This window comes from Actinomadura rugatobispora, from assembly GCF_042656285.1.
Classification (GTDB): domain Bacteria; phylum Actinomycetota; class Actinomycetes; order Streptosporangiales; family Streptosporangiaceae; genus Spirillospora; species Spirillospora rugatobispora.
In genome coordinates this window covers 1-115,343 of the sequence record NZ_JBHSON010000003.1, presented here as the reverse complement: position 1 = coordinate 115,343, position 115,343 = coordinate 1, and the positions used below count along the sequence as shown (strand labels likewise).

Below are 115,343 nucleotides of genomic sequence, written 5' to 3'. Positions count from 1 at the left end.
CCGGCGCCGTCGTCGTCGATCCGCAGGTGCAGCCGGTGGTCGTGCTGCCGGACGGTCACGGCGGCGTGCCGGGCGCGGCTGTGCTTGGCGATGTTGGTGAGCGCCTCGGCGACCACGAAGTAGGCGGTGGCCTCGACGGACGCGGCGCACCGGCCGGGCATGTCGACGTCGACGCGGCAGGGCACGGCGCAGTCGGCGGCGAGTCCGGCGAGGGCGCCGGTGAGGCCGCGGTCGTCCAGGACGGGCGGCAGGATGCCGCGCACGACCGTGCGGAGTTCGGCGAGCGCCTGCTCGGCGGCGGCCTGGGCGCGTTCGAGCATGGCGTCGGCGGTGGCGGGGTCGCGGGCGAGGGCGCGGCGGGTCGCGCCCAGCATGACGGTGACGGCGACGAGCCGGTTCTGGGTGCCGTCGTGCAGGGAGCGTTCGATGCGCCGCAGTTCGGTGGCGTGGGCGTCGAGCGCGGCGGCGCGGGTGGCCGACAGCTGCGCGATCCGGAGGGAGAGGTCGGTGTCGGAGGCGGAGGCCAGGAGCCGCCGTCCGGGCCAGGCCTGGAGGCGGGCCAGGACCGGGCTCAGGGCGACGAGCGCGGCCGCCCAGACCAGCCCCATCGGCACCACCAGCAGGGCGCCGGTGAAGTCGTGCACCAGCCACCATTCGGGTGACCGCTCCACGGGGCCGCCCGGGATCAGCCACCAGTACAGGGGGAAGGCGAGGTCGCGCATGACCCACAGCGGGAGGGACGCGCCGAAGACGCCGAGGAGCAGCCCGCAGGTGCCGTGGGCGGCGACCCAGCCCAGCTCGCGCCGGACGGCGGGGTCGGCGAGGGCGTCGCGCGCCCGGGGCGGCATCGGCGCGGGGCCGATGATCTCCGGGCCCCACCGCGACAGCCGGGCGCGTTCGCGTTCGGCGACGAGGCGCACCCCGCGCAGCGTGACGGGGAGCAGCAGGCGGCCCACGCCGATCAGGCAGGTCAGCGCGACCACGATCGCCCAGACCAGCGCGATCAGCGCCAGGACGGCGGTGCCGAGCCCGCCGACGATGTGCTCCAGCGCGTCCAGGGTGATCCGGGCGCGGGCCCGCACCCGCCGGCCGGTGTGGGTCGACATCCGCACCTCCTCGGCCAGGACGATAGGGCGCCGCGATGATCAGTGTCAGGCCGTCGCCGGAGGAGTACAGCCTGCTGTACCACGGGCGGAGGCCCGGACGGGCTCCGGGCCTCCGCCGCCGTGTCACCGGCTGGTGGGCTGGACGTTCCAGGAGTTGTCGCCCTGCAGCGTGGCGGTCACGTCGTAGACGTTGTTCGCGTAGTCCACCTCGGCGACGTTGGTGATGGTCTCGAGGTCCAGGATCTGGCCCTCGGTGAAGGTGCCGGCGGCCACCCAGTAGTTCGGGTGGGGCTGGAAGACCAGCTCCAGGTTGGGCTGCGCCTGCACCAGGTAGGTGCCGTTGCCGGACATTCCGATGCCGACGCCGGCGGTGTTCGCGGGCACCTCGGGCCCCTGCTTGATGTAAAGGCCGTTGCTGCTCGCGCCGGCCTTCCGCTCGAAGGTGAACGCCCCCTCGGTGTAGTCGAGGCCCACCGTGTTCAGCGCCGGGTCGGCCGGGTCGGCGTCCCAGGTCTGGGAGTCGTCGAAGATGACCCCCGGCACCAGCGTCCCGGGCTCGTTCCAGACGAACGAGTAGTCGATCGTCCAGCGGAAGGTGAGCTGGGTGGTCGGGTGCGCCGACTGGGCGAACCAGGCCAGCGAGAAGACGTCGCGCACGGTCGTGTCCGGCATCCGCTGGAACACGCAGAAGTCGAAGAAATTGGCCGACTGGTTGTCGACGCGCAGCACGTACTCGGTCATGGGATTCCTTCCAGATGATGAGGCCGGTCGTTCCGGCCGGGCGCCCGAATTCCTTTGCGGCGCCCTCTGCCGGACACTTCACCAAGGCCGTGTCACCGGTGCGTCACCGAATCGGTCCGCTCGGTGGTGATTCGTGATGGCGGCGGTAAAGGCGGCGGAAAAGCCGGCGTCCTAACGGCGGCGCTCCCCGTGCAGGATCTCCATGAGGGACAGCGGCGGGGTGACCCCGAGTTCGGTCTCCAGGAGATGCGCGTAGTGCCGGTAGCGTTCGACGGCCTGACTGTGGTTCCCCTCCGCCATGAGGGCCCGGATGAGGAGCCAGTGGGCGCTGTCGCGGAGATATTCGGCCTTGATCGCCCGTGCCGCGAGCGCGACCGCGTCGCCGGGGCGTCCGTCGGCCAGCAGCCTGTGCCCGGCCTCCTCCAGCGCCCGCACGCGCAGCCGGCGGTACGACTCCCGGTAGGGATCGACCCATTCCTCGAACCAGTACGGAAGCACGTCCCGGTCCAGGAGCCGCATTTCCTGCGCCCTTTCCGGCATGAGCCGTTCCTGGCCCGCCAGCACCCGGCGGGCCAGGTGCGCGCCCTGGCGCTGGTCCACCGAGACGGCGGGATCGATGCACATGCCGTTCCCGGCGGAACCGATCAGCACCGGGCCGATGCGCCTGATGCGCCAAAGACTGGTCCGCAGGTTGCCCCGCGCCCGCACCGGATCGCTGTCGGGCCACAGCGCGCTCACGACCGCATTCCGCGAGACGGGGGCGTCGGCGCACGCCACATAGGCCAGCAGCCGCTGCTCGGCCGGCGGGATGTTCACCGGACGTCCGTCCATTAAAAGGGCGAAGTCGCCCAGCAGTTCGAGACGGGCGGGAGCCGGCCCAGCGGCGGGTCCGGACGCCATTGCGAGGTGAATGGCCATGATGCTCCTCCTGTTCGGTTCCACGGCGCGGCGAAGCGGCGGAGCACAAAGTCATGCCGCCGGCTCCGAATAATGGCATTCGTCATCATCCGGGCTCGCCGAACGCTCCGGCCGGGTCATTCGAGCGTTCGGCAGGAACGTCCCAGCAGCATCCGGATAGGGCGTCACCGCCGCGTCACCGCGCGGTTCATTTGACGAACAAGCGAGCAATGATCTTGCAGTTATGGCTTTGCCGAATTAGCTGGACATGAAGTGATTTCACGGCGGCGGGCACGGCCATTCCGTGCCGTCCGGAGCGGTGACGGTCCGGTGACGGCCCGTTGCTGCGATGGCCGGGCGAGAAATTCTCCACGGCCGGACCGCCGAAAAGCCGCCGATCGCGCAGGGCGCACGGCGGCGAATCGAAAGGGCCGGCCGGACACAGAAGACGGAGACGAACACCCATGGCATCGAAAGCCCAGCTGCGGGCGGCGCACCACCAGATCAGCCGGCACATGGCCGGATCCGGCGCCGCCGACCTGCCGGTCCACACCTGTTACGTCGACGCGACCGCGCACACGGTCGTCGTGGGAATGCCGCATTCGGCGCTGCCGTCCGCGCCGGACCTGCGCGACACCCTGGACATCGACCCGGACGTGCCGCTGACGTTCGTCGCGGCCGAGCCCGCCGTGCGGCACGCCGGCAAGAGGCAGCCCAACTCGCCTCTGGTCGGCGGCCTGCTCATCTCGACCGACGGCGAGGGGACGCTCACCGTCGTGGGGAACATGAACGGCAGCAAGGGCTTCCTCACCGCCGGCCACGTGGTCGGGAAGACCGGGGTCCCGGTCTTCCAGCCCTACGAGAGCAACGACTACAACTACTTCGCGGGTACCGCGAGCAAGGTGAGCGACGTGGACGGGGGGACGACCGACTGCGCGTTCGTCGAGAGCCCGTCGGACCTCGGCGTGCGGCAGATCTGGAAGGCGGCGGACGCCTACTACCAGATCACCGACACCGGCGATCCCGCGGTGGGCGCGAAGGTCTACATGCAGGGCTCCCAGAAGCCCGACGAGCAGTCCGGCGTCGTGGCGCAGACCGGGGTCACCGTCACCTTCGACGACGGCACCACGAAGGTGAACCAGTGCTTCGGGACCTACACCGGCATCCCCGGCGACAGCGGTGCCCCGGTCTACGCCAAGACCGGCGGCGGCGACCAGGACGTCACGCTGCTGGGCATGCACATCGGCGGCCAGTCGGTCGACCTGCGCGGCATCCTGGACGACGTGAGCCCGCCGACCGGTCAGGGGGGTGACTACTCGATCTTCACCCCGTGGAACAGCATCGCCAATGACCTGCAGGTGATCCTGGACATCTGACCGCCGGCGGACGTCCGGTGAGGGGGACGTCCAGCGCGGGGGAGGCCCGAGGCCCCGGGCCTTCCCCGCGCCCTCATGCGGTCGGGGGGTCCCCGGCCAGGTCGGCGGGCTCCTCGTCGAACCAGCAGAACACCGGCGGGCCGGGGTACGGCATCAGCAGCCCGTACTCCCCGGCCTCCTCCGGTTCCGGCGTCTCGAACGCCGCCGGGTCGGGGAGCCGGCGGAAGTCGACGTCCATGGCACGTCCAGGCCCGGCCTCAGACCGTGCTCGGGACGTCGAGCCAGGTGATGAGCGACCGGCGGGCGTCCAGCAGCCGCATCTTGAGGGCGGTCGGCACGATCGGCCCGCCCGGCAGGTCGAGGGGCAGGTCGAGGGCGGTCCCGCCGGCGTGCCCGGTGGACAGCGGCCACCGGTAGACGTTGCGGGGCCAGTCGCACAGCTGGTCCACCGTCCAGGAGAACCAGGTGTCGAACGCCGTCCGGTCGGCGCGGGGGTCGAGGGCGCCCAGGTCGGCGATCCCCAGGCCGCGCATCCGCGCCCGCAGCCAGTCGACGGTGTCGGCGCCGGTCATGTCCGTCGTGGTCACCGTCTCCGCGATCCGCCGCACCATCCAGCTCCAGGGCACGAAGTGCCGGTACTCGCCCGTGGCCGCGCCGTCCCCGAAGCAGTCGACCGCGGTCCTCGACAGCTCGCTGAGGCGGGTCCGCCGGTAGTCGACGAGCATGATCGTCTCCTCCAGCCAGTTCCGGGAGGCCCGCGCGTCACCGGGATCCTCCCAGTCCGCCAGATCCAGGTACGTGTACGGACGTGCCGCCATCCTCGCCCCGCTTTCCTCCCCGTCCGGGCAGGCGGACGGGGAGCCGAACAGACACCGTCATGGTCGAGAGCCGCCGCGGACGGCCTTGACCACGCCCGCGACGGCTTCACCGCCCACCCCACCGGTTCGCCGTCACCATCCCGTCACCGCGAGCACGGCCAGAGGGCGGCCGGAGCGCGGCAGTACAGCCTGCTGTACCGAGGGTGACGCGATGGCTGGATCGTCCGTGCGGGGCCGCGCTCCTAGCGTTGTGGCACATCAACGGCAGTCCGACGAAGCAGGAGCGTCCCGTGGCGGATCCCTATCGAATCTCCGATGCGAGCGAGAAGCCCGAAGCGGCCGGCGGTGGTGGCGGGGTGCTGCGGCCGGTGCTGTGGCTGGTGCTGGCGATCAGCCTGGCCGCCAACGTGCTGACCTCGTCGATCGGCGAGAACGTGCTGATCGGGAGCGTGTTCGGGGCGTGCGCCCTGGCCTCCGGCATCACGCTGATCGTCCACCACTACAAGCACCGCCGCCGGTGAGCAGGACCGCCGCCGAGCAGGCGCACCCGCAGGCGTCCCAGGGGACGCCCGCCGTCGCGCTGGAACAGGTCTCCAAGGTCTACCCGGGCGGAGTGCGGGCGCTCCACGAGGTGTCCCTCACCGTCGAGCGAGGCACGTTCCTCGCCGTGATGGGGCCGTCCGGGTCGGGCAAGAGCACGCTGATGCACTGCGCCGCGGGCCTGGACGCGCCCACAGGCGGGAGCGTCTTCATCGACGGCACCGCGATCGGCGGGCTGAACGAGACCCGCCGCACCGAGCTGCGCCGCGAACGCGTCGGGTTCGTGTTCCAGTCCTACAACCTGGTGCCCTCGCTCAGCATCGCCGACAACATCACGCTGCCGCTGCGGCTGGCGGGCAGGGCGCCGGACCGGGACTGGGTCCGGACGCTGGTCGAACGGGTCGGGCTGGCCGGACGCCTCGACCACCGTCCCGCCGAGCTGTCCGGCGGCCAGCAGCAGCGGGCCGCGATCGCGCGGGCGCTGGTCACCAGGCCCGCGGTCGTGTTCGCCGACGAGCCGACCGGCGCGCTCGACCTGCGCACCGCCCGCGAGGTGCTCGCCCTGCTGCGCGACCTGGTCGGCGGCCTCGGCCAGACGGTGGTGATGGTCACCCACGACCCGGCCGCCGCCGCGCGCGCCGACCGGGCGCTGGTCATGGCCGACGGGCGCGTCGTCGACACCCTCGAATCCCCCACCGCGGCCGGCCTGGCCCACCGCATCACGACACTGGAACTGGAGTAGGCGATGCTGCACCTGGCGCTGCGCATGGCCCGCCACAGGATCGCCGCGCTGCTGGCCATCGCGTGCGCCACCCTGGGCGGCGGCGCGTTCGTCACCGGCATCGGAGTGCTGGCCGAGTCGGGGCTGCGCTCGCACGCCCCGGCCGACCGGCTCGCCCGCGCCGACGTGGTGGTCTCGGCCCCGCAGACCTACAAGCCGGAGGGCGACCTCCCGATCGCGCTGCCCGAGCGGGCGCGGGTTCCGGGCGCCCTGGCCGGACGGCTCGCCGCACTGCCCGGCGTGACCGCGGCGGTCGGCGACATCGGCTTCCCCGCCGCCGTCGTCGACGGGCGCGGCGGGCTCGTACCGGCCGGGGACCCGCGCACCGCGGGCCACGGCTGGTCCTCGACCGCGCTGCTGGACGGCCCGCGCGTCACCGGCACGGCCCCCGCCGGACCGGACGAGGTCGCCGTGGACGCCCGCACCGCCGCCGCTGCGGGCGTGGCCCCGGGCGGACGACTGCACGTGGTCGCGGCCGGGCGCCGCGCCGCGTACCGCGTCTCCGCGGTCGTCGCGACCTCCGGGAACGGAGGCGGGGACGCGAGCGGAATCTACTTCGCCGACTCCACCGCGCAGCGGCTCGCCGGACGCGACCGCGGCGCGCCTCCCGCGCAGGCCGGCGCCGTCGACCTGATCGCGCTGCGCACCGCCCCGGGCGCCCGCGCGCGGGTCGAGACGGCGGTCCGCGGCATCGCGCGGCAGCACGGGCTCACCGTGTCCACCGGGGCGGCCCGCGGCGACGCCGAGACCCCCGAGGCGATGGCCGCCCGCAACGTCCTGCCGGTGCTGGCGGGCTCCCTCGGCGGGGTCACCCTGCTGATCGTCGGGTTCATCGTCGGCGGCGCGCTGGCGGTGTCGATCGGGGCGCAGCGCCGCGACCTCGCCCTGCTGCGCGCCGTCGGCGCGACCCCCAAGCAGGTCCGGAGGCTGGCCGCGGCCCAGGCGCTGATCGTCACGGCGGTCACGCTGGTCCCCGGCATCCCCCTCGGCTACCTGCTGGCCGAACGGCTCCGGCGGCTGCTGGCGTCGTCCGGGATGCTCGCCCCGGAACTGCCGCTGACCCTCAGCCCCCTTCCGGCGGTGGCGGCCGCGCTGCTGATGCTCGCCGTCGTCCAGGTGGCCGCCTGGAGTTCGGCGCTGCGGGCGTCCCGGATGCCCGCCACCGAAGCCGTCGCCGAGTCGCGCAGCGAACCCCGCACCCCGTCCGCGCGCCGCGGCTTCTTCGGGCTCCTGCTGCTCGCCGCCGCCAACGTCGTCGCGGTCGCGCCCCTGCTGGCACGGTCGCAGGCCGGGGCGGCGGTGACCGCCCTCGCCGGCATCCTCGCCGCGATCGGGCTCGGCCTGGCCGGGCCCGTGCTCGTCCGCCGGCTCGGCGACGCGCTCGCGCGCAGGCTGCCGCCGCGCGCCGCCGCGCCGACCTGGCTGGCCGTGGCCAACAGCCGCGGGTACGCGCTGCGCGTCGCCGGAGCCGTCACCACCCTCGCCATGGCCGTGGTCTTCACCCTCACCTACGCCCTCACCCAGACCACCGTGCTGTCGGCCACGAACGAGGACGTCCGGGCAGGCACCCGGGCGCAGCTCAGCCTGAGCGCGCCCGGACTCGGGGGCCTGCCCGCAGACCTGCCCGCCGCCGTCGCCGCCACCCCCGGCGTGCGGGCCGCGGCCCCGGTCACCACCACCACGGTCCTGTGGTCGTACCGGATGCTGGGCGACGAGGTCGTCGACAGCCGCTCCGCGCTCGTGCTGACCCCGGCCGCGCCCTCCGTGCTCGACCTGGACGTGCGCGAAGGCGACCTGGCCGACCTCACCGGCGCCACCGTCGCGGTCGACTCCGACGCCGCAAAGTCGCGCGGCGCGCGGGTGGGGAGCACGGTCAGCCTCGTCCTCGGCGACGGCGCCCGCGTCAACGCCCGGGTCGTCGCCGTCTACGGCCGCGGACTCGGCTTCGGCCCCGTCGCGGTCTCCCGCGACCTCGCCGCCGGGCACACCACCACGGGACTCGACCAGACCCTCATGGTCCGCACCGACGGGACGGCGGCGGCGCAGCGCGGCCTGGCCGCGCTCGCCGCGACCCGTCCCGGCCTGGCGATCGACGACAACGGCCGGGGCGGGGCGAACGACCTCGACACGATCCCGCCCGAGCTGTGGATCAACGTCGCCGTGCTCGCGGTGCTCCTCGGCTACCTGCTCCTCGGCATCGCCAACAAGCTCATCGCCACCACCGTCCAGCGTCGCCACGAGATCGCCGCGCTCCAGCTGATCGGCGCGACCCCGGGCCAGATACGCTCGATGATGCGCCGGGAGGCCGCGCTCATCTGCGGCGTGGCCCTGGGCGCGGGCGTCCTGCTGTCGGCCGTCCCGCTCGCGCTCCTGTCGGCCGGATTCCTGCACCGCCCGTGGCCGGCCGGGCCGCCCTGGCTGCTCCCGGCCGTCGCGGCGGTGGTCGCCGCGATCGCCTTCGCGACCATGGAGATCCCGACCCGCCGGGCGCTGCGCGTCCCGCCCGCGCAGGCCCTCACCCGCGGCTGACCGGCGGTTCCTGGTGCCTTCCGGAATTCCTGGAAGGCACCAGGAATGCGTGGAAGGCACCAGGACGTGCGGTGATCGGGTCCATGGTCGCGTGTTCGGCCACGCTGGAGTTCATGAGCCGAGGACGCAGCCACCAGTCCGTCTCGTACGCCGAGCTCGCGATCGACCGCTTCCGGAACTGGCCGCTGAAGGCATGCCGCTCCGACTGCCCGCCCGGCCGCGCCCTGGCCCTGCCGGGACTGCAGATCGTCCACTTCCACCAGGGGGACCTGGCCGAGGTCTTCCTCACCAAGCAGCTCATCTGCCGCCTCACCGCCACCCTGACCGGCTCCGGCCGCGTCGACATCGCCCAGGACAGCGACTGGATCCAGGTGCATCTGGACACCGAGGGCGACCTGTTCCTCCTGGAGTCGCTGGTCAGCCTCGCCATCCAGGCCAGCGACCCGGCCCGCCGGCAGCTCCGCTCGGCCCACGCGGACTGCCCCCACGCCAAACCCGTCAGGACGGCCGGCGCCCGGCTGCGCTCGATGCGGTGCTCGCCCAGAACGAGCGCCACCTCGTCCTGACCTGCGATCCCAGGACTCCCGCGCGTTGCCATGCTCCCCATAGGTGACGTTGCGTCTACCTCGTAGCGAGAGAACCGCGTCGCGCCCGCCTGTTGCCGACGATCACGCCTTCCCAGCAAGCTCTTAGTGGCAAATCGGCTACTAAGCGTGACTTTCTCGGGGTCGCGTGGGAAGCGGGTGGGCATGGGCGAAAGCCCGGACGGGTTCGGTGACGGGGGAGGGGCCGGCCGCGGGGGCGGGGCCGGCGGCGGGAACGGGTTCGGCGGCCGGAACGGATCCGGCGGCGGGGCGGTCGCGATCGTCGGGGTGGGCTGCCGCCTGCCCGGGGGCATCGCCGACCTGGACGGGCTGTGGACGGCGCTGGAGCGGGGCGACGACCTGGTCGGCCGGGTGCCGCCGGACCGGTTCGACGCCGACCTGTTCGTCGACGAGCGCGTCCCGCGGGTGAGCAGGAGCTACACCCGGGCGGGCGGATTCCTGGACCTCGACCTCGCCGCCTTCGACGCCGCCTACTTCGGGATCTCGCCGAAGGAGGCCGCGGCGATGGACCCGCAGCAGCGGCTCCTGCTGGAGATGGCGGTCGAGGCGCTGGACGACGCGGGCATCGACCCGGCCGCCCTGGCCGGCTCCGACACCGGCGTGTTCGTGGGCATCTCCGATCCCGCCTACGGCACGCTGCAACTGCTGGAGCCGGGCGGCGCCAACCCGTACACGATGTCGGGCGGGACGCTGTCGATCGCGTCCAACCGGCTCTCGCACGTCTTCGACCTGCGCGGCCCGAGCATGAGCATCGACACCGCGTGCTCGTCGTCGCTGCTGGCGGTGGAGCGCGGCTGGCGGACGCTCGTCGAGGGCCGCAGCCGGGTGGTGCTGGCCGGCGGCGTGAACGTGCTGCTCAGCCCCGGCCCGTACATCGGGTTCAGCCAGGCGTCGATGCTGTCGCCGACCGGCCGGTGCCGGGCGTTCTCGGCCGAGGCGGACGGGTTCGTCCGGGCCGAGGGCGGTGGCGTGGTGGTGCTCAAGCGGCTCGGGGACGCGGTCGCCGACGGCGACCGGATCCACGCGGTGATCGTGGGGGCCGGCACCAACAACGACGGCCGCACCATCGGCCTGTCGCTGCCCAACCCCGAGGCCCAGGAAGACCTGCTGCGGCAGGTCTACGCCCAGGCCGGGGTGGCCCCCGACGACGTCGTGTACGTCGAGGCGCACGGCACCGGGACCCTGGTGGGCGACCCGGCCGAGTGCCGGTCGCTGGGCCGGGCCCTGGGGCAGGGGCGCACGCGCGGGCCGCTCCCGATCGGGTCGGTGAAGAGCAACCTCGGGCATCTGGAACCGGCGTCGGGCATGCCGGGCCTGTTCAAGGCCCTGCTGGTGCTCAGGCACAAGACGGTTCCGGCGTCGTTGCACGCGGACACGCTCAACCCCGACATCGACTTCGAGGGGCTGGGCCTGTGCGTGGCCACGCGCCCGGTGCCGCTCCAGGAGACCGGCGGACGCTCCGTGGTCGGCGTCAACTCGTTCGGATTCGGGGGCGCGAACGTCCACCTCGCCCTGGCCGCACCACCGCCCTCGGCGGGCGGCGCGGCCGAGTCGGGGGAAACGGCGGCGGGGTTGCCGGTGGTGGTGTCGGCCCGCACCCGTCCCGCGCTGCAGGAAGCCATGGCGGCGGCAGCCGGGGCGCTGGCGTCCACCGACGAGCGGGACTTCTACGACGTCGCGTACACCGCCTCGCGGCGGCGCGGCACGCACGCCCACCGCGCCGTGGTCGTGGCCGATACGCCCGCCGCCGCGGCCCGGGCCCTGACCGGCACCGGATCGGTCGCGGTGGGGGAGGCGGTCGAGCACGGCCGGGTCGCGCTGGTCTTCTCCGGCAACGGTTCGCAGTGGGCGGGGATGGGCGCCGACCTGCTGGAGGACGAGACGTTCCGCGCGGCGGTCGCGGCGGTGGACGCCGAACTGGCGCCGCTGCTGGGCTGGTCGGTGCGGGAGGAGCTGGAGGCGCCCGCCGAGCGGTGGCGGCTGGCGGAGACGGAGGTCGCCCAGCCGCTGCTGTTCGCCGTGCAGGTGGGCGTGGCCGCGATGCTCAGGGCGTCCGGCGTGCGCCCCGCCGCCGTGCTGGGCCACAGCGTGGGCGAGGTCGCCGCCGCGTACACCGCCGGGGCGCTGTCGGCGGCGCAGGCGGCCAGGGTGATCGCCGAGCGCGGCAACGCTCAGGCGCTCACGCGGGGGCATGGGCGGATGGCCGCGGTCAGGCTCCCCGAGTCCGCCGCCCGGCAGCTGCTGCGCGCCTACCCGGGGGTGGAGATCTCCGCGGTCAACAGCGACCGCGACATCACCGTGGCCGGTCCCGCGGACTCGTTGAAGCGGCTCGGCGAGGACATGGCCGCACGCGAGGTCTTCTTCCGCGAGCTCGACCTGGACTACGCCTTCCACAGCGCGGCCATGGATCCGGTCCGCGAGGGCCTGGCGGCGGGGCTGGCCGGGCTGGAACCGGAGCCGGGCAGGATCCCGCTGGTGTCGACGGTGACCGGAGCGGTGGTGCAGGGGACGGAGCTGGACGCGGCGTACTGGTGGCGGAACGTGCGCCGGCCCGTGCGGTTCGCGGCCGCCGTCGAGCACGTCATCGACGCGGGCTGCGATGTGCTGCTGGAAGTCGGCCCGCATCCGGTCCTGCGCTCCTACCTGCGCCGCATCAGCGGCAACGCCCGCACGCGCGGCGCCGTGGGAGCGACGCTGCGGCGCGGCGAGCCCGGCCGCGCGTGCATGCGCGACGCGGTCGCGCACCTCATCGCGGTCGACGCCCGCATCGACTGGGACGACCACTTCCCCCGGCCGGGCGCGGTGCGGCCGCTGCCCGCCTATCCCTGGCAGCGGGAGCGGCACTGGATCGGGCAGCCCAGCGCCTGGGTGCCCAGGATGGGGGTCGCGGCCCTCCAGCATCCGCTGCTGGGCGAGCGGATGCCGTCGCCGCGGCCGATGTGGGGCGGCGAGCTCGACCCGGGCCGGGTGCCCTGGCTGAACGACCACCGCGCCGGCGGCGTCCCCGTCATGCCCGCCACCGGCTACCTGGAGATGATGATCGCGGCCGGACGGCTGGCGCTGCCCGAGGCGGCCGAGGCGGTGGAGGTCGACCGGGTCGACATCTCCCGGGCGCTGGTGCTGACCCCGGCGACCGAGAACGAGCCGGTGTGCTCCGGCCTCGGCCTTGACCCCGAGACCGGTCTGGTCACGGTGGCGAGCGCCGAGGACAGGACCAAGCAGCCCCGCGAGAACTGCCGGGGCCGGGTGCGGGCCCTGCTGCGCCCCGCCCCGCCGCCGGTGGACGTGGCCGGGCTGCGCGCCCGCGTCGCCGCCCCCGTCGACGTCGCCGACTACTACGCCCGCGCCGCCGAGGGGAACATGGCGTGGGGGCCGCACTTCCAGGTCCTGACCGGCCTGTGGCAGGGGAACGGGGAGGTCCTGGGCGAGTACTCCTGCCCGGCCCAGGAGGACGACCGCTACCAGGCGCATCCGGTGGTGCTGGACAGCGCGCTGCAGGCCGGGGTGCTGTGGCTGGTGGAGGAACTGCGCTCGGGCACCGGGTACATGCCCGCGTCCATCGGCTCGGTCCGGTTGTGGGGACGGCCCGCGGCCGAAGGGCTGCTGCACGTCCGGGAACGTTCGCGCACCGCGGAGGAGGTCTGCTGGGACATCACCATCACCGACCTCCAGGGCCGCGTCTCCGTGGAGATGCGCGAATGCCGGCTGCGCCGCCTCCGCGGCTCGCTCAGCGCACCGCTGGCCCGCTACGAGACGGTGCTGCGCGCCGCGCCGCGAGGCGGCCAGGTCGCGGGTGGACGGCGCGCGGCCGACCCCGTCGAACCCGCTGAGATCCTGGCCGGAGCCGCCGGGCCGATCGACCGGCTGCGATCGGCGTGGCACGAGCTGGACTACGGGCGGTTCGCGACACTGGCCGAGAAGACCTTCGCCCACGCGCTCGCCCACGCCCTGGCCCGCGCGCTCGGCGCGCTCGACACGGCCGAGACCTTCACCCCGGAGCAACTGGCGGAGATCTGCCACGAGCCCCACCACCGGCTGATGCTGCACCAGGCGCTCCCGCTGCTGGAACGGCACGGACTTCTGGAACGGGCGAGCGGCACGCACCTGCGCTGGGCGACGCCGCCGGAGGACGCGGACGAACTGCACCGGGATCTGGTCTGGCAGGGCACCGGCTTCGCCGCCCACGGCACGCTGGCGGTACGGGTCGGCAGGCATCTGCCCGACCTGCTGAGCGGGCGGCGCACGGCGGCCGACCTGCTGTCCGGCGGCGGAGGGGCCGACCTGCTGGAGCAGTTCCACGAGATCGGGCCCGTGTCGCTGTTCGTCAACAGGATCGTGCGGGCGCTGGTGGAGGAGATCGTCCGGGAGTGGCCCGCGGACCGTCCGCTGCGCGTCCTGGAGGTGGGCGCCGGAAGCGGGGGGACGACCGCCGCGGTGCTGCCGGTCCTGCCCGCCGACCGGGTCCGCTACACCGTCACCGACGCTGCCGAGACGGCCCTGGCCAAGCTCCGGCAGCGGTTCTCCGACAGCGATGTCGTCGACCACGTCCGGCTGGACCTCGACCGCGACCCCGGCGGGCAGGGCCTGCCCCTGGGCTGCTTCGACCTCGTGATCGCGGTCGACGCCCTGCATCTGGCCGAGGACGTCACCGCCTCGCTGCGGCACCTGTCGGCGCTCCTGGCCCCGGGCGGCCGGCTGCTGGCCGCCGAGCCGCACCGGGCCGGGCCGCTGCTGCCCATCCTGGGGATGCTGGAGGAGTTCTGGCGGTTCCGCGACCGCGACCTGCGCCCGCGTTCGCCGCTGCTGTCCCGCGACCAGTGGCCGGCGGTGCTGGCGGAGGCGGGGTTCACCGGCGTCGTCCAGACCGGTGACGATCGCGAGCCCGGTCGCGACGACTTCTCGGTCATGCTCGCCTCCGCGTCCGCCACGCCGGTGCCGGACGAACCGCGCCTTGAGGAAACGGGTATCGACGCGCCGGAGCCGGACGGCCGCGACGCCTGGATCATCGCCGCCGAGGACGACGACGGCCTGGCCGCCAGGCTCGAAGCGGTGCTGAGCGAGCGCGGCGCGCACGCCGGCCGGTCGCCCCTCGGTGCCGATCCCGATCACTGGGTGTCCCGCGTGCCGTCGGACGTCCGCACCGTCACCTTCGCCGTCCTCCTGGGCGGGGAAGATCCCGGCGGTCCGGAGGCGGTCGTCGAGCAGATCACCCGGCGGGCCGCCGCGCTGCGCGGCATCGTGCTCGCGTGCGAGCAGCTGCCGCAGGATCTGCCGGTCTCGCTGTGGCTGGTCGCGCGCCCGTGCGGCGCCCTGCCCGAACCCGACCTGCCCGATGTGGAGACGTACCCGCAGGACGCGGCCACCTGGGGTTCCGTGCGATCGCTGGGCAACGAGCACCCGCGGCTGGCGGTACGGCGCGTGTGCCTGCATCCCACCGGTGACGCGGCCCTCGACGCCGATCGCCTGGCGGCGGAGCTCCTGGAGCCGGACGAGGAGGACGAGATCCTCCTCACCGGCCGGGGCCGCTTCGTCCCGCGCCTGCGGGAGGCGCCGCCCGCGACCGTCACCATGTCCGGAGCCTCCCCGGACGCCTCCTCGGACGTCTCGCCGGACGCGCCGTCCGGCGGCGACCTCTGCTACCGGCTCGCGGTGCACGATCCCGGACTGTCGTACGGCCTGGCCTGGCACCAGACCCGCAGGCCGGTGCCGGAGCCCGGCCAGGTGGCGATCGAGGTGCGGGCGGCCGGGGTCAACTTCCGCGACGTGATGCGCGCGGTGAACATGCTGCCCACCGAGGCGATCGAGGCGGTCTTCGGGTGGCACGAGCTCGGCCTGGAATGCGCCGGGATCGTCACCGCCGTCGGCCCCGGCGTCACCGGCCTCCAGCCGGGCGACCGCGTCGTCACGGCCGGGCCGGTCGGGTTCGGCGACCACACCGTCGCCGACGCCTGGGCGGCCGGGCGGATCCCCGACGGCCACACCTTCGCCCAGGCCGCGACGCTGCCCATGGGGCTGGCCACCGCGTTCCACTCGCTCGTCCACTGCGCGCGGGTGAGGGCCGGGGAGATCGTCCTGGTGCACGGCGGCGCGGGCAGCGTCGGGCTGGCCGTGCTGCACATCGCCCGGCGCCTCGGCGTGCGGGTGATCGCCACGGCCGGCACGCCCGCCAAGCGGGACCTGCTGCGCGCCCTGGGCGCCGAGCACGTGCTGGACTCGCGCAGCCTGGAGTTCGCCGAGCGGGTGCGGGACCTGACCGCGGGCCGCGGCGTGGACGTCGTGATCAACTCGCTGGCGGGCGAGGCCGTCAGCCGGGGCTTGGAGACGCTGCGGCACGGGGGCCGGTTCATCGAGCTGGGCAAGCGCGACATTTACGAGAACCAGCCCCTGCTGCTGCGGCCGTTCGGCGACAACCTCTCCTACTTCGGCGTGGACGTGGGCACCCTGATGTGGAAGGACCCCGAGCGGGCCGCCGAGGACATGGGCGTATGGCTCGACCTCTACCGCTCCGGGGAGATGGCCGCGCTGCCCCACACCGTCTACCCGGCGGCGCGCGTGGACGAGGCGTTCGCGCTGATGCGCCACTCGCGGCACATCGGCAAGGTCGTCGTCTCCTTCGACCCGCGCGACGAACCGGTCGCCGTCCGGCCGGAACGCACCGCCCCGACGCTCGACCCCGACGGCACCTACCTGGTCACCGGAGGGCTGAGCGGGTTCGGCGCGGTGACGGCCCGCCGGCTGGCCGGTCTCGGAGCGCGCCATCTGGCCCTGGTCGGCCGCCGGGGCGCGGACACGCCCGAGGCGTCCGGCCTGCTGGCGGACCTGCGCGGCGAGGGCGTCTCGGTGAGCGTCCACGCCGCCGACGCCGCCGACCGCGCCGCCATGGGCCGGATCCTCGACGACCTCGACGCCGGAGGCCACCCGGTGCGCGGGATCGTCCACGCGGCGATGCACCTGGACGACGCCCCGCTCACCGAACTGCCCGACGAGCGGATCCGCGCCGTCCTGCACCCCAAGGTCGCCGGCGCGATGGTGCTGGACGACCTCACCCGCGACCGCCCGCTGGACCTGTTCGTCATGTACTCGTCCATCGCCGCGCTCGGCAACATCGGCCAGTCGTCCTACGCCGCCGCCAACCTGTACCTGGAGGCGCTGGCACGCCACCGCCGCCGCCATGGCCGCCCGGCGCTCACGATCGCCCTGGGCCCGCTGGCGGAGACCGGCGTCCTGGCGCGCGGCGGCGAGGGGCAGGCGCAGGCGCGGGCGCTGGCGGTGTTCGGCGGCGAGACGATGCGTCCCGCGCAGGCCCTCGCCGCCGTCGAGGACATGGTGACCGAGGGGGCCGGGGCGGCGCTGGTGGGCCGCTTCGACTGGGCCCGCCTCAGCCGTGCCCTGCCCGCCCTGCGGCGGCCGATGACGGCGGCGCTGCTGCCCGCCGGTCTGGAGGAGCAGGAGGCCGGGCAGGCGCAGCTGCTGGAGATGCTCGCCCGGATGGACGGCGAGGGGGTGCGGGCCTTCCTCGTCGAGCAGATCACCCAGGGGCTGTCGGAGGTCCTGCTCGTGCCCGCCGACCAGATCGCCCCCGACCGCCGGTTGGACGAGTACGGGATGGACTCCCTCATGGCCGCCGAGCTGCTGGCCTCGGTGCGGGCGCGGTACGGCATCGACATCCCGCCCATGGAGCTGCTGCGCAGCGGCGGGACCGTCGCCGACATCGCCCAGGTCGTCCTGCTGCGCCTCGGCCTCTCGACGGGCGACACCGCGCCGCGCGTCCCCGCGCCCCGCGCTTCCGCGCCCCAGGCGCCCGAGTCACCGGGCGGCCCCGCCTCCCAGGGAGCCGCGTTCGGCGAAGGCGGGGCGGAGAGCCCGTCGGCCGACGCCGATTCCTTCGCAGGTCAGGCCGGGTGACCCGGTCTGCGAAGAGCCGTGACCTCATCCCCCGCCATCCCCGTCACACCCCTCCCCCCGCACCGCATCTGGAGTTCGACGTGAGCACGACCTACACCCGGCTGGCCGCCGTCGCCGCCCATCTGCCGGAGACCACGCTGACGACCGCCGAGCTGGAGGAGCGGCTGGCCGAGCGCAACCCCGGGCTGGACCTGCCGCGCGGCCTGATCCTCGACGGCAGCGGGGTGCGGCGGCGGCATGTCGCCGACCCGTCCGACCGGCCGTCCGACCTGGCCGCCGCCGCGGGCCGCAAGCTCCTGGACGAGCACGGCGTCCACCCCGGCGACCTGGACCTGATCATCTACGCGGGGGTGTCCTCCGACCTCGTGGAGCCCGCCACGGGACACGTGGTCGCGGCCAAGCTGGGCGCCGACTGCCCGGTCTTCGACGTGCGCAACGCCTGCAACAGCGTGCTGAACGCGATCGAGGTGGCCGACACGCTGATCGGCGGCGGCCGGTACCGGCGGGTGCTGATCTGCTGCGGCGAGCTGCCGAGCGCCATCACCCCGTGGACCGTCGGCGGCACCGAGGAGTTCTTCACCGTCGCGGCCAGCTACACCGTCTCCGACGCCGGCGCCGCGCTGCTGCTGGAGGCCGGCGGCTCCCCGGGCGTGCTCGCCCACGCCTTCACCGCCTACTCGGCGGCGTGGGAGGCCGCGGTGGTCCCGGTCCTGGACTTCAACAGCGATCCGCTGGCCGGTCCGCCGCGGCTCGGCCCCCTCGTCGTCAGCGGCGTCAAGCTGCTGGGGGGCTTCGAGAAGATCGACTCCACGGTCTTCCACAAGCCCCTCGCGGACCTGGGGCTGACCTGGGACGACATGGCGGCGATCTGCGTCCACCAGGCCTCGCTGCCGATGCTGTGGAAGTTCTGCGACCACGTGGGGATCCCGCCGGGCAAGGTCGTCGTCACCATCGCCCAGCACGGCAACATGGTCGCCGCCACCCTGCCCGTGCAGCTGGCGATGGCGGTGGAGTCGGGCCGGGTCCGGCGCGGCGACCTGGTCGCCATGATCGGGCTGGCCAGCGGGGTCAGCGCCGGCATCGCCGTGGTCCGGTGGTGAGCCGATGACCTCCCTCACCCCGTCCGGGGGCCTGGGCCGGAGCCGGGACGTCCCGGTGAGCCCGCTCGCGCTCCGCGCCGTCCAGTGGGTCCGTGACCAGCCCGAAGAGGTCCTGTGCCGGCTCGCCGGGCGCGCGCCGCGGGAGACGACGTTCGCCGAGATGGCGGTGCTGGCCGACCGGACCGCGGCGGCGCTGGCGCGGGCGGGCGTGCGCGCGGGGACGCGCACGGCGGTGATGGTGCCGCCCGGCCCGGAGCTGTGGGCGGCGCTCCTGGCTTTGGCGCGGCTGCGCGCCGTGCCGGTGCTGGTGGATCCGGGCTTGCCGTTCGCCGCGGTGCGCCGCTGCCTGGACCGGGCCCGGCCCGAGGCGTTCATCGGGATTCCGCTGGCGCAGGCGGCGCGGCTGGCGCTCGGCTGGGGGCGGAGCAGCGCCCGCATCGTGGTGACCGTCGGCCCCGGGCGGCTGTGGTGGGGGCGCACCATCGACGGGCTGCGCGCCGCCGCGGCCGATGACGCCTGCTCGTGGCCGGTGCCCGTCCTGGACGATCTGGCGCTGATCGGCTTCACGTCCGGTTCGACCGGGCCGCCCAAGGGGGTGCCGCTGCGGCACCGGCACCTGGTCGCGCAGCTCGAAGGGCTGGACACGCTGGGCGCGCTCGGGCCGGGGGTGGTGATGCTGTCGCCGTTCGTGCCCTTCGCGCTCGGGGCGACGGCGTTCGGCGCGACCGCGCTCATTCCCGACATCGATCCGCGGCGTCCGGGCCGCGCGAAGCCTGCCGTGCTGGCCGCCGACATCCGGCGGCACCGGGTGACGGCGATGTTCGCGCCGCCCGCGCTGTTGGACCGGCTGGCTCGGCACTGCTCGGCGCGCGGCATCGTCCTGGACTCCCTCCGGCACGTGCTGGTCGCCGGTGCGCCGCTGCCGATCGGCACGCGCGAGCGGATGCGCGCGGCGCTGGACGACGGGGCGCGGCTGGTGTCGGTCTACGGGGCGACCGAATGCCTGCCGGTGGCCGCGATCGAGAGCCGTGACCTGGCCCGCACCGCCGAGGCCACGGCCGCCGGGGAGGGGACGTGCCTGGGTGTCCCGCTGCCCGGCGCCGAGGTCCGCGTCATCGGGGTCACCGACGAGCCGATCGCGCGCTGGAGTCCGGATCTGGAGGTGCCGCCCGGCACCGTCGGCGAGATCACCGTGGCCGGGCCCGCCGTCGGAGACCCCTACCTGGACGACCCCGGCGCGACCGCGCTCGCCCGTATCGCCGACGGCGACCGGGTCTGGCACCGCATGGGCGACCTGGGCCGCGTGGACGGCGAGGGCCGGCTGTGGTTCGCCGGGCGCAAGTCCGAACGCGTCCGTACCGGCGGCGGCGACCTCTACACCGACCAGGTCGAGCCGATCTTCGACGCCCTCCCCGGCATCGCCCGCACCGCCCTGGTCGGCGTCGGCGCGGCGTCGGCGCAGCGCCCGGTGCTGGTCGTGCAGCCCGAGCCGGGGGCCACCCGCGCCCAGCGCATCCGCCTCGCGATCAGGATCCGGGCCGCGGCCGCCCGGTACCCGCACACCGCCGGCATCCGCGACGTGCTGTTCCGCCGCCGCCTCCCGGTCGACGCCCGGCACGAGAGCAAGATCCGCCGGGGCGAGCTGGCCGGCTGGGCCGCCCGCCGCCTGGGCACGGGCCGGCTGATCGGGGGAGGGCGATGAAGGTCCTGGTGACGGGCGGCAGCGGGTTCCTCGGCAAGGCGATCTGCCGGAGGCTGGCCGCCCGCGGCGACACCGTCCACTCCCTGCACCGCCACCACAGCCCCGCGCTGGACGCCCTGGGCGTCACCCAGCACCTGGGCGACATCCGCGACCGCGCCGCCGTGCACGCCGCGGTCGACTGGTGCGACGCGGTCGTGCACTGCGCGGCCAAGGCCGACATGGCGGGACGGCCCCGCGACTTCGAGCAGGTCAACGTGGACGGCACCCGGCACGTGCTGAGCGCGTGCGCCCGCGTCGGGGCCCGCCTGGTCCACACGTCCTCGCCCAGCGTCGTGCACGATGGCCGCGACCTGGAGGGCGTGGACGAGTCGGCGCCCTACGCCCGCCGGTTCCTGGCGGCCTATCCGCGTACCAAGGCCGTCGCCGAAGGGCTGGTGCTGGGGGCCGCGGGCCACCTGATCCCCGCCGTGGCGCTGCGCCCGCACCTGATCTGGGGTCCGGGCGACCCGCACTTCCTGCCCCGGTTCGCGGCCCGGCGCCGCAGGCTGTGGATGCTGGGCCGCACCGACAAGCTCATCGACACCACCTACATCGACAACGCCGCCGACGCGCACCTGCTCGCCCTGGACCGGCTGGAACCGGGGTCGCCCCTGACCGGGCGGGCCTACTTCATCTCCCAGGGGCGGCCGTGCACGACCGCCCACTGGACCAACGCCCTCCTGGGCGCGGCCGGGCTGCCCCCGGTGCGGCGGCGCATGCCGGTCCGCGCCGCCTGGGCGGCCGCGGCGCTGCTGGAGCTGGCGTGCCGCGCGCCGGGCGTGCCGGTGGAGCCGCCGCTGACCCGGTTCCTGGTCGGCCAGGCCAGCACCGCGCACTGGTTCGACATCTCCGCCGCCCGCCGCGACCTGGGCTACCGGCCACGCGTGAGCATGGACGAGGGCCTGGCGCGGCTCACCGACCACCTCGCCCGGCAACCGGATCGGACCGCCCTGTGACCCGCACCCGTTTCCCCGGCTACCCCTTCACCTCCCGCTGGTACGAGCACCCGGCGCCGCGGGGGCAGCGGCAGCACTACCTCGACGAGGGCGTCGGCCCGCCCGTGCTGTTCTTGCACGGCAACCCCTCGTGGAGTTACATGTGGCGGCGTCCCGTGCTGGCCCTGCGCGACCGGTTCCGCTGCGTCGCCCCCGACCATCTCGGCATGGGGCTGTCCGATGCCCCCGCCGACGACCGGCACCCCTTCACCCTGTCCGCGCGCATCGACGACCTGGACGCCCTCGTCGGGCACCTCATCGCCGACCGCGGCGCCCCCGGCCGGGGCTGGACGCTGGTGATGCACGACTGGGGCGGGCCGATCGGCATGGGCTGGGCGGCCCGCCACCCCGAGCGGGTCTCGCGGCTGGTCGTGCTCAACACCGCCGCCTTCCCCAACCCGCACGGTGCCCGGGTCCGTCCGGTGCTGCGGTTCCCGTTCTGGCTGCTGCGCGACACCCGCGCGGGGCGGCGCCTGTTCCTGCGGCACAACGCGTTCGCCCGGCTGGCCACGCTCCCGCCGTACGGGGTCCGCCGCCCGATGCCGCGGGCCGTCCGTGCCTCGTTCCTGGCCCCGACCGCGCGGCCTCAGACGCGCCGCTCCATCCAGCGGTTCGTGCAGGACATCCCGCTGCGTCCCGGGGACGTGTCCTGGCCGACCTTGTACCGCATCGGCCAGAAGCTGGACGGCTTCTCCCACCTGCCCACTCTGATCGCGTGGGGGTTGCGCGATCCGGTTCTGGATCCCGCGATGCTGGAGGAGTGGCGCCGTCGCTTTCCCGCCGCCCGGACGCACATCTACCGCGACGCGGGCCACTACCTCCTGGAGGACACCGACGATCGGTTCCTGGTCGCGTTGCGCGCGTTCCTGCTGGACTACGGCGCCTGACCGGACTGGCGGGCTTGACCGGACTGGCGGGCCTGGCGGGCCTGGCGGGCGCCGGGAGGGCGCCAGGCGAATCCGAGCGACGCCCCGACGATCGCCAGCAGCGACCCGAGGAGCAGGCCGCCGAGGTTGGCCAGGACGAACGCCGTCAGCGCCGCCATGGCCGCCAGCACGGCGATCATCGTCCGCTGCCCGGCCGCCAGCCACAGGCCCGGCCCCATCGCCATGATGAAGCAGCCGATCAGGAAGCTGGAGTAGCCGCCGGGCCCGGACTGCACGAGCACGCCGACCGGCGCCACCGGCACCAGCATGATCTCCGCGCCCGCGGTCAGCAGCAGGCACCCGGCCGCGAACGGCCGCCCGCGCGTCCAGCCCCGCAGCCCTGCCAGCGGCGCCCGGCGCCGGCTAGAAGCACTCATCGACATCGCGTCCCAGCGCCGCCCGCAGCCCGCTCACCTGGAAGGAGCCGCCGGTCGTCATCCATGTGCCGGCCTTGACGTCGCGGACCGTGAAGCCGAGCGACTGCAGGCCGTAGGCGCCGGGCGCACCCGCGTGGCCGGGCACCGCGTCCAACGAACCGGCGTCCCGGTTGAGCTGGAGCGACCCGAAGTCAACGTCGGCGTCGATGGTCGTCGCGGAGATCACCAGACGGTCCACCTGGGAGGCCGGTTCGCCGGGCCGCGCGTGCAGGCGCAGCACGTAGCGGCCCAGCGGGGTCCGCACCACCGTCGAATGGCACAGCCCCTCCACCCGCGCGGTGCGCATCGCCAGCACCATCACCGGATGCCTGCGCCCGTCCACCGACGTCACCACGGCCGGGTAGAGCGCGAAGCCGTTGCCGGAGATCTCGTCGGCCGCGACCTTCGCCTGGCGTCCCGACACCGCGAACGACGCCGGCAGCGCCCCCTGCGCCATGCCCACCGCGAGGACGGTCAGCGCGCCCAGCGACGGGACGAACAGCAGGGCGAAGCGGCGCCACCGGATCCGCCCGCACAACGCCTCGCGCCACCGGCCGGCCATCGCCCGCATAACACCCGCCTCACCCGTCAGGCCCCGCACCGCAGTGCCACACAGGGTAATCAGTCTGTCACGCTTTCGTCGAGTCGTGTGGTTCGGTCGCGGAGATACCGGCCTGGGGGAGATGGGAGGCCCGCGCCTTCAGCAGGTGGACGAGGTGCCGGACGTGCGCGGTCAGGTGGCGGGTGCGGGCGTGCTGGGCGACCAGCAGGACGTCCGGGCTCTCGATGTCCAGCGGGCGGCGGGTGATGATGCCGCTGCGTTCGAGCGGGTCGTCGGCGATGCTGTAGTCGGGCAGCAGCGTGACGCCCAGCCCTTCGGCGACCATCACCTTGCCCATCTCGGCGCCGTCCACGGAGTAGGCGAAGGCGGGCTCGCGGCCGTTCAGCAGGCGGTGCACGTAGCGGTGCATGAGGTAGCCCGCGCGCATCGCGACGAACGGCTCGGCGAGCATCCGCTCCAGCGGGACGGCGTCCAGCCGGGCGAGGGGGCCGTCGGCGCGGCAGCAGACCACGGCCCGGCCGCGCAGCAGCTCGACCGTCGCCAGGTCGGGCGGGGCGTCGTCGCCGTCGATGAGGTTGACCAGGCCGAGGTCGAGGCCGCCGCCGCGCAGCGCGTCGTGGATGTCGGGCTGCTGGGCGGTGACCAGCTCGACCTGCGTCTCGGGGTGCGCGGCGCGGAACGCGCTCATCGCGGGCGTGACCAGTGGGACGGTGGCGGCGTTCACGGTGCCGACGCGGATCATCCGCCGGGTCCTGACCTGGTCGCCGGCCGCCGCGCGCAGCCGGTGCACCGCGTCCAGCACCTCGGTGATCCGGGGCAGCAGCTCGCGCCCGCCGGCGCTGATCCGGGCGCCCGCCCGGTGCCGTTCGAGGAGCGTGACGCCGAGCTCGCGCTCCAGGTTGCCGATGGTCTGGCTGAGCGCCGGCTGCGACATGTGCAGCGCCTCGCTGGCGCGGCGCATCGAGCCCAGCCGGGTGACGGCCGCGACGCATTCCAGCTGTTCGATCCGCATCGGGTCCTCCGCGAAGCGTGCGTGCAAGGTTCGCCCTATCACCCCGTCGGCAACGCCACATTGACCTGGGGCGGGACGGCACGCAGAATCCTAACTATATTTGTAGGAAATATCGATAAGTCGACGAGGATAAGGACGTCCCTGCCGTGTCGCTCACGTTCCACTGGTTCCTGCCCACCTACGGCGATTCCCGCTTCATCGTCGGCGGCGGCCACGGCGGGCCCGCCGGCGCCGCGTCCGGCGACCGGCGCGCCTCGATCGGCTACCTGTCCTCGATCGTGCGCGCCGCCGAGGAGCTCGGCTTCACCGGCGCGCTCACCCCGGCCGGGGCCTGGTGCGAGGACGCCTGGCTGACCACCGCGATGCTGGCGCGCGAGTCCGAGCGGCTGGCGTTCCTGGTCGCGTTCCGCCCCGGGCTGATCAGCCCGACGCTCGCCGCCCAGATGGCCGCCACGTTCTCCCTGCACGCGCCGGGACGGCTGCTGCTCAACGTCGTCACCGGGGGCGAGGCCCACGAGCAGCGCGCCTACGGCGACCACCTGTCCAAGGAGGAGCGGTACGCCCGCTGCGCGGAGTTCCTGTCGGTCGTGCGGCGGCTGTGGGACGGCGAGACCGTCACCCACCGCGGCACGCACCTCGACATCGACGCCGCGCGCCTGCCGACCCTGCCCGACCCCGTCCCGCCGCTGTACTTCGGCGGCTCGTCCGCCGCGGCCGGGCGGGTCGCCGCCGAGTACACCGACGTGTACCTGACCTGGGGCGAGCCGCCGGACGCGGTGGCGCGCAAGATCGAGTGGATCCGCGGGCTGGCGGCGGCGCACGGCCGCAAGCCGCGCTTCGGGATCCGGCTGCACGTCATCACCCGCGACACCGCCGAGGAGGCGTGGGGGCAGGCGGGCCGGCTCGTCGAGGCGCTCGGCGAGGACACCGTCGCCGCCGCCCAGGCGTCCCTGGCCCGCAGCGAGTCCACCGGCCAGGCGCGCATGCGCGAGCTGCACGAGCGGGGCCGCGCCGACGGCTCCTGGCGCGACCCGCACTCCCTTGAGGTGGCGCCGAACCTGTGGGCCGGCGTCGGCCTGGTCCGCGGCGGCGCGGGCACCGCCCTGGTCGGGAGCCACGCCGAGGTGGCCGAGCGGATCGCCGAGTACGCCGCGCTCGGCATCGACGAGTTCGTCCTGTCCGGTTACCCGCACCTTGAGGAGCTGTACTGGTTCGGCGAGGGCGTGCTGCCGCACCTCGCCCGGCGCGGCCTGTTCCACGAGGTCGCGGGGGCGGGCGCCGGCCACACCGCCTTCCTGCCGAAGGAGACCGAGCGCCGCTGACCGCTCACCCGACCCGATGTCCGGGCCCCGCCGCCGGCTCCGCACCCGGGTCCGCTCCCGGGGCCGCGCCCAGGTCGCGGGCCCAGCGGAGCAGCTCGGCGCGCACCGGGACCTGGACGTCGGTGATCGTGACGAGGGTGGCGGTGGCGCCCCACGGCTCGATCGCCGCGTTGAGGCGCTCCAGCAGCTCGGGATCGCCGTCGCTGATCATCCGCGGCAGCGCCTCCAGATCCCGGGCCGCGATCACCGACCGCAGCGCGATCTCGGCGACCGCGCGGTCGGCCGCGGACGGCGTCCGGGCGGCCAGCGCGTACCGGACGGGGTCCGCGGCGCCCACCATCGCCAGCGCCTTGACCTGGACCGGGACGCCGTCCCGGGTGGTGCCCCGGAACCACACGTCCAGCGGCGCCGCGCGCATCGAGACGCGCACGCCCCGGTCGGCGATCGGCGCCAGGTAGCGCAGGCCGGGGCCGTGCGCGCCGCGCACCTTCCCGAAGCGCAGCACCACCAGCCGCTCGCCCTCGGCGACCCGGCGGATCCCCGCCGCCGCGGCGACGACCACCAGGAGCCCGGCCAGGAGGAGCAGCATTCCGGCGCGGGCTCCCAGGGAGTTCTGCACGTCCATCGGCCGACCTCCGTTCCGTCCGTCGCCTTCCAGCCTGCCCGGTGGAACGTCCCCCGGAAATGGGGCGCAGTGCCCATCCCCGCGGGGGGTCACTATGCAGGGAACCGTCCATGACCTGGGCCTTTCCGCCCGGATCGGCGGGGCGCCGATGGACAAACCCGGGTCCGATGCGGTGACGTGGAGCCATGAGCACAGCGAAGACCGAGCGAGACGGCGGGCACGGCGGACCGTCCAGGGCCTGGTGGCCGGGCGGCGGGCGCGGCACCCCGGCCTCCGCGCTGTACTGGCGCATCCTGGGCATGAACGGGCTGATCTTCGCCGTCGGCACCACCGTGCTCGCGCTGTCGCCCGCCACGGTGTCCTCGCCCGTGCTGCTGGGCGAGCTGCCCGTCCTGACGGTCGGCCTGGCGCTGATGGTGCTGGTGAACGCCTTCCTGCTGCGGGCCAGCCTGACGCCCCTGGACGGCCTCACCACGCTGATGACGCGGGTCGACTCGCTCAGCTCCGGCGACCGGCTGGCGCCCAGCGGCAACGGCGACCTGTCCCACCTGATCGGCACGTTCAACGCGATGCTCGACCGGCTGGAGGCCGACCGCAGCTCCAGCGCCGCCCTCGTGCTCGGGGCGCAGGAGTCCGAACGGCGCCGCATCGCCCAGGAGCTCCACGACGAGATCGGGCAGAGCCTGACCGTGGTGCTGCTGGAGCTGAAGTCGGTCATGGACCGCGCGCCCGGCGACCTGTCGCGGGAACTGCGGGGCGTCCAGGAGGTGGTGCGGTCGAGCCTGGACGAGGTGCGGCAGGTGGCCCGGCGGCTGCGGCCCGGGGTGCTGGAGGACCTCGGGCTGACCAGCGCCCTGGCCGCCCTGGCCGGCGACTTCTCCGGCACCGGCGGGCTGCGCGTGACCCGCTGCCTGCGGGCCGGGCTGCCCGAGCTGGACCCCGACGCCGAACTCGTGATCTACCGCGTCGCGCAGGAGAGCCTCACCAACGTCGTCCGGCACGCCCGGGCCGGGCACGCCGAGGTCTCGCTGACCGGCGGCGGCGACGGCTCGGTGGTGCTGCGGGTGGTGGACGACGGCTGCGGCCCGCCCGAGGGCGCGGGCGCGGGCATCCACGGCATGCGCGAGCGCGCGATGCTCATCGGGGCGCGGCTGACGATCGGCGCGGCGGAGGGCGGCGGCACGGAGGTCCGCCTGGTCGTCCCGCCCGCCGCGCGGCCCGGCGGACCGCCCCGCCGGCACGCCGCCGCGGACCTCCCCTGACGCGGGCCGGCGCCGGCTGATCAGGGCTCGACGAGCCCGACGCGGATGGCGTACTTGGTCAGCTCCAGCCGGTCGCGCATGCCGAGCTTGCCCAGGATGTTGGCGCGGTGCCGGTCGACGGTCTTGACGCTGATGGTGAGCGTCTCGGCGATCTGCTTGGACGAGTAGCCCTCGGCGACCAGCTTGATGATCTCCTCCTCGCGCGGGGTGAGGATGCTGTCGGGCAGGTTCTCGAAGTCGCGCCCGAGGTACTCGCGGATCAGGGCGGTGACGGCGCCGGGGTACAGGTACGGCTCGCCGCGCATGGCGCCCCGGCACGCGTCCAGCAGGTCGCGGTCGGCGACCGACTTGAGGACGTAGCCGCACGCCCCCGCCTTCAGGGACTCGAAGAAGTACTGCTCGTTGTCGTACATCGACAGGATCAGGATGCGCACCGAGGGGGTGCGCCTGCTGATCTCCCGGGCCGCCTGGATGCCGGTCATCCGCGGCATCGCGATGTCCAGCACGGCCAGGTCGATGTCCGTGGTGGCGCACTCCCGCACGGCCTCGGCCCCGTCGGCGGCCTCGGCCACCACGGTGAGATCGGGTTCGGCGTCCAGGATCAGGCGCAGCCCCCGCCGCACCAGGGCGTGGTCGTCGGCCAGCAGGATCCGGGTGGGGCCGCGGTCGCCTGTCTGCACAGATCCACCTCCGCTCGATGCCGTCATCCTATGCGCCGCCCGCCGCTCCGGACCCCCGCGGCAAGCCTCTGAACTGCGGCTACATAGTGCCTCCCGGTGAATATGGGTGCCGGACCCGATAGTGGCGGCCCTCGCCGCGCCGAAGACTGGACGGAGATCACGATGTGGAGGGAGACGTCATGGCGCACGCGAGAAGAAGCTCGCCCTGGAGTGCTGCGCACGCCTCCGAACGAGGGCTCGGACGACGGCCCGACCGCTTCCGGGTCGCCGCCGGCCGCCACGGGGCGTGATGAGGCTTTTCCAGTGCGGAACGGGGTTCCCGCGCGTCGCCGCGGAAGGGGATCCCGAAGGGGCCGGCCGGAACGGACGGAGAGGACATGTCGCCTCAGAAGGTGATATCGGAGAGGGTCCGCAAGGACATGCAAGCTCGCGACATCGCGGTACAGGTTCCCACCGTGACCATGGACGACCCGGTCACCCAGGCGGTCCGGGTGATGGCGCTCGGCCGCCTGCCGGGGCTGATCGTGGTCGACGCGCGGCGGCGCCCGCGCGTCGTCCTGCCGGGCACCCAGGTGCTGAGGCTCACGGTGCCGCGCGCCTACCAGGAGGATCCGGCGCTGACCCGGATCGTGGACGAGGCGCACGCCGACATCTTCTGGCACGAGCTGGGCGACCTGACCGTGGGGGACTGCCTGCCCACGCCGGTCGCCCGCCCGGTGACCGTCCCCGCCACCGCGACGCTGCTGCAGGTGGCGGCGCTCATGGCGCGCCAGCGCAGCCCGCTGGTGGCGGTGGTGGACGAGGCCGGGATCCTGACCGGAGCGATCACGCTGGACCGGTTGCTGGCCAGCCTGACGCTCGCCGGACCGGGCGCCTAGCGGGGCGTTCCGGCCCGCCGGTGTGCCGGGTGGGGGATCCGGCGCGCCGTTACGGGCGGCCCGCGGGGGGCCGCCCCGGGCGGGCCCTGCCGTCGGGACGGCGGCGATGAGCGCGGTGGCCGCACTGGCCGTCTTCGTGGTGGCGTTCTTCTTCATCGCCACGGAGAAGGCGAACAAGGTCAAGGTCGTGCTCATCGCCGCCGGGGCGATGACGGTGCTCGGGTTCACCCCCGGCGCCGAGGTGTTCTTCTCCGAGCACGAGGGCATCGACTGGAACGTCATCTTCCTGCTGCTCGGGATGATGATCATCGTCGGGATCATCAAGCAGACCGGGCTCTTCGACTTCCTGGCGATCTGGGCGGCCAAGCGCTCCCGCGGGCGGCCGTACCGGCTGATGGTGATGCTGATGATCATCACCGCGGTGGCGTCGCCGTTCCTGGACAACGTCACCACGATCATGCTGGTGGCCCCGGTGACCGTGGTGGTCTGCGACCGGCTGCGGATCGCGGCCCAGCCCTACCTGATCGCCGAGGTGCTGGCGTCCAACATCGGCGGGGCGGCGACCCTCATCGGGGACCCGCCCAACATCATCATCGGGAGCCGGGCGGGGCTGTCGTTCAACGACTTCCTCGTCCACATGGCGCCGATCGTGGTCGTCACGTTCATCGTCTTCGTCCTGCTGACCCGGGTGCTGTTCCGCAAGGCGCTGCGCCACGCCCCCGAGCACATGGACGAGGTGATGGCGCTCCAGGAGCGCCGCGCGATCACCGACCCGCGGCTGCTCGCGCGCTGCCTGGCGGTGCTCGCCCTGGTGGTGGCGGGTTTCGCGCTGCACTCGGTGATCCACGTGGAGCCCTCGATCGTGGCGCTGGTCGGCGCCGGCGTGATGATCCTGGTCACCCGCACCGAGGTCTCCGACGTCCTGCACGAGGTGGAGTGGCCGACGCTGGTCTTCTTCGTGGGCCTGTTCGTCATGGTGTCGGGGCTGGTCCACACGGGCGTCATCGAGAACATCGGCGAGTGGGCCGTGGACACGGTCGGCGACGACTACTTCATGGCGGCGACCGGGCTGCTGTTCGGATCGGCGGTGCTGGGCGCGTTCTTCGACAACATCCCCTACGTGGCGACCATGGCGCCGATCGTCGAGGGGGTCGTGGCGCAGGCGCCCGACCCGGCCACCGGGGAGGCGCTGTGGTGGGCGTTCGCGCTGGGCGCCGACTTCGGCGGGAACGGCACGGCCGTGGCCGCCAGCGCCAACGTGGTGGCGATCGGCATCGCGGCCAGGACGGGGCACCCGATCTCGTTCTGGCAGTTCACCCGCTACGGCATCGTCATCACGGCCCTGACCACGGTGATGGCCTGGGTCTACGTGGCGCTGCGGTACTTCATGTGAGGACGGGCCGGCGTCACGGGTGGTCCAGCCAGCGGCGCCGGCCGGTCACGGCGGTCAGGGTGAGCGGGATCGCTGCCAGGGAGGCGATCCCGAACAGCAGCGTGTACCGCTCGTGCTCGGCGAGCGGTCCCGCCACCGCCGAGGCGGCCGAGCTGCCGACGAACAGCGCGGCGGCGAAGAACGCGACCGCCGTGCCGCGCGCCCGCGGCACCACGGAGGTGGCCCACGTCTGGAGGGAGGAGTGCATGAACGACCAGCCGCCGCCCAGCAGCAGCGCGGTGACGACGACGGTGACGATCTCGACCCGGCCGGCGACGACGCCGTACCCGACGCAGATCTGCGCGCCGCCCACGGCGATCAGCGCCCACCCCGGGACCCGGCTGGTCAATGCCTTCACCAGCCGGGTGAACGCGACCACGCCCAGCCCGTAGGCGGCGGTGGCCAGCCCGGCGACGGCGCTGTCGACGCCCCGCGACTGCAGCGCCGCGGCCAGCAGCGTCATCGTCCCGAGCAGCACGGCGCCCTCCACGAACGCAAGCCCGAACACCAGGAGGGCCCAGCGGTTGCGCAGCACCGCGCGCAGGTGCTCGCCCATCCCGGCGGCGGCATGGCGCGGCGGCTCCGGCAGCGAGCGCAGCCCGAACGAGCACACCGCCGCGCACACCGCGGGCATCGCGAACACCATGCGCCAGTCCAGCACGTGGGCCAGCACGCCGCCGACGGCCGTGGCCAGCGCCGTCCCGAGCGCCGAGACGGCCATCAGGTCCGACAGCGCCCGCTGGCGCTGCCCGCCGGGCACGGTGTCGCCGACGTAGGTCAGCGAGGTCGGGATCACGGCGCCGAAGCAGGCCCCGGCGACGACCCGGGCCGCGATCAGCACCGTCATGGTGGGCGCGATCGTGGACAGCGCCCCGGCCACGGCGGCGGCGAGCAGCGTCACGCGCATGAGGCGGACGCGGCCGAACCGGTCCGACAGCAGTCCCCACAGCGGCTGGGACAGCCCGTAGGCCAGGAAGTAGCCGCTCGCGGCCGCGACGGCGGTGCCGAGCGGCACCCCCATCCCGGACGCGATGAGCACCAGCATGGGCGTGATCGCGAACCGGTCGAAGGTGCTGACGAACGCCGCCGCCGACAACGCGAGCGGCGGGCGGGACAGAGACGGGGGCGGGGGCGGCGGGGGGTCCTGGTGGGGCATCGGCATTCCTCGTCGGGGGCGACCCTCCATGGTCCCGCGTCCCGCCGACCGGCGGTCGGGCAGGTCCCCGGTACCGCCCCAGCCGGTCCCGCCCCGGGCGCGCACTACTAAGGATCTTCGTAAGCGATCGCCGACCATGGAAGGGATGGGTGTGGTGCGCCGCTCCCTCGGTCCAGAACGTCCCCTGTGTCGAAGATCAACGCGGGGGCGGCGTTCTTTCCGGGACGACCGATTAAGTACTAGGTCATGTAGTAGTTTGTCGTCGGTCAAGGCCCGGGAAGCCCGAGGAGGACGCTGTGCATCGGAAGCCGGTACGCGCCGCGGCGGCGGCGGCCGTCGTCGTCGCGGGACTGCTGACGGCCGCCGGTCCGGTCCGGGCGGCGCCCGCGCCGGACCCGGAGAAGCTGGGACGCCAGGCCGAGATCCTCACCGAGCAGTACAACGGCAAGCGCCTGGCGCTGAAGAAGGCCCGCCTGGCCCAGCGGGCCGCGGAACGGCAGGCGCGGCAGGCCGGCGCCGACTACGAGACCGTGCGCCGCAAGGCCGGGGTGCTGGCCGCCTCGCAGTACATGACCCCGGGCGCGGAGTCGGAGGTCTCCCTGTTCATCGGGGACGAGCCCCAGGTGGCCTTGGACCGGTCGGCGGCTTCCAGCTACCTGGCCGCGCAGCAGGTCCAGCAGCTGCGCGAGCTCGCGCTCACCCGGATGCGCTACGAGCGCAGCGCCGGAGCCGCCCGCGAGCGCACCGCCGAGATCCAGAAGCTCACCAAGGACCTGGCCGGGAAGAAGGCCAGGATCGAGAAGCTGATCAGCAAGATCCCCGCCTCGCGCGCGCGGACGGGAGGGGCGCCGCCCCGGTCGTCGTCGGCCTCGGGCAGGGCCGGGACCGTGGTGAACGCCGCACTGTCGCGCGTGGGCACCCCCTACGTGTACGGGGCCGCAGGGCCGAACTCCTTCGACTGCTCGGGCCTGATGCTGTGGTCCTACGCCAAGGTCGGCATGAACCTTCCGCACTACACCGGCGCGCAGTACAACATGGGCACGCGCGTCTCCCGCGGCCAGGTGCGTCCCGGCGACATCCTCTTCTTCTACCCGGACCTGGGCCACAACGGCATGTACATCGGCGGGAACAAGATGGTGCACGCCCCCCGCTCGGGCAAGAACGTCGAGGTCGTGGATCTCGCCGCGTACTGGTGGGGACAGTTCACCGGCGCCACCCGCCTGCTCTGACTCAGGCGGGGTCGCGGGGCGGGACGACCTTGAGGGCCGTGTGGAGCGCCTCGGACTCCTCGGCGGAGAGGTCGGAGAGGAAGTGCACCAGCGCCGCGGCCTGGTTGTCGCTGGTGGCGAGCGCCTCCCGCATGAGCTTGGCGGTGTAGCCCTCGCGCGAGGAGACCGGCTCGTAGAGGTAGGCGCGGCCCTGCCGCTTCCGCCGCAGCCAGCCCTTCGTGTGCAGGTTGTCCATCACGGTCATGACCGTGGTGTAGGCGATGCTCCGGGTCTGCTGGAGGTCTTCGAGAACCTGCCGGACGTTGGCGGGATGGCCGTAGGACCACATCCGGTCCATCACCACGGCCTCGAGCTCGCCGAAACGCTGTCCGGCCATCCGCCACCGCCCCTCCGGCATCGCCGCGTCCCGCCGTCCCGCCACCCCGCGGTAACCAGTACTACTACCGATAGTAGCAGCGGGGGCCGTTGCCCCTTCGGGTCCGCGCGCCGGGCAGAATGTGGGGGCGAAGTGGGGTGATCACGTGGTCGGACTGGCGGGTTCGCTGGAGCGCGCCGTGATGGAGGCGCTGTGGGCGGCGCCCCGGCCGCTGCGCGTCCGCGAGCTGCTGGAACGGCTGAACGAGGGAGCGGCGAAGCCGCTGGCCTACAACACCGTGCAGACCGTGGCGGAGCGGCTCTCCCGCAAGGGCATGCTGGCGAAGATCCCCGACGGCCAGGCCTTCCGCTACGGCCCGACGCGCGACCGGGAGGCGTACGTGGCCGACCTCATGCTGGACGCCCTGACCGGCACCACCGATCACGGCGCGGTCCTGGCCCGCTTCGCCGAAGGCGTCGCCGACGAGGACGCCCGGCGGCTGCTGGAAGCGCTGCGCCACCGGGGCGCCGACGAGCCGGGGCCCTGAGCCGTGCTCGCGCTTCTGGCCGTCCTGGGCGCGGTCGCGGTGCTCCTGGGGTGCGGCGCCGGCGTCGTGCTGGACCGGCTCTGGGCGTCCGGGGTCCATCCCGGGACCGCCGCGGCCTGCTGGTTCGCGGCGCTGGCGGGCACCGTCGCGGCCGTCGCCGGGATGATCGCGGTCGGGCTGCTCTGGCCGCCCACGCCCGGCCACGGGATCGTCGAGTGGCTGCACGGCTGCCTGCCCCACCATCCGGTCGCGGCCCTCGTGCTGGGCGGGCTGGCGAGCGTGCCCGTGGTCTGGCTGTGCTGCGCCAGGGTGGCGGGCGGCGTGCCGCGGCTGCGCCGCGCGCTGCGGCAGCGCCGCGACCACCGCGAGGTCCTGCACATGGTGGCGCGCGAGGACGCCGACCATCCCGACGTCCTGCTGCTCGACCACCCCATCCCGGTCGCCTACTGCCTGCCCTCGCGGTGGCGGCCGATCGTCGTGAGCACCGGCGCCCGCAGGAGGCTGTCGCCCGCGCAGCTGGAGGCCGTCCTCGAACACGAGCGGGCGCACCTGCGCCAGCGTCACCACGCCCTGCTGCTCCTGCTCGACGCGGTGCACGCCCTCCTGCCGTGGCCGCCGACCGTCCGGCGGGCCAGGGCCCGGATCCCCGTCCTGCTGGAGATGGCGGCCGACGACGCGGCGGCCCGTGCCGGCGGGAGCCGGCCGCTGGCCGAGGCCCTGCGGCAGATCGCCACCGCGCCGGAGTTCGCCGGCGCGCTTGCGGCCTCCGGGCAGGGGCCCGGCGCGCTGTCGCGGCGGCTGGCCCGGCTGGAGGGGGCGGCGGGACGGCAGGCGACGGGACGGCCGGGCCGGGCGGTGCGCCCGGTCGCGTGGACGCTGTCCGCCTGCGCGGCGGCGGTGCCGTTCGCCGCGGCGGTGGCCGCCCTCGCGAGGCTGGTCCCGCCCTGCTGAGCGGCCGCCGTCACGGCTGTGACGCAATGTGAGAGTCGTGCACTCAAGTGGCATTTGGGGCCGGAACCTCCTACCCTCCGTAGGAGCCAGTCCCGGGTCTCCTACCGGGCGCCTGCCGGTCGGGGCGGGCGAAACCTGAAAGGACCGTGCATGCTGCCAGGCGCCGACGGCGTGAACTCCCGGCTCCCGCGCCTGTTCAGGGCGGCGGCGACAGGGGCGGCGGTGGCGGCGGCGGTGTTCCTGGCGCCGGCCGCGGCGTCGGCCGCGCCGGAGCCCTCGCGCCGCGAACTGACCGAGCAGCAGCGGCGGCTCACCGACGACGCCGAGCGGATCACCGAGCAGTACAACGGGCTGCGGGTCCGCCTCCAGCAGTCCCAGCGGGCGGCCAGGGCCGCCGCGCAGAACGCCGGCCGCCAGCAGAAGGCGCTGGAGGAACTGCGCGGCCAGGTCGCGACCATGGCCGCCGAGACCTACAAGAACGGCAGCACCGACCCCTCGGCCGCGTTCGCCTCGGCCTCCGACCCGCAGGCGGTGCTCGACCGCTCCGCGACGCTGGACTACTTCGCGCGCCAGAACGGCACCCGCGTCGCCCTCCTCCTCCAGAGCATCCAGGCGGCCCAGCGCGCCCAGAAGTCGGCCACCGACCGCGAGCGGCAGGTACGGCGGCTGGCCGCCGACTCCCAGCGCAAGAAGCAGGAGCTGCAGGACAAGCTGGCCAAGGTCGAGCGGAAGCTGAACATCGGCGCGCCGCTCCCCAAGGCCGGGGCGGCCCCCGCCGTCGCCCCCGACGGCGCGTCGGCCAAGGCCATGGGCGCCGTCAAGGCCGCGCTCAGCCAGCTGGGCGTCCCCTACTCCTGGGGTGGGGGCAGTCCGTCGGGTCCCAGCTACGGCATCGCCCAGGGGGCGAACATCAAGGGCTTCGACTGCTCCGGGCTCACCCTGTACGCCTACGCCCAGGTGGGCATCGGCCTGCCGCACTACACCGGAAGCCAGTTCAACGCGGGCACGCGGGTGTCGCGCGCCGCCCTCAGGCCCGGCGACCTGGTGTTCTTCCACGCCGACCTGCACCACATGGGCATGTACATCGGCAACGGCAAGATGGTCCACGCCCCCCAGACCGGCGACGTCATCAAGGTCAGCCCGATCTCCGGGCGGCCCTTCGCCGGTGGTGTCCGCATCGCCTGACGGCCGCCATGAGAGAGTGGTGACGATGTTGGAGCGCTTCCCCCGTCGCCTCGTCGTCCCCTCGGCCATCGCCCTCGTCGTGGTGCTGCTGCTGGGGCTCGTCGCCGTGCGGGCCCTGATGGTCGCCGGGAAGGTTCCGGGAGGCACCAGGGTCGCGGGCATCGACATCGGCGGGCTCGCGCCGCGGGCGGCGGAGGCGAGGCTGGCCCGGGAACTGGCCGACGACGCCGAACGGCCCATCGCGGTGACGGCCGCGGGCCACCGCTTCACGATCTCGCCGGCGGAGGCCGGCCTGGCGCTGGACGCCCCTGCCACGGTCGCCGCGGCGGGCGGCGGCGCCCCCTCTCCGGCCGACCTTCTGCGGCCGTGGATCGGCGCGCGCACCGTCGAGCCCCGCGTCAAGGCCGACGCGGCCAAGCTGAGCGCCGCGGTCGAGGGCATCGCCAAGGAGGTCGACCGGCCGTTGCGTGAGGGCGGCATCCGGTACGCGGGCCTGCGTCCGGTGGCGGTGGCGCCCCGTCCGGGGAACGAGATCGACCGCGCCGCCGCCCAGCGCGCGATCAAGGAGGCGTTCCTCGACCCCCGCCCGCAGGTCACGGTTTCGCCCCGGCCCACCGCGCCCACGGTGTCCGCGGAACGGGTCCGGCAGATCGCGCAGACCACGGCCAAGGCGGCGGTCGCACGGCCGTTCCTGCTGACCGGCCCGGGCGGGCGCAAGGCGACGGTGCCCCCGGCGGACATCGCGCGCGGGCTCCGCTTCGTCGCCGACGGCCGCGGTTCGCTGCGTCCTCAATTCGACGCGACCGCCGTCGCCAGGGCGGCGGACAAACGCTTCGTCCCGGCCGCCCAGGCGCCCCGCGACGCGACCTACACGGTGAAGAAGGGACGGCTGCAGCTCGTTTCCGCCCGCACCGGCCAGGGCGTGGACGCCGCCGCGCTCGGCCAGGCGATCACCGGCGCGCTCGCCTCCGGCGGGAGCCGCACCGTGCCCGTGCGGGTGGTCACCACCCCGCCGCGGATCACCGACGCGCAGGTCCGCGCGCTGGGGATCAAGGAGAAGATCAGCACGTACACCACGCAGCATCCCTGCTGCGCGCCGCGGGTGACCAACATCCAGACCATCGCCCGCATCGTCGACGGCCACATCGTCCGGCCCGGCGAGATCTTCTCCCTCAACGGCCTGGTCGGCAGGCGCGACCGGGCGCGCGGCTTCGTGCCCGCCCCGATGATCCTCAACGGCCGGTACGTCAACGACGTGGGCGGCGGCGTGTCGCAGTTCGCCACCACCATGTTCAACGCCGTGTTCTTCGGCGGGCTGCAGGACGTGCAGCACACCCCGCACTCGTTCTACATCTCCCGGTATCCGGCGGGGCGGGAGTCGACGGTGTCCTACCCGCAGCCCGACTTCCGGTGGCGCAACGACTCCCCGCACGGCGTGCTGATCAAGACCGCGTACACGAGCACCTCGATCAGCGTCACGTTCTGGAGCACCAAGCGGTACGACATCGAGTCCCAGTCCTCCGGCCGGTACGCCGTGCGCGGTTTCGAGACGACCACCGACTCCGGGCCCAAGTGCATCCCGATGCCCGGCGCCGAGGGCTTCAAGATCGACGTCTGGCGGATCTTCAAGAAGGACGGCCGGGTCGTGCGGCGGCAGAAGTTCCACACCGTCTACCTGCCGGAACCCAAGCTGACCTGCGAGGAGACCCCGGGCCGGTGACCCGGCCGGTGGCCCCGCCGGTGGCCCTGGCACGGGCTCGGATATCGTGATCCGATATCGGTGCGCGTAAGCACGCCAGGTCGTTCCGCTCCGATCCACCAGGGGGCCGCCATGGGACGCTCGCCCGCCGCCACCGGGGGTGCCCCGCCGGAGTTGCGCCGCCGGCTGGGGGTGCCCGACGCGGTCGTCATCGGCCTGGGGGCGATGATCGGCGCGGGCGTCTTCGCCGCACCGGCCCCGGCGGCACGGGCGGCCGGCGCGGGACTGCTGCTCGGCCTGGCGCTGGCCGCGGTGGTCGCGTACTGCAACGCGACGTCCTCGGCGCGGCTGGCCGCCCGCTACCCGGCCTCGGGCGGCACCTACGTCTACGGCCGCGAGCGGCTCGGGGAGTTCTGGGGGTACCTCGCCGGGTGGGCGTTCATCGTCGGCAAGACCGCCTCGTGCGCGGCGATGGCGCTGACCGCCGGCCTCTACCTGTGGCCGGGGCACGCGCACGCGGTGGCGGTCGCCGCCGTGGTGGCGCTGACCGCGGTCGACTACAGGGGCGTGCAGAAGTCGGCCTGGGTCACCCGCGTGATCGTCGCGCTGGTCCTGGCGGTGCTGGCCGCCGTGGTGGTGACCGTGCTCGCGTCCGGTGAGGCGGAGGCGGCCCGGCTGGACCCGTTCGCGGACGCCTCGTTCGGCGGCGTGCTCCAGGCCGCGGGCCTGCTGTTCTTCGCGTTCGCCGGGTACGCGCGCATCGCCACCCTCGGTGAGGAGGTCCGCGATCCCGCGCGCACCATCCCGCGCGCCATCCCGCTGGCGCTGGGCGTGACCCTGGTCGTGTACGCGGCGGTGCTGGTCGCGGTGCTGGCCGTCCTGGGCGCGGACGGTCTGGGACGGGCGACCGCGCCGCTGGCCGAGGCCGTGCGCGCCGCCGGGGTGCCTGAGCTCGCGCCGGTCGTGCGCGCGGGCGCCGTGGCGGCCGCGCTCGGCTCCCTGCTGGCGCTGATCCTCGGAGTGTCCCGCACCACCCTGGCCATGGCCCGCGACCGGCATCTCCCGCACGCGCTGGCCGCCGTCCACCCCCGGTTCGGCGTGCCGCACCGCGCCGAGCCGGCCGTCGGGGCCGTCGTGGCGGTGCTGGCGGCGGTCGCGGACCTCCGGGGCGCGATCGGCTTCTCCTCCTTCGGCGTCCTGGTCTACTACGCCATCGCCAACGCCTCGGCCTGGACCCTCACCCGGGCCGAGGGCCGTCCGGCGCGCGTCATCCCGATCGTGGGGTTGGCCGGGTGCCTGACGCTGGCGTTCGCCCTGCCGGCGTCGTCGGTGCTGACCGGCTCCGCGGTGCTGGGCCTCGGCGCGCTCCTGTACGGCGCTCGCTACCGGCGTTCGCGTCCGGCGCCGGAGGAGGGCGACGGCCGCGGCGGCCGGTGACCTCGATCAGCGGCGGTGGTCGTCGCCGAGCACCTCGCGGGCCAGTTCGGCGAGCGCGGCCCGGTCCTCGGCGAGCGCGGCCCGGCCCGCGTCGGTCGCGCTGTAGACGCGCCGCACCCGGCCCTCGACCACCTGCTGGCCGGAGGTCAGCAGCCCGTCGGCCTCCAGGCGGTGCAGCGTCGGGTAGAGCGTGCCGGGGCTGATCTGGTAGCCGTGCGTGGCCAGCTCGCGGGTCATCCACGCGCCGTGGATCTCGCCCTCGGCCGCGTGGTGCAGGATGTGCAGCCGCACCGCGGCCCGCTGGAACTCCCGCATGCCCGCTCCGTACTCCTCCGGCGCGCGTCGATGACGAACCCGATATCGGGTGTCGATGTTACCCCGCAGCGGCAACGGTGTTTCGGTCGGGAACTAATCCCTAGTAATCCTATCGGGTTTATGCTAATTTCTCCCTTATGTCCCAGGCAGCTGACTTCTTCGGTCGGCGGTATCTCGATCTGTGCCGCCTGTTCGGCGCGCGCTGTCGCTGAACGCTCCTGACAACCGGTCCTCCGGAGCCGCCCAGGCCGTGCGCGTGCACGGCCGGTGATCCGCGCCCGCCGGGGTACACCCCCCGGCGGCGGACCGACTGCCACCGGCGCCCAACGAGAAGGAGATCCATGCCTTTCCGCGACAGCACGGACGTCCCCGCCCGCGACACGGCGGCGGGCGCCTGAGCCGATGCCGATCCATCTGCACTGGTACCTGCCCACCAACGGCGACAACCGCGACATCGTCGGCTCCGGCGACGGCTCGCAGAAGACACTGGCCGCCGTGCGGTCGGGCTTCCGTCCCCCGACCGTCGAGTACCTCGGCGGCATCGCCCGCGCGGCCGAGCAGCTCGGCTTCGAGGCCGTGCTCACCCCGACCGGGACCTGGTGCGAGGACGCCTGGATCACGACCGCCGCGCTGTCGGCCGTCACGACCCGGCTGAAGTTCCTGGTCGCGTTCCGTCCCGGGCTGGTCTCGCCGACCCTGGCCGCCCACCAGGCCGCGACGTTCCAGCGAGTGTCGGGCGGGCGGCTGCTGCTCAACATCGTCACGGGCGGCGACGCGGCCGAGCAGCGCCGCTTCGGCGACCACCTCGACCACGACCGCCGCTACGCGCGGACCGAGGAGTTCCTGACCGTGCTCCGCGGGGTCGGTGGTGCCGCCGAGCCGTTCGACTTCCACGGCGAGTACTACGACATCGAGGGGGCCGCGATCCCGTTCGCGCCCTACGAGCCGCCGGCGATCTTCTTCGGCGGAGCCAGCCCGGCGGCGGAGCGGGTGGCGGCGCGGACGGTCGACACCTACCTCGCCTGGGGGGAGACGCCCGCCCAGATCTCCGAGCGCCTCGACCGGGTGCGCGGCCTGGCCGAGGAGGCGGGGCGCTCGGTGTCCTTCGGGATCCGCTTCCACGTGCTCGGCCGGGACACCGCGGCCGAGGCGTGGGCGGAGGCGGACCGGCTGCTCGACCGGATCGACGAGTCCCGGATCCGGGAGACCCAGCGGACGCTCGCGGCCAGCGAGTCGGTGGGGCAGCGGCGGATGGCCGCGCTGCACGGCGGCGACCGCCGCAACCTGGAGGTCTACCCGAACGTGTGGGCGGGGTACGGCCTGGTCCGCGGGGGCGCCGGCACGGCGATCGTGGGCAGCCACGAGGAGGTCGCGGAACGCATCGAGGAGTACCACGCCCTCGGCATCGACCACTTCATCCTCTCCGGGCAGCCGCATCTGGAGGAGGCGTACCATTTCGCCGAGGGCGCCGCCGCCGAGCTGCGGAGCCGCGGGCTCGTCGCTCCCGCCGGCGCGGGGCCGGGCGCGGCGGAGGGCGGGCGCGGATGAGCGTCGAGATCATGGTGCTGACCACGTCCGACGAGGTCAACGCCGGGCTCCGGGTCTTCCTGCGGGCCATGATCCACCTGCCGTTCCACGCCATCGACGCGACCGAGATCACCGAGCCCGGCCGCTTCCTGGGCGCGCTCGACGGCGGCGAGGTCGTCGGCGGCGCGGACTCCTACACCAGCCGGCTGGTCGTCCCCGGCGGCGCCCGGGTGCCGCACGCGGCCGTCACCCACGTGGGCGTCCTGCCGACGCACCGGCGCCGCGGCATCGTGAGCGCGCTCATGGCGCGGCAGTTGCGGGACGCCGCCGCGCGCGGCGAGGTCGTGGCCTCGCTGCGGGCGACCGAGGCGGTCATCTACGAGCGGTTCGGGTACGGCGTCGCCAGCTCGGCGCGGTCCGCGCGGGTGGCGGTGGCGCGGGCGCGGCTGCGGCCGGAGGTCCCGGCGGGCGGCACGGTCAGGCTGGTCGACCGGGAGGTCACCACCGAGCTGCTGGACGGCGTCCACGCGCGGGCCGGGTGGACCGGCGCGATCGACCGGCCCGCCGGCTGGTGGGAGCTGCGGCGGCGGCTCCGCGAGGCCGACCAGGTGCCGCACTACGCGGTCGTCCACGGCACCGGCGGCGTGGACGACGGGTACGCGCTCTACCAGCCCCGCGACATTGCTGGCCGGCCCGGCGGCTCCGAGCGGACGGTGGGCGTGACCGACTTCGTCGCGCTCGACGACGGCGCCCGCGCGGGCCTGTGGCGCCACCTGCTGTCCCTGGACATGGTCGACACCGTCGAGTTCGACGCGCTGGCCCTGGACGATCCGCTGCCGCTGGCGGTCGTCGACCGGCGCGCCGTCGAGCTGGGGCCGGCCCGCGACGAGACGTGGCTGCGCCTGGTCGACGTCGAGGCGGCGCTGCGGGCGCGCGCGTTCGGCGAGGGCGAGCCGGTGGTGGTCCAGGTGAGCGACCCGCTGCTGCCCGAGAACGACGGCGCCTACGAGATCGGCCCCAAGGGGGTCGCGCGCACGGTCGCGCCCCCGGACCTCGGCGTCGACGTCGCCACGCTGGCGGCCGCGTACCTGGGCGGGACGCGGTGGCGGCAGCTGGCGGCGGCGGGCCGGGTCGACGTCCACGACCCGGGGGCGGTGCGGCGGCTCGACGTGCTGTTCGCGGTCGACGCGCTGCCGTTCTCGGGCACCTTCTTCTGACCCGCCGCCACCGTGGCGAGCGCCGCCGATGACGGCGGTCGCTCCCGTTCCCCCTGCCCTCTTCCATGGAAAGTAGAGATCCGCTGTGACGCAGCCCGACCCGTTGATCCTCTCGGCCTTCACCATGTCGACCGTCTCGCACGGCAACGCCGGCCTGTGGCGGCATCCGGACGACCGGACCGCCGGCTACACGGAGCTGGCCTACTGGCAGGACCTCGCGCGGCGCCTGGACGCGGGCGGGTTCGACCTGCTGTTCATCGCCGACGCCGTGGGCCAGCTCGACGTGTACGGCGGCAGCGCGCGCGAGGCGCTGGCCCGCGCCGTCCAGACGCCGGTGACCGACCCGCTGCTCGCCGTCTCGGCCATGGCGGCCGTGACCGAGCACCTGGGCTTCGGCGTGACGGTGTCGACGACCTACGAGTACCCGTACCTGCTCGCCCGGAAGCTCAGCACGCTCGACCACCTGACCGGGGGCCGGATCGGCTGGAACATCGTCACTTCCCTGCTCGACAGCGCCGCGCGCAACATCCTCGCCCGCGACCGGCAGATCGCGCACGACGAGCGCTATGCGATCGCCCAGGAGTTCCTGGAGGTCGCCTACAAGCTGTGGGAGGGGTCCTGGGAGGACGGCGCGGTGCTCCGCGACCGGGAGGGCGGGATCTTCACCGACCCCGACAAGGTCCACGCCATCGGGCACTCGGGACGGTACTTCTCGGTGCCCGGGGCGCATCTCGTCGAGCCGTCGCCGCAGCGCACGCCGCTGCTGCTGCAGGCCGGGACCTCGCCCGCGGGCCGCGAGTTCGCCGCCCGCAACGCCGAGCTGGTCTTCGTCGCCGATCCCCGGCCCGAGGTGCTGCGCCGCAACGTCGACGACATCCGGAGCCGGGCGGCCGGCCACGGGCGCAGGCCCGAGCACGTCAAGTTCATCACCTCGGTGACCGTGGTCGTGGACGACACCGACCGGGCCGCCGAGGCCAAGGCCCGCGACCTGCGCCGGTTCCGCGACACCCGCGGCGGGCTGGTGCTGCTGTCGGCGCTCAGCGGCGTCGACTGGTCCGAGCACGACCTCGACCGGCCGATCGAGGAGTTTCGACACCGACGCCAGCCGCTCGGTGCTGGCCTCCGTCGCCGACCCGGTCGCCCGGAAGCGGCTCACGCTGCGCGACTACGTGGACGGGCTCAGCGGGTTCGGCGGCGAGGCGCTCGTCGGCGGCGCGGCCACGGTCGCGGACGCGCTGGAGGCGTACGCGGACAAGACCGGTGTCGACGGCTTCAACTTCGTCTACCTGGTGACGCCGGGCAGCTTCGACGACCTGGCCGAGCATCTGATCCCCGAGCTGGTGAAGCGGGGCCGGGCGCGCGAGCGGGGCGGCGCGGCGCCGCGCACCGTCCGCGACGCGCTGTTCGGCACGGGCCCCGGCCTGCCCGGCGACCATCCGGCCACCGCCTTCCGCCGTCGTGCGCAGCTCCAGCACCAGGACCCCGATCAAACGCGCCGCGCTCGCGTGGACCGCCGCGACCGCCGGCACGCCGTTCGACGCCGAGGCCGTGCGGTTCAACGTGCGCCGCTGCACCGACCCGGCCTTCGAGTATTACGACAAGGTCAGCGCGGCCACGATGTCGCGGGTCTACCAGGACCTCAACTCGTTCAAGGTCATCGATGGCCGGGACGGTGCAGCACACCTTCAAGCACCGTTCCTAAGGGCTGTGCCTAAGTTGCTCAGCCGCGCGCCCCGAACGGTCTTGGACGCACTGGTCCCCGGCGTACTCGGGCTCCGGGGCGGCGACACGCATCCTGTGCGTGGTCCGTTCCCGGGAGGCCGGTTCCCTGCGCGACCTGGCCAAGTGGGTCCGACCAGAGGCGACGGGGAGGCCCCAGACCATCACTCCGGTGGAAAGGGGGCCCCGCACGCTGACATCGAACCCGGCGTCCCAGATCGCGCTACTGAAAGTACAGGGGCCAACACAAACCGTCAAGCCGGATCGCTTGATCACCCGCACATTCACGCAACCCACCTCACCGGCGAACAGTTCGCACCCCTTCGTCGACTACCTCCGCCAGATCCCCAACAGCGGCAACGCGGCGTCCGGCTTCTTCAGCCCGGCCGCGCTGAAGAAGCACGGGCAGGACGGGCTCGCCGACCACCCGGTGGGGACCGGCCCGTTCAAATTCCAGGAGCGGGTGCGCGGCGACCACACCACGCTCGTGCGCAACCCGGACTACTGGGGTCCCCGCCCCCGCCTGGACAAGGTGATCTTCAAGCCGATCGGCGACGACCAGAGCCGCGTGTCCGCGCTGCGCAGCGGATCGGTCGACCTCATCAGCCGCGTCCCCCCGGACTCGGTGGCGACGCTGGAGAAGGCCGGCTTCGCGGTCCCGGAGAACAGGAACGTTCCACACGCCATCTACTACCAGTACAACTTCAAGAACCGGTTCCTCCAGGACAAGCGCGTGCGGCAGGCGATCATCCACGCCATCGACCGCAGGCAGCTGGCCGCGAAGATCTACAAGAACCACGCCCAGGCGTCGACCTCGGTCCTCAACCAGGGCAACGAGGCCCACGACCCGTCCGCCGTCGACTACCGGTTCGACCCCGCGGCGGCCAGGAAGCTCATCGCCGACGCCGGCTACCGGCCCGGCCAGATCACGTTCACCATCCTGAGCGACACCACCGGCCAGCCCACGGCCGAGTACATCCAGCAGGGCCTCAAGGCCGTCGGCATCGAGGCCAAGGTCGAGTCCTTCGAGTGGATCACCTACGGGACGCGCACCGCCAACCTCACCCCGGACGACGGCCTCTACCTGGGCGAGTGGGGCTACCTCGCGCCCAACTGGGTCCAGATCGCCTACAACCACAGCGTCGCCGACAAGGGCGGGGACAAGTACTCCGACACCAGCGCGGCCACGAGGAAGGCCATCGAAACGGCCGCGCACAACCCCGACCCGGCCAAGGCGAAGGAACTGTGGCAGGCGGCGGCGCAGACCTGGGCGAAGGACGCCACGTCCTTCCCGCTGCTGTCGTTCAACCGCTACTACGGCATCGCGCCGCGCGTCGGCGGGTTCGTCTGGCCGCGGCAGAACCACTACGACCTCACCAAGGTCTGGGTGGCGGACTGACGATGGCGCGGCACATCCTGTGGCGGCTGGTGAACGTCGTCCCGCTGCTCTTCGTGATCAGCCTGCTGGTGTTCTTCATCGCGCAGGCCGGCCCGGCCGACCCCATCAAGGGCGCGCTCAGCCAGAAGATGTCCCCGGCGCAGATCGAGGAGATCCGGAGCGCCTACGGGCTGGACCGGCCCGCCTGGGCGCAGTACCTCAGCTGGCTCCAGGACATGGTCACCAACGGCGGCGGCCTCTCGCTCAGCGTGCGCAGCCCCGTCTCGGAGATCGTGTTCCCGGCCTTCAAGAACACCCTCATCCTGGGGGCCGCCTCGACGCTGCTGTCGGTGCTCCTCGGCGTGCTGATCGGCTTCGCCTCCGGCATCCGGCACGGCCGGCTCACCGACCGGGCGGCGATGCTTTTCGTCCAGATCGGGAGCAACCTGCCGATCTACTGGTTCGGCCTGATCATCATCTGGATCACCGCCGTCCAGTGGAACCTGCTGCCCGCCGGAGGCATGCACGACCTGCGCGGCGACGGCGGCCCCGGCGACCTGCTGCTGCACCTGGTCGCCCCCGCGTTCGCGGCGTCGCTGGTGTCGATGCTCATCATCGCGCGGTTCGTCCGGGCGGCGGTCATCGAGAGCGAGCAGTCGGACTACATCCGCACCTACCGGTCCCAGGGGTTCGGCCGCGCCGCCATCCTCGGCAAGCACATCGGCCGCAACATCCTGCCGCCCATCGTCAACACCACCGGGCTCACGGTCGGCTCGGTGATCACCGGGGTGGTCTTCGTCGAGACGATCTTCTCCTGGCCCGGCATCGGCGGCGTCCTGCTCAACGCGATCGCCGGCTCGGACTACCCGGTGATCCAGTCCGGCATCCTGCTGGTCGCCGTGACGTTCGTGGTCGTCAACCTGGTCACCGACGTCCTGCTCGACCTGCTGAACCCGCGACTCCGGCACGGTGGCCCATGAGCACCTCCACCCCCGCCGCCGTGATCGCCGACGTCATCGGGCCGACCCCGCCGCGGCTGCGGCGGTCCGCGCTCGCGCGGCTCGTGCGCAACCGGGAGGCGGTGCTCGGGCTCACTGTCCTCGCCGTCGTCGTCGCCGTCTCGGTGCTGGCCCCCTGGCTGGCGCCGCACGACCCGAACGCCGGCGACGCGGGGAACGTCCTGGCGCCGACCGGATCGCCCGGCCACCCGCTCGGGACCGACGAGCAGGGCCGGGACGTGCTGAGCCGCGTCCTGCACGGCGGCCGCGGCGCGCTGGTCGTGGCCGTCGGGTCGGTGGCCGTCGCCCTGGTCGCCGGCACCGCGATCGGGCTCTTCGCCGCGTTCGCGGGACGGCGCACCTCCGGCCTGCTGATGCGGGCCGTCGACCTGATGTTCGCGTTCCCGGTGATCCTGGTGGCGCTCTCGCTCGCCGCGATCATCCGGCCGGGACCGTGGGTGCTGGTCGGCACCGTGATCTTCGCCGCGGTGCCGTACATCACCCGCATCGTGTTCGCCGAGGCCAAGGTCGAGCGCGAGAAGGACTACGTGGAGGCCGCCCGCTCCCTGGGCGCGTCGGAGGCGTCCATCCTGTGGACCGAGGTGCTGCCCAACCTGGTCTCCTCCGTCGTGATCTACGGGACGAGCCTGGTCGGCGTCAACATCGTCTTCACCGCCAGCCTGAGCGCGCTCGGGCTGGGCGTCCAGCCGCCCGACCCGGACTGGGGCCGCATGATCTCCGAGGGCGCCAAGGTCCTCGTGAACGGCAGCCCCGGCGTCGCCACCTTCCCCGCCGTCGCCATCCTGCTGGTCTCGCTGGCCTTCAACTGGCTCGGCGACGGGCTGCGCGACGTCCTCGACCCGTGACGATCCCCGAAGGCCATCAGCTATGAAACCCGTACTCACCGTGCAGGGCCTCGGCGTCGACTTCGCGCTGCCGGGCGCCGTGGTCAACGCGGTCCGCGGCGTCGACCTGGAGATCCGGCCCGGCGAGGTGCTCGCCCTCGTCGGCGAGTCCGGGTCGGGGAAGAGCGTCACGGCCGCCGCCGTCCTCGGCCTGCTGCCGCGCACCGCGCGCGTCACGTCCGGGAGCATCCGGTTCCACGGCACCGAACTGGTCGGCCTCCCCGAGCGGCGGCTCAACCTCCACCGCGGCTCCGGCATCGGAATGATCTTCCAGAACCCGGTGACCTCGCTCGACCCGTCGTTCACCATCGGCACCCAGCTCGGCGACACGGCCCGCCTCCATCTCGACCTCTCGCGGAGCGCGGCGGCCGGCGTCGCGCGGACGTGGCTGGAGCGCGTCGGGATCCACGATCCGGACCGCGTGCTGCGCTCGTACCCGCACGAGCTGAGCGGCGGCATGCGGCAGCGCGTCATGATCGCGCTCGCCGCGCTGTCGGGCCCCGACCTGCTCATCGCCGACGAGCCGACGACCGCGCTCGACGCCACCGTCCAGAAGCAGATCCTGGACCTGCTGCTCGGCCTGTCCGCCGAGACCCGGACGGCGGTCCTGCTGATCACCCACGACTTCGGCGTGGTCGCGCACACCAGCACGCGGGTCGCGGTGATGCGCGAGGGCGCGGTCGTCGAGACGGGGGAGACCGGGCAGGTGCTGAGCGCGCCGTCGCACCCGTACACGCGCACGCTGATCGACTCGGTCCCCGAGATCGGACGGCGCCGCGCCGAGGGGGAGCGGCGGCTGCTGGGCGGCGCGGCCTCCGTGCCGCGCGTCCACGCGACACCGCGCCCGGACGGGCCGAAGACGGCGAAGGGGGAGCCGATCCTCGAACTCCGGGACGTGTCCAAGGAGTTCGTGATCGGCGGCCTCGGCACTGGGCGCCACAAGGCCACGGTCCGCGCCGTCGGCGGGGTGTCCCTGAGCGTCCGGCGGGGCGAGACGTTCGGCCTCATCGGCGAGTCCGGCTCGGGCAAGTCCACTCTCGCCCGGCTCGCCGGGGCCCTGCTGCCGCTGACCGGCGGGTCGGTCTCCTTCGACGGCGCCGACGTCGCCGCCGCCGACGCCGGGGGCCGCCGCGACCTGCGGCGCCGCTTCCAGTACGTGTTCCAGGACGCGGCCACCGCGCTCAACCCGCGCGTCAAGGTGGGCGACCAGATCGCCCGGCCGCTGGTGCGGCTGGGCAAGGCCGCGAACCGGAAGGAGGCCGCCGCGCTGACGGGCCGGGCGTTGGAACTGGTCGGTCTCGACCCGTCCCACGCCGACCGCTACCCCCGCGAGTTCTCCGGCGGGCAGCGCCAGCGCGTGAGCATCGCGCGGGCCGTCGCCCTCGAACCGGACCTGCTGATCCTGGACGAGCCCACCTCCGCCCTCGACGTGTCCACCCAGGCGACCATCCTCAACCTGCTCCTCGACCTGAAGGACGAGCTCGACCTCACCTACCTGTTCATCGGCCACAACCTGGCGGTGATCGAGTTCGTCTGCGACCGGATCGGGGTCATGCGGCAGGGATCGCTGGTCGAGACGTTCCCGGCCGGCGAGCTGTTCGCTCCGGAACGGGACCCGGCCACCCGCGCCCTCCTCGACTCCGTCCTCCCGATCGGCGCCGCCGCCACCAGCACGAAAGGTTCACCATGACGACCACGGACACGACCGCCGCAGTCCCGGCGGCGCGGGCCTACCTGCGGCCGGCCACGGCCACCGACGCCGAGCTCACCGACCGGTTCCAGCCGGTGTTCGACCGGATCGCCGAGGGGAACGTGGCGCGGGAGCGGGACCGGATCCTTCCGCACGAGCAGGTCGGGTGGCTCAAGGAGGCGGGCCTGGGCGCCGTCCGGATCCCGGTCGAGTTCGGCGGGTCCGGCGCGTCGCTGGAGCAGACGTTCGCGCTGCTGGCCTCCCTCGCCGAGGCGGACGCCAACGTCGCCCACATCTGGCGGAACCACCTCGCCTTCGTCGAGGACCGGCTCAACGCCGCGCCGTCGGAGTCCAACGACAGGTGGCTGCGCCGCTTCCTGGACGGCGAGTTCGTCGGCGGCGGCTGGACGGAGGCCAATAACGGGACCTTCGCCGACCTCAAGACCACCGTCCGCGAGGACGGCGACCGGTGGCTGGTCTCCGGCGCCAAGTTCTACGCCACGGGCAGCCTGTACGCCGACTGGCTGGACGTCCTCGGGAAGGGCGACGGGGACGCGGTGCTGACCGCGCTCGTCCGCCGCGACGACCCCGGCGTGGAACTCGTCGACGACTGGAAGGGGTTCGGCCAGCGCACCACGGCGAGCGGCAGCGCCAACTACACCGACGTGCCCGCGGTGGCCGGCGACGTCTTCCCGGCCGGGGAGCGGTTCGTCTACCAGGGGCACTTCTACCAGACCGCGATGCTGTCGGTGCTGGCGGGCATCACGCGCGCCGTCCTGCGCGACGGGACGAGCGCGCTGCGGGCGCGCGGCCGCAACTACCCGCAGGCGCTGGACCCGGTGCCGTCCTCCGACGCCCAGTTGCTCCAGGTCATCGGCCAGGTGTCGGTGGACGCCTTCGCCGCCGGCGCCGCGCTGGCCCGGTCGTCGCGCACCCTCGACCTGGTCGCCGAGGCGCTCGGCACCGGCGACAAGGAGGCCCGGGAGCGCCGCGTCCTGGAGGCCGAGGTCGCCACCGCCCAGGCCCAGCTCGCGATCATCGACGCGGCGCTGCGGGCGACGACGACGGTCTTCGACGCGCTCGGCGCCTCCGGCGTCTCCGAGACCCTGCTGCTCGACCGGCACTGGCGCAACGCCCGGACCCTGGCCTCGCACAACCCGCGGGTCTACAAGGCGCGCATCCTGGGCGACTGGCTGGTCAACGGCACCGACCCGGTCCCGAACCTGGCGGCCGTCGGCCGCGGCGGCCAGGGCGACTGACCCGCGATGCGCGGGCACCCGCCCCGGCCCCGGTGTCCGGCGGACCGCGTCAGGCGGGCCGCGCGACCGCCGGCCCGGCCTCGCCGGGCGTCGGCGCCGCGGCCCTGAAGTGCTCGCGCAGCGTCCCGGTCTCGTACTCGTGACGGAACAGCCCCTTCGCCCGCAGCAGCGGCACGACCTCGTCGACGATCACCTCCAGGCCGTCGACGAGGCGGTCGGGCTGGAGGTTGAAGCCGTCGATCGCACCGGACCGGAACCAGTCCTCGATGTGGTCGGCCAGCTGCTCGGGCGTCCCGACGAACCCCGCGTGCCCGGACCCGGTGTAGCGGGTCTGCCGCAGGTACTCGCGGACGGTCGGCTTGGTGCGGCGGATCTGCTTGATGATCGACTCCCGGAACCCGATGCTCCCGGTGAAGGTCTGCCGGTCGATGGGGCCGGAGAGGACCTCCTCGGGGAAGGGCTCGTCCAGCGGCAGCGTCGAGGCGTCGAAGCCGATCGCCTGGGACAGCCACTGCGTGGAGTAGGCGGCCGGGCCGAGGTCGTGCAGTTCGTCGCTGCGGCGCCGGGCCTCCTCCTCGGTGCTGCCGAGGCTGAGCAGCAGGCCCGGCAGGATCCGGACGTCGTCGGGACTCCGGCCGGACTCCACCGCGTACCCCTTGACCTGCCGGTAGTGCTCGATCGCGCCCTCCTTGGTCAGCTCGGCGGCGAAGACGCCCTCGGCGAACCGCCCGGCGAGCCGCCGTCCCTTCGGGGAGCCGCCCGCCTGCAGCAGGACGGGCCGTCCCTGCGGCGACGGCGGCACCCGCAGCCGGCCGACCAGGTCGAAGAAGTCGCCGTGGTGGGCGACCGTCCGCCCGGTGCGAGCGGACTCCCACAGGGCGAGCACGAGCTCGACGAACTCCTCGGCGCGGTCGTAGCGGTCGTCGCGCGCGGGCACGTCCGGCAGCCCGAAGTTGGCGGCGGACGCCGCGCCCCGGGTGGTGACGATGTTCCAGCCGGCCCGGCCGCGGGAGAGCACGTCCAGGGACAGCAGCCGCTCGGCCAGCTCGAACGGGTCGTTGAACGTGGTGGACGCGGTGACGACCAGGCCGACGTGCTCGGTCGCGGTCGCGACGTGGGCCCAGTTGACCGTGGGCTCCAGCCGGCCGGCGTTGGCGTCGTGGGACGGGTCGCCCAGCGCGGGCCCGTCGGCGAGGAAGATCGCGTCGAGCGTGCCGCGTTCGGCGAGGCGCCCGATGGTGCTCCAGTACCCGGGGTCGACGAACGCGTCGTCCGGCAGCCGCGGCGACTGCCACGCTGCGGGCAGGTAGCCGAGGACCAGGACGTTGACGCCGAGCAGGACATGGCCGGTTCGCGGTGGGGACACGGGCTTCCCTTTCCCTCATAAACTCCACTAAGTCTATCGATAATATCGAGAATTGGAGAGATCCCATGTCAGAGGACTTCGGCGCGCGGATCCACCTCGCCCTGGCGCTGTCCGGCGACCAGGCGCTGACCGTGCTCGCGGACGACGCCCTCCTCGCGCGGCTCGACCGGGCGCCCCTGGCGTTCACCGTCGTCGGCGCCGACCGCCTCGCCGCCCGGGAGGCGGACGGGGAGGCGGACGGCGCGCGCACGATCGACCCGAGCACGGCGACGGCGGTGCTGGCGGGCCGGACGGTCGGCGCGGCCTTTCTCGCCGCCGCGTCGCCGGCGCGCGACCACCCGTACAACCTCGCGCGCCGGATCGCGTCCGCCGGGCACCTCTCGCGCGGGCGCACCGGGCTGGCGGCCGGTTCCGCCGACCCGTTCGTCGCCGACGGCGCCGGCCGGTCGCACGGCGGCGGCCCCGTGCTCACCGCGCGGCCGGGGGCCGCGGCGACGCGGGACCTGGTGCTCGCCGTGCAGAAGCTCGAACAGACCTGGCCGTACGACGCGATCGTCGCCGACCGGGAGCGGCGGATCTTCGCGCGCGGGGACCGCATCCGCCGCGCCGGCCACGACGGCGTCTTCCCGACCGCGGGCCCGCTCACGCTGCCGTCGACGCCCGAGGGCTCGTCCCCGGTCGCGTGGTGGGCGAGCGCCCCGGACGAGCTGGAGGCCGCCGCCGAGGTGGCCGACGTCGTGATCGTCCCGGAGGGGGACGACTGGGCGGCGGGCGCGCGGGCGGCGCTCGACGCGGCCCCGCGCCGCCACTTCACCGACCCGGCGCAGCGCCCGCTGCTGTTCACGGTGATCGACGTCGCGCCCGGCACGGCGGCCGGCGAGCTCCGCACCCGGATCGACGCGGCGGGCGCGGCCGACGGCATCGTGCTGCGCCCGGCGGGCGCGGACCCGGGCGAGGCCATCGGCCTGGCCACCGACCTGGGCGGCGGCGACCGTCCCGACGTCCTGTCACTGCGGGCGCGGCTGGGGCTGCCCCGGACGGCCGACCTCCTGCCGGAGGGCCCCGGAGTGTTCCCCGAACCCGCCCCCCAGACCTGACGCCGCGCCGGGCGGGTCAGCCGGTCCCGGCCAGCGCCGCGAGGCGGCGGGCGAGCAGGGCGGCGGTCTCCCGCAGTTCCGGAGGCTCCAGCACCTCCGCCTCGAAGCCCAGCCGGGTCACGTGCACCGCGAGCCAGTCCAGGTCGAAGCCGCCGAGGACGAGCACGCACCAGCCGTCGCGATCGTCCTCGACCCGCCCCACCTGGGGCGGGACCAGCTCCCGCACCCGGTCGGCCGGGGCGCGCAGCCGCACGCGGGCCAGATGCCGGTACGGCGCCTCGGCCACGGACCGCTGCACGTAGGCGACCGGGTCGGGGTGCTCCCTGGGCCGGAAGCGCCAGGTCGTCGCCGCCGCCTCGCGCATCCGGTCCAGCCGGAAGGTGCGCCAGCCGTCGCGGTCGACGTCCCAGGCCATCAGGTACCAGCGGCGGCCGGTGGCGACCATCCGCACCGGCTCCACCGCGCGCTCGCGCTCCGCGCCGTCGCGGCCCGCGTACCGGAACCGCACCCGCACCGCGTCGCGGCAGGCCCGCGCCAGCGTCACCAGCAGTTCCGGGTCGATCTCCACCCCCGGGCCGACCAGGGTGTCGGTGGCGCCGTGCACCGCCCGCACCTCGGCGCGCAGCCGGGGCGGCATCACCTGGTCGAGCTTGGCGAGCGCCCGCAGCGCCGCCTCGCCCGCCCCCGCGACCGTGCCGCCCGACGCCATCCGCAGCGACACCGCGGTCGCGGTCGCCTCCTCGTCGTCCAGGAGCAGCGGCGGCAGCCGGGTGCCCGCGCCGAGCCGGTAGCCGCCGCCGACGCCCGCCGTCGCGTGCACGGGGTAGCCGAGGGCGCGCAGCCGCTCCACGTCGCGGCGCACCGAGCGGTCGGTGACGCCCAGCTCGGCGGCCAGCTCGGCGGCGGTCCAGGACGGCCGGCGCTGCAGCAGCGCCAGCAGCCGCAGCACCCGCTCGGTGGTCGCCTCGACGGTCACGGGCCCATCGTTCCACAGGTCAACGGAACATCGCGGAACGATCCTGTCCGCTATTGGCGGCAGGCTGGGCCCATGCCCGACCAGGTGCTTCACATCGACCGCGAGCTGATCCACCATGTGGCCGGGGTCCGCCTGCTCCGGGACCTCCACCCGCACACCCACCGACCCGACCGCCGGGAGGCGAGCTGACATGGCCCGCGACGTCCAGATCACCTTCGACTGCGCCGACCCCGCCGGGCTGGCCGCGTTCTGGGCCGAGGCCCTCGGCTACCGGGTGCAGGACCCGCCCCGGGGCTTCGAGTCGTGGGAGCAGGCCCTGGAGGCGATGGGGGTGCCGCCCGAGAACCGCAACGACGCCTCGGCGGTGGTCGACCCTGAGGGCACCGGGCCGCGGCTGTTCTTCCAGAAGGTGCCCGAGGGCAAGCAGGCCAAGAACCGCGTCCACCTCGACGTGCGGGCCGCCCCCGGGCTGGAGGGCGACACGCGGATGGCGGCCCTGGAGACGGAGGCCGAGCGGCTCGCGACGCACGGCGCCGTCCGGATCCGGCGCCACGAGCCCGCGCCCCCGCTCGGCGCCGGCCACATCGTGATGACCGACCCCGAGGGCAACGAGTTCTGCCTCGACTGACCGGCCGGCCGGCGGGCGCGGGTCTCAGACCCAGATGGCGCAGGGCAGGCCGTCGGAGAACACCTCGGGCGGATCGGGCATGCACTCGGCGTCGCCGCGCGCGATGCGGCGGGCGGTCCACGCGGCGGCCGCGGCGTCCAGCACGTCGTCCACCCCGGCGGCGGCCCCGGGCCCGCCGAGGTCGGCGGGTAGCGTGATGCCGTGCGCGGCGAGCAGCGCCATCCGCTGGTGCGCGCCCGCCCATGACTTCTTGCCGGCGACGGGAGGGCGGCCGGAGAGCTCGGCCATCCTGGCGAAGCTCACTTCCGGATGCGCCTCGGCCACGCGGAGCCGGGTCTCGCGGACCCACGCGTCGACCTGCAGGATGCCGGTCCTGAGCGCGTAGGCCTGGGCGGAGATGCCGGTGCCGTTGATCTCGCGGCTCCTGGCGTTCGCGGACGCGAGGTCGGGGGCCGCGAGGGCCTGCCTGACCGGGGTCATGAAGACCGACTGCCACCGGGGCCGGGCCGCTTCGCGGGCGCGCAGGTCGGCCTGCCGCCGGCCGGTGTCGGGCAGGCCGATCGGGATGTCGATCGCGACCACGTCGAGCGGCGCGCGCCCGGCGGCCGCGGCGACCAGGTCACCGATCGCACGGGCGTGATGGGCGGCCGGCGCGCCCCCGCCGAGCACGATGCCGAGCCAGCCGTTCCTGCACGCGTCCACGCCCAGCACGCGAACGTCGTCCATTCCCCCATCGTGTCAAGGAAAGGGCGCGACCGGTCCCGGCCGATCTTGGCAGGATGGTCCGGGGCGAACGACGACCGACCGGGGGAAGAGGCACGATGACGGCGACCGTCACGCTGGTCGTGGTGTCCGGCGCGCTGCGCGGGGAGGAGTTCGCGTTCGGCGAGCGGGACACGTGCGTCATGGGGCGCGCGGCGGACTGCTCGCCGCGGCTGCCCAACGACCGGGAGCACCGCACGATCTCCCGGCACCACTGCCTGCTCGACATCAACCCGCCGGACGTCCGCGTCCGCGACTTCGGCAGCCGCAACGGCACCTTCGTCAACGGCGTCAAGATCGGGCAGCGGGCGGAGGGGCTGACTCCCGAGGAAGGCGCCGGCGGCCACTACCCCGAGCACGACCTGCGCGACGGCGACGAGATCGAGCTCGGCGACACCGTCATGCGCGTCCGGATCGACGTCCCCGAGCCCGCGCCGGGCGAACCGCCCCGGAGGCGCGAGACGCTCGAACTGGACGAGCCGCGCGGGGCGCGCGGCGCGGGATGCGCCGTGTGCGGGCGTTCCACCGCGGAGCGCCTGTGCGGAGCCTGCCGGGACGATCCCGGCATCGTCGTCCGCCACCTGCTGGACGAGGCCGGCGACGACCCCGAGCTCGCCGCGCTCGACGGCTGCACCCTGGTCGGCGAACTGGGCCGGGGCGGCATGGGCGCCGTCTTCCGCGCCCGCGACCCGCAGGGCGCCGACCTGGCCCTCAAGGTGATGCTGCCCCGGGTCGCCGCCAGTGCCGCCGCGCGCCGGCGGTTCCTCCGCGAGGTCGAGCTGACCGGGAGCCTGCGCCACCCCAACATCGCCCGCCTGCACGCCTACGGCAGCGCGGACGACATCTTCTTCTTCACCATGGAGTACTGCGCGGACGGCAGCATCGACCGGTTCGGGGCGGGGGCCCTTCCCTTGGACGACGCGGTCGGCCACATCCTGCAGGCGCTGGACGGCCTCGACCACGCGCACCGGCAGGGCGTCGTCCACCGCGACCTCAGCCCGCAGAACATCCTGCTGCACGGCGGGGTCGCCAAGCTGTGCGACTTCGGCCTGGCCAAGGCGTTCGACCAGGCCGGTCTGAGCGGCCTCACCCGGACGGGCAGCGCGGCGGGCAAGCCGCGGTTCATGCCGCGCCAGCAGGTCGTCAACTTCAAGAACGCGGGGCCCGATGTCGACGTGTGGTCGATGGCCGCCAGCCTCTACTGGCTGCTCACGGGCTACACCCCGCGCGACTTCTCGGTCCTGAAGGACCCGTGGCAGATCGTCCTGCAGGACCCGGCGGTGCCCGTCCGCGACCGGGCGCCCGGCGTCCCGAAGGCCCTCGCCGAGGTGGTCGACCACGCCCTTCGGGAACGCCCCGCCATCGGCTTCTCCACCGCCGCCGACTTCCGCGAGGCTCTCGGCAAGGCCCTCTGACCCGCGACGGTCGTCAGTCGTGGCCGCCCTCCTGGACGGGCCGGCACGGGATCACGGCCCGGACGCTGAATCCGCCGCCGGGCAGGGCGCCGGCCACGAGATCGCCATCGAGCATCCGCATCCGTTCGCGCAGGCCGTTCAACCCTCGTCCCCCCGCCGGGAGCGGTTTCCGCGGCTTCGGCGCGGTGCCGGAAGGGCCTTCGGTGGTCACCTCGATCTCGATGTGCTCGTCGCCGTGCCGGAGTTCCACCGCGGTCGGCCGCCCGGTCGCGTGCTTGATCGCGTTGGTGAGCGCCTCCTGAACCACCCGGTAGGCGGCCAGTTCCACGTCCACGGCCCGCGGCCGGGGTTCGCCATGCTCGGTCCACGCGACGGGCTGGCCGGACAGCCGGGCCTGTTCGACGAGGTCTCCCACCTTGCCCAGGGCGGGCGCCCGCCCGCCGCCCGCCGCCGACACGCTGGTCGCCTCCAGCACCCCGAGCAGCGAGCGCAGCTCCGCCAGCGCCCGCCGCCCGGTGCCGCTGATGGCCGCGAGCCCCTCGGCGGCGCGGTCGGGCGCGGTGCGGACGAGGAACTGCGCCGCGTCCGCCTGGACGACCATGGCGGTGACGCGGTGGATCACGACATCGTGCAGCTCGCGGGCGATGCGGGCCCGCTCGGCGTTCGTGGCCACCTCCGTGGGCGTCGTGCTCATGGGGGACCTCCGTCGCTACGGCCGCGGCCGTTCGGCGGCCACACGCAAGGTTAGGAAGACGGGCTCGTCCGCGGGTCACCCGCTGATGGACGGTTTTCTTAGCTCTCGCGGGGGATGCGCGGCCGGGGAGCAGGAGATCAGCAGGCGGGGGCCGGGACGGTGCCGCGCGAGGTCGTCGGGAGGAACTCCAGCCGGAACGAGGAGGCGCGCGGCAGCAGGATGGCCGTCCCGTTGCGCCGCGTCCAGGCCCGGGACAGGAAGACGTACTGGTCCCCGGACCGGATCACCAGCTTCAGCCCGTCGTACCGGAACCGGTAGGCCGACGCGGGCTCCGCGCAGCGGACCTCCCGGACGCCCGGCGCGGTGATCCGCAGGCTCTTCTCGCTGTAGATCACCACGTCCGGGTAGTCGGCCAGGTTCGCCACGTACCGGCGGGCCCGGCCCTCGCCGACGGCGGACGAGTAGAGCTGCGCCGCCCAGAACAGGCTCAGCGAGACCAGCGTGAACACCACGATCCACTCGACGACCGCGGCCGGGCCCTCCGGGCGGCGGTGCAGGTGGTTGGCGTACGCCAGGAGCAGCACCCCGCCCCCCAATGCCAGCGGCGGCACGACCAGGAAGCGGGTCAGCGGCGTCGTGGTGAAGGCGCTCACCAGGCCGGCCGAGGCGAGCACCAGCCCGGCGGCCGCCATGCAGACGCGCAGCACGCGCATCAGCCGGGGCCGCGGCCCCGCCGTCAGCCGGGCGCGGAGCTCGGTGTGCGCCCAGAAGACGACGAGCGCGCCGCAGGCCGTCACCGTCAGCGGCGCGAACAGCGCGTCCAGGCTGCGGAGCAGGTAGTCGGTCGTGGTCAGCCCGAGGGCGGTCGAGTGCACGCCGAAGTAGTTGAAGAACCAGTAGGCGTGCGACCACCCGAAGTAGTAGAGCAGCGCGGTGAGCAGGGTGGTCGGCCCGACGACGGCCCCCAGCGAGGTGCCGAACCGCCGCAGCCCGGACGCCTGGGGCGTCTCCGGCGGAGGGGCGCCCGTCGCCGTCACGAACTCGGCTCGCCGCTGGGCGCGACCGGGGGATCGGTGGGGGGATCGGTGTCGGTGACCGGCGGCGACCCGTCCGGTGACGGCCCCTCGCTGCACAGCTCGTCGCCTTCTCCGGGCCGCCCGCCGGTGATCAGGGTCACGGTCTCTCCCGGCTGGACCGTCTCTCCCTCGGGCGGGTCGGTCTCCAGGTAGATGCAGTCGGGGTACTGCTGGTTGGGGCCAGGCCGGGCCACCACGGTGACGCAGGTGTCCGATCGTCCGGCGGCACGGCACTTGTCCCGGAAATAGGCCCTTGCGAACGCCAGGACTTGCTCGATCGGTTTCCCGTTGAGGTTGATGTCCGGCATCTTGAAGGGCGCGCCGGGCGCGTTGCCGCCGCCTCCCGACCCGCCGCCGCCCCCGCCTCCGGCGCCGCCGGCCTCACCGCCGGGCGCGCCCGGGGCCTGCCCGCCGCCCCTTCCGCCCGGTTCGGTCGACAGCGCACCGCCACCGTCACCGCAGGCGGACGCGGTGAACGAGAGCGTGAGCACAAGAATGAGAATCGGTGGCAGCGCTCGCACGGTCGCCATGCCGGCCTCCCCGTTCGCCCGCGGATCGGGCCCCCGTAGGGATAATCCGCTCGGCGAACCGCGCTGACCAGACGCGGATGTGATCGAGGGGTGACCGTTAGTGGTCACCCCTCGCGCGGGGCGGGGGTCAGGCGACCGAGCCGGCGGTGATGAGGGGCAGCTCGTCCACCGTGACCAGTCCCGGCGCGGCGGCGACGACCGCGGGGATCGCGTTGACGGCGGGGTTGGCGGTGTGGGCGTTGCGGTCGACGGCGTCGTCGGGGTCGAGGTACTCCACCCGCATCCGGACGCCGGGCACGCCCACGATCTCCACGCGGTGCCCCTCCTCGATGGGCCAGTTCGGCTCCATGGCGTCGCCGAGCCGCCACAGCAGGCCGATCTCGATGAGCGTCCGGCCGCCGACGATGCCCTTCCAGATTCCGTTGATCCCGCACACCGTGCCCTGGGGGAGCCGCATCCAGCCCAGGTCGATGTCCTCGGCGGCGACGCCGAACTGCGGGTCGTAGCGCACCTCGTCCAGTTCCACGCCGAGGGCCTTGGCGACGACCTCGACGGCGTCCATGAACACCAGCTGGCGCTCGCGGGCCAGGTCGCCGATGCCGGGGGTGTCGGGGGCCTTCCCGAAACCGAGCGCCGACCAGGTCTCCTCCGAGGCGTAGTGGGAGCAGTCCGAGGCCTCGAAGATGGAGATCCGCTCCACCTCCCGGCAGGCGGAGGCGGCGGTGAGCGCGATCGCGCCGATCAGCCCCGGGCTGATGCCCGTGCCGTAGAGCGAGGCGCCGCCGCGCCGGGCGGCGGAGTGCAGCCGCTCCATCTCCGCGTCGCCGTAGGAGTGGCCGGTGATGAAGTTCGCCGTGGAGATGACGTTGATGCCCGCTTCCAGCAGGCGCACCATCGCGTCGATGTCCCAGAGCAGGGGCATGTACAGGACCACGTCGGGCTTGAGGGCGACGATGTCGTCGATCTCCGCGGTCGCGGTGATGCCGAGCGGGCCGGTGCCGAGCAGCTCGCCGACGTCCTTGCCCGCCTTCTCGGGGCTCCACGCGAAGCAGCCGGCCAGCTCCAGCTCGGGGTGCTTGAGCACGGCCCGCACCGCGGCCTTGGCCACGCCGCCCGTCGTCCACTGAACCACACGGATCGCCATGCCGATTCTCCTTCGCCTCGCGCCCGCCGGAGCCGCCGGCATCCGGCCTCCGGGCGAGCGTAAGCCGAAAATCTGACCTCGGTCAACATTTTGTGGCCCGGTGACATGGGTATTCTGTGGGCTGTGGAGAGCGATACGCCGACGGCTCGTCCTGGGGGCCGTGCTGACCACGGTCAGCGCCGTGCCAACCTGACCCAGTCCCGGTCCCGCGAGACGAAGCGCTCGCTGGCGCAGGCGGCGATCGCGCTGTGGCGGACCAAGGGCTTCGCCGACACCACCGTCGCCGACATCTGCCAGGCCGCCGGGGTCTCCAAGGCGCTGTTCTACTTCTACTTCCCGCGCAAGGAGGACGCCCTGCTGGAGGCCGGGGTGGTCTCCACGCGGGAGGCGCGCACGACGATGCGGGAGCTGCTCGGCGGGCCCTACGACCTGGCGGAGGTGATCGTCGAGATCCTGGCCGCGCTGGAGCGGAGGATGAGCCGCAGCCCCCGGGACCTCATCATCGAGACCATCCTGGAGGGCCACCGGGCGGAGCACCGGGCCCTGGCCGAGGGCCGCTCGGACGAGCACCACGCGACCAGGTTCATGTTCCTGGAACTCCTGGAGCGCGCCGCCGCGGACGGCAGGCTGCCGCCCGGCCTGGACGTCCTGCACGTGGCGCGGGTCGCCCAGTCGCTCATGGAGACCGGTGCCCGGCACTGGGCGGTCGGCGAGTACGGCGACCGCGGCTTCGCCGAGGTGGTGAGCCGCGACATCCTGGCGTACCTGGCCGGCTGCGGCGTCGCGCTGGAGACGCCGCGATCTTGACCGGGCGCCCGCCCCGGTGCTAGGCAGATGCCCAGCAGAGATCGACAGGGAGGCTGTGCCATGGACGACCTCGAAGCGATCAAGCAGTTGAAGGCGCGCTACTTCCGGACGATGGACACCAAGGACTGGGCCGGGATGCGGCAGGTCTTCACCGACGACGTGACCATCGACACGACCGATTCGGGCGGCGGCGTCATCACGGGGGCCGACGCGTTCATCGCCTTCCTCCAGGAGGTGCTGGGCGACCGGCCCACGGTGCACGCCGGCCACATGCCGGAGATCGAGCTGACCTCGCCGACCACGGCGACGGGCATCTGGGCGATGAAGGACATGCTCCGCTGGCCGGACGGCAGCGAGATGCACGGCTACGGCCACTACCACGAGACCTACGTCAAGGCCGGCGGCGTCTGGCGCATCTCCTCCTCCAAGGTCACCCGCCTGCGGGTGGACGACGTCCCGGCCCCCGCTAGCCGGTGAGGCCGAAACCGGCGCTGGTCAGGAGCGGGGCGAGGGTGTCGATCGTGATCGCGAAGGACGCTCGCTCGGAGCGGGCCGGGGCGGACAGGACGCCGATCACCTCGCCGACCTCGTTGAGCAGCGGGCCGCCGGCGCTTCCGGGCGGCACGCGCAGTCCCACGCGGTAGAGGTTCAGGTCCTGCTCCGGGAACGACTCGAAGGCGTCGACGACCCCGGAGACGAGAGACCCGCCGGAGACGATGTGGACCGGGTCGCCGATGCGGACGAGCTTGGCGTGGCCGAGCCGGAGCGGCGGCGACGGCACGGGCTCGGCCAGCTGGAGCAGGGCCGCGTTCAGGTGGGGGGAGTCGGGCGTGAACACGTGCCCGACCTGGAGCGGGACGCCGGTGCCCGTCTCGACGGCCTGTCCGTCCTGGGCAGGGCGGCCGGTGAGCACGAGGCGGTCGGAGATCAGGAAACCGCCGCCGCCTGAGGGCACCCGCAGGAGCGCGGGCCCGATCCGCCGCAGGAACTCCTCCGGCCGGGCCGGGTCGAGGACGGCGGTCCCCAGCCGTTCCGCGTTGGCGGCGAGCGTGCGGCGGTACTCGGCGGCGGCGCCGGTCTCGGCCAGGCAGTGCAGGTGGCGGCGCACGTCGTCGGGCCCGGCCGGCGGCTCGTCCAGCTCGGCCAGGGCTTCGAGGGCGCGGACGTGGTCGCCGGCGGCGTGGTGCCCGCGGAACCGCAGGAGCGGGTCGGCCTCCAGGGCGGCGACCCTGGCCAGGACGCTGTTCCACAGCGTGACCTTCGCCAGCCCGGGGCGTACGCGTTCGAGGTGGTCGGCCAGGCGGGTCCGCAGGTGCTCCCCTTCGGCGGGGTCGGCCGGTTCTGCCCGCTCGTCCTGACCGGCCTGGCCGGCCAGGTACTCCTCCGCCTTGGCGGCGAGGTCGAGCAGCGGCGCCCGCGCCGACAGCAGCTCGGTCTCCAGCTCCGTGGCGGCCGGGCTGTAGATCTCGGCGAGCACCCGCTCGGTGCCGGGATCCAGGCGGGCCCGGGACGTGCGGTGGCCCTCCAGCCGCCCGCGGAACTCCCTGAACAGCGGCTCGGCGTCGCCGCGGCGGGCCTCCCCGACCAGTGCGGTCAGCTCCTCACGCAGCTCCGCCAGCCGGCGGCGCCGGGCCTCCCGTTCGACCTGCCGCCGGTGCCGCTCGGTCATCCGCGCGATCTCGCCGGGGGAGAGCAGGGTCGTGTCGGCCACCTTGATGGAGTTGCGGTTGCCGGTCAGCCGGTCCCTGGCCGTGACCTCCAGGACGCAGCTGCTGTCGATGGCGAAGGTCACCTCGATCTCCGGCTCGCCCTTGGGGGCGGGCGCGATGTCGCCCAGCTGGAACTCCCCGATCTTCGACGCGGGGCGCAGGTCCCCGTTGTAGATCTGGATGAGCACCACGTCCTGGTCGTCCCGGGTGGTGGTGTAGGTGCCCTGCCGCTGGGTCGGGATGGAGGTGTTGGCCTCGATGAGCGAGGAGAACTCCTCTTCGCCCGGCGACGGCGCGACGAGCAGGCCGAGCGCCAGCGGCGTCACGTCGATGAGCACCTGTCTGCCGTGGACGCCGCTGAGCACGGCGGCCTGGAAGGCGGCGCCGACGGCCACCGCGGTCCGCGGATCGGCCAGCACCTTCCGGCGCAGCCCGAAGACGTCCTCGACCACCCCCGCGACCTGCGGTGCGAGCATCGGCCCGCCGACCAGCACCAGATGCTCGGGACGGTCCAGGAGGGACTTCTTGAGCCGCTCGCAGGTCTCGCGGAGGGTCCGCAGGGGGCCGGCGAGGATCTCGGCCAGCTCGTCCCGGCCCAGTTCCAGGCGGAAGCCGGGGTCGCCGTTGAAACCCGGCAGCGGGTAGGCGGCGTACGGCTGGTCCGAGAGGCTGATCTTCAGGTACTCGACCGCGATCTCGAACCGCAGCCGCTCCTTGCCCTTCTCCGGCACCCGGACGCCGTCGCGCGCGAGCCGCCGCTCCACGGCCTCGGCGATGACGGCGTCGAAGTCCTTGCCCCCGAACCCGTTGTCGCCGGTCACCTGGTGGACCTCGTAGACGTCGTCCTCGACCGACAGCGCGCTGAGGTCGAGCGTCCCGGCGCCGAGGTCGACCACCACGACCTCGCCGGTCAGCCGCCGCTGGCGGGCCGCGGCGATGCAGGCGGCGGTCGGCTCGTGGATGAGCCGTTCCAGCTCCACCCCGGCGATCCGGCAGGCGTTGCGGGTGGCCTGCTTCTGGTTGTTGCGGAAGAAGGCGGGGATGGTCAGGATCGCCCGGGGGCGCGTCAGCCGCGGGTCGTGCTCGTCGGCCAGCCAGTCCAGCCACTCGCTCCGGACCTCGCCGAGCTCGGCGCGGGCCAGCTCGCCCGCCCGTTCCAGGACGCGCTCGGCCAGGAAGTCCTCCACCATGCGCCGGGCATGGGCGATCAGGCGGGCCGCCACCTCCTCGGTCCGGTAGACGCGGTCGCGCATCCGGTACTTGGTGGCCCCGCCGATGCGCCGCTTGGCGGCGCCGATGAAGCCCTTCACCCAGCCCGCGAGGACCTCCTCCCCGGACACGCCGACCCGCTCGTTGCCGTCCTCGTCGACGGTGAGGGTCGAGGCGAAGAACGGGCGGCCCTTCCAGCGGCAGAGCACCGGCTCCCCGGTCTCGCCGTCGTAGATCGCGACGGCGCAGGTCGTGGTGCCCAGGTCCAGCGCCCAGATGCGGGCGTAGCGGGCGTCGACCTCCTCGCGCGCCCGGGCCAGCCAGGCCGCGGCGCCGTCCTCGAACGGCCCGCGGCCCTGGGCGCCGAGCGTCTCCAGGGCCCGCCGGACCTCGGCCTCCAGGTGCGGGGGCAGCAGGGAGCCGTCACTCAGCCGCCGGAGCTCCTCGAAGCCCGCGGTGGCCCGCCCCTTGCGCTCGACCGCGCGCAGGCACAGCTCGGCCAGCCGTTCGGTGGCGCCCGAACGGCGCAGCGCCTCGATGAGCCGGTCGTCCTCGACCGCGTCGTCCCCGAGGCTCGCGATCAGGCAGCGGGCCGCCTCGGCGGGCCGGCCGGCGCGCAGGTAGAGGTCGGCCGCCGCCTCCAGCGCGCCCGCCTCCGCGTGCAGTTCGGCCGCTCCCACGACGTCCCCGCCCGCCTCGCGCGCGTCGGCGCGGGCCCGCCAGCCGCCGGGGTCGTCCCGGAGGACGCGCTCGGCGTCGCCGGGCCGCCCGGCCTTGAGGTAGAGGCCGTGCGCCCGGTAGAGATCGGCGGCCCGCTCGGCCTGCTCGGCGGCGGCGAACAGCTCGCCCGCGCTCTCCTCGAAGCGGCTCCACTCCTGGTGGACCGCCTCCGTGGCCTCTTCGGACGCGGCCCGCTCGGCTTGTCCGGCGAAGTGCCGGCGGCCGGTCATGACGACGGCCTCGCGCCGGGCGGAGGAGTCCCGGAGCCGCCCGGCGATCTCCTCGGCGGGCTCGGTCACCTCCTCCAGGCGGGCGACCACGGCCCGCGCGCGCCGGGCCGCCTCGGTGTACTCCGCCCGTCCGACCAGCGCGTCGATCTCGGGCCAGGACGCCGCGGCGAGCCGTCCGAGCCGGTCGGGCCGATCAAGGGGGCAGGTGGCCAGGGCCTCGTGGAGACGCCCCAGCCGCTCGTGGCATTCGCTCTCCCGGTCCCGCAGCCCGGCGGCCCGGAAGTGCGGCAGCGCCTCCTCGTGCTCGCCGCGGTCGAACAGCAGCTCGCCCGCGCGTCCCTCCAGGGCGGGCAGGGCCTCGTCGCCCTCGCGGCGGGCCAGCGCGATCCCGGCCCGGACATCGTCGACGCGCGGCGACCGCAGGCAACCGTCCAGCGCCTGGCGGCGCCGCGCGGCCGTGTCCGCGAGGTGGACGGCCCGCTCGCCGTGGCCGAGAAAGGCGTGCACCTCGAACAGATCGGGCAGCGAGGACTCGGGCAGTCCGGCGAAGAACGCCGTCCACAGCTGCTCGTCCCGGCCGAGGGGCGCGCTCTTCAGATGGGCGCGCAGCGCGGCGGCGAGGGTCTCCCGGTCGAGGACGTCCAGTTCCCGCCAGCGGTCGAGCCGGGTCACCAGCCGGTCGGCGTCGCCCTGCGCGCCCAGCAGCGAGGCCGTCCCGTCGCGGGCCTGCCGCGCCGTGTCCGCCAGGCCGAGCCGGGTCGCCAGCTCGAACGTCACGGTCAGGACGTCGAGATCGCGGCCGGACGCGAACCCCGCCAGCAGATCCCGCTGCTCTTGGGGGAAGGCCGGAGCGTGGACCTCGCCGGGGAAGCGGGCGTCGTAGTCGCTGAACAGGCGGCGCGCCAGCGACGGCTGCTCGCGCAGCGCCTCGATCAGGAGGCGGCCGTAGTCGCGGGCCGCCTTCTCCAGCCGCTTGCCGGTCGGTGCCGCGCCCGCGAACGCCGCCTCCAGCCGGCGGAGACGCCGCTCCCCACCCCAGTCGAGCAACGGCATCGCTCTGCCTCCCAGGCACCCCGACAGACCGGTCGCCAACATGCTAGAGAGACCTGCCGGTCAAACCTAAGTATTTGCGTACAGATCGACATCCCGGATGATCGAGCGCGGCCGGGGCGGAGCGCGGTGGCCGCCCGGTTTAGTGCGGGCGGGGGTGCGGTATCCCGCAATTAGGGGCGGACTTTCGCATGCGCGCGGGTCTGTCCGAAAAGGCGCCCGCTCAGGGCGTGAACCGCGGCCGCCGCGCGGCGGACCGCAGAAGGCTTGGGGCAGCACGCCCCGGGGAGCGCCGCCGAACTCAATCCGGAAACGGGGGATCACTGATGGCGGACACGAACCGAGGCGTGGTCTACGAGGGGCCGGGCAGGGTCGAGGTCGAGGACCTGGAGTTCCCGAAGCTGGAACTGGACGAGCAGAACCACCGCAAGCTCGAGCACGGCGCGATCCTCAAGACCATCGCCACCAACATCTGCGGATCCGACCAGCACATGGTGCGCGGCCGGACCACCGCGCCCGCCGGCCTCTCGCTCGGCCACGAGATCACCGGCGAGGTCGTCGAGACGGGACGGGACGTCGAGTTCATCAAGAAGGGCGATCTCGTCAGCGTCCCGTTCAACATCGCCTGCGGCCGCTGCCGCAACTGCAAGGAGCGCAACACCGGGGTCTGCGAGAACGTCAACCCCGCCCGGGCCGGCGCCGCCTACGGCTACGTCGACATGGGCGGCTGGCACGGCGGCCAGGCGCAGTACGTGACCGTCCCCTACGCCGACTGGAACCTCCTGAAGCTCCCGGGCGACCGGGACCGGACCATGGCGAAGATCAAGGATCTCGCCATGCTGTCGGACATCTTCCCCACCGGCTACCACGGCGCGTACACGGCCGGGGTGACCACCGGGTCGACGGTGTACGTGGCGGGCGCCGGGCCGGTCGGGCTGGCCTGCGCCACCGCCTGCTTCCTGCTCGGCGCGGCGGTGGTGATCGTGGGCGACATGAACGCCGAGCGGCTCGCGCAGGCCCGCAGCTTCGGGTGCGAGACGGTCGACCTGTCCCAGCACGACGACCTCGGCGAGCAGATCGCGCAGATCCTCGGCACCCCCGAGGTGGACGCCGCCGTCGACTGCGTCGGCTTCGAGGCCCGCGGCCACGGCCGGGAGGCCGGCGGAGAGCGGCCGGCCACCGTCCTGAACTCGCTGATGGACGTCACGCGGGCGGCGGGCGGCCTGGGCATCCCGGGCCTGTACGTCACGGGCGACCCCGGCGGCGTGGACGAGAACGCCAAGATCGGGCAGCTGGGCATCCGGTTCGGCCTGGGCTGGGCGAAGTCGCTCACCTTCGCCACCGGCCAGTGCCCGGTCATGCGGTACAACCGGCAGCTGATGATGGCGATCCTGAACGACCGGGTGGAGATCGCCAAGAACGTCAACGCCACCGTCATACCGCTGGAGGAGGCCCCGGCGGGCTACCAGGAGTTCGACAAGGGGGCGGCGCGCAAGTACGTGATCGACCCGAACAACCTGGTGGGCGCCGGAGTCTGAGGACCACTCCGCCCGGCCCCGTCCCGCCCCGGCGGGCCGGGGCCGCGGCGTACCGGGCGCGGGCGACCCCTCAGGAGAGGGCGGCGAGCTTGCGCTCCAGGACCGCGCGCTCGCGCTCGTTGCCGCACAGCCGCACGGCCCGCTCCAGCTCGGCGCGGGCCTCGCCGGTACGACCCAGGCGGGTGAGCAGCTCCCCGCGGACGCTCGGCAGCAGGTGCGAGTCCGGCAGCGTCCCGGCGTCCGCCAGCCCGTCCACGATCGGCAGCGCCGCCGCCGGGCCCTGGGCCATGGACACCGCCACCGCCCGGTTCAGGTCGACCACCGGGGACGGCGCGAGCCGGCCGAGCGCCTCGTAGATGAGCACGACGCGCTCCCAGTTCGTCTCCTCGACGGACGGGGCGACGGCATGGCATTCGGCGATCGCCGCCTGCAGGCCGTAGGCGCCCAGGCCCCGGCCGGCCTTCTCCGCGCGGGTCAGCGCGGCCCGTCCCCGGCCGATCGCGGAGCGGTCCCAGCGGCCGCGGTCCTGGTGCTCCAGCAGGACGGGCTCGCCGTCCGGCCCGGTGCGGGCGGGGAACCGCGCCGCGGTCAGCTCCAGCAGCGCCAGCAGGCCGTGGACCTCCGGCTCGTCCGGCATCAGCCGGGCCAGCACCCGGGCCAGGCGCTGCGCCTCGCCCGCGAGGTCGAACCTGATCAGATCGCCCCCGGAGCTGGCCGTGGACCCCTCGGTGAAGATCACGTAGATCACGTTGAGCACCGAGCCGAGCCGCGCGGCCCGCTCCCGCGCCGGCGGCACCCCGAACGGCACCCGGGCCGCCCCGAGCGTCTTCTTCGCCCGGGTGATCCGGGCCTGCACGGTGGCGGTCGGGACCAGGCACGCCCTGGCGATCTCGTCACTGGTCAGACCGCCGACCACGCGCAGCGTCAGCGCCACCCGCGCCTCCCGCGACAGCACGGGATGGCAGGAGACGAACATGAGCGCGAGCATGTCGTCGTCGATCTGGTCCGGATCCCACAGCACGTCCTCGTCCTCCCGGGCCGGGTCGGGCGGGCTCCCCGAGACGGCGCCCCCCTCACCCAGGTTCTGGGCGAGGGCGGCGTACCTGTCGTCGCGGGCGGAGCGCCGCCGGAACGCGTCGATCGCGCGCCGCCGGCCCACGGTGAGCAGCCACCCCGCCGGGTGGCGGGGGACGCCGTCGCGCGGCCAGTTCACGAGCGCCTCGGCCAGCGCCTCCTGGGCGAGGTCCTCGGCGAGCGCGAAGTCGCCGGTGTAGCGCGCGAGCGCGCCGACGATCCGCGCGGACTCGATCCGCCAGACCGCGGCGACGGCCTCACGGCCGGTGGGGTCGGCCATCTCCGGGCGCCCCGCTCAGAGCTGCCCGGTGGACTCGCGCCACGCGCGCTCCTTCTTGATCCACTCGTTGTCCTGCGGGAACTCGTCGATCGTGGTGACGCGGCGGATCTCGGTCTTGAAGCCCGGACCGGTGATCGGCTGCCGCTTGGCCCACTCGACGGCCTCCTCCTTGGACGCCACGTTGAGGAGGTAGAACCCGCCGAACAGCTCCTTGGTCTCGCCGTACGGGCCGTCGGTGACCACGGGCGGCTCGGCGGAGTAGTCGACGACCACGCCCTCCTCGGCGTCGTCGAGCCCCTCGGCGGCCAGCAGCACGCCGGCCCGGATCAGCTCCTCGTTGAACCTGCCCATGGTCTCGATCATCTCGTTGAAGTCGACGTCCCCCATGCCCTGGTAGGCCTCGTCGGTGGCGCGCATGATCAGCATGTACTTCATCGTTCGATCTCCTGGCTCGTCCGGGCCCCGCTCCGGGAACCCTCTCACCCCAAGGTCGAACGGGAGGTTCACGGGATCGACACGGCCGCGGATCTTTTTCCGAGAACTTTCAGCGAGCGGCCGCCCCCTCCTCGTCCTCCTTCCCGGACTCGGGCAAGGCCGGACTGTCTCCCTTGGTGAGGACGTTCCTCACTACGGCCGGGCGAGCACGGGAGCGCGATGATGACGGGTGTGGCGTCGGAGCGGGCGGACTTCGGCCGGCTGGCCGACCGGTTCCGGCCGGATCTCGTCCAGGAGACCTATCTGCGGGCTTGGCGGTCCCTTGACGAGTTCGAGGGGCGGGCCTCGCTGCGCAACTGGCTGTACCGGATCGCCACCAACGCGTGCCTCAACGCGATCGAGTCGCGCGGCCGGCGGCCCCCGCCGACCGGGCTGGGCGGCCCGCGCCGTCCTGCTGCTGTGCGAGGTCCTCGGCTGGCGCGCCGCGGAGGCCGCCGAGCTGCTCGGCAGCAGCGACGCCGCCGTCCACAGCATGCTGCAGCGGGCCCGCGCCCGGCTGGCCAAGGCCGCCGGATCCGCCGAGGAGGTCGGCGAACCCGACGATCCGCACGAGCGCGACCTGCTCGACCGCTACGTCGCCGCGTTCGAGAACGCGGACCTGCCCGCGCTGCTGGGCCTGCTCACCGGCGACGCCGTCCGCGAGGTGGCGCCCGAGCCCGTGGAGCTGGCCGGACGCGAGGCGATCGGCCGCTTCCTGGCCACCGAGTGCCCCGCCTTCGGCACCTGCCGGATGGTCCGCACCGCCTACCAGGGCCGCCCGGCGTTCGCCACCTACCTGCGGGAGGAGGACGGCACCCACCGCGCCTACTCCGTCGAGGTCCTGACGATCACCCCGGACGGCATCGCCCGGATCGTGACCCACCAGCGCCCGGACCTGTTCCCGACGCCGGGCCTGCCGCTCTCCCGAGGCGGAAGTTCGATCAGAACCTAGCCGGGAGCCCTCCCGTCCAAGTCATGGGATGGTCTGTCACGCCCGGCCGACCGGCGCGAGCGGACCCGGGACGCGAGGAGCCCTCCGATGGCCAAGCCGAGATCGCGAATCGTCATGACCGTGGCGTGGTGGGCCTGGATGCCCCTCGCCGCCTGGCTCTTCTGGGCGCTCCTCCACACCGTGTTCGGGGGCGTGGGGACGTGGGAGCAGTGGTGGCGCCTCACCGTCGTCCGCTCCTGGTGGCTGCCGGGCGGCGACCTCGGGCACCCCACGTTCCTGTTCTGGCTGTGGGTGGCGATCGGCCTCATCGGCACCGCCGTCATCATGGGCGGCGGCCTGGAGGACCTCTACGTCGACACGGTGCCGGGCGGCGTCCCCGCCGCGGTCGCCGCCGGGGTCGCCGCCGCGGTCGTCCTCGCCTACCCGCTGCCGGTGGCGCTGTGGGACAACGACAAGGACGCCGGCCGGCACTACGGCACCGGGACGGTGTTCCACGACACCAAGGGCACCGCGCCGCCGTCGTCGCTCGGCTACCTGCTGGACGGCGCCCGCCCCGCCACCGCGGACTGCGACGCCCGCGGCCTCCACGACGTCCCCTCCTGCGTCAAGCACGACCAGCTGGAGGGGATCCGCTCCTTCGAGGGCCGCACGTCCAGCTTCGCGTCCGCGGACGCGATGATGGAGCACGCCGCGTCCCCGGCCCCCAAGGTCGACGCCTGGGAGCCGTCCATCACCTACTTCTACGGCTCCGCCCCCGGCCAGATGGGGGTCTGGAGCGCGATCCTGGACGGCTCGGGCAAGGCGACCCCCGCCTACGGCATCGCCACCTGGGACGGCAAGACCAACAACGTGCAGGTCGGCTGCCGCTTCAACGTCGGGCCGGACAACCGGTTCGACCGCGCCTTCGCCGGGCAGCGCGGCAACAGCCTGCGCAACCTGCTGGCCGAGAAGTACCCCGACTACCGCTACGACGACTCCGACGTCTGGGGCTACTGCAAGGGCAGCCGCCCCGTCATCGTGGTGGCCGTCAGCAGGCAGAAGGCGATCGGGCACCGCACGGTCGACACCGCCGCCGGCGTCCTGATCCTGGAGGGCGGGCCCAAGGGCGTCGCCCACCGGCACCAGGCCGACGTGAAGGCCGGGGAACTGCCCGGCCCCGTCTACCCCGACAGCCTGGTCGAGCGGCAGACGGACGCGACCGCCTGGGCGGCCGGCCGCAAGTGGAAGCAGCGCGCCTCGTTCGGGTTCAAGCCCACCAGCGACGACGTCCAGGCGGGCAACACCTCCGAGTACCTGCTGCGCGGCCCGGACCGGCGCCTGTACTTCGTGACGCCGCTGTCCCCGAACGCCTCCAAGTCGCAGGCGTTCATCGCCTACGCCGTCACGCCGGCGGACGTGGTCTCCTCCGGCCGCCTCAACCGCATGGACGTGTACGTGCTGCCCGACGGCGACCGCCGCGTCGCCAACCTCAACACCCTGGTCGGCCAGGCGACCAACGCCGTCCGCTCCACCGACCCCACCTTCCTGAACACCAAGGGGGAGCTGGAGGAGTTCACGCCGCTCGGGGGCGACATGTGGCGCGTGTTCGGCGTCCGCCGCGGCATCACCGAGTTCTACGTCGACCTGTCGGCCACGGGCCGTACCGCGCCCAAGACGGTGGCGGTCGCGGGAACCCCGCCCGCCGGACGGGCACCGGCCCCCGCCTCCGGCGCGTCGCCGTGCGCCAAGCAGCCGCGGCAGATGAACGAGCGGGAGATCGCCGACTGCATGACGGCCCTCGCCGAAGAACTGCGCGACAGGGACAGGCCCTAGCCCTGGCGGGGACATGCCGCACGACGGCGCGGACTGACCAGTGCATTCACGGCATTCATCCGCGGCGCACACATAAAATCTTTTGCTCGGCTAAAGGATGCGCTAGAGTGGCCACTGGTGTGCCGGGAAGTCTGGTCGGCGATACAGGAGAAGTGTCGCCAACTGGAGGTCGGATGACTGCCCGGAACCAATTCCTCGCGGCGCGTCATCCGGCGCCCCTGGCCGGTACGGCCGCGAACCCCTTCGGTCTTCGTGTCGCCGCGCTCAGCGCGGCCTTCCCGGATAGCGGCACCGCCCCGGGCGGCCGCGTGCGCCCCTCCGTTCGCTGAGGCGCGCTTCTTCCTTCCTTTCACGGCGTGATCCCCGCCCGCCGGACAGTGCTCCTTTCCGCATGGCCTCGACACGAAGGCGCTATTCGCATGGGCGATTTCCTTGCTGTCGCATTCGGTTATCCGACCGCGTTTCTCACTTTCTCGCTGGTGGTCGTCGCCGGTTACTGGGTGCTCGTCCTGACCGGGGGGCTGGGGCTCGACGCCCTCGACGCCGACGCCGATACAGGGGCCGGCGCCGACGTCGGGGGCGGCGGTCCCGGGGGTCTTCTCGCGGCGGGCGGGCTCGGCGGGGTGCCGGTCTCGGTCGCCCTGTCGCTGCTGCTGGCCATCGCGTGGTTCGGCAGCCTCGTGGGCTCGGTGCTGGTCGGCGGCGTCGGCGGAGGAGTGGTCCGGGCCGTCCTCGGAGGGGCGGTCCTCCTCGGCGCCCTGGCCTTCGCCTGGCTGTGCACCAGGCTGCTCGTCCTGCCGCTGCGGCGTGTCTTCCGTACTCAGGCGCCGCCGTCACTGCGCGACTTCGTGGGCCGGGCCTGCGTCATCCGCACCGGGCGGGTCGGGACCGGATTCGGCCAGGCGGAGGTCACGGCCGAGGACGGCTCGACGGCGCTGGTGCAGGTCCGGGTGCCCAGCTCCGACCTGCCCGTGGCGGGCGCGGCGGGCAGCGCCCGGCTGGGCCGCGGCAGCACCGCACTGATCTTCGACTACGACGCGGCGGAGGGGGTCTTCCTGGTGATGCCGTACGAGCAGTACGGGCTCCCGGGCGATCCGGCCCCCTGAACCGCCGACCCGAACCCCGCGTTGTTCCCCATCCCCCCTAGTAGACAGGGACTCCAGATGGACGCCATCACCATCGGGGCCGGCGTGATCTTCGCGCTGGTCCTGCTCGTCGCCCTCGGCCTGCTGCTGATGGTCACCCGCCTGTTCCGCAAGGTCGAGCAGGGCCGGGCGCTGATCATCTCCAAGCTCCGGAAGGTCGACGTCACCTTCACCGGCGCGATCGTGCTGCCGGTGCTGCACAAGGCCGAGATCATGGACATCTCGGTGAAGACGATCGAGATCGAGCGGACCGGCCGGGACGGGCTGATCTGCCGCGACAACATCCGCGCCGACATCCGCATCACCTTCTTCGTCCGGGTCAACAAGACCGCCGAGGACGTCAAGAAGGTCGCCGGCGCGATCGGGACGGCCCGCGCCAGCAGCCAGGAGACGCTGCAGGAGCTGTTCGCGGCCAAGTTCTCCGAGGCGCTCAAGACGGTCGGCAAGCACCTGGACTTCGAGGACCTCTACACGCGGCGCGACGAGTTCCGCGACCACATCATCCAGGTGATCGGGACGGACCTGAACGGCTACAGCCTGGAGGACGCGGCGATCGACCACCTGGAGCAGACGTCGCTGCTGTCGCTGGACAAGTCCAACGTGCTGGACGCGCAGGGCATCCGGAAGATCACCGAGCTGACCGCGCTCCAGCACGTGCGGACCAACGAGCACGCCCGCAACGAGGAGAAGGAGATCGCCCGGCAGAACGTGGAGGCGCGCGAGGCGATCCTGGAGCTGGAGCGCCGCCAGGCCGACGCCGAGCTGAAGCAGCAGCGCGAGATCGAGACCGTGCGGGCGCGCGAGCAGGCCGAGATCGAGCGGGTGCAGGCGGAGGAGCGGCTGCGGGCGCAGTCCGCGCACCTGCGCACCGACGAGCAGCTGGGCGTGCAGACCGAGAACCGCAACCGCGAGGTGGCGGTCGCGGAGAAGAACCGTGAGCGGGTCATCGCGATCGAGACCGAGCGGATCGAGAAGGACCGGCTCCTGGAGGTCATCGCCCGGGAGCGGGAGACCGAGCTGACCCGGATCGCCGCGGACAAGGAGGTCGAGGCGGAGAAGCGCACGATCGCCGAGGTGGTCCGGGAGCGGATCGCGGTGGAGCGGACCGTCGCCGAGCAGGAGGAGCACATCAAGCGGCTGCGCGCGGTCGAGGAGGCCGAGCGCGAGCGCCAGGCGATCATCATCCGGGCGGAGGCCGAGGCGCAGGAGAACCTCGTCAAGGACATCAAGGCGGCGGAAGCGGGCGAGGCGGCCGCCGCGCACCGGGCCCGGGAGGAGCTGACGCTGGCGGAGGCGCGGCGGCAGGCGGCCGAGATGGAGGCCGAGGCGAAGGTCCGGCTGGCCGACGGGCTGCGCGCGGAGGCGGCCGCCGCCGGGCTGGCCGAGGTCCAGGTGCGGGAGCGGGACGCCGAGGCGATCGAGAAGGTCGGGCGCGCCGAGGCCGCGGTGGCGCGGGAGAAGGCGCTGGTGGAGGCGGCGGCGATCCGGGAGAACCTCAAGGCCGAGGCCGAGGGGCTCACCGAGAAGGCCGGCGCGATGGCGGCGCTGGACGACGCCACCCGGCTGCACGAGGAGTACCGGCTGCGGCTGGAGGCGGAGAAGGACGTGCGGCTCGCCGGGATCGAGGTGCAGCGGCAGGTCGCCGAGGCCCAGGCCGCCGTGCTGGCCGCTGGGCTGGAGGGCGCCGACATCGACATCGTCGGCGGCGACAGCGTGTTCTTCGACCGGCTGGTCGGCTCGATCTCCCTGGGCAAGAGCGTCGACGGGTTCGTGGAGAGCTCCGACGTCGCCCGGTCCCTGGCCGGGCCGTGGCTGGACGGCTCGGCGCGGTTCACCGACGACCTGTCGCGGCTGCTCGGCTCGCTCGGCACCGGGGGCGTGCGCGACCTGACGCTGTCGGCGCTGCTGGCCCGGCTGATCAGGGACGGCGGGCCGGAGTCGGCGCAGCTGGGCGAGCTGCTGGAGACCGCCCGGCGGCTGGGCGTCGCCGACGCGCCCCTCACCGCACCGGCCGGCGTGCCGGTCGAGATGCCCGCCGAACCGCCGGTCGTGGCCGCGGCCAACCACGTGGTCAGCACCGTCAAGCACTGACCGGCACACGGACCGGCACACGGACCGGCACCGTCACCGAACGAACGTCGCAGGGAGGATGGGCGTGAGCCAGCGCGTCGACGACACCACCGGGGAGAGGGCCGGTCAGGAGACCTCGCTCGATCACGGCACCTACGAAGTGCTGCGAGCCAGGCTGGCCGAGCACGCCGCCGAGCTGGCGGGCCGTGCCGCGGCGCTCGACACCCGGCGGCTGGAGGTCTTCGGCGGCTCGGGGCTGCGGCTGCTGGGCACCGGGCGGATCCGGACCGAGCGTCCCATCGTGCCCCGCGACATCGTCGCGGTCGGAGGGGCGCTGCTGTTCGGCGGCAACCCGTCCGGCGGGGCGGCCGGGCCCGAGGCGGGCGTGGACGACGTCTTCTCCGTGCACGGTCTCGCCCCTGCTCCCGCAGCCGACGCCGGCGCCGGGCCGGGCTTCACGCCCGTGCCCGGCGCCCTGCCCGGACTGCTGCGCGACCCCGCGTTCGAGCGGGACTTCGCCGAGATGTACCGCTACTACCGGCAGGCCCGCCTGCTGCGGCTGCGGCGGGTGGAGGGCGGGCTGCTGGCGGTCTTCCAGACCGGCCCCCGCCTGGACGACGTCCGCGTGCTCCGCTGGAACGCGGGGACCGGCGACCAGGTCGGCTACGTCGACAACCAGGGCGAGCGCGAGAACGTCCTGCCCGCGCCGCATGACTTCACCTGGACCGAGACGACCCGCGCGGACCATGTCGACGGCCATATCGCCATCCAGGACGCGGTGCTCGTCAGCACGGTCGGCGGAAGCCTCACCGTCGCGTTCAAGGACGACCCGGACGCCGGATCCGGCGACGACGCCGCCTACCGGGAGCCCCTGGACGAGCGGCTGCAGAGCCTGGCCGATGCCGACGTCCACCACGCCCGGGTGGGCGCGCTGGTCCTGTTGCGCGTCCGCCCGTACAAGGAGAGGGCCTGGCGGCATCTGGTCGTCAACACCCGCGCCGGGACCGTCACCCGTCTGGACGGCATCGAGCCGGCGTGCCGGCGGCTGCCCGACGACCAGGGCATCGTCTTCCCCGGCGGCTACCTCCTCGACACCGGGGCCGCCAAGACCTTCGACCTCGACACGACCGGCCTGGAGTACGAGAGCGTCGTCCGCTCGCCGAACGGCGAGGACGTGCTGTACGTCTTCCACTCCCGTGAGGACGGGCGGTCGCTGCTGCTGTCGTACAACGTGATCCGGAAGGAGGTCGCCGCCCCCATCGTCTGCCACGGGCACGGCCTGTTCGAGGACGGCACGCTGGTGGTGCTGCGGGCGTTCTCGGGCGAGGCCGCCCGCGTCCATCCCGTGCAGGTGTGGCGGACCCCGTTCGAGTCGGACGCGCACGCCGCGTCCCGCCCGGTGGGGACCGGCCCGCTGGAGCGCGTGGGCAACGCCGACCTGGTCCGCGGCATCTCCGGCTGCCTGTCGGTGGTGCGGATGGTCGAGGAGATGGCGCCGTCCACGGCGATGTTCGAGGCGCTCATCGCCGCCTGCGTGCGGGCCGCCGACCTGCACCACTGGCTGGGCGAGGACGAGCTCGGCGACCTGCTGGCGCCGCTCGGGCGGGTGCGGGCGGCGGCCGGGCAGGTGCTGGCCGAGCACGAGAACGTCCGCGCCCTCCGCCGCCAGGCCGCCGAGGCGGTGGACGGGGCGGCCGAAACGGTCGCCGGGCTCGTCCGCGAGGCCCGCGATCGGCCCCTGGACGCGGCGGACGCCTGGATCGGCCGCCTGTCGGACCTGCGCCGCGCCCAAGGGCACCTGGAGACGCTGCGCGAGACGCGGTACGCCGACCGCGCCCGCATCGACGGGCTGGCCGGGGAACTCGCCGCGGCGCAGGACGACACCGGCCGCCGCACCGTGGAGTTCCTGGGCCGGGACGGCGCGTTCGACGGCTACCGGACCGAGATCGACCGGCTCGCCGGCGAGGCCGGGGCCATCGAGTCCACCGCCGGCGCCGGGCCCGTGGGCGACCGCATCGCGGCGCAGGCCGAGGGCCTGGAGATCGTCACCGCGGCGGTCGGCGACCTGGACGCCGCCGACCCCGCCGCCCGCACCGCGATCCTGGAACGGGTCGGGGAGGTGATGGGCGGGCTCAACCGCGCCCGCGCCGTCCTGGACGCGCGCCGCCGCGAGCTGCTGGACCGCGAGGGCCGTGCCGCGTTCGCCGCCGAGTTCGCGCTGCTCGACCAGTCGGTCACCGCGGCCCTGGCCGTCTCCGACGACCCCGAGCGCTGCGACGAGCAGCTCGGCCGGCTGCTGCTCCAGCTTGAGGGCATGCAGGCCCGGTTCGGCGAGTTCGACGACTTCCTGGAGCGGTTGGAGGACAGGCGGACCGACGTCTACGAGGCGTTCTCCACGCGCAGGCAGGCGCTGCTGGACGAGCGGGCCCGCCACGCCGGCCGCCTGGCCGAGTCGGCCGCGCGGATCCTGCCCGCGGTGCAGCGCAAGACCGCCTCCCTGACCTCGCAGGACGAGGTCAACACCTACTTCGCCACCGACGCGATGGTGAACCGCCTGCGCGCGGTGGCCACGGAGCTGCGCGACCTCGGCGAGCACGTCCGCGCCGGGGAGCTGGAGGGCCGGATCCGGGCCGCCCGCCAGGAGGCCGGGCGGGCCCTGCGCGACCGGCTCGACCTGTACGCCGACGGCGGCGAGACCATCCGCCTGGGCGGCCACCGCTTCGCCGTCAACACCCGCCCGGCCGAGCTGACCCTCGTCCCGCACGGCGACACCCTCGCGTTCGCCGTGACCGGCACCGACTACCGCGCCCCCGTCGACGGTGAGGCGTTCCAGGAGACCCGGCCGTTCTGGGACCAGCACCTGGTCTCGGAGACCCCGCAGGTGTACCGGGCCGAGTACCTGGCGGCCTCGCTCCTCCTGGACGCCCAGACCTCCGCCCCCTCGCTCCAGGCCCTGCACGAGGCCGCCGCAGAGGACGCCCTGGACGAGGTCGTGCGGAGGGCGGCGACCGAGCGCTACGACGAAGGCTACGAACGGGGTGTCCACGACCACGACGCGACGCTGCTGCTCACCGAGCTGCTGCGGTTGCACGCCGGGGCGGGCCTGCTGCGCTACCCGTCCGCCGCCCGCGCCGCCGCGCAGCTGTTCTGGGCGTACGGCACCGCCGAGCCCGCGCGCACGGCCTGGACGACCCGCGCCCGCTCGCTGGCCCGCGCCCGCGACGCGTTCGGCCGCACCACCGGCCCGGACGAGCTGTGCGGGGAACTCGCCGCCGGCGTGGCCGCCTTCTGCGAGCGGACCGGCGTCCCCGCCGACCCGCTCGCCGGGGAGTACCTGTTCGAGGAACTGGCGGCGGCCCCGCCCGGGTTCGCCGCCGGCGCGAACGCGCGGACGCTGCTCCGCGACCTGCGCGCCGCGCTCGGCGACGCCGCGGGCGAGGTCGAGCGCGACCTCGCCGCCCTCGGCGACGGCCCGGACACGCTCGCCGCCCGCCACCAGCTCGCCCGCGCCTGGCTCGCCTCGTCCACCGCGGCCGACCCCGACCTTCCCGAGGCCGTCGCGCTCCTGGTCACCGGGACCTCCCTCGCCCGCCACGACGTCACCGCCGACCTGACCGCCGCCGTGGACGGCCTCCTGGGCGCCCACCCCCGCCTCACCGGCTCGCGGAGCCTGGAGCTGCGCCTGGACGAGACCCTCGCGCGGATCCGCGACTTCCGCGCCGTCCGCGTCCCCGCCTTCGCCGCCTACCAGCGCGCCCGCACCGAGCTCGTCGCCGCCGAGCGGAGCCGCCTGCGGCTGGCCGAGCACGCGCCGGGGGTGCTGAGCTCGTTCGTCCGCAACCGGCTGGTCGACGAGGTCTACCTGCCGCTGATCGGCGACAACCTCGCCAAGCAGCTCGGCGCCGCCGGGGACGGCGCGCACACCGACCGCATGGGCCTGCTGCTGCTGATCTCCCCGCCCGGATACGGCAAGACGACCCTCATGGAGTACGTCGCCGAGCGCCTCGGCCTGCTCCTGGTCAAGATCGACGGCCCGGCCCTCGGGCACGCGGTCACCTCGCTCGACCCGGCCGAGGCGCCGAGCGCCACCGCCCGCCAGGAGGTCGAGAAGATCAACCTGGCGCTCGAACTCGGCTCCAACGTCATGCTCTACCTCGACGACATCCAGCACACCTCGCCCGAACTGCTGCAGAAGTTCATCCCGCTGTGCGACGCGCAGCGCCGCGTCGAGGGCGTCCGCGACGGCCGCGGCCGCACCTACGACCTGCGCGGCAAGCGCTTCGCGGTCGTGATGGCCGGCAACCCCTACACCGAGTCCGGCACCCCGTTCCACGTCCCCGGCATGCTCGCCAACCGCGCCGACGTCTGGAACCTGGGCGACGTCCTGACAGGCAAGGACGACCTGTTCGCCGCCAGCTACGTGGAGAACGCGCTCACCTCCAACCCCGTCCTGGCGCCGCTGGCCGCCCGCGACCCCGGCGACCTGGACCTGCTGGTCCGGCTCGCGGGCGGCGACCAGACCGTACGGCCCGACCGGCTCGCCCACCCCTACTCCCGGGACGAGCTCGACCGGATCTCGGCGGTGCTGCGCGGGCTGCTGCGCGCCCGCGAGGTCGTCCTGGCGGTCAACCGGGCCTACATCGCCTCCGCCGCCCAGGCGGACGCCTCCCGTACCGAACCCCCGTTCCGGCTCCAGGGCTCCTACCGCGACATGAACAAGCTCGCCGGACGGATCCTGCCGGTGATGAACGAGGACGAGCTCGACGCCGTCATCGACGACCATTACGCGGCCGAGGCCCAGACCCTCACCTCCGGCGCCGAGGCCAACCTGCTCAAGCTCGCCGAGCTCCGCGGCCGGCTGACCCCGGCGCGGGCCGCCCGCTGGACGGAGGTCAAGGCGGCCCACCGGCGCGAGCGGGTTCTGGGCGGCGCCGGGGACGACCCCGCGGCCCGCGCCGTCGCGGCCCTGGGCCTGCTCGCCGAGCGCGTCGGCGCCGTGGAGGGCGCCATCAACCAGGCCGCGCACCGGTTCGGCAACGGCCACGGCCCCGTCCGCATCCCACCCGAATGACGATCACCGGCGGAAACACAACTGGAACCGGGACGAAACCGGGCATTTCTAGCCTCCGGGCATCCCCTGGAAAGGATCTTGGATGCTCTCGTACCGTTCCGTCGCCGCGTTCACCGCGGGCGCCCTGCTGGCCGGGGCCGCGGCCACCGCGACGCCCGCCGCCGCGGCAGGGCCTCCCGGGCGGCCCGCCGTGCAGGTCGCCGGGCTCGGCGTGACCGACCTGCGCGCGCTGCTGACCCAGCGCAAGACCACCTCCGTCCAGCTCGTCCGCGAGTACCTGCGCCGCATCGACGCCTACGACGGCCCGCGGGGCGAGCGGCCGGGCCTCAGCGCCGTCATCAACGTCAACGGGCGCGCCCTGGGCGAGGCCGCCCGGCTGGACGCCGAGCGCCGCGCCGGACGGGTGCGCGGCCCGCTGCACGGCGTCCCGGTGGTCGTCAAGGACAACTTCGACACCGCCGACATGCCCACCACCAGCGGCTCGGCGGCGCTGCGGGAGCTGCGCCCGCCCGACGACTCCGAACAGATCCGGCGGCTGCGGCAGGCCGGGGCGATCGTGCTGGCCAAGACCAACATGCACGAGTACGCCATGAACATCTACACGATCAGCTCGCTGGGCGGGCAGACCCGCAACCCCTACGACCCGTCCCGCCACCCGGGCGGGTCCAGCGGCGGCACCGGGGCGGCGGTCGCGGCCTCCTACGCCCCGGTCGGCCTGGGCTCGGACACCTGCGGGTCGATCCGCATCCCGGCCGCCCACAACAACCTGGTCGGGCTCCGGCCCACGATGGGCCTGTCCAGCCGGGACGGCATCGCGCCGCTGTCCGGGACCCAGGACGTGGGCGGCCCGATCGGCATGTCGGTCCGCGACGTCGCGCTGGTGCTGGAGGCGACCGCCGGATACGACCCCGACGACCAGGTGACCAAGGCGTCGATCGGCCGCGTCCCCCGCGACTACGAGAAGACGCTGCGCAAGAGCGCGCTCAAGGGCAAGCGGATCGGGGTGTTCACCGACTACTTCGCGACCGCCACCTCCGACGAGCAGGCCACCGCCGCGCTGGTGCGCGCCGCGATCGCCGACATGACCGGGCTGGGGGCCAGGGCCGTGGAGCTGGGCCCGCAACCGGAGATCATGACGGCGGCGGCCGGCGCCAACCGGGTGCGGGACGAGTTCGAACGCGACCTCAACGCCTATCTGGCCTCGTCCGCGCGGGGCCGCCCCGCCCACCTGGCGGCGCTGGAACCGCCCTACGACCAGCTCACGCTGGCCGACATCGCCACGTCCGGGGAGGTCACCCCCAGCGTGCTGTCGACACTGCGCGCCTGGGTGAACAGCCCCGCGCTGCCCAACCCCTCCTACACCGAGAAGCTGCGGCAGCGGGACGTCCTGCGGCAGGGCCTCACCGACCTGATGAAGGCCCACCGCCTGGACGCCGTCGTCTACCCGACCATCGGCAGCCCGCCCACCAAGATCGGGACCACGCAGTCGTACCTCAACTGCCGCCTGGCCGGGTACAGCGGCTTCCCGGCCCTGAGCGTGCCCGCCGGGTTCACCGCCGGAGGGCTGCCGGTGGGGGTCGAGCTGCTGGGCCTTCCGTTCAGCGAGCCGGCCCTGCTGGGCATGGGACACGCCTACGAGCAGGCCACCCGGCACCGCACGCCGCCCGCGGGCACGCCCGCCCTCCCCGCGGCCGGGTAGCCCGTTCACGCTCCACCTTGGAACGCGAGACAGGGACGTCCTGGCGCCCCGCCGGCTGAGCGGGGTCCGGGCAGCGTGAGGACCCGCGGGACGCGGTCGAGGTTGTCCGGACGGTGCAGGACCATGATCCATGCCGCGGCCGGGGCCAGCGCGTGGAGCGAGCCCAGCAGGTGCCGCTCGGAGGCGGTGTCGAGCGCCGAGGTCGCCTCGTCCAGGAACAGCACCGCCGGCCGGCACCACAGGGCCCGCGCGAGATTGACGAGCTGGCGGTGCCCGTGGCCGAGGTCGCCCAGCCGGGTGGACGGGGCGGGCGGGGCCACGCACGCGGCGTCGAACACCCGGCGGACGTGGGCGTGCAGGCAGGGGTCGCCGGGATGCCAGGGGGCGACGAACTCGGCCAGGCCGAGCGGCAGCCGGGGGACGTCGCCCGCGAGGTACTGGACGAGGTCCCGGGTCCGCGCCGACATGCCGTCCGGCGGGCGGCCCGCGATCATGACGCGGCCGGCGGACGGTTCGCGGTAGCCCGACAGGGTTTCCAGCAGCGTGCTCTTGCCCGCCCCCGACGGGCCGCGGATGGCGACGGCGTCCCCGGCCCCGGCCGTCAGCGAGAAGCCCGTGATCAGGTCGGGGCGGTCGCCGACGCGGATCGCGACGCCGTCCGCCACCAGCCCGGAGGCGGCCGCGGTCTCGCCCGTGCCCGACAGCATCGTGCGGTAGAGGCTTCGCGGGGTGTCGGGGACCTCGGCGCGCAGGCGTCGCCATCGGGGGAGGGCTCCGGTCCGTCCCAGCAGGGCGGCCAGCCGGGCGAACTGGCTGAGCAGGGAGTCGGCCTGCCGCAGCGATTCGACCAACCCGGCGGTCTGCCGCGAGCAGGTGAAGGCGACGAACACGAGGAGACCGCTGTCGACGAGGCCGCCGCGGTAGGCGACGGCCCCCCAGAGGGCGGTGAGGAGGACGCACAGGCCCGCCGCGTCGGCACTGATCAGCATGCGCATGTGCAGCATCTGCCAGCGGTGCAGGGCGGCGGCACGGCGGTCGGCGAGCACGTCGAAACGCCGGGACAGGGCCGTGCGTACCGGCGTGGAGAGCCGGTGGCCCGCGCAGCCGGTCGCCGCCGCGCCGAACGCGAGCACCGGTGCGCGCACGGCGGCGGCGAGATCGCTGCCCGCGATCCTGGGCCGCCTCGTGCGCAGGAGCAGGACGAGCAGCCAGACCGTGAGCAGCAGCAGGACGGGCGCCGCCCGCGGCGCGCCGGCGAGCACGATCACGGCCGCCGCGCAGAACTGCACGACACACGTGACGACCTGGAGGTACAACCCGGGGACCTGGCTCTCCAGCACGAAGAAGTCACGGGACAGCCGGCCGATCACCGCCGTCCTGCGCTGGTGCGGCGGCGCGGCGAGAAGCGCGCGGGCGAACGCGTCGTGCAGCCGTCCGGCCGGACGCAGCGGCGGGAAGGAGACCGCGGCTTGGGCGAGGGCCGCCGCGGCGACACCGGTCGCGGTCACCGCGCAGAGCACGCCGAAGGTGTGCGAGGCGCCGCCCGGCTCGATCAGCGCGGCGAACACCAGGTCGGCGGCGACCGCGACGGCGGTGGCCACGAGCAGGCAGAACCCGCCCCTGACACCGAACAGGGCCAGCCCGTTGCGGAGGAGGTCGGCGGGGCGGGGCGGTGTCGAGGGCGCCTCCTCGAACGAGTCGTCCTGCGTGGTCTGCGCCATGTCAGGGACCGGCGCGGGCTCGTCGGCGGACGGGGCGTGACGGGCGGCGGCTCCGGCGGCGGCGTCGCGCAGCCGGGCGAGGAGTTCCGCGCCGAGGACGTCCTCGGCCTCGTCGAGCGAGGTCAGGAGCTCGTCGCGGTTCACCAGCGCGAGGCGGCCCCGCCGGACGAGCAGGAACCGGTCGGCGTACGCGGCCAGTTCCAGCCTCGTGGAGACGAACAGCGTCGTTCGGTCGCCCGGGGCGAGGACCGCCGAAGCCACCGACCGGGCGGACTCCGGATCCAGCGGGGCGAAGATGTCGTCCAGCAGCAGTACGTCCGGTTCGCAGCAGAGAGCCTGGGCGAGCGACAGCCGGGCGACCTGCCCTTCCGAGAGCCGCGTCTCGGTCGTGCTGAGACGGGTGGCGTCGCGTCCGGGACGGTCGGCGAGGAGGGGCAGGAGGCCGCTCATCCGCAGGGCGCGCAGGTACGCTTCCGGCTCGACGGGGCGCCAGAGGGTGACGGACTCGGCGAACGACCCGTCGAAGAGCGGCTGGCCGCGTGCCGCGAGGACGGCCGTCCCACCGCAGGCGACGGCGAAGCGCATCGGCGGCCGGGTGCCTCCCTCCGCCGCGCTCGCGATGTCTTCGAGCAGGGTCGTCTTGCCGCCGCCCGGCAGGCCGACGACCATGATCCGCTCGCCGGGCCGGACCGTCAGCGACGGCCCCTCGTCCGGCCGGAGCAGCACGGTGCCGGGGGCGGCGGGGGCCTGGGACGGGTCCGGGCGTCCCGGGACGGGTGCGAACAGCGCGTCGATCGCGTGCGCGGCGCGGGCGGCGTCGTGCAGGGAGCCGTAGGTCGTGGCGCTCTCCGTGCCCACGGCGACCAGCATGCGGACGATGAGCAGCGCCGACAGCGCCGTGCCGCCGTCGAGACCGCCGCCGCCCAGCAGCAGCACGCCGACGGTCGTGAGCGACACCAGCGGGCCCAGCCCGTTCTGCAGGGTCCTGCTCACCACCGTGGCCCGTGCCCGCTCGCGCATCGTCACGAGCTGCCCGAGCCGGACCTTGTGCACCGCCAGCAGGAACTGCCCTTCGAGGAACTGCCGCCGCAGGGACTGCCAGGAGCAGGCCAGCAGCTCGACGAGCCGGGCCCGTTCGCGGTCCTGGCCGACGTAGGTGAAATCGACCCTGGCCTCCGCGGTGACCGCGACGTGCAGCGCCGCGAGGACGAGGGCCGCCACCGCCACGACGGCCAGCGCGAGCACGCTGGTCCAGAGCACCAGGCAGACCAGCAGCACCACCGCCAGCACGCCGTTCACGGCCAGCTCGGCGACGAGCGCGAGCTGCGAGAGGAACTGCGGATAGGTCACCAGGTACGTGGCCGCCGGACGATCCTCGCCGCCGCCGCCGTCCGGCCCGGCCGCCGCGTCCACCGACTGTAGCCCGTGGAAGACGAGCCGCTGCGTCAGCAGCTCCAGGTAGAGGATGAGATGGCGCAGCCGCCACACCGACACCCAGCGCAGCAGCGCCTCACCCGCCGCCGCCACCGTCAGGACGACCGCGAACCTGACCGCCGACCCCTGGTCGCCGCGGTGGAACGCGGCGACCAGGCGGTCCAGCGACCAGGGCAGCACCGGCGTGACCAGCAGCAGCGGCCCGGACACCGCCAGGTACGCCAGCACCTTGCGGCGGGAGGTCCACAGCGCCGCACGCCACAGCCCGCGGCCCCGGTACCTGCCGGCCAGCTCGTCGGCGGCGGCGCGCACGTCCAGTCCGGCCGCCGCGGCCTCGTCCGGCGACAGCCCGGCGGGCCCGCAGCGGATCCGCCGGTACGCCGACAGGAAGCCCGCGGCGGCCGTCGCCCTCACGGGCCGCCCGTCACGGCCCGCAGGTTGCGGCTGACCAGGTCGGAGCCGGGGTGGACGTCCGCCAGCTCGCGCAGCCTGGCCGCGACCTGGACGGTGGACAGCGGCGGTGAGCCGTTCGCGTCGATCTCCAGGGCGAGCAGCGCGGCCTCGGCCCGCTGCTCGCCGGTGAGCGCCCGCTCGTCCAGCCGTGCCAGCCAGCCGCGCGCGGCCCGGTGCTCGCCGACCTCGATCAGCTCGCGGGACGCGGCCAGCGCGTGCTCGGGCGCGCCCGGGTCCTTGGCGGCCGCTTCCTGGTAGTGGGCGGCGGCCCGCGCGTGGTCGCCCGCCACCGCGTGCAGGTATCCCAGCAGGGCGGGGATCTCGGCGATCGCCGCCGAGCAGCCGTCCGCCGCCCGCGCCGCGGCGAGCGCCTCGTCGTGCCTGCCCCGTTCGGCCAGGAACAGGGCGAGGTCGAGCCAGTACTCGGCGAACCGGGGATCGGTCTCGGCGGCCTGCCGCAGCGCGGACTCCGCCTCGGCCTCACGGCCGCCCGAGGCCGCGCAGACCCTCCCCAGGTTGTTCAGCAGCACCGAGTGATGCTCGCTCGCCTCCAGGCCGCCGGCCACGAGCCGCCGGACGCTGTCGCGCAGCAGTGCGATGGCGCCCTCGCCGTCCCCTTCCTTGTGCAGCACCAGTGCCAGGCCGTTGCGGTTCAGCACCCGTTCCCTGACGATCTCGTCGGAGTCCGGCAGAGGGGAAAGCGCCCGCCATCCCGATTCCAGCAGGTCCGCGGCGGCGCCGACGTCCCGCCACGCCCTCGGGTGGTGCCGCGTGTAGAGCATGGCCAGGCCGTAGGCACCGCGCGCGTGCTGCACGCCGCCCTCACGCATCGCGGCGCGGAACAGCAGTTCGGCCTCACTTGTGCGGTTCTGGAGGAAGAAGGCGCTCGCCATCATGTTGGCCGCCGCACCCGACGGCGCGACGGCGCCGTCCAGGACGGCCTGGGCGAGCCAGAGCCCCGTCCAGGAGTCACCGCAGGACAGGTAGCGCCCCAGCCTGCGGCAGAGCCAGGACCAGTCCGCTTCGCCACGCAGCCCGGCACGGACCCGCGCCATGTCGGCGGCGACCTCCGCGTCCCCGGGGTGCTCCTCCGAGGTGCCGGCTCCCCGCGTTCCCTCCGTCCGCAGGACGACGGGGCCGTAGCGGGAGAGGACGCCGAAGAAGTCGGCGTCGGCCGGGGAGAGCGGCCCGGCCGTGACGACCTCGACCGGGCCGGAGCGCCGGTCGTTCAGCAGCCAGGCGACCGCCCGGAACTCGCGCCGCCCGCGCAGCCGCGTCGGGAAGCGAAGCTGCGACTTGAGACGCTGGCGATCGCCGGGCCAGGTCCCGTCGGGCGTGGTGTGCAGGACGGGGCGCAGCGGCCTGGCCACGGCCGCCACCTCGTCCTCGGTCAGGATTCGGCGGATGAACTCCCGCGCGGCGGCGAACGGAACGTCGCCTCCGGCCGGGATCACAAGATCGTCGGGCACTGCCCGTTTCCTTTCGGCTTTCCGGCGCATGGGCAGGATCCGCGTGGCACGGGCACCGGGAGCGAAGTCCCGGTGCCCGTGCCGGCGGATCAGCGGTTCGGGTCCGCGCAGTGGTTGTAGCCGTACATCAGCGACATCGGCACGGCCGGAAGCCGCAGCGGGTTCTTGAGAAGCGTCATCGGTGCGTTCACCTCCTCGCACGACCAGACCCCGCTCAGTGCGAGGCTCTGCTCATGGGGCGCCACATCCGATGCGGCAGCCGCCACACCGAATGGCGCACCCGATGACGCGGGCCATGGCATGCCCGGTGGCGGCCTCAGAGGGCGTCGGCGAGGCGCTCGCGGAACCGGCTCTCCAGTTCGGCGATCGTGCGGAGGTCGGCCAGGACGCCGGGGCGCGGCCGCCTGCCTCTGGCGATGCTGAGCGCGTTGTAGTGCAGAGTGCGGACAAGCGCCGTCCACGCCGGGACGAGTATCGACTCCGTCCAGGCGCCCACCTGCTCCAGGCCCGCGGAGACCTTGGCGCACCGCGGGGACTGGAGTGAGGCGGCGACCATCTTGCGATTCCGGGCGGCCACCCAGAAATCGTTCTTGTGCGCGTACGTGGCCGACTCGGACAGGCCGGATTCCAGCCATTCGGCCAGGACCGTGAAAGCGTCCGGGCCGGTGGCCCAGCCGTGCGCGGCGACCTCGGGATCGGTGATCCGGCCCTGGACGGTGCGGTGGCACATGAGGCGGCCGAACTCGGCGGCGCCGGCGTCCGCGACCTCGGCGCCGGCGACCTCCAGCCATTGCCACGGGCGGCCGTCCGACCAGGACGGACGGTCCCGGCGGTCGCCCAGGGCCCAGCGTTCGCGGCTGGTCTGCTGCGGGCCGAGCGGCGGCGGCGACCAGGCGAGCGAGCCGATGCCCGTGGACGGGAACGGCCCCGCGAACCCCGGGTGGTGGCGCCCGGCGCCGTCGGTCCAGGTGAAGGGGTCGTCGACCTGGAAGGTTCCGGACGGTCCGTCGGACGAGCCGTCGGACGGGCGCACCAGGAACCAGTGCGGCGCGGTGTCGGAGCCGCCGGCCCCGATCCAGTCGAGATGGGCCGAGCAGCCGGTCACGACGGCGACCCCGCGCGCCTCCGCGTGCCGGGCCATCGCCTCGCCCGCGGCTCGCGGCTCGGTGGCGCCCCGGCGTCGCAGGTCGATGCGGTAGAGGACGCCGTCGCCCACCAGAGGGGTGTGGTGGTGCAGGAACTCGACGAGAGAGCCTGCGCGGCGCACGCCGAGGAACAGTTGCGTGCCCATGGCCAGTTCTTCGGGAACCCCGACTGAACGGAGCAGGCCGGCGGTCGCCGTGCCGTAGCAGGAGAGCAGGTCCCCCCGGACCGGTCCGGTGAGCGTCAGCCTGTCCACGGATCCTCCCAGGAGATGACGAGGGGACGGGCGAGCCAGTCGGGCGGTCCTTCGCAGGCGAGCGCGCCCGCGTAGCCGTCGGGCATCGGCAGTTCGCGCCAGTGGACGCCGTCGAGGGTCCCGGCGTCCGCCTGAGCGAGCGCGGTCGGGGACCGGAAACCCGCGAGCCCCCGGCCGGTGGCCTTGCAGCGTGCCTCGCGGATCGCCCAGGTCCTGGTGAACTGGGCCCGGCCCTCGCCGGGGGGCAACGCGCTGATGCGCGCCCACTCCTCGGCGTGCAGCCAGCGGCGCCCGATGCGTTCCCAGCCGTGCCGGGGCTCTTCCTGGACGTCCAGGCCGAGGGGACCGGGCGTGCCCAGCGCGATCGCGAGGAGGTCGCCGCTGTGCGAGATGTTGAAGTCCACGTTCCAGCGATCGCCGTTGGGATGCGCCAGGTAGGGGCGTCCCGCACGGCCGCGGCGCAGCGTGCGGGGGGCGTCCAGGCCCAGCCGGTCGGCGGCGGTCTGCAGGATCTCGGCCGTGGCGGCGGTGCCGGTGGCCACGAGGACGATCGCCGCCGTCCGCTCGACGGGCATGAACGTGCTCAGGCGGCGGCCCACGCGGACGCGGCCGGACGCGGTAGTAACACTCTGAGGGGGCGACCCCTCAGACTCCCCGGCAAGAGCACGACTGACCATCACCCTCCACTCCGCTGGCGCTCCGCTCCGGGCGCCGGTCAGTCCTCCTGCGGGCACAGCGCCAGGACCTTCGCCACGTGCTCGTATTCGGTGACGTCGAAGGGCAGGTCGATCACGACCGTGCGGACGTCCAACTCCCGGTAGGCGCGCAGCGCCGCCGCGACGGTCTCGTACGAGCCGACCAGCTTCGGGCAGTCGATGCCGATCCGGCCGGCCCCGTACCACAGGCACTCGTCGCGGCGAGGCGCCTCGGCGGCCAGCGACAGGTTCGCCCGGTGCTGGGAGGAGGTGATCTGCCGCTCGAAGACCTTGCGGGTCAGCGCGTCGCGCCGGGTCCCGGCGTGGTGCCGGTGCGCCGTCTCCCACGCCTCCTCGTCGGTGTCCCGGGCGACGATCCCGACGAGCATGGCGAGCCCGCCCTCCAGCCCGCCCGCCGCCAGCCGGTCCCGCTCCTCGGCGAGGTCGGCGCGGGGCTTGGCCATGACGAGGGCCCGGTCCAGCCGGGGCAGCAGCGCCGCGATCCCGTCCGACCGGGACCCGGGGGCCAGGACGCGCGGCGCCAGCGCCGGGTCGGGCACCGGTTCGGGAGGCGCGATCCGGATCCGGTACCGGGAGCCGGTGTACGGTTCGCCGCGCAGGACGCCGCCCAGCGCGCCGACGAAGTCGGCCATGCGCTCGTACTTGCCGCCGGGATCGGGCTCCAGGCCGAGGGCCTCCAGCTCGCCCGTCTTGGCGCCCGCGACCACGTTGAGGTTGACCCGCCTGCCGTACAGGTGGACGAGCCCGGCGAGGGCCCGCGCCGCGACGGCCGGGTGCGTCAGCGCCGGGTTCACCGCCACGATCGGTTCCAGGGTCGTGCTGCGGGACAGGACGAGCTGCCCGGCGACCCACGGGTCCAGGGACTGCCAGAAGTCGTAGATGAGCATCGCGGCCGCGCCCAGCCGCTCGGCCGCCCGGCAGTGGTCGGCCACGACCTCGGCGTACTTGTCGCCGGGGCCGGGGGCGCCGGCGAAGACGTCGCCGTGCGCCGGGCAGATGGTGAACGTCTCCATCGCGCCTTCGCCTTCCCTCTCTCAGCCGCGGCCCAGCGGCCCCGCGGCGGGGAACGAGCACGCGGCGGCGTCGAGCAGCCCGAGCTTCCCGTTCGCCCGCAGCAGCCGCCGGTTGCCGTACATCAGGCTCGCCGACCGCAGATCCCGGAACACCCGCTCCAGGACGAGGCCGCCGCCCGCCTGGTAGCCCAGTCCCAGGCCCGCGACCTCCATCAGCTCGTCGACGGCGGCGAAGGCGTGCTCGGACACGGCCACCTTCACGTTGTTGATCATGATCTGGAAGGACGGCCGGTCCCGCTCCGCGCCGTCGTGCAGCTCGTACTCGCGCAGCCCCGCGACCGCCATCGCCTCGGCGACGTCCAGATGGCGGCGGGCGACGGCGACCCGGTCGAGCACGTCGTCGTCGCGCCGCAGCCGGGGGCCGCCCGCGGCGGGGCGGCGCAGGTGGCCCACCACGTGCCGGACGGCCTCGCGGGCCGCCCCCGTCCAGGCCGCCGCCCAGCCCAGATGGCCGAGCGGCGCCATCGTCCTGGACGCCAGCCGCGCGAACCCGCCCGGCGGCTCGATCAGATGGTCGGCGGGGACCTCCGCGTCGATGGACATCGACACGTTGCACGTGCCGCGCATGCCCAGCATCGCCAGCGGCGCCACGACCTTGGGGGACGCGAGCGCGCGGGGGCAGTACACCAGCACCACGTCATCGGGGGCGGAGTCCTCGGACCGGCGCATGGTGACCAGGAACGCGTCCGCCCGCGCCCCGCCCGACACCACGGGCGCGTCCCGGTGGAAGCGCAGCATCCCGTCCCGGTCGTCCAGGGCGGCGGTGGCGGTCATCATGTGCCCGCCCTTGGCCGCCTCGGTGGTGATCGAGCCGAGCAGCGCCTGCTCGGCGGCGACGGCGCGCAGCACCCTCGACCGGAGCGGCTCGGCGGCGTACCCGTCGATCACCGCCACCTGCTGGCAGTGCATCACCCACAGCACCGCGAGCCCGAGGCACTGCCCGCCCAGCTCGCCCGCCACCTTCATGAACGCCGCGGTGCCCGCACCGGCGCCGCCGTACTCGGCCGGCACCGTGTACGACATCAGCCCGTGCTCGCGCAGCAGGCCGATGCCGAGGCCGTCGGGATCGCCCGTGGTGTCGATGAGCCCGGCCAGATCGGACAGCCGGCCGGTCAGCGCGGCGAGGTCGGGCCCGCCGGTCACGGCCGCGCGCCCTCGGCCGCGTGCGCCGACACCACGGCCCAGATCGTGTCGGCGGTGGCGAAGACCTCGTCGGTGAACGCCTCGTCGGGAAAGGTGAAGTCGAACGCCTCCTCCAGGTCCATCACCAGGTCGACGGCCCGCATCGAGTTGAGGCCGAGCGTGCGCAGGTTGACGTCCGGGGCGATCTGGTCGACCGTCTCCACCGCTCCGAGGTGGCCCAGCAGCACCCGCAGGAAGTCATCGTGCCTGTCCGTCATCGCATCTCCGCTCTGTCACCTCTGTCACCGGTGAGCCCGCCGTCCGGCCGGGCGGCCGGGAGTTCGCCGTACCGCAGGTCCAGGCGCAGCGCCGACCGCACGCCCCGGGCGTCCACGCTGACCTCCGCGGGCGCGGTCCGGCCGAGGAACGCCACCAGGCTCGCGGTGAGCCCGTAGGCGCCGACATTCGGGATGACCAGCAGGTCACCGGGCCGGACGCCGGGCAGCTCCGCCCGCTGGTTGAGCAGGTCCAGGGCGGTGCAGAGCGGTCCCGCCAGCACCGTGCGGGACGCCGCTCCCGAGCCGCCGGCGCCGTTCGCGCCGGGGGCGGGCAGCGCCTCGGCCATGATCGGCGGGACGCGGCGCAGGCCCTGCATGCCGCCGAGCGCGTTGATGCCGCCGTCGGCGATCACGAACCGGGTGCCCTGGCTGGTCTTCACGTCCTGGACGCGCACGACCAGCGCACCGCAGCCGCACACCAGATAGCGTCCCGACTCGAACGCCACGACCGGCGGAGGACCACCGAACCCGCCCAGCGCCTCGGTGATCCGGCCGGCCAGGCCCGGCCACGGCGGGCGGGTTCCCGGCCGGGCGTACGGATGACCGAACCCGCCGCCGAGGTCGATGATCTCCAGGCGCAGGCGGAGCGCCTCCTGCGCCTGCCGCACGGCGTCCAGGGCCACCTCGAACCAGGTCGCGAGCCGCTCGACGTCGTCGATGTTGGTGCCGGCGTAGACGTGGTAGCCGACCAGCTCCACCCCGTCGGCGCGGAACCGGTCCGGCTGCTCGCGCACCCACGCCACGTCCGCGCCGAACTGCGAGGGCGCGCCGCCCATCGCCAGTCCGGCGCCGCGCGGGTAGTCCGCCGGGTTGAGTCGCAGGATCGCCTTGGCCGCCGTCCCCGCGCGCCGTGCGCACCGGCCCAGCCTGGCCAGGTCGGTCGGGGAGTCGACCGAGAAGAGGCCGACACCGCGGGCGAGCGCGTGGTCCAGCTCGGTCTCGGTCTTGGCCGGTCCCGTGTACAGGCAGGCCGACGCGTCCGCGCCGGAGTCCAGCGCGGTGTCCAGCTCGCTGGGGCTGCACACCTCGGCACGGGCGCCGAGGTCCAGCAACTCCCGTACCAGGGGCGGGTGGGGGTTGGCCTTGAGGGAGTAGAAGAGGTGACTGCCGGTCGGCAGGGCCCCGGACAGGTCGGCGTACGCGGCACGCAGCTCGTCCAGGTCGTAGACGTAGAGCGGGGTGCCGTACTCGGCGGCCAGCCGTTCCAGCCGCTCCGGCCCCAGGGAGCTCACACCGGCCTCCCGGATCCGGCCAGGGCGCGCACGGCGGGCCCGTCCACCTTGCCGTTGCGGTTCAGCGGCAGCCGGTCGACCGGCACGATCAGGTCCGGCACCTTGTACCACTCCAGGTGCTTCTGCAGTTCGACCCGCACCTGCATGGCGGTCAGCTCCGTCACCACCGCCAGCACCGGCGGATCGTCGCCGCGGGCGGCGGCGCAGTACGCCTCCAGGACGCCCGGGACCTCCTCGGCCGCCATCGCCACCTCGGTCGCCGACACGCGGAACCCGTTGGACTTGTAGATGTCGTCGTCGCGGCCCTGGAAGTAGAGGTAGCCCTCGTCGTCCAGCCAGCACTGGTCGCCGGTGAACAGCGCCACCTCACCGTTGGGCCCCCAGGGCCGGAACCGCAGCGCCGTGCCCTCGGGGTCGCCCCAGTAGCCCTGGGTGACGTGGGGGCCGCGCACGACCAGCTCACCGACCTCGCCCGGCGCGAGCGGGCGACCCTCGGGGTCCACGATCACGCATTCGGTGTCGTCCAGGGGACGGCCGACCGAGCCGGGTTTGCGCGGTAGTTCCTCCGGCAGCAGGATCGAGATGCGCTTGCACTCGGTGAGCCCGAACATCAGGAAGACCTCGAGCCGCGGGTAGCGGTCCCGCAGGCGGCCCAGCAGGTCCGCCGACATCGCCGCGCCGGTGTTGGTGAGGACGCGCAGCGGCGGCAGGGCGCCGGGGGAGCGGCGCGACAGCCGGTCCAGGTTGTGCGCCAGCCCGGGGACCGACGGAAGCACGGTGATGCCGTGCCGGTCGAGGAAGTTCAGCAGCCCGGGTCCGGCGTCGGTCCCCTTGCCCCACACCAGCGGGCAGCCGGCGATCATGCTCAGCAGGATCTGGTAGACGCCGTAGTCGAAGGCCAGCGGCAGCACGCAGCCGATGACGTCGTCCTCGCGCAGCCGGAACCGCCGCGCGATCGCGTGCGCCGCGAAGACCATGTTCCGGTGGGTGCCCGCGACGCCCTTCGGTCGGCCGGTCGACCCGGAGGTGTAGAGCACGCTCACCAGGTCGCGGGAGATCGGGCCGGGCCGCCACGGCTCCGGGGGCGGTGCCGGACGGCCGAAGCACGGCGGCGCCGCCACGGGAAGCCCCAGCGACACCGCGGTCCGCCTGGCCGGGCTGTCACGTTCCGCCAGCACCAGGACGGGCTCGCAGTCGCGCATCACATGCCCGGCCGCGTACTCGGTGGTGTCGCCGTTCATGAGCACGTAGACGCCGCCGAGCCGGGCCACCCCGAACATCATCGCGATGGCGTCGACGAACTCGTCGATCACCACGACCACCCGGTCGCCGCGGCCGGCGCCGAGCCGCCGCAGCTCGGCCTCGGCGACCAGGGAGGCGTCCCTGAGCTCGGCGAAGCGGCACCGGCGTTCCCCGCTGACCAGCGCGAGCCGGTCCGGCCACCGGCCGGCGGCGCGGTCGAGCATGTCCGGGAGGGTGGCGACCTCGCGCCCTGGCGGGGTGAACGCGGTCATGGCGCGGCGCCTTCCCGCAGGGCCGGGGCCACCAGGACCTCGGCGATCCGGGCGGGCGTCTCGAACGACTCGGGAGTGATCAGCTCGTCGGGCAGGGGCCGTTCCAGCTCGGCCTCCAGCCCCTCCACGACGGCCGCGAGGGCCAGCGAGTCGAATCCGGGCACCTCGAACAGGGGCGTCTCGGCGGTCAGGTCGGCCTCGTCGCCGAGCACCGCCTGCAGCACCCGGTTCACCAGATCCACGGCCGGTGAGCGCGTGGGCGTCATCAGTGCGTACCTCCCAGGGCGGAACGAGCGATCTTTCCCGTCGAGGTCGTCGGCAGCTCCCGGTGGACGGTCACCGTGGCCGGGACCATGTAGGCGGGCACCTGCCCGGCCAGCCACCGGCGCAGCGCGGGCGGCGTCAGCGGCGCCGCCCCGTCCGGGCCCGTGGTGAGGCCCGTGGTGAGGCCCGTGTTGAGGCCCGCGTCCAGGACGACGTGCGCCTGCAGCACCGTCCCGAACTCGGCGTGGGGGATCGGGCGGACCACAGCCTGGACCACCTGCGGGTGCCTGAGCACGGCCGCCTCCACGTCGCCGAGCTCGACTCGGAACCCGCGCGTCTTGACCATCCCGTCGCGGCGCCCCTGGAACCGCAGGACGCCCGCGCCGTCCGCGCTCGCGAGGTCGCCGGTGCGGTAGTAGACGCGCTCGCCGCCGTCGGAGGCGAAGGGCACCAGGGCGCGGGACGTCCGCTCCGGATCGTTGAGGTAGCCCGGTGTCACCGAAGGGCCGGACACCAGCAGTTCGCCCTCGGCGTCGGCCGAACGGAGCACGCCGTCCTCCCCGAGCAGCCTTACCTCGGTGCCGGGGACGGCGGAGCCGATGGGCATCCTGTCGCCCTCCAGCAGGGCGGGGGTCACCCACTCCCAGGTGACGACGTTGGTCTCGACCGGGCCGTACAGGTTCGCGACCTGGGCGTCCTCGGGGAGCGCCGCCACCAGCGCGCGCAGCCGGGGCACGTGGAACTCCTCCCCGGCGTACAGGAGCCGCCGGAGCCGGGGGAGGCCGTCCTCGGCCAGACCGGACCGCTGCAGCAGCGAGTTGAGCGCGGACGGCACCGCGTAGAGCGCGGTGATCTCGCGCTCGCGCAGGAACCGGTACGCCGACGCGGGGAACATCACCGTGCGCTCGTCCATCAGATGCAGGCACCCGCCGGAGACGAGCGTGACGAACACGTCGTAGACCGGGAGGTCGAAGTGCAGCGGCGCGTGCTGGGCCACCTGGTCGCCCGGCCCGAGGGGGAAGGCGGCGGCGGCCCAGTCGACGAAGTAGCCGGCGTTCGCCCTGCTGATCATCACGCCCTTGGGGGTACCGGTCGACCCCGAGGTGTAGAGCACGTACGCCAGGTCGTTGCGGGCGATCTCCGCCGACCCGGCCGCGGCGCGGCGCGCCACCCGCAGATCGTCGCCGAGGAGCGTTGCCGGCAGGCCCGGCAGGCCGCCGAACTCCTCCTCCGGCCAGTCATCGGCGGCGCCGGCCGAGACGACCAGCAGCCGGGGGTCGGCGTCGGCGAGGATCTGCAGGCGGCGCCGCGGCGGCGCGCCGGGATCGATCGGCACGTAGGGGACCCCGGCGATCAGGCAGGCCAGCATCATCACGATCGCCCGGTGGCTCTTGCGGATGCTCAGCCCCACGCACTCGCCGGGGCCGACGGCCGCGGCGATGGCGTCCGCGGCGCCGGTGGCCAGCGCGAGGCACTCGCCGTAGGTCAGGCTCAGCCCGTCACCCCGGACGGCCTCGTCCCCCGGCCGGGCCTTGGCGGTCTCGACGAACCGGCGCGCGATGTCGAACCGGGGGTTCATCCGGGCCTCCCCGGCACGGCGAACCGGGCGACGAGCTCGGCGGCCAGCGCCGCCTCCGCCGCTGCCGCCGCCTCCACCAGGCCCGCGAGACTGTCGTTCGGCCGCCGCCCGGCGCGCATCCGCCGCAGCGCCAGATAGGCGAACCGGTTCACCTCCGCCCACCGGGGGACGATCTCGGCCCGGAACCGCGCGGCCACCTCGGCCGCCTCGGCCGCGCCGCCGCCGGGCTCCGCGGCGAGATCGTCGAGCCAGGTGGCGTAGAGGCCGCGGCGGCGCTCGATCGTCCAGCACGCCTCGCAGAACGCCTCGAAGTCGCCCACCTCGACGCCGGCATGGCAGTAGTGCTCGGCGAACGGCCGGTACGAGGCGAAGCCGTTCCCATCCGCGAGCGCGGCGATGTTCGCCTGGAACAGGGCGGTCCGGTCGATCGCCGCGGTCGGCGGCACCGGGCGCAGCGTGACGACCCGGGTCGCCGGATCCCCTTCCAGGACGGCCAGGAGGTCGCGGTCCACGACGGCCTCCAGCGGGCGCGCGTCGCCCCACTCGGTGCGGTTGTCGTAACCGTCGACCACCCGGAGCTCCTCGCCGGCGGCGGTGACGGCGAAGCTGTGCTCGACGTGCTTGCGGCCCGCGTACGGGCACCAGGGCAGCAGGTAGGCGTCGGTGACCACCATGGGCGACTCGCCGCGGTCCAGCGCCGTCCGGCAGGTCTCGGCCAGCCGTCCCGGGCCGGGACGCCCGGTGTGCGGCCGGAGCCCGGCGAGCGCGGCGCACCGGTCGTCGACGGGCTCGAAGTCCAGGCGGGGCGCCCCTTCCCCGCCGGGGTCGAAGGCGAACCACCACTGGGAGCCCAGGACGGAGCGGACGTCGCGGCGGCCGCGGGCCAGCAGGGACATCGCGAGCGTCACCTCCCAGCAGTCCAGGAGGCGGCTGTCCAGGCCCGACTCCGCGAGCAGGCCGGGGGATGGGGTCGGCGAGGATGTCATGGGCAGTCGCTCCGCTCCAGCCGGTCGAACCGCTCGCGGACCCAGTTCAGCATCCGGAGCAACTCGACGGATCCGGGCGCCGGGTCATGTCCGGGCGCGCTTTCCGGGGTCGCCTCCAAGGGCATGGCTCCGACCGAGGCCCAGCACAGCCGGCCGTCTTTCCCGAGGTACGTGCGGGCCCGGTTCTTATTGTCATGGTGCAGGCAGTAAGGGACGTCCAGAAAACCGCGGCGGAAGCCTTCGAGCAAAGCCGCGCCGAGATCGTCGGAAAGGGCGAGAACCGTCTCGATCAGCGTCCGGGCCTCCCGGTACACAGTGGAACGGTGCACATCGCCGTTCCGGAAAGCGGCGCCGGGGGAGGCGTCCTGAAAACGCGCCGCCGCGGCGTGCGCGTCCTTGAGCGCCGCGACGTTGTCCTCGACGCTCGGAATGCGGAAGGCTTCGGCCCGCGTCTTCAGGACCAGGCGTTCGGTGCCGGTGGCCACGGCCAGCCTGACGCTTTCCCTGAGGAGCGCCGCGGCGCCATGTCGCGTTCGCGGAAAAACCCCCATGTAGGTGTACAGGACCACGTGCCAGTCCAGGTCTCCGAGAAATTCCCCGGCGAGCGTCCGCAAGGCGGCCAGCGCCTCGGCGTCCTGTCCGGAATCGGTCTGCTGCGCGTAGCTGAGCGAGACGCTGCGCAGGCCGTGCTGGCGGAAGAAGAGGCATTCCAGGACGTCCAGCGCCACCAGGAGCGAGGGCGGGCAGAGCTGGCCCAGCATGCAGCCGCCGAAGCTCTCCAGATGGGCGTCCGGATGCCGGGCGAGCATCGCGCACGCCCGCGCCCAGTCCGCGACCGCCTCGGCCAGCGGCACCCGGCTGTAGGGCAGGCAGTAGGAGACCGGCCCGCCTTCGGTGGCGGTCAGGCCGCACTCCAGCGCCGCCGCCACGAGCGCCGACGGCAGGGCCGAGCCGTGCCGGACCTGCACCGGGAAATCGGCGCCCGCGATCCCGGCGAGCACCCGCTCCGTCACCTCCGGAGGGTGCGTGACCAGCGGGTATCCGTTCAGCTCGGTGCCGCCCGCCAGCGCGATCGCCGCCTGCTCGTGCGCCCCCACGCGGGTGAAGCTGTCCACGGTGATCGTGCCGACCGTGCGTGGTCCGGCGGCCCGCACCGCGGCCAGCCCGCGCCGCATCTCGGCGGGCGCGCCGAAGCCCATCCTCGGCTGGAGCACCAGTTCCCCGGCCCGGGACCGTTCCGCGACGAACGCGCCGAAACGCTGCCCGGCCGCCGTCGCCGCGGGCGGCCGTTCAGCGGGCATCCGCGACGCCCCGGACGGCCGGCGAATCCAGGAAGAGACCGAAATCCGGCAGCGCCGAATCGCCGGTGAAGACCGCCTCATAACCGAGCCGGGTGAGGCTCGCGACCACCTTCTCCTGGTCCATCCGCCCGGTGGTCAGCATTCCCCCGATGACGGCGGGCACGTCCGACTCCCGCCGGACACTGGCGATCAACTCGGCGCCCTCGGTATGGCCGTGCCCGTTGACCGAACTCACCACGAGGAGATCGGGGCGGAGCCCGCGGCACGCGTCGAGCACGAGGGGAATCGGCGTGCACGCCCCGAGATTCCGGACGGCGAATCCGGCCTCCTCCAGCACCAGTTGCAGGAACACCAGATTCCAGGTGTGCGAGTCGGAGGGCGTCGAGGTCACCAGCGCGATGCCGGGACGTAGGAGGGCAGGGAGGTCCGGATTCCGTGGGAGCTCGACCATGACGTTCCTTACGTGCGCACCGGATATCGGTCGGTCGGCACAATCCGATGCCGGTTGACACACCGGCACCATCTTTGTCTCGGTCCCAGTCATCATCGGCGCGCACAGGCTAACCCGGTGTCACCCGGCTTGGTCCAACACAGATCGGGTACATATCGACAACTGATATTTGTCAGCCGAGGTGAGAGCCGTGGACCTGGATCTGGCCATAGTCCGAGCCTTCGTCATCGCCGCCGATCACCTGCATTTCGGCCAGGCCGCAAAAGAGCTATCTCTCACCCAGCAGGCCCTGTCCGCCCGCATCTCGCGTTTGGAACGCTCTCTCGGCGTCCGGCTGTTCGACCGGAGCGCGCGGGGCGTCGACCTCACCGCCGCCGGGCGGCTGTTCCTGGCCTCGGCCAGGCACCTGCTCATCGCGGGCGACCGCGCGGTGGCGTCGGTCCATCTCGGCGACCGCCCGCTGCGCATGGGCGTCTGGGGAGACCTCTTCTTCCCCGGGCCGGCCATCCGCGCCCTCACCGGCGGGCAGCCGGACCTCCGCCTGGAGGTCGGCACGTCCCAGCACGCGCGGGCCGCGGTCGCGGCCCTGCGCCAGGACGAGCTCGACGTGGCCTTCGGACGCGTGGCCGAACGCGACGAGCTCTCCACCGGCGCCCTGAGCCGATGCCTCGTCCGCCTGGACGCCATGGGCGTGCTCGTGCACGCCGACCACCCGCTGGGCTCCCGGACGGCGGTGCGCCCGGTCGATCTGCGCGGCACCCGCCTGTGGTTCCCCGGACGGCTCCGCCCGACCGACTTCCTCCACCAGCTCATCGACCACTTCGGCCTGGTCGGCGAGTCCGACGGCGTCAACCTCGGCCCGTACCACCTGCTCCACCTGATCCCGGACGACCCGGGCCTCGCCGCGATCGTCCCCTGCCACGTGAAGCCGCTCGTCGGCCCCGCCCTGCGCCTGATCCCCCTCACCGACCCGACGCCGCTGTACGGCTCCTCCCTCGTGTGGCGCAAGGACGAGCCGCACCCCGACTTCGAACGCCTCCTCCAGCGCGCGGCCGCCGCCGGCCAGCGCCACGCATGGCTCCGCTACGACGAGCACCGCCACTGGCTCCCCGCCGAAGAACTGGCCGACGTCTCGTCCACAAAGAGCCGCACGACCTGCGCGACCTGACGGGCTACCCGGTTCCGCGAGCCGCGGTGGCCGCCCGGCGCAGGTGTTCGTGGCGGGTGGTCACGGGGGTGAGCAGGTCGCCGTGGGTGATGGCGTAGCGCTCGCCGTTGAGCAGCGCGTCGATGACGTTGCCCGCCGCCTCCTCGGGGGACACCACGGCCTGCACCATGGCCGGGTTGCTGGCGGCCATCGCCTCGAAGTCCTCCTGCTCGCCGATCGGACGGCGCAGGTGGTCCGGCTGGGCGGCGGCGCTGGTCTCCAGGTGCCGCGACGCCATCCCGGAGGGGAAGAGGACGCACACGGCGATGCCGTCGTCGCCCAGCTCCAGGCGCAGCGTCTCGGCCAGGCCCAGTACCGCGAACTTGCTGGCCTGGTAGGCGGCCATCCGCCCGGCCGGGTCGAGCACCGACGAGGACGCGGTGAAGGCCAGCCGCCCGGCCGGGGCCGCGCGCAGCGGCGGGACGAAGGCGCGGGCGACGCGGGCCGCGCCGACGACGTTCACGTCCAGCACCCACCGCCACTCCTCGTCGGTGAGCCGCTCCACCGCCCCGAAGAGCTGGACGCCCACGTTCGACACCACGAGGTCGGCGCGTCCGAAACGGTCGAGCACCGCGCCCGCCGCGGCCCGCACGCCGCCGTCGTCCGCGACGTCGGCGGTCAGGCCGACGGCGTCGACTCCGTGCGTTTCCCGCAGGGCCTCGGCTTCGGCCTCGGCGCGTTCGCCGTCCCGGTCGAGCAGCGCCACGCGCAGGCCGCGCTCGGCGCAGCGGGCCCCGAGCGCCAGCCCGAACCCGGACGCGCCGCCGGTGATGACCGCGACCTCCGTCATGTCGCGGCCGGTTCGGTGATGTCCATGCGGAGGCGGGTCAGCGTCGAGGTCTTGATCCGCCACGTGCCGCCGGACTTCTCGTAGGTCTCGTGGTAGTGGCCGTAGCCGGTCAGCTCCCGCCCCTCGGCCCACTGGACGTGGTCCTCCATCGCCCAGACGCCGGTGGCCGTGGACGGGGAGGTGACGGTGATCTCGGGCGTGTGGCAGTGGTGCACGGTCACCCGGTCGCCCAGGGTGTCGAGGAGGAAGGCCATGAAGGCGTCGGCGCCGGTGATCACGGTGCCGCCCGAGCCGGTCGTGTCGATCACGACGTCGTCGGTGAAGACCCGGCGCATGGCGTCCCAGTCCTTGGTGTCCATCGTGCGGCAGTAGCGGGCCTTGAGCTGCTTGATGGCCTCGATGTCGTCCACGGGGATCTCCTCGTCTCGCGATCAGGTGAAGGCGGGCAGGACCTCGCGCTCGAAGAGGCGCAGGCTCGACCACGCCAGTTCCATCGGGATCCCTCCGCACAGCGGATGGAACTGCACGTAGGGGGACGGGGACGCCTTCAACTCCTCCACGAGCTGGGCGGGCGTCAGGACCCGGTACTGGCCGGTCTCCCGCAGCCGGTCGGCGCCGGCGGTGGTGCGGTAGGGCCCGGCGAGGTCGTCCTGGTCCCGCCAGGCGCCGTAGGCGTTGGTCTCGTGGAGGAAGAAGGGCGCCAGCTCCGCCCAGCCCTTCTCGGGGTCCTCGGTGAGCGCCACGACCCGGTTCCTGCCGATCGGGCTGGGGCCGGGGTCGGGACGGCCGAGCTTCTGGACCTCGTCCCGGTAGAACTCCCAGATCTCGGGGAGCGAGGGGATGAAGCCGTCGGCGATGCGGGCGGCCCGCCGGGCGGCCGGCTCGCTGCTGCCGCCGAGCAGGACGGCCGGCCCGCCCGGCCGGTACGGCGGCGGCGTGACGCGCACCGTGCGGCCCCGGTACTCGAACGGCTCGCCGGTGAACGCGGCCTTCATCGTGGTGACCGCCTCGGTCACCCGGCGCGCCCGCTCCTTCATGGGGATGCCGAACATCGCGAACTCCTCGCGCACGTAACCGCCGCCGACGATCAGGTCGGCCCGCCCCCTGCTCAGGTTGTCGAGGACGGTCATCTCCTCGGCCAGCCGCAGCGGGTCGTGGAAGGGGGCGATCAGCGCGGCGATGATGAAGCGGACGTCGGTGGTGCGCGCCGCCATCGCCGCGAGCAGCTGGATCGGGCTGGGCAGGTAGCCGTCCGGCGAGCCGTGGTGCTCGGAGACGGCCACGCTCGAACATCCCAGCCGGTCGGCCCACTCGACCATGTCCAGGGCCGCCGCGTACCGGTCGGCCATGGACGTCCCGGCGAAGTCGGGGTTGCGGAAGTCGAAGCGGAGGCCGAACGGCACGGCGGGACGGTTCATCGGTCCGCGGGTTCCTCTCGTTTCAGCATGGCGGGGGACTGGAGAAGCGGGCCCGGGTCAGGGGCGGGGAACGTGGCGGGACGCCTGGGTGGGCAGGTCCGCGTAGGTGACGATGCCCGGCCGCGCGGCGACCACCGCCGGGATGGCGTTGACGACGGGCATGGCCGTGATGACCGACCCGATCGCGAGCATGTCCTCCAGGCTCATCGACGTGAAGTCCTGCGGCAGGACCTCCACCCGCACGTTGACCTGCGGATGGCCGCGCACCTCGATGAGGTAGGCCATCGCGATCTCCCACGCGGGGTCGAGCTCCTGGGTCACGGCCCAGCGCACGTGCGCCTCGGTGACGTCCACGCCGCCGGAGACGCCGAACCACCGGACGTCCAGTCCGGCGACGGTTCCGGCCTTGACCGTGCGCCCGGGGATGTCCAGGTCCTTGGTGGCGTGGGCGAAGCCGACCTCGCAGCGGACGTCGTCGATCGTCGCGTCGAGCAGTTCGGCGAGGGCCTCGACGGCGTCGCCGAACGGCGCCGTCGCCTTCCGGACGTCGTCGGCGTGCCCGGGGTCCCCGGCCGGACGGCCCCAGCCCAGCTCGTCCTGGTTCGCGTCGCCCGCCCACATGCCGATGTCGAACGACTCCAGGACCCGGACGTAGTTCACCTCGCGGCAGACCCCGGACGCGACCGCGGCCAGCTGGTCGGCGTAACCGGGGTTGACGCCGCTGCCGAACAGGCTGGCGTTCCCCGCGCGGGCGGCCTCCTCCAGGGCCGCGCGGGCCTCCTCGCCGTACGCGCGCCCGGTGAGGAACGACGCGGTCGTGAGGACGTTGACGCCCGCGCGCAGCAGGCGGGTCAGCTGCTCCACGTCGGGATGCAGCGGCATGTGCAGGACGCAGTCCGGCGCCAGCGCGATGATCGCGTCGATGTCGTCGGTGGCGAGGATGCCGAGGAGGCGGCCGAGGCCGGCGAGCTCGCCGACGTCCCGGCCCGCCTTCTCCTTGCTGTAGGCGTACACCCCGACGAGTTCCAGGTCGGGGCGCTCCACGATGGCCGCGATCGACTGGCGTGCGACGTTGCCCGTCGTCCACTGGACCACGCGTAGGGGGCGGTCGGACGTGCGTTCCACTGTGCCTCCCTGGACAAGGGGGATCGTGCGAAGCGTCCGCCGTTCACCGGCGTCGCCCGAGCCTAAGCGGAGAATTTGACCACGGTCAACATTTGCGCGGCCGCCATTCCACGCGGTTCCGGCGGGCCGGGAGAAGGCACTTGCTGACCATGGTCAGCGCCCCGGCGTGAAAGAGGTGTGCCGGAAGTGGACGAGTGTGCCGTCCCGCCGCATCCCGCCTGGTATGACGTTGTGCGGGAGAGGAGGCGCCATGACCGGATCGATCGACGCGGCGGAGTCGTCCATCACGGCCCGGGCCGGGATCGCCGTCGCGCGCGTCGGCGTGGGGCTCATGTGGATCCAGAACTCCGGGTGGAAGACCCCGCCGGATTTCGGTGAGGACCGCGACGACGGCCTGTACGCGCAGACGCGCCTGGCCGTCGAGCACGAGGTGCTCGCGCCCTGGGCGTGGCTCGTCGAGCACGTCGTCCTGCCGAACTTCACGTTCTTCGCCTGGGCGACGATGCTTCTGGAGGCTTCACTGGGGGCGTTCCTCCTGGTGGGGCTGGCCACCAGGTTCTGGGCGGTGGTCGGGATCGGCCAGTCCGTGGTGATCACGCTGTCGGTGCTGAACGCGCCCGGCGAGTGGCACTGGTCGCGCTTCCTCATGGTGCTCGTCCACGTGCTGCTGTTCGCCGTGGCGGCGGGCCGGTACCACGGCCTCGACGCGCTGTGGCGCCCGCTGTGGCGGCGATCGCCCGGACGGGCCGGCCGGCTGCTGCTGAGGGCGTCATGAGGGCCGCCGACCGCGCCGTTGTGGCGCTCGGCGCGACCTCGCTGGCCAGCGTCCTGTTCGCCTTCACCGACGGGTATCCGTGGGAGATGGCGGCGATGCCGGGCCGGGCCGTGGTGGTCGCGGTGGTGCTGGGACTGGCGGCCTGCGCGGCGGTCGCGGTGCGCACCTCGATTCCGGTGCTCGTCGTGGGCGCGGCCTTCCTGGTCGCCGCCGTGGTGGTCGTGGTGGAGCAGACCCTCGGCGAGACGTGGATCGAGGGCACCGGGGCCACGTTCTCCCTGTGGCTCGGCCTGGGCGCGGGACTGGTGGCGGCGGGGCTCGCCCGCCGCCTGGAGTGAGGGCGCCCGCCGCTCAGCGGTCCGAGAGGAGGACCGGGCCGCCGATGTTGACCGTGCCCAGCGTCCAGAGAGCGCCGGAGACGGGATCGACGGTCAGGGCGTCCACGTGGACGTTGCTCCGGTTCGGGACGGCCGGGGTCGGCACGCGTTCCCAGGCGCCGCCCCGGTAGCGGATCAGGCCGGGCGCGGCGGGCTGGTCGCCGGCGTGGCCGTTGGCCCACAGCGTCCCGTCCGGCGCGCGCACGATGCTGCCGAGCGAGTTGAGCCCGGCGGGCACGGGGACGCTCTCCCAGGCGGTGCCGTCCCAGTGCAGCAGGATCGGCCTGCCCCCGCCGTCGCTCCAGTTGACGCCGACGGCCCACGCCTCGCCGGACGGCAGCGGCAGCACGTCGGTGATCGTCCCGAAGCGTCCTGGCTGGTGCAGCGTGGATCTCGTCCAGGACGTGCCGTCCCAGTGCGCCGCCTCGAGGGTGTCGGAGTAGTCGGAGACCTCGCCGAACAGCCAGATGTCGTCGGCCGACCGCACGCGCAGCGTGTGCTGCCACCGCAGTTCCGGGAGCGCGGTGAGGTGCGCCCAGGTCCCGTCCGTCCAGCGGTAGAGGTCGGTGGCCGTCGACAGCCAGACGCCGGACGCGTCGGCCTGCACATGCGCGGCGGTCGTCCCCGGGGGCAGCGCCACCTGCGTGAACGCCGAGCCGGTGAAGCGCGCCACGTAGGGCTGGTGCGAGTTTTCGGTGACGTGCTTGGTCCCGGAGATCCACACGTCCTCGGGAGCGACGGCGTCGACGCCGATGATCGTGGCGTGGCTGGGAAGCCCGCCGAGGGGGTACTCGACCCAGCCGCCGTCCTTCCAGCGCCGCACGACGGGGTTGCCGGGGATCGTCCGCCCGGTGCCGGGAATGGGGCCGGGCACGACCAGTTCGCCCTGGGTGCCGGCGATCCAGACGCTGTCGGGGGACGCCGCCGACACGTCGTAGAGGTAGTTGTTCGGCCAGAAGAAGGGCAGCGACACCCGTCTGAGGTCGCCGGGCGTGCCGAGCAGGGCGGTGCGCGCCGCGACGGCGGGCGGCGCGGCCGGTGACGCGGCCGCGGGGGAGACGAGCCCGGCGGCGGCGAGGACGCCGGCGGCCAGCGCGCCGGAGAGCGTGAGTCGGAGCATAGGCGCCAGTATTCACTGGCATGGTCGGGGGTTCTTGTCACCTCCCGCACAAGAACCCCCGACCGGCCTCCGCTCAGCGCAGGCGGGCCTCGATGGCCTCGATGATCCGCGGGCGCAGCTCCGCGGCGCGGATGACGGCGTCGACGGAGCCGACCTCGACCGCGCGCCGGATGCTGTGCACCCGGTCGAACTCGGCCGCCACCTCGCCCAGCTTCTCCGCCCGGACCGACGAGCGGAGCTCGTCCAGCTCCGCCGTCAGCGCGGCGCGGTCGGCACCCGAGGCGGGCGTGACCCGGGCCTCCAGCTCCCGCACCCGCGGGTCGGCCGCGGTACGGGCGTTGACGTCGCCGGAGAACACCGCCGCGGCGGCGGGAGCGCCGCCCAGCACCGACGCGAACGAGCCCTCCAGCGCCAGCACCGTCATGTTCGGGTTCAGCGCCTTGGAGAACACCACGAACGCGCCCCCGTGATACCGCGAGATCACGCAGAACACGATGGGCCCGCGGAAGTTCACGATCGCCCGGCCGATCTCCGCGCCGTACTCCAGCTGCAGCTTGCGCATCGACTCCGGCGAGCCGTCGAAGCCCGACAGGTTCGCCAGCACCACCAGCGGCCGGTTGCCGCTGGCCGCGTTGATCGCCCGCGCCGCCTTCTTCGACGACCGCGGGAACAGCGTGCCCGCGGTGTAGGCGTCCGGGCCGTCGGTCGGCGGGTAGCCGCGCCGCGGCACCGACCGCGACTCGATGCCGAGCAGGCACACCGGCAGGCCGCCCAGATGCACGTCCTGCACCACCGCGGTCTCCGCGTCGGCCATGCCCGCCCAGCGCTCCAGCACTGGGTGGTCCTGGTCGGACAGCGCCCGCATCACGGTCCGGATGTCGAACGGCTTCTTGCGGTCCGGGTTGGCCTCCGCGGAGAAGATCTCGCCGACGGTGGCGAAGTCGCTGCCCTCCACGGCGTGCGGGAAGCCGGAGATGTCGCGGTCGACCGGGTCGGACGTCGCCGCGCGGCGCGGCGCGTCCTCGCCGGGCGCGACGTAGGTGTGGTCGTAGTGCGCCATCAGGACGTTCCGCGCGGCGGCCAGGTTCGGCGCCCAGTACTGCGCCTGCCCGTTCGGGCCCATCACCCGGTCGTAGCCGCCGATGCCGAAGTTGTCCTCGGCCGACACCCCGCCGGAGAAGTCGAGCGCCTGCTTGCCGGTGAGCACCATCGCCGAGTCCGGCGTCATCACCAGGACGCCCTTGGTGTGCATGAGCATCGTCGCCTCGGCGTTCCAGTACGGCTGCGCGCCGACGGTGATGCCCGCGACCACGATGTTGATCTCGCCGCCGTCCTGGGTGAACTCGACGATCCGCTTGAGCGCCGCGGCCACCCAGTCCATGTTCTCGGTGCCCGACTCCATGGAGATCCGCGCGCCGGAGGACAGCGCGTACCACTCCACCGGCACCCGCATCCGCTCGGCCAGGTCCAGCGCGGCGATCACGCGGCGGCACTCCGGCTCCGACAGCGCGCCGAGCGACTTGGTCGGGTCGCCCAGCAGCACGACCCGGGTGACGCCCTGCGGGTGCCGCCGGGTCGGCGTGCTGACCACGCCCGCGACCATCGCCGCCTTGTTGCGGCCCTTCGGCCGGTCGACCGGCACCAGCGCGTGCCCGCCGTCCAGATCGTGCTCGACGAAGTCGCCGAGCAGGGCGGTCAGCTCGTACGGGTACACGGTGTTGCGGCTGCTCGCCCGCAGCACCTTCAGGCGGTAGTCGTCCACCGGCTCGACCGGCTCGTCCGACGGCTCCCCGATGTCCAGCGCGGCGCCGCCGGCGGCGTCGAAGGAGAGCCGGACGGCGACCTTGGCCGGCTCGCCGGTCGTCCGGTCGCGCTGCCGCGCGATGAACAGGATCTCCTCCAGCCCGGCGCCCGCGGTCGTCGGCAGCATCCGCTCGACCAGCACCTCCAGCTCCGCGCGGGTGATCTGGCTGGTCGGCCAGACGTAGACGACGATCCGGTTGGTGTTGAAGCGCTTCTTGGACGGCCGCAGCGACTGCGCGCGGCGGATCGAGTCCAGGCAGGCGGCCACGGTGTACTCGGCCGTCGGCAGCGCCGCCAGCCTGCCCTCGTTGTCGCGCAGCTCGGTCAGGTCCCGCACCTGCGCGAACGCGACGAGGCGGTCGTCGGACGGGTTCTCCCGCGCCGCGCACTGGAAGAGGTAGACCTCCTCGTCCGACGACGGCAGCCGGGTGAGGTCGAACGCGCTCAGCCGCTCCATCTGCATCCGCTGCGCGATGTGCGGGTGCAGGCCGCGGATCAGCCGGTCCTCGGCCATCCCGGTGCCGGCCGTGCGGAAGGTGAAGTGGTGGTGCATCACCCCGCCGCCGCTGCCCGCGACGGTGGCGGTCACCCTGCGGACCTGGGCGGGCAGCGGGTGCGCGTCGACGACCTCCTGCAGCGCGTCCGCCATCGCGTCGAAGTCCTCGGGCTGGTTCTCCCAGGCGAGGTAGATGTCGGCGTCGAGGGCGTCCTCGTCCTTGGCCAGCTCCGCGAGCCCGCGCAGCGCCCCGCCGAGCTCCTCGAAGCCGACCGCGGAGGAGACCAGGCACGAGCCCGCGCGCTCGGCGACCACGAACCTGCAGCCGGCGACCTCGCTGGTGCGGACGCCGGTCAGCCCCTTGTTGCCGTAGTACCGCCGGGTCAGGACCTCCAGCATGACCGAGTTGTCCCGGTCGTCGCGGCCGAGCCGCCGGCCGAGCAGCCGCACCAGCGGCTCGGTGCTGCGCACCATCTCGGCGATGCGCTCGGCGCGGTCCGGCGAGTCCGGGTGCGCGTCCAGATGGCGCAGGTGCCGGCGGACGTCGGCGTAGACGCGGGCGCGGTTGCGGCGCAGCAGCGGCTGGGCGAACCAGGCGAACACCATGCCCGCGGCGAGGTCGTATACCACGGGGAACCGCACCTGCGAGGCGGCCACCAGCCGCTCCAGCGCCAGCCCGACCGGCTCGCGCAGCGCCTGGCGCGGCGCCGGCTCCCGCAGCCACGCGCGCAGCAGCGTCGCGATGACCGTGGCGTCGGCGGACGCCCGCTGCTGGGCGAGGAAGATCCGGAACACCGCGGCCTCGAGCTCGGGGGTGCGTTCCAGATCCGTGACGCCGTAGTGCCCGAGCGCCTTGGCCAGCTTGGCCTGGAACGCCTCCGGCAGCCCGGCCCGCTCGACGTCCAGGCTCTGCAGGTAGGTGTGGAAGTACTCGCGGGCGCTGTGCACGTGGCCCTCGCCGCCGTCCCCGCCGTCGCCGCCCGCCGGGCGGTCGCGGCCCAGCTCGGCGAGGTCGGTGAACACCTCGAGGAGGCCGAGCTCCTCGGCCACCGTCCGGTGACCGTCCTCGGCGGCCGCCCGGCGCGCGGCGAGGTAGTCGTCCAGCACTCGGCGCTCGTCGTGCGGGTCGACGTCGTAGCCCAGCAGCAGGCTGCGCAGGTTCTCCAGGCCGCGCGTGGTGCGCACCCGCGCCGGGACCCCGGCGGGCGCGGCGGGCAGGTCCAGCTCGGCCGACTCGGCGGCCGCGGAGTCCTCGCCCGCGGCGTCGTCGTCGGCGAGCGGCTCCAGCCGCAGCAGCGGCGCGCCGGTCTCCACCTGGCTGCCCACCGACACGGCGCATTCCTTCAGCCGCGCCCTGAACGGCGCCCGCAGCACCGTCTCCATCTTCATGCTCTCCAGCACCAGCACCGGAGCGCCCGCCTCGACCTCGTCGCCGGCCTGCAGCGGCGTGGCGACGACCAGCGCCGGCGCGGGCGAGCGGACGACGCCGCCCTCGTCGCGGCTGACCCGGTGCGCCACGCCGTCCACCTCGACCAGGTGGGTCGGCCCGTGCGTGCCGGTGAGCAGCCGGTACCGGGTGCCGTTGACGACGATCTGCCCGGTGTGCCGGTCGAAGCGGTCGAGCTCGACATCGGCGGTGCGGACGTCCTCGCCCGCCTCGACGACCACGCGGAACCGGTGCGCGCCGACCCGGGCGACGCGCACCCGGTAGGCGGCGCCGCGCAGCTTGAGGTCCAGCGGCCGGCCGCTCTCGTGCCGCACCTGCGGGCGCCCGCCGAACGCCGTCGCCAGCAGCCGCTGCCGCTCGGCGCGCTCCTCCTCCTCGTACGCCTCGATCGCGGCGGCCGCCAGCGCGACGCCGGAGTGCCGGTGCGCGACGAGCCGTCCCCCCGGGCCCTCGCCGCGGACGCGGTCGATCCACCCGGTGTCGGCGGAGGCGTCGATCACCTCGGGCTGGTCGAGCAGGTCGAGCACGAAGCTCTTGTTCGTCGCGCCGCCCTCGATGATCACCGTGGTCTGCGCCAGCGCCCGGCGCAGCCGGCCCAGCGCCTCGTCCCGGTCCCGGCCATGGGCGATGATCTTCGCGATCATCGAGTCGAAGTCGGCGGGGATGGTGTCGCCCTCGCGGACGCCGGTGTCCACCCGGACGCCCGGCCCGGCGGGCAGGTCCAGCCGGGCGATGCGGCCGGGCGCGGGCGCGAAGTCGCGGTCGGGGTCCTCGGCGTTCAGCCGCGCCTCGATCGCGTGCCCCCGCTCCACCGGCGGCTCACCTTCCAGCCGCCCACCGGACGCCACCATCAGCTGCGCCTTGACCAGGTCGAACCCGGTGGTGGACTCGGTGATCGGGTGCTCGACCTGCAGCCGGGTGTTGACCTCCAGGAACGCGAACAGCTTGTCGGCCGGGTGGTACAGGAACTCGACGGTCGCGGCGCCGCGGTACCCGACCGCCACGGCCAGCCGCTCGGCCGACGCCTTCAGCTCGGCCGCCTGCACCGGGCTCAGCACCGGCGACGCCGACTCCTCGATGATCTTCTGGTTGCGGCGCTGCACCGAGCAGTCGCGGACGCCGAGCGCCCACGCCGTCCCCTGCCCGTCGGCGATCACCTGCACCTCGACGTGCCGGGCCCCGGTGACCAGGCGCTCCAGGAACACCACGCCGCTGCCGAACGCCCGCGCGGCCTCCTGGCTGGTGCGCTCGTAGGCGTCGGCCAGCTCGGCCCCGTTGTTGATCACGCGGATGCCGCGCCCGCCGCCGCCCGCGGTCGCCTTCAGCATCAGCGGATAGCCGATCGACTCCGCCGCCTCCAGGGCGGCCTCCAGGCTCTCCACCGCGCCGCGGCTCCACGGCGCGACCGGCACCCCGACCTCCTCGGCGATCAGCTTCGCGCCGATCTTGTCGCCGAGCTTGCGCATCGCGTCCGGGCTCGGCCCGACGAAGGCGACCCCGACCTTCGCGCACAGCTCCGCGAACGCCGGGTCCTCCGCGACGAACCCCCAGCCGACCCACGCGGCGTCCGCCCGGGTCTCCACCAGCGCGCGCTCCAGCACCTCCAGGTCGAGGTAGGGGCGCGCGGACGCGGGACCGAGGTCGTAGGACCGGTCCGCCTCCCGGACGAAGGCGGCCGTACGGTCGACGTCGGTGTACAGGGCGACCGTCTCGATCCGAGCCCCGGTCTCCGCGGCGATGTCCCGCACGGCGTGGATGAGCCGCATGGCGGCCTCACCGCGGTTGACGATGGCGACACGACTGAACACCCGACCGAGCCCTCCTGTAGACCACGATGTGCGCGCCGCGACACGGCGGCATCCCGGCAGTGTTCACCCTTCCGTCTACCGGGCGGCAGCGCCATGCCGTGAACAACGCAGGCTGGGCGGCCTCAATTTGTGGGAAACGTCCAAAAGCCTGCCGGCCGCACGGGCCCGATCGGGCCGCTCGCGAGCGGGGGAGCGACACGCTCTACCGCCCCCGACCGTGCCATGAGCAGGGCAGACGCGGATACCGGCCCACGCCGGCCGGCCCCGCTCCGGGCACGAGCGAGCGGCGCGAAAGCCCGCCGAGTTGTCTTCACTCCACGTGATCGCAGGATCACGATCCCGGAGGCTCCGGCCGGAGCCCGGTGAACGACGCCCCGGCCGGATCCGCCAGAATGATCACCTGACCGGTTGAGTCGACGAAGGGCGCGGGAGCGTAGATGAGCGAGCCGTCCCGCGAAGGAGACGCGGACCTGGCAGCCGAGCCCGGCCGGTCATCGTCCCGGTCGGCCATCGTGAAGCTGTCGGTCTTCGCCGCGATGCTGCTCGGGTTCGGTGTGCTGGTGGCGCTGGGCGGCGGCGCGCTGTGGGACGACATCAGCGCGTGGGTCGACTCGCTCGGCTTCTGGGGACCGCTGGTCTTCGCCGTCTGCTACGCGCTGGCGGTGACCGTGCTGATCCCCGGCTCGGTGCTGAACGCGTCCGCCGGCGCGCTCTTCGGCGTCGCCCTGGGCGCGGCGGCGGTGCTGGTCGGAGCCACCGCGGGCGCGGCGCTCTCCTTCGGCCTGGCCAGGCTCATGGGACGTCCGGCTGTGGCCAGGTACACCGGGTCGGGCCGGCTCGCGCGCCTGGAGTCCTACCTGTCGCGCCGCGGCTTCGAGTCCGTCCTGGTGCTGCGCATGGTGTCGATGTTCCCGTTCGGGGCGGTCAACTACGGCGCCGGGGTGGCCGGGGTCGGGTTCGGCCCCTACATGGCGGGCACCGCGCTCGGGATCGTGCCGGGCACGCTCGTCTACACCGGGCTCGGCAAGGCACTGAGCGAACCCGGCTCCCCGGCGGTGTGGCTGGCGCCGGTCGGCCTGGTGCTCCTGAGCGGGGTCGGCTGGTGGCTGGCGCGGCTCGCCCGCTCCCGGACGGACCGCGCCAAGACGACCGACCAGGAAGCCGGGACGAGCTGAGGCGCGGCCGTCACATCACCAGGCGCGCCGGGCCTTCCGGTCGAGGAGCCGATCCGTCGCCCACCACACGGCGACGAGCACCGACACGACCGCCGGAACCCCGAGCAGCGCCGGAGACCAGTCCCGGAGCAGGTAGAACACCACCGCGCCCACGACGTAGCCCCCGACCAGGACGTGGACGGACATCTGGCCGATCGGGTGGAAGAGCGCGCCGAGGACCAGGACCGCGCCCGCCCACGCCACCAGCCAGTAGAAGAAGAACTCCCGGAACAGCGGGATCCGCTTGCTCTCGGACCCGACCGTCAGCCGGGTGACGTGCCCGCGCCACATCTCGGCGTACCCGGACGTGCCGGGCCTGGCCCTGTCGTACAGCCCCTTGCCGACCTGGAACGTCCGGCGCCTGCCGTCGGGCGTCCGGACGGTCACGTCGTAGCGGAACCGGTCCGCGACCGCCGCCCGCACCGCGACCGCGGGCACGTCCCCGGCGGCGGGCAGCGCGTGGGCGGCGACGGGGATGAGCCTGAGCACGGGCATCGGAGGCTGCGGCGCGGGCGGCGGGGTCGGCACCTGGATGGGCGTCGGCGGGGAGTCGTCCTCGACGCGCCTGGACCTCTCCACCACCGTCACCGTGACCGTGGCGATGCACTCGCGCTGGTCACCGGGCAGGTGGGGGGCGCAGTGCAGCGCGCGTTCGTAACCCCGCATGTCGTGGTAGGCGTCAGAGGCCGCCATGCCGCACGCGGCGACCAGCGCCAGCCCGGCCGCCGCGACCACCAGCCGTGCCGCCACCAGGACGAGGACCCTCCGCATGGTCCGATGATGACGGCACGGGCGCGTCACGGAAAGCGTTTTTCCCATGACGCTGGGAAGCAGCGGGCGGCCGCGCCGCCGAGCCGGTCGAAACGAATGTTTTAGTTCGTGCTACGAATGAGATTGATGAAGGGGCTCATGCTCCCGGCATCCCGGCGATGATCAATCCGAATTCGTCGGCCGGGGCGCGGCCAACTCCGCTCCAGGGATCATCGCCTCGCCCTCGAAACGGCGCAGATACCGTTCGACGACCTTGAGAGTCTCCTCGTGGCCGCTGTCCATTCCCAGGGCGGTCTCCATGCCCACCACGCGGGACAGGCTCGTCACCAGCACTCCCAGGAAGCCGACCGGGAACCTCTCGAGGTCGATCCCGTGCTCTTCCGCGATGCGCGCCAGGGTCTCGTTCTGCATGCCGCGCAGCCGCTCGGCATAGTGGGCGATCTCGTCCTTCATGGACTTGCGGTGGTTGGCCAGCGCGCTGAACTCCATCGTCAGGGCGCTGGCGGCCGGATCGGTGGCGAAGGCCCACAGGGCCCGCAACGGCTGAGGCGAGGCCAATGCCTGCGCCTGTGCCTCCACTCCCGCCTCGGCGAGACGCCGGAAAACCTCAAGGAAGAGTTCGTCCATCGTGCGGAAGTAGTAGTGCACGAGCTGGGGTTTGAGACCGGCCTTGGCGGCGACCCGCCGTGAGGTCACCGCGGCATATCCCTCTTCCAGCATGAGCTGTTCCGCCGCATCGAGCAGGACCGTCCGATTCTTTGCGTCCGGTGCGCCAATTCTGCGCGGCGTTGACATCTGGCCGACCTCCACGGGTATTTCAGTAACGTCCCTGCTGGACCCGGCGACATCGTAGCGCCGAGCTCCAGGCGTGACCTTGACCACAGTCGCTCAGCAGTGCTAAGCAGGTGCCTAGCATCGCTGGGCGAGCGCTCAGCGGCGAAGGATCGGCGACCTCCACCGTGCGCGACGGCTGGCGGCGCACGTCTTCGAGGAGGGCCTGGGTGAGTGACTTCGCACCGGCTGACCCCGCCACCGAGGGTCCGGTGAACTCCCATGACCGCTGCGCCCATCGTGGGGTGCAGTGTCCATCACGGGTGGTAGCGCGGCAAGACCCTGAGCGCGGTCGGCATCGGCGGACATCCCCGGTACCGCACCGCGGCACGGGCTGCCGCGAGCGCGGCCGGGCCGCCGTCCCCGGTCCGGGACGGGCGAGGACCTGCGCGGTGGGCCGGTGAGCGCGGGCGTGCAGGCGGCCGCGGCTCGATACGTCGGGACGCGTGTGCCGCGGGTGGAGGATCCGCGGTTGCTGACCGGTCATGGCACGTATGTGGATGATGTGGTGCGGCCGGGGATGTTGCACGCGTGTTTTGTGCGCAGTCCGCTGGCGCGTGCGCGGATCACCGGTGTGGACGCCTCTGAGGCGTTGGCGCTGGAGGGTGTGCATGCGGTGTTCACGGCGGAGGATCTCCATCCGGGTGTGCACGAGGCGTGGTACACGCTGATCGGCAAGGACGTCCCGGACACGCCGCGGCCTCCGATGGCCGAGGGTGAGGTGCGTTTCGTCGGTGATCCGGTGGCGCTGGTGGTGGCCGATGACCGGTATCTGGCCGAGGACGCGGCAGAGTTGGTGGTGGTCGACTACGACCCGCTGACCCCGGTCGTCGACTACGTCACCGCGCGGGACTCCGAGGAACTGGTGCACGAGGCTTACCCGCGCAACGTCGCGGGCGAACTCGGCGGCGCCCCCGCGGACCAGCTCGCACCCGTCTTCGACGAGGCGGCGCTGGTGGTCGAGGACACGATCTACCAGCAGGCTTACGCCCCCGTACCGATGGAGACGCGGGGGATCGTGGCGGAGTGGTCGGCCACCGAGCGCGAGCTGACGATCTGGACGGCGACCCAGTCGCCGCACGAGGTGCGCCTGTTCTGCTCCCGGCTGCTGGGGCTCCCCGAGCACCAGGTGCGGGTGGTGATGCGCGACACCGGCGGCGGTTTCGGTCAGAAGGTCATCCCGATGCGCGAGGACATGTGCGTCATGCTCGCCGCGCTGAAGGTGCCGGGTCCGCTGAAGTGGATCGAGGACCGGCGGGAGAACCTGCTCTCGTCCAGCATGTCGCGGCACGAGCACGCCGACGCCCGGATCGCCTTCGACTCCGAGGGCGCGATCCTGGCCGCCACGATCGACTACGTCCAGGACGTGGGCGCCTACCCCGTGCCATGGCCGGTGGGCACGGCCGCGGCCGTCGGGATGTTCTACCCCGGGCCGTACCGCGTTCCGCAGGGCACCTTCACCACGACGTGCGTCTTCTCCAACACCCTCGGCCGCGCCGCGTACCGCGGGCCGTGGCAGTTCGAGTCGGTGGTGCGCGAGGTGCTCCTGGACCGCGCGGCGCGCCGGCTGGGCATCGACCCCGCCGAGTTGAGGCGCCGGAACCTCCTGCGGCGGGACGAGCTTCCGTACACCAACCCCATGGGGATGCCGTACAGCGATATCACGCCGTCGGAGACGTTCGAGCAGGCGTTGAAGATGCTGGATTACGAGGCGTTCCGGCGTGAGCAGGAGCTGGCGCGGGCGCAGGGCCGGTATCTGGGTGTC

The 115,343-nt window shown here is 73.9% G+C and carries 90 protein-coding genes and 2 pseudogenes (1 of these 92 running past the window's edge); 47 read left to right on the top strand and 45 right to left on the bottom strand.

Annotated elements, in window-relative coordinates; genetic code table 11:
• From ACFPZN_RS02750 to ACFPZN_RS02740, 3 genes are all read right to left on the bottom strand, one after another.
• Positions 1-1,106, bottom strand: the 5' portion of a protein-coding gene (locus tag ACFPZN_RS02750; RefSeq protein WP_378279775.1) for a sensor histidine kinase. It extends 136 nt beyond the left edge of the window; the window shows 1,106 of its 1,242 coding nt (coding positions 1-1,106); its start codon is at positions 1,104-1,106; the stop codon falls past the left edge of the window.
• Between the two features lie 123 nt (positions 1,107-1,229).
• A complete protein-coding gene (locus ACFPZN_RS02745; protein WP_378279773.1) occupies positions 1,230-1,847 on the bottom strand; it encodes a hypothetical protein in 618 nt (205 codons plus the stop codon).
• 171 nt (positions 1,848-2,018) lie between these two features.
• Entirely contained in the window at positions 2,019-2,765 is a 747-nt protein-coding gene (locus ACFPZN_RS02740) for an AfsR/SARP family transcriptional regulator (RefSeq protein ID WP_378279771.1), read from the bottom strand.
• A 443-nt stretch (positions 2,766-3,208) separates the two neighbouring features.
• Between ACFPZN_RS02740 and ACFPZN_RS02735 the strand changes: the two genes are divergently transcribed.
• Positions 3,209-4,120 carry a chymotrypsin family serine protease gene (locus ACFPZN_RS02735; protein ID WP_378279769.1) on the top strand — a complete coding sequence of 304 codons (912 nt, stop codon included), beginning with the start codon at positions 3,209-3,211 and terminating at the stop codon, positions 4,118-4,120.
• A gap of 73 nt (positions 4,121-4,193) precedes the next feature.
• On the opposite strand, the gene ACFPZN_RS02730 is transcribed toward ACFPZN_RS02735, so the two are convergent.
• Positions 4,194-4,358, bottom strand: a complete 165-nt coding sequence (locus ACFPZN_RS02730; protein WP_378279768.1) for a hypothetical protein — start codon at positions 4,356-4,358, stop codon at positions 4,194-4,196.
• Between the two features lie 19 nt (positions 4,359-4,377).
• Entirely contained in the window at positions 4,378-4,938 is a 561-nt protein-coding gene (locus tag ACFPZN_RS02725; protein WP_378279766.1) for a hypothetical protein, read from the bottom strand.
• A gap of 290 nt (positions 4,939-5,228) precedes the next feature.
• Between ACFPZN_RS02725 and ACFPZN_RS02720 the strand changes: the two genes are divergently transcribed.
• The 9 genes from ACFPZN_RS02720 to ACFPZN_RS02680 all read left to right on the top strand — a co-directional run bounded on the left by ACFPZN_RS02720 (position 5,229) and on the right by ACFPZN_RS02680 (position 22,021).
• Positions 5,229-5,459, top strand: coding sequence for a hypothetical protein (locus ACFPZN_RS02720; protein WP_378279764.1), 231 nt, complete (start codon positions 5,229-5,231; stop codon positions 5,457-5,459).
• On the top strand, positions 5,456-6,220 hold the full coding sequence (locus tag ACFPZN_RS02715) for an ABC transporter ATP-binding protein (RefSeq protein WP_378279762.1): 765 nt from the start codon (positions 5,456-5,458) through the stop codon (positions 6,218-6,220). The genes ACFPZN_RS02720 and ACFPZN_RS02715 overlap by 4 nt, the downstream gene beginning before the upstream one ends.
• Positions 6,221-6,223: 3 nt before the next feature.
• Positions 6,224-8,788: an FtsX-like permease family protein gene (locus tag ACFPZN_RS02710; protein WP_378279760.1), complete on the top strand. Its 2,565-nt coding sequence runs from the start codon at positions 6,224-6,226 to the stop codon at positions 8,786-8,788.
• A gap of 113 nt (positions 8,789-8,901) precedes the next feature.
• Entirely contained in the window at positions 8,902-9,354 is a 453-nt protein-coding gene (locus tag ACFPZN_RS02705; RefSeq protein WP_378279759.1) for a luciferase domain-containing protein, read from the top strand.
• A gap of 183 nt (positions 9,355-9,537) precedes the next feature.
• Positions 9,538-17,298 (top strand): SDR family NAD(P)-dependent oxidoreductase, encoded by a 7,761-nt coding sequence (locus ACFPZN_RS02700; protein ID WP_378279756.1) that lies wholly within the window; start codon positions 9,538-9,540, stop codon positions 17,296-17,298.
• A gap of 80 nt (positions 17,299-17,378) precedes the next feature.
• A complete protein-coding gene (locus tag ACFPZN_RS02695; protein WP_378279754.1) occupies positions 17,379-18,398 on the top strand; it encodes a 3-oxoacyl-ACP synthase III family protein in 1,020 nt (339 codons plus the stop codon).
• A gap of 4 nt (positions 18,399-18,402) precedes the next feature.
• Positions 18,403-20,100, top strand: coding sequence for a fatty acid CoA ligase family protein (locus ACFPZN_RS02690; RefSeq protein WP_378279752.1), 1,698 nt, complete (start codon positions 18,403-18,405; stop codon positions 20,098-20,100).
• A complete protein-coding gene (locus ACFPZN_RS02685; RefSeq protein WP_378279750.1) occupies positions 20,097-21,095 on the top strand; it encodes an NAD-dependent epimerase/dehydratase family protein in 999 nt (332 codons plus the stop codon). The genes ACFPZN_RS02690 and ACFPZN_RS02685 overlap by 4 nt, the downstream gene beginning before the upstream one ends.
• Complete coding sequence (locus ACFPZN_RS02680; protein ID WP_378279748.1) at positions 21,092-22,021, top strand: alpha/beta fold hydrolase; 930 nt, start codon at positions 21,092-21,094, stop codon at positions 22,019-22,021. Before ACFPZN_RS02685 ends, ACFPZN_RS02680 begins: the two co-directional genes overlap by 4 nt.
• On the opposite strand, the gene ACFPZN_RS02675 is transcribed toward ACFPZN_RS02680, so the two are convergent.
• The 3 genes from ACFPZN_RS02675 to ACFPZN_RS02665 form a co-directional block, all read right to left on the bottom strand.
• Positions 22,009-22,437: a DUF6114 domain-containing protein gene (locus ACFPZN_RS02675; protein ID WP_378279746.1), complete on the bottom strand. Its 429-nt coding sequence runs from the start codon at positions 22,435-22,437 to the stop codon at positions 22,009-22,011. The two genes, ACFPZN_RS02680 and ACFPZN_RS02675, sit on opposite strands and share 13 nt — an antisense overlap.
• On the bottom strand, positions 22,424-23,038 hold the full coding sequence (locus ACFPZN_RS02670) for a DUF6230 family protein (protein ID WP_378279744.1): 615 nt from the start codon (positions 23,036-23,038) through the stop codon (positions 22,424-22,426). The genes ACFPZN_RS02675 and ACFPZN_RS02670 overlap by 14 nt, the downstream gene beginning before the upstream one ends.
• Before the next feature lie 67 nt (positions 23,039-23,105).
• Positions 23,106-24,050 carry a LysR family transcriptional regulator gene (locus ACFPZN_RS02665; protein ID WP_378279742.1) on the bottom strand — a complete coding sequence of 315 codons (945 nt, stop codon included), beginning with the start codon at positions 24,048-24,050 and terminating at the stop codon, positions 23,106-23,108.
• 146 nt (positions 24,051-24,196) lie between these two features.
• Here ACFPZN_RS02665 and ACFPZN_RS02660 point away from each other — a divergent pair, with 146 nt between their 5' ends.
• Entirely contained in the window at positions 24,197-25,372 is a 1,176-nt protein-coding gene (locus ACFPZN_RS02660) for an LLM class flavin-dependent oxidoreductase (RefSeq protein WP_378279740.1), read from the top strand.
• A gap of 4 nt (positions 25,373-25,376) precedes the next feature.
• Here the strand turns inward: ACFPZN_RS02660 and ACFPZN_RS02655 are convergent, their stop codons facing one another.
• Complete coding sequence (locus ACFPZN_RS02655) at positions 25,377-25,997, bottom strand: SPFH domain-containing protein (protein WP_378279738.1); 621 nt, start codon at positions 25,995-25,997, stop codon at positions 25,377-25,379.
• Between the two features lie 185 nt (positions 25,998-26,182).
• Between ACFPZN_RS02655 and ACFPZN_RS02650 the strand changes: the two genes are divergently transcribed.
• The gene (locus ACFPZN_RS02650) at positions 26,183-27,259 is read left to right on the top strand and encodes a HAMP domain-containing sensor histidine kinase (protein ID WP_378279736.1); all 1,077 of its coding nucleotides are present in this window, start codon (positions 26,183-26,185) and stop codon (positions 27,257-27,259) included.
• 20 nt (positions 27,260-27,279) lie between these two features.
• On the opposite strand, the gene ACFPZN_RS02645 is transcribed toward ACFPZN_RS02650, so the two are convergent.
• Positions 27,280-27,939, bottom strand: a complete 660-nt coding sequence (locus ACFPZN_RS02645) for a response regulator (RefSeq protein WP_378279735.1) — start codon at positions 27,937-27,939, stop codon at positions 27,280-27,282.
• 419 nt (positions 27,940-28,358) lie between these two features.
• Here ACFPZN_RS02645 and ACFPZN_RS02640 point away from each other — a divergent pair, with 419 nt between their 5' ends.
• Positions 28,359-28,817 carry a CBS domain-containing protein gene (locus ACFPZN_RS02640; RefSeq protein WP_378279733.1) on the top strand — a complete coding sequence of 153 codons (459 nt, stop codon included), beginning with the start codon at positions 28,359-28,361 and terminating at the stop codon, positions 28,815-28,817.
• 106 nt (positions 28,818-28,923) lie between these two features.
• Positions 28,924-30,210 carry an ArsB/NhaD family transporter gene (locus ACFPZN_RS02635; protein ID WP_378279731.1) on the top strand — a complete coding sequence of 429 codons (1,287 nt, stop codon included), beginning with the start codon at positions 28,924-28,926 and terminating at the stop codon, positions 30,208-30,210.
• A gap of 13 nt (positions 30,211-30,223) precedes the next feature.
• Here the strand turns inward: ACFPZN_RS02635 and ACFPZN_RS02630 are convergent, their stop codons facing one another.
• On the bottom strand, positions 30,224-31,405 hold the full coding sequence (locus tag ACFPZN_RS02630) for an MFS transporter (protein ID WP_378279729.1): 1,182 nt from the start codon (positions 31,403-31,405) through the stop codon (positions 30,224-30,226).
• Positions 31,406-31,701: 296 nt separating this feature from the next.
• On the opposite strand from ACFPZN_RS02630, the gene ACFPZN_RS02625 reads away from it, so the two are divergent.
• Positions 31,702-32,634 (top strand): C40 family peptidase, encoded by a 933-nt coding sequence (locus ACFPZN_RS02625; RefSeq protein ID WP_378279728.1) that lies wholly within the window; start codon positions 31,702-31,704, stop codon positions 32,632-32,634.
• Position 32,635: 1 nt separating this feature from the next.
• Here the strand turns inward: ACFPZN_RS02625 and ACFPZN_RS02620 are convergent, their stop codons facing one another.
• Positions 32,636-33,010 (bottom strand): BlaI/MecI/CopY family transcriptional regulator, encoded by a 375-nt coding sequence (locus ACFPZN_RS02620; RefSeq protein ID WP_378279726.1) that lies wholly within the window; start codon positions 33,008-33,010, stop codon positions 32,636-32,638.
• Between the two features lie 145 nt (positions 33,011-33,155).
• Between ACFPZN_RS02620 and ACFPZN_RS02615 the strand changes: the two genes are divergently transcribed.
• The 5 genes from ACFPZN_RS02615 (at position 33,156) to ACFPZN_RS02595 (ending at position 38,808) form a co-directional block, all read left to right on the top strand.
• Complete coding sequence (locus ACFPZN_RS02615) at positions 33,156-33,536, top strand: BlaI/MecI/CopY family transcriptional regulator (RefSeq protein ID WP_378279724.1); 381 nt, start codon at positions 33,156-33,158, stop codon at positions 33,534-33,536.
• 3 nt (positions 33,537-33,539) lie between these two features.
• On the top strand, positions 33,540-34,487 hold the full coding sequence (locus ACFPZN_RS02610; RefSeq protein ID WP_378279722.1) for a M56 family metallopeptidase: 948 nt from the start codon (positions 33,540-33,542) through the stop codon (positions 34,485-34,487).
• Positions 34,488-34,637: 150 nt separating this feature from the next.
• Positions 34,638-35,672 carry a C40 family peptidase gene (locus ACFPZN_RS02605; RefSeq protein ID WP_378279719.1) on the top strand — a complete coding sequence of 345 codons (1,035 nt, stop codon included), beginning with the start codon at positions 34,638-34,640 and terminating at the stop codon, positions 35,670-35,672.
• A gap of 25 nt (positions 35,673-35,697) precedes the next feature.
• Positions 35,698-37,392, top strand: a complete 1,695-nt coding sequence (locus tag ACFPZN_RS02600; RefSeq protein ID WP_378279950.1) for a VanW family protein — start codon at positions 35,698-35,700, stop codon at positions 37,390-37,392.
• A 111-nt stretch (positions 37,393-37,503) separates the two neighbouring features.
• Complete coding sequence (locus ACFPZN_RS02595) at positions 37,504-38,808, top strand: APC family permease (RefSeq protein ID WP_378279717.1); 1,305 nt, start codon at positions 37,504-37,506, stop codon at positions 38,806-38,808.
• A 6-nt stretch (positions 38,809-38,814) separates the two neighbouring features.
• On the opposite strand, the gene ACFPZN_RS02590 is transcribed toward ACFPZN_RS02595, so the two are convergent.
• Complete coding sequence (locus ACFPZN_RS02590) at positions 38,815-39,123, bottom strand: Rv3488 family transcriptional regulator (protein WP_378279716.1); 309 nt, start codon at positions 39,121-39,123, stop codon at positions 38,815-38,817.
• Positions 39,124-39,525: 402 nt separating this feature from the next.
• Between ACFPZN_RS02590 and ACFPZN_RS02585 the strand changes: the two genes are divergently transcribed.
• From ACFPZN_RS02585 to ACFPZN_RS02550, 8 genes are all read left to right on the top strand, one after another.
• On the top strand, positions 39,526-40,671 hold the full coding sequence (locus tag ACFPZN_RS02585) for an LLM class flavin-dependent oxidoreductase (protein ID WP_378279714.1): 1,146 nt from the start codon (positions 39,526-39,528) through the stop codon (positions 40,669-40,671).
• Positions 40,668-41,867 carry a GNAT family N-acetyltransferase gene (locus tag ACFPZN_RS02580; RefSeq protein WP_378279712.1) on the top strand — a complete coding sequence of 400 codons (1,200 nt, stop codon included), beginning with the start codon at positions 40,668-40,670 and terminating at the stop codon, positions 41,865-41,867. Before ACFPZN_RS02585 ends, ACFPZN_RS02580 begins: the two co-directional genes overlap by 4 nt.
• An 85-nt stretch (positions 41,868-41,952) precedes the next feature.
• Positions 41,953-43,569: an NtaA/DmoA family FMN-dependent monooxygenase gene (locus ACFPZN_RS02575; RefSeq protein WP_378279710.1), complete on the top strand. Its 1,617-nt coding sequence runs from the start codon at positions 41,953-41,955 to the stop codon at positions 43,567-43,569.
• Between the two features lie 285 nt (positions 43,570-43,854).
• The gene (locus ACFPZN_RS02570; RefSeq protein ID WP_378279708.1) at positions 43,855-44,985 is read left to right on the top strand and encodes an ABC transporter substrate-binding protein; all 1,131 of its coding nucleotides are present in this window, start codon (positions 43,855-43,857) and stop codon (positions 44,983-44,985) included.
• A gap of 2 nt (positions 44,986-44,987) precedes the next feature.
• Positions 44,988-45,944 (top strand): ABC transporter permease, encoded by a 957-nt coding sequence (locus tag ACFPZN_RS02565; RefSeq protein ID WP_378279706.1) that lies wholly within the window; start codon positions 44,988-44,990, stop codon positions 45,942-45,944.
• The gene (locus ACFPZN_RS02560) at positions 45,941-46,828 is read left to right on the top strand and encodes an ABC transporter permease (RefSeq protein WP_378279704.1); all 888 of its coding nucleotides are present in this window, start codon (positions 45,941-45,943) and stop codon (positions 46,826-46,828) included. Before ACFPZN_RS02565 ends, ACFPZN_RS02560 begins: the two co-directional genes overlap by 4 nt.
• Positions 46,829-46,850: 22 nt before the next feature.
• Positions 46,851-48,557, top strand: a complete 1,707-nt coding sequence (locus ACFPZN_RS02555) for a dipeptide ABC transporter ATP-binding protein (protein WP_378279703.1) — start codon at positions 46,851-46,853, stop codon at positions 48,555-48,557.
• On the top strand, positions 48,554-49,816 hold the full coding sequence (locus tag ACFPZN_RS02550; RefSeq protein ID WP_378279701.1) for an acyl-CoA dehydrogenase family protein: 1,263 nt from the start codon (positions 48,554-48,556) through the stop codon (positions 49,814-49,816). Before ACFPZN_RS02555 ends, ACFPZN_RS02550 begins: the two co-directional genes overlap by 4 nt.
• Positions 49,817-49,865: 49 nt before the next feature.
• On the opposite strand, the gene ACFPZN_RS02545 is transcribed toward ACFPZN_RS02550, so the two are convergent.
• Positions 49,866-51,182, bottom strand: a complete 1,317-nt coding sequence (locus ACFPZN_RS02545) for an NtaA/DmoA family FMN-dependent monooxygenase (protein WP_378279699.1) — start codon at positions 51,180-51,182, stop codon at positions 49,866-49,868.
• Positions 51,183-51,247: 65 nt separating this feature from the next.
• Between ACFPZN_RS02545 and ACFPZN_RS02540 the strand changes: the two genes are divergently transcribed.
• Positions 51,248-52,279: an LLM class flavin-dependent oxidoreductase gene (locus ACFPZN_RS02540; protein ID WP_378279697.1), complete on the top strand. Its 1,032-nt coding sequence runs from the start codon at positions 51,248-51,250 to the stop codon at positions 52,277-52,279.
• Between the two features lie 16 nt (positions 52,280-52,295).
• On the opposite strand, the gene ACFPZN_RS02535 is transcribed toward ACFPZN_RS02540, so the two are convergent.
• Positions 52,296-53,255, bottom strand: coding sequence for a helix-turn-helix transcriptional regulator (locus ACFPZN_RS02535; protein ID WP_378279695.1), 960 nt, complete (start codon positions 53,253-53,255; stop codon positions 52,296-52,298).
• A gap of 190 nt (positions 53,256-53,445) precedes the next feature.
• Between ACFPZN_RS02535 and ACFPZN_RS02530 the strand changes: the two genes are divergently transcribed.
• Entirely contained in the window at positions 53,446-53,883 is a 438-nt protein-coding gene (locus tag ACFPZN_RS02530) for a VOC family protein (protein ID WP_378279693.1), read from the top strand.
• A gap of 24 nt (positions 53,884-53,907) precedes the next feature.
• Here ACFPZN_RS02530 and ACFPZN_RS02525 read toward each other — a convergent pair whose 3' ends face one another.
• Positions 53,908-54,609 carry a DUF429 domain-containing protein gene (locus ACFPZN_RS02525; RefSeq protein WP_378279691.1) on the bottom strand — a complete coding sequence of 234 codons (702 nt, stop codon included), beginning with the start codon at positions 54,607-54,609 and terminating at the stop codon, positions 53,908-53,910.
• A gap of 95 nt (positions 54,610-54,704) precedes the next feature.
• Here ACFPZN_RS02525 and ACFPZN_RS02520 point away from each other — a divergent pair, with 95 nt between their 5' ends.
• Complete coding sequence (locus ACFPZN_RS02520) at positions 54,705-56,060, top strand: protein kinase domain-containing protein (protein ID WP_378279689.1); 1,356 nt, start codon at positions 54,705-54,707, stop codon at positions 56,058-56,060.
• A gap of 13 nt (positions 56,061-56,073) precedes the next feature.
• On the opposite strand, the gene ACFPZN_RS02515 is transcribed toward ACFPZN_RS02520, so the two are convergent.
• The 4 genes from ACFPZN_RS02515 to ACFPZN_RS02500 all read right to left on the bottom strand — a co-directional run bounded on the left by ACFPZN_RS02515 (position 56,074) and on the right by ACFPZN_RS02500 (position 59,504).
• Positions 56,074-56,754 carry a sensor histidine kinase gene (locus ACFPZN_RS02515; RefSeq protein WP_378279687.1) on the bottom strand — a complete coding sequence of 227 codons (681 nt, stop codon included), beginning with the start codon at positions 56,752-56,754 and terminating at the stop codon, positions 56,074-56,076.
• A 137-nt stretch (positions 56,755-56,891) separates the two neighbouring features.
• Positions 56,892-57,791, bottom strand: coding sequence for a hypothetical protein (locus tag ACFPZN_RS02510; RefSeq protein ID WP_378279685.1), 900 nt, complete (start codon positions 57,789-57,791; stop codon positions 56,892-56,894).
• Positions 57,788-58,360, bottom strand: a complete 573-nt coding sequence (locus ACFPZN_RS02505; protein WP_378279683.1) for a PASTA domain-containing protein — start codon at positions 58,358-58,360, stop codon at positions 57,788-57,790. Before ACFPZN_RS02505 ends, ACFPZN_RS02510 begins: the two co-directional genes overlap by 4 nt.
• 127 nt (positions 58,361-58,487) lie before the next feature.
• Positions 58,488-59,504, bottom strand: coding sequence for an NAD(P)H-dependent amine dehydrogenase family protein (locus tag ACFPZN_RS02500; protein ID WP_378279681.1), 1,017 nt, complete (start codon positions 59,502-59,504; stop codon positions 58,488-58,490).
• 123 nt (positions 59,505-59,627) lie between these two features.
• Here ACFPZN_RS02500 and ACFPZN_RS02495 point away from each other — a divergent pair, with 123 nt between their 5' ends.
• Together ACFPZN_RS02495 and ACFPZN_RS02490 are read left to right on the top strand one after the other, a co-directional pair.
• On the top strand, positions 59,628-60,311 hold the full coding sequence (locus tag ACFPZN_RS02495) for a TetR/AcrR family transcriptional regulator (RefSeq protein WP_378279679.1): 684 nt from the start codon (positions 59,628-59,630) through the stop codon (positions 60,309-60,311).
• Between the two features lie 60 nt (positions 60,312-60,371).
• Positions 60,372-60,788: a nuclear transport factor 2 family protein gene (locus ACFPZN_RS02490; protein ID WP_378279677.1), complete on the top strand. Its 417-nt coding sequence runs from the start codon at positions 60,372-60,374 to the stop codon at positions 60,786-60,788.
• Here ACFPZN_RS02490 and ACFPZN_RS02485 read toward each other — a convergent pair.
• Complete coding sequence (locus tag ACFPZN_RS02485) at positions 60,778-65,232, bottom strand: Hsp70 family protein (protein WP_378279675.1); 4,455 nt, start codon at positions 65,230-65,232, stop codon at positions 60,778-60,780. The two genes, ACFPZN_RS02490 and ACFPZN_RS02485, sit on opposite strands and share 11 nt — an antisense overlap.
• 323 nt (positions 65,233-65,555) lie before the next feature.
• Between ACFPZN_RS02485 and fdhA the strand changes: the two genes are divergently transcribed.
• Positions 65,556-66,767, top strand: a complete 1,212-nt coding sequence (gene fdhA / locus ACFPZN_RS02480) for a formaldehyde dehydrogenase, glutathione-independent (RefSeq protein WP_378279673.1) — start codon at positions 65,556-65,558, stop codon at positions 66,765-66,767.
• A gap of 70 nt (positions 66,768-66,837) precedes the next feature.
• On the opposite strand, the gene ACFPZN_RS02475 is transcribed toward fdhA, so the two are convergent.
• The gene (locus ACFPZN_RS02475) at positions 66,838-68,121 is read right to left on the bottom strand and encodes an RNA polymerase sigma factor (protein ID WP_378279671.1); all 1,284 of its coding nucleotides are present in this window, start codon (positions 68,119-68,121) and stop codon (positions 66,838-66,840) included.
• A 15-nt stretch (positions 68,122-68,136) separates the two neighbouring features.
• Positions 68,137-68,556: a YciI family protein gene (locus ACFPZN_RS02470; RefSeq protein ID WP_378279669.1), complete on the bottom strand. Its 420-nt coding sequence runs from the start codon at positions 68,554-68,556 to the stop codon at positions 68,137-68,139.
• 219 nt (positions 68,557-68,775) lie between these two features.
• Between ACFPZN_RS02470 and ACFPZN_RS02465 the strand changes: the two are divergent.
• The 8 genes and pseudogenes from ACFPZN_RS02465 to ACFPZN_RS02430 all read left to right on the top strand — a co-directional run.
• Positions 68,776-68,913: pseudogene (locus ACFPZN_RS02465) on the top strand (RNA polymerase subunit sigma-70); the annotation flags it as partial.
• Positions 68,879-69,061: pseudogene (locus ACFPZN_RS02460) on the top strand (hypothetical protein); the annotation flags it as partial. The pseudogenes ACFPZN_RS02465 and ACFPZN_RS02460, both read left to right, overlap by 35 nt.
• Before the next feature lie 27 nt (positions 69,062-69,088).
• Complete coding sequence (locus ACFPZN_RS02455) at positions 69,089-69,547, top strand: nuclear transport factor 2 family protein (RefSeq protein ID WP_378279954.1); 459 nt, start codon at positions 69,089-69,091, stop codon at positions 69,545-69,547.
• A gap of 87 nt (positions 69,548-69,634) precedes the next feature.
• Positions 69,635-71,359 carry a hypothetical protein gene (locus ACFPZN_RS02450; RefSeq protein ID WP_378279667.1) on the top strand — a complete coding sequence of 575 codons (1,725 nt, stop codon included), beginning with the start codon at positions 69,635-69,637 and terminating at the stop codon, positions 71,357-71,359.
• A 479-nt stretch (positions 71,360-71,838) separates the two neighbouring features.
• A complete protein-coding gene (locus ACFPZN_RS02445) occupies positions 71,839-72,465 on the top strand; it encodes a hypothetical protein (protein WP_378279665.1) in 627 nt (208 codons plus the stop codon).
• A 57-nt stretch (positions 72,466-72,522) separates the two neighbouring features.
• The gene (locus tag ACFPZN_RS02440) at positions 72,523-74,595 is read left to right on the top strand and encodes an SPFH domain-containing protein (RefSeq protein WP_378279663.1); all 2,073 of its coding nucleotides are present in this window, start codon (positions 72,523-72,525) and stop codon (positions 74,593-74,595) included.
• A gap of 64 nt (positions 74,596-74,659) precedes the next feature.
• On the top strand, positions 74,660-79,645 hold the full coding sequence (locus ACFPZN_RS02435) for a DNA repair ATPase (RefSeq protein WP_378279661.1): 4,986 nt from the start codon (positions 74,660-74,662) through the stop codon (positions 79,643-79,645).
• A gap of 82 nt (positions 79,646-79,727) precedes the next feature.
• Positions 79,728-81,344, top strand: coding sequence for an amidase (locus ACFPZN_RS02430; RefSeq protein WP_378279659.1), 1,617 nt, complete (start codon positions 79,728-79,730; stop codon positions 81,342-81,344).
• A 5-nt stretch (positions 81,345-81,349) separates the two neighbouring features.
• Here ACFPZN_RS02430 and ACFPZN_RS02425 read toward each other — a convergent pair whose 3' ends face one another.
• The 14 genes from ACFPZN_RS02425 to ACFPZN_RS02360 all read right to left on the bottom strand — a co-directional run bounded on the left by ACFPZN_RS02425 (position 81,350) and on the right by ACFPZN_RS02360 (position 98,396).
• Complete coding sequence (locus ACFPZN_RS02425) at positions 81,350-84,913, bottom strand: ATP-binding cassette domain-containing protein (RefSeq protein WP_378279657.1); 3,564 nt, start codon at positions 84,911-84,913, stop codon at positions 81,350-81,352.
• Complete coding sequence (locus ACFPZN_RS02420) at positions 84,910-86,421, bottom strand: tetratricopeptide repeat protein (RefSeq protein WP_378279656.1); 1,512 nt, start codon at positions 86,419-86,421, stop codon at positions 84,910-84,912. Before ACFPZN_RS02420 ends, ACFPZN_RS02425 begins: the two co-directional genes overlap by 4 nt.
• A 316-nt stretch (positions 86,422-86,737) precedes the next feature.
• Entirely contained in the window at positions 86,738-87,820 is a 1,083-nt protein-coding gene (locus tag ACFPZN_RS02415) for a hypothetical protein (protein WP_378279654.1), read from the bottom strand.
• On the bottom strand, positions 87,808-88,395 hold the full coding sequence (locus ACFPZN_RS02410; RefSeq protein ID WP_378279652.1) for a 4'-phosphopantetheinyl transferase family protein: 588 nt from the start codon (positions 88,393-88,395) through the stop codon (positions 87,808-87,810). The genes ACFPZN_RS02415 and ACFPZN_RS02410 overlap by 13 nt, the downstream gene beginning before the upstream one ends.
• 140 nt (positions 88,396-88,535) lie before the next feature.
• Positions 88,536-89,549, bottom strand: coding sequence for an LLM class flavin-dependent oxidoreductase (locus ACFPZN_RS02405; protein WP_378279650.1), 1,014 nt, complete (start codon positions 89,547-89,549; stop codon positions 88,536-88,538).
• Positions 89,550-89,570: 21 nt separating this feature from the next.
• Positions 89,571-90,752: an acyl-CoA dehydrogenase family protein gene (locus ACFPZN_RS02400; protein WP_378279648.1), complete on the bottom strand. Its 1,182-nt coding sequence runs from the start codon at positions 90,750-90,752 to the stop codon at positions 89,571-89,573.
• On the bottom strand, positions 90,749-91,009 hold the full coding sequence (locus ACFPZN_RS02395) for a phosphopantetheine-binding protein (RefSeq protein WP_378279646.1): 261 nt from the start codon (positions 91,007-91,009) through the stop codon (positions 90,749-90,751). The genes ACFPZN_RS02400 and ACFPZN_RS02395 overlap by 4 nt, the downstream gene beginning before the upstream one ends.
• On the bottom strand, positions 91,006-92,301 hold the full coding sequence (locus ACFPZN_RS02390; protein WP_378279644.1) for a type III PLP-dependent enzyme domain-containing protein: 1,296 nt from the start codon (positions 92,299-92,301) through the stop codon (positions 91,006-91,008). The genes ACFPZN_RS02395 and ACFPZN_RS02390 overlap by 4 nt, the downstream gene beginning before the upstream one ends.
• Positions 92,298-93,815: a class I adenylate-forming enzyme family protein gene (locus tag ACFPZN_RS02385; protein WP_378279642.1), complete on the bottom strand. Its 1,518-nt coding sequence runs from the start codon at positions 93,813-93,815 to the stop codon at positions 92,298-92,300. Before ACFPZN_RS02385 ends, ACFPZN_RS02390 begins: the two co-directional genes overlap by 4 nt.
• The gene (locus tag ACFPZN_RS02380) at positions 93,812-94,081 is read right to left on the bottom strand and encodes an acyl carrier protein (RefSeq protein WP_378279640.1); all 270 of its coding nucleotides are present in this window, start codon (positions 94,079-94,081) and stop codon (positions 93,812-93,814) included. Before ACFPZN_RS02380 ends, ACFPZN_RS02385 begins: the two co-directional genes overlap by 4 nt.
• Positions 94,081-95,658 (bottom strand): amino acid adenylation domain-containing protein, encoded by a 1,578-nt coding sequence (locus ACFPZN_RS02375; RefSeq protein WP_378279638.1) that lies wholly within the window; start codon positions 95,656-95,658, stop codon positions 94,081-94,083. The genes ACFPZN_RS02380 and ACFPZN_RS02375 overlap by 1 nt, the downstream gene beginning before the upstream one ends.
• Complete coding sequence (locus tag ACFPZN_RS02370; protein WP_378279636.1) at positions 95,655-96,644, bottom strand: hypothetical protein; 990 nt, start codon at positions 96,642-96,644, stop codon at positions 95,655-95,657. Before ACFPZN_RS02370 ends, ACFPZN_RS02375 begins: the two co-directional genes overlap by 4 nt.
• Positions 96,641-97,945, bottom strand: coding sequence for a methylaspartate mutase (locus ACFPZN_RS02365; protein ID WP_378279634.1), 1,305 nt, complete (start codon positions 97,943-97,945; stop codon positions 96,641-96,643). Before ACFPZN_RS02365 ends, ACFPZN_RS02370 begins: the two co-directional genes overlap by 4 nt.
• Positions 97,935-98,396, bottom strand: coding sequence for a cobalamin B12-binding domain-containing protein (locus ACFPZN_RS02360; RefSeq protein ID WP_378279632.1), 462 nt, complete (start codon positions 98,394-98,396; stop codon positions 97,935-97,937). The genes ACFPZN_RS02365 and ACFPZN_RS02360 overlap by 11 nt, the downstream gene beginning before the upstream one ends.
• Before the next feature lie 190 nt (positions 98,397-98,586).
• On the opposite strand from ACFPZN_RS02360, the gene ACFPZN_RS02355 reads away from it, so the two are divergent.
• Positions 98,587-99,564, top strand: a complete 978-nt coding sequence (locus tag ACFPZN_RS02355; protein ID WP_378279630.1) for a LysR family transcriptional regulator — start codon at positions 98,587-98,589, stop codon at positions 99,562-99,564.
• A gap of 4 nt (positions 99,565-99,568) precedes the next feature.
• Here ACFPZN_RS02355 and ACFPZN_RS02350 read toward each other — a convergent pair whose 3' ends face one another.
• Genes ACFPZN_RS02350 through ACFPZN_RS02335 form a run of 4 tightly spaced genes read right to left on the bottom strand, consistent with a single transcriptional unit; the run spans position 99,569 to position 102,936 of the window.
• A complete protein-coding gene (locus tag ACFPZN_RS02350; RefSeq protein WP_378279629.1) occupies positions 99,569-100,393 on the bottom strand; it encodes an SDR family oxidoreductase in 825 nt (274 codons plus the stop codon).
• Positions 100,390-100,803, bottom strand: coding sequence for a nuclear transport factor 2 family protein (locus tag ACFPZN_RS02345; protein WP_378279627.1), 414 nt, complete (start codon positions 100,801-100,803; stop codon positions 100,390-100,392). The genes ACFPZN_RS02350 and ACFPZN_RS02345 overlap by 4 nt, the downstream gene beginning before the upstream one ends.
• Positions 100,804-100,824: 21 nt before the next feature.
• Entirely contained in the window at positions 100,825-101,811 is a 987-nt protein-coding gene (locus ACFPZN_RS02340) for an LLM class flavin-dependent oxidoreductase (RefSeq protein ID WP_378279625.1), read from the bottom strand.
• A 57-nt stretch (positions 101,812-101,868) separates the two neighbouring features.
• Positions 101,869-102,936, bottom strand: coding sequence for an NAD(P)H-dependent amine dehydrogenase family protein (locus ACFPZN_RS02335; protein ID WP_378279623.1), 1,068 nt, complete (start codon positions 102,934-102,936; stop codon positions 101,869-101,871).
• A gap of 250 nt (positions 102,937-103,186) precedes the next feature.
• Between ACFPZN_RS02335 and ACFPZN_RS02330 the strand changes: the two genes are divergently transcribed.
• Positions 103,187-103,711, top strand: coding sequence for a DoxX family protein (locus ACFPZN_RS02330; protein WP_378279621.1), 525 nt, complete (start codon positions 103,187-103,189; stop codon positions 103,709-103,711).
• The gene (locus ACFPZN_RS02325; protein ID WP_378279619.1) at positions 103,708-104,049 is read left to right on the top strand and encodes an Rv1678 family membrane protein; all 342 of its coding nucleotides are present in this window, start codon (positions 103,708-103,710) and stop codon (positions 104,047-104,049) included. The genes ACFPZN_RS02330 and ACFPZN_RS02325 overlap by 4 nt, the downstream gene beginning before the upstream one ends.
• Positions 104,050-104,062: 13 nt before the next feature.
• Here the strand turns inward: ACFPZN_RS02325 and ACFPZN_RS02320 are convergent, their stop codons facing one another.
• Positions 104,063-105,208 (bottom strand): hypothetical protein, encoded by a 1,146-nt coding sequence (locus tag ACFPZN_RS02320; RefSeq protein ID WP_378279617.1) that lies wholly within the window; start codon positions 105,206-105,208, stop codon positions 104,063-104,065.
• A gap of 73 nt (positions 105,209-105,281) precedes the next feature.
• Positions 105,282-110,762: an ATP-binding protein gene (locus tag ACFPZN_RS02315; protein ID WP_378279615.1), complete on the bottom strand. Its 5,481-nt coding sequence runs from the start codon at positions 110,760-110,762 to the stop codon at positions 105,282-105,284.
• Between the two features lie 437 nt (positions 110,763-111,199).
• On the opposite strand from ACFPZN_RS02315, the gene ACFPZN_RS02310 reads away from it, so the two are divergent.
• A complete protein-coding gene (locus ACFPZN_RS02310) occupies positions 111,200-111,937 on the top strand; it encodes a TVP38/TMEM64 family protein (RefSeq protein WP_378279613.1) in 738 nt (245 codons plus the stop codon).
• 15 nt (positions 111,938-111,952) lie between these two features.
• Here ACFPZN_RS02310 and ACFPZN_RS02305 read toward each other — a convergent pair whose 3' ends face one another.
• Positions 111,953-112,747 (bottom strand): hypothetical protein, encoded by a 795-nt coding sequence (locus ACFPZN_RS02305; RefSeq protein ID WP_378279611.1) that lies wholly within the window; start codon positions 112,745-112,747, stop codon positions 111,953-111,955.
• A gap of 162 nt (positions 112,748-112,909) precedes the next feature.
• Complete coding sequence (locus tag ACFPZN_RS02300) at positions 112,910-113,557, bottom strand: TetR/AcrR family transcriptional regulator (protein WP_378279609.1); 648 nt, start codon at positions 113,555-113,557, stop codon at positions 112,910-112,912.
• A gap of 421 nt (positions 113,558-113,978) precedes the next feature.
• Between ACFPZN_RS02300 and ACFPZN_RS02295 the strand changes: the two genes are divergently transcribed.
• Positions 113,979-115,343 (top strand): xanthine dehydrogenase family protein molybdopterin-binding subunit (locus ACFPZN_RS02295; RefSeq protein WP_378279607.1); only part of this gene is annotated, 1,365 nt, incomplete at its 3' end.

Bases quoted from the DNA above. Each gene is read 5' to 3' on its own strand.
- ACFPZN_RS02525 (WP_378279691.1), bottom strand. From the start codon at position 54,609: ATGGACGACGTTCGCGTGCTGGGCGTGGACGCGTGCAGGAACGGCTGG.
- ACFPZN_RS02410 (WP_378279652.1), bottom strand. From the start codon at position 88,395: ATGCCCGTCGAGCGGACGGCGGCGATCGTCCTCGTGGCCACCGGCACC.
- ACFPZN_RS02725 (WP_378279766.1), bottom strand. From the start codon at position 4,938: ATGGCGGCACGTCCGTACACGTACCTGGATCTGGCGGACTGGGAGGAT.
- ACFPZN_RS02665 (WP_378279742.1), bottom strand. From the start codon at position 24,050: ATGCGGATCGAACAGCTGGAATGCGTCGCGGCCGTCACCCGGCTGGGC.
- ACFPZN_RS02685 (WP_378279750.1), top strand. From the start codon at position 20,097: ATGAAGGTCCTGGTGACGGGCGGCAGCGGGTTCCTCGGCAAGGCGATC.
- ACFPZN_RS02395 (WP_378279646.1), bottom strand. From the start codon at position 91,009: ATGACGGACAGGCACGATGACTTCCTGCGGGTGCTGCTGGGCCACCTC.
- ACFPZN_RS02500 (WP_378279681.1), bottom strand. From the start codon at position 59,504: ATGGCGATCCGTGTGGTTCAGTGGACGACGGGCGGCGTGGCCAAGGCC.
- ACFPZN_RS02690 (WP_378279752.1), top strand. From the start codon at position 18,403: ATGACCTCCCTCACCCCGTCCGGGGGCCTGGGCCGGAGCCGGGACGTC.
- ACFPZN_RS02330 (WP_378279621.1), top strand. From the start codon at position 103,187: ATGACCGGATCGATCGACGCGGCGGAGTCGTCCATCACGGCCCGGGCC.
- ACFPZN_RS02550 (WP_378279701.1), top strand. From the start codon at position 48,554: ATGACGACCACGGACACGACCGCCGCAGTCCCGGCGGCGCGGGCCTAC.
- ACFPZN_RS02310 (WP_378279613.1), top strand. From the start codon at position 111,200: ATGAGCGAGCCGTCCCGCGAAGGAGACGCGGACCTGGCAGCCGAGCCC.
- ACFPZN_RS02655 (WP_378279738.1), bottom strand. From the start codon at position 25,997: ATGGACGTGCAGAACTCCCTGGGAGCCCGCGCCGGAATGCTGCTCCTC.
- ACFPZN_RS02380 (WP_378279640.1), bottom strand. From the start codon at position 94,081: ATGACGCCCACGCGCTCACCGGCCGTGGATCTGGTGAACCGGGTGCTG.
- ACFPZN_RS02365 (WP_378279634.1), bottom strand. From the start codon at position 97,945: ATGCCCGCTGAACGGCCGCCCGCGGCGACGGCGGCCGGGCAGCGTTTC.
- ACFPZN_RS02590 (WP_378279716.1), bottom strand. From the start codon at position 39,123: ATGCGGGAGTTCCAGCGGGCCGCGGTGCGGCTGCACATCCTGCACCAC.
- ACFPZN_RS02540 (WP_378279697.1), top strand. From the start codon at position 51,248: ATGTCAGAGGACTTCGGCGCGCGGATCCACCTCGCCCTGGCGCTGTCC.
- ACFPZN_RS02350 (WP_378279629.1), bottom strand. From the start codon at position 100,393: ATGACGGAGGTCGCGGTCATCACCGGCGGCGCGTCCGGGTTCGGGCTG.
- ACFPZN_RS02505 (WP_378279683.1), bottom strand. From the start codon at position 58,360: ATGGCGACCGTGCGAGCGCTGCCACCGATTCTCATTCTTGTGCTCACG.
- ACFPZN_RS02635 (WP_378279731.1), top strand. From the start codon at position 28,924: ATGAGCGCGGTGGCCGCACTGGCCGTCTTCGTGGTGGCGTTCTTCTTC.
- ACFPZN_RS02640 (WP_378279733.1), top strand. From the start codon at position 28,359: ATGCAAGCTCGCGACATCGCGGTACAGGTTCCCACCGTGACCATGGAC.
- ACFPZN_RS02485 (WP_378279675.1), bottom strand. From the start codon at position 65,232: ATGCCGTTGCTCGACTGGGGTGGGGAGCGGCGTCTCCGCCGGCTGGAG.
- ACFPZN_RS02710 (WP_378279760.1), top strand. From the start codon at position 6,224: ATGCTGCACCTGGCGCTGCGCATGGCCCGCCACAGGATCGCCGCGCTG.
- ACFPZN_RS02620 (WP_378279726.1), bottom strand. From the start codon at position 33,010: ATGGCCGGACAGCGTTTCGGCGAGCTCGAGGCCGTGGTGATGGACCGG.
- ACFPZN_RS02565 (WP_378279706.1), top strand. From the start codon at position 44,988: ATGGCGCGGCACATCCTGTGGCGGCTGGTGAACGTCGTCCCGCTGCTC.
- ACFPZN_RS02630 (WP_378279729.1), bottom strand. From the start codon at position 31,405: ATGCCCCACCAGGACCCCCCGCCGCCCCCGCCCCCGTCTCTGTCCCGC.
- ACFPZN_RS02605 (WP_378279719.1), top strand. From the start codon at position 34,638: ATGCTGCCAGGCGCCGACGGCGTGAACTCCCGGCTCCCGCGCCTGTTC.
- ACFPZN_RS02370 (WP_378279636.1), bottom strand. From the start codon at position 96,644: ATGACATCCTCGCCGACCCCATCCCCCGGCCTGCTCGCGGAGTCGGGC.
- ACFPZN_RS02305 (WP_378279611.1), bottom strand. From the start codon at position 112,747: ATGCGGAGGGTCCTCGTCCTGGTGGCGGCACGGCTGGTGGTCGCGGCG.
- ACFPZN_RS02555 (WP_378279703.1), top strand. From the start codon at position 46,851: ATGAAACCCGTACTCACCGTGCAGGGCCTCGGCGTCGACTTCGCGCTG.
- ACFPZN_RS02520 (WP_378279689.1), top strand. From the start codon at position 54,705: ATGACGGCGACCGTCACGCTGGTCGTGGTGTCCGGCGCGCTGCGCGGG.
- ACFPZN_RS02745 (WP_378279773.1), bottom strand. From the start codon at position 1,847: ATGACCGAGTACGTGCTGCGCGTCGACAACCAGTCGGCCAATTTCTTC.
- ACFPZN_RS02670 (WP_378279744.1), bottom strand. From the start codon at position 23,038: ATGGCCGGCCGGTGGCGCGAGGCGTTGTGCGGGCGGATCCGGTGGCGC.
- ACFPZN_RS02700 (WP_378279756.1), top strand. From the start codon at position 9,538: ATGGGCGAAAGCCCGGACGGGTTCGGTGACGGGGGAGGGGCCGGCCGC.
- ACFPZN_RS02470 (WP_378279669.1), bottom strand. From the start codon at position 68,556: ATGAAGTACATGCTGATCATGCGCGCCACCGACGAGGCCTACCAGGGC.
- ACFPZN_RS02560 (WP_378279704.1), top strand. From the start codon at position 45,941: ATGAGCACCTCCACCCCCGCCGCCGTGATCGCCGACGTCATCGGGCCG.
- ACFPZN_RS02475 (WP_378279671.1), bottom strand. From the start codon at position 68,121: ATGGCCGACCCCACCGGCCGTGAGGCCGTCGCCGCGGTCTGGCGGATC.
- ACFPZN_RS02675 (WP_378279746.1), bottom strand. From the start codon at position 22,437: ATGAGTGCTTCTAGCCGGCGCCGGGCGCCGCTGGCAGGGCTGCGGGGC.
- ACFPZN_RS02735 (WP_378279769.1), top strand. From the start codon at position 3,209: ATGGCATCGAAAGCCCAGCTGCGGGCGGCGCACCACCAGATCAGCCGG.
- ACFPZN_RS02360 (WP_378279632.1), bottom strand. From the start codon at position 98,396: ATGGTCGAGCTCCCACGGAATCCGGACCTCCCTGCCCTCCTACGTCCC.
- ACFPZN_RS02515 (WP_378279687.1), bottom strand. From the start codon at position 56,754: ATGAGCACGACGCCCACGGAGGTGGCCACGAACGCCGAGCGGGCCCGC.
- fdhA (WP_378279673.1), top strand. From the start codon at position 65,556: ATGGCGGACACGAACCGAGGCGTGGTCTACGAGGGGCCGGGCAGGGTC.
- ACFPZN_RS02530 (WP_378279693.1), top strand. From the start codon at position 53,446: ATGGCCCGCGACGTCCAGATCACCTTCGACTGCGCCGACCCCGCCGGG.
- ACFPZN_RS02405 (WP_378279650.1), bottom strand. From the start codon at position 89,549: ATGGAGACGTTCACCATCTGCCCGGCGCACGGCGACGTCTTCGCCGGC.
- ACFPZN_RS02650 (WP_378279736.1), top strand. From the start codon at position 26,183: ATGAGCACAGCGAAGACCGAGCGAGACGGCGGGCACGGCGGACCGTCC.
- ACFPZN_RS02705 (WP_378279759.1), top strand. From the start codon at position 8,902: ATGAGCCGAGGACGCAGCCACCAGTCCGTCTCGTACGCCGAGCTCGCG.
- ACFPZN_RS02490 (WP_378279677.1), top strand. From the start codon at position 60,372: ATGGACGACCTCGAAGCGATCAAGCAGTTGAAGGCGCGCTACTTCCGG.
- ACFPZN_RS02740 (WP_378279771.1), bottom strand. From the start codon at position 2,765: ATGGCCATTCACCTCGCAATGGCGTCCGGACCCGCCGCTGGGCCGGCT.
- ACFPZN_RS02440 (WP_378279663.1), top strand. From the start codon at position 72,523: ATGGACGCCATCACCATCGGGGCCGGCGTGATCTTCGCGCTGGTCCTG.
- ACFPZN_RS02325 (WP_378279619.1), top strand. From the start codon at position 103,708: ATGAGGGCCGCCGACCGCGCCGTTGTGGCGCTCGGCGCGACCTCGCTG.
- ACFPZN_RS02450 (WP_378279667.1), top strand. From the start codon at position 69,635: ATGGCCAAGCCGAGATCGCGAATCGTCATGACCGTGGCGTGGTGGGCC.
- ACFPZN_RS02730 (WP_378279768.1), bottom strand. From the start codon at position 4,358: ATGGACGTCGACTTCCGCCGGCTCCCCGACCCGGCGGCGTTCGAGACG.
- ACFPZN_RS02375 (WP_378279638.1), bottom strand. From the start codon at position 95,658: ATGAACCCCCGGTTCGACATCGCGCGCCGGTTCGTCGAGACCGCCAAG.
- ACFPZN_RS02430 (WP_378279659.1), top strand. From the start codon at position 79,728: ATGCTCTCGTACCGTTCCGTCGCCGCGTTCACCGCGGGCGCCCTGCTG.
- ACFPZN_RS02340 (WP_378279625.1), bottom strand. From the start codon at position 101,811: ATGAACCGTCCCGCCGTGCCGTTCGGCCTCCGCTTCGACTTCCGCAAC.
- ACFPZN_RS02320 (WP_378279617.1), bottom strand. From the start codon at position 105,208: ATGCTCCGACTCACGCTCTCCGGCGCGCTGGCCGCCGGCGTCCTCGCC.
- ACFPZN_RS02580 (WP_378279712.1), top strand. From the start codon at position 40,668: ATGAGCGTCGAGATCATGGTGCTGACCACGTCCGACGAGGTCAACGCC.
- ACFPZN_RS02385 (WP_378279642.1), bottom strand. From the start codon at position 93,815: ATGACCGCGTTCACCCCGCCAGGGCGCGAGGTCGCCACCCTCCCGGAC.
- ACFPZN_RS02455 (WP_378279954.1), top strand. From the start codon at position 69,089: ATGCTGCAGCGGGCCCGCGCCCGGCTGGCCAAGGCCGCCGGATCCGCC.
- ACFPZN_RS02585 (WP_378279714.1), top strand. From the start codon at position 39,526: ATGCCGATCCATCTGCACTGGTACCTGCCCACCAACGGCGACAACCGC.
- ACFPZN_RS02600 (WP_378279950.1), top strand. From the start codon at position 35,698: ATGTTGGAGCGCTTCCCCCGTCGCCTCGTCGTCCCCTCGGCCATCGCC.
- ACFPZN_RS02595 (WP_378279717.1), top strand. From the start codon at position 37,504: ATGGGACGCTCGCCCGCCGCCACCGGGGGTGCCCCGCCGGAGTTGCGC.